The sequence below is a fragment of the Litoreibacter sp. genome (assembly GCF_058136045.1).
Map to the genome: position 1 here is coordinate 1 of NZ_JBYVDD010000006.1, position 111,421 is coordinate 111,421.

General features: G+C 56.2%; 114 protein-coding genes, 2 tRNA genes, 1 pseudogene and 1 riboswitch (1 of these 118 cut by a window edge). Of the genes and pseudogenes, 46 read left to right on the forward strand and 71 right to left on the reverse strand.

The window, feature by feature from the left end:
- A pseudogene (locus tag AC3Y7R_RS08380) lies at nt 1-477 on the forward strand (recombinase family protein); the annotation flags it as partial.
- A gap of 360 nt (nt 478-837) precedes the next feature.
- Here the strand turns inward: AC3Y7R_RS08380 and AC3Y7R_RS08385 are convergent.
- The 4 genes from AC3Y7R_RS08385 to ychF all read right to left on the reverse strand — a co-directional run bounded on the left by AC3Y7R_RS08385 (nt 838) and on the right by ychF (nt 3,256).
- A tRNA-Ser gene (locus tag AC3Y7R_RS08385) sits at nt 838-927 on the reverse strand.
- 65 nt (nt 928-992) lie between these two features.
- Nucleotides 993-1,643, reverse strand: a complete 651-nt coding sequence (locus AC3Y7R_RS08390; RefSeq protein WP_490041584.1) for a hypothetical protein — start codon at nt 1,641-1,643, stop codon at nt 993-995.
- 102 nt (nt 1,644-1,745) lie between these two features.
- Entirely contained in the window at nt 1,746-2,045 is a 300-nt protein-coding gene (locus tag AC3Y7R_RS08395; protein ID WP_490041585.1) for a hypothetical protein, read from the reverse strand.
- Between the two features lie 113 nt (nt 2,046-2,158).
- Complete coding sequence (gene ychF, locus AC3Y7R_RS08400; protein WP_490041586.1) at nt 2,159-3,256, reverse strand: redox-regulated ATPase YchF; 1,098 nt, start codon at nt 3,254-3,256, stop codon at nt 2,159-2,161.
- A 129-nt stretch (nt 3,257-3,385) separates the two neighbouring features.
- Here ychF and trpA point away from each other — a divergent pair, with 129 nt between their 5' ends.
- Nucleotides 3,386-4,177, forward strand: coding sequence for a tryptophan synthase subunit alpha (gene trpA, locus AC3Y7R_RS08405; protein WP_490041587.1), 792 nt, complete (start codon nt 3,386-3,388; stop codon nt 4,175-4,177).
- A gap of 3 nt (nt 4,178-4,180) precedes the next feature.
- Here the strand turns inward: trpA and AC3Y7R_RS08410 are convergent, their stop codons facing one another.
- Nucleotides 4,181-4,630 (reverse strand): MarR family winged helix-turn-helix transcriptional regulator, encoded by a 450-nt coding sequence (locus AC3Y7R_RS08410; protein WP_490041588.1) that lies wholly within the window; start codon nt 4,628-4,630, stop codon nt 4,181-4,183.
- Nucleotides 4,623-5,714 (reverse strand): Acg family FMN-binding oxidoreductase, encoded by a 1,092-nt coding sequence (locus AC3Y7R_RS08415; protein WP_490041589.1) that lies wholly within the window; start codon nt 5,712-5,714, stop codon nt 4,623-4,625. The genes AC3Y7R_RS08410 and AC3Y7R_RS08415 overlap by 8 nt, the downstream gene beginning before the upstream one ends.
- Before the next feature lie 185 nt (nt 5,715-5,899).
- Here AC3Y7R_RS08415 and AC3Y7R_RS08420 point away from each other — a divergent pair, with 185 nt between their 5' ends.
- Nucleotides 5,900-7,063, forward strand: a complete 1,164-nt coding sequence (locus AC3Y7R_RS08420; RefSeq protein ID WP_490041590.1) for an alpha-hydroxy acid oxidase — start codon at nt 5,900-5,902, stop codon at nt 7,061-7,063.
- A 98-nt stretch (nt 7,064-7,161) separates the two neighbouring features.
- Here AC3Y7R_RS08420 and AC3Y7R_RS08425 read toward each other — a convergent pair whose 3' ends face one another.
- The gene (locus AC3Y7R_RS08425) at nt 7,162-8,295 is read right to left on the reverse strand and encodes an MFS transporter (RefSeq protein ID WP_490041591.1); all 1,134 of its coding nucleotides are present in this window, start codon (nt 8,293-8,295) and stop codon (nt 7,162-7,164) included.
- A 148-nt stretch (nt 8,296-8,443) separates the two neighbouring features.
- On the opposite strand from AC3Y7R_RS08425, the gene AC3Y7R_RS08430 reads away from it, so the two are divergent.
- The 4 genes from AC3Y7R_RS08430 to AC3Y7R_RS08445 all read left to right on the forward strand — a co-directional run bounded on the left by AC3Y7R_RS08430 (nt 8,444) and on the right by AC3Y7R_RS08445 (nt 11,729).
- Nucleotides 8,444-9,103: a 50S ribosomal protein L25/general stress protein Ctc gene (locus AC3Y7R_RS08430; RefSeq protein ID WP_490041592.1), complete on the forward strand. Its 660-nt coding sequence runs from the start codon at nt 8,444-8,446 to the stop codon at nt 9,101-9,103.
- A gap of 162 nt (nt 9,104-9,265) precedes the next feature.
- Nucleotides 9,266-9,682 carry a VOC family protein gene (locus AC3Y7R_RS08435; protein WP_490041593.1) on the forward strand — a complete coding sequence of 139 codons (417 nt, stop codon included), beginning with the start codon at nt 9,266-9,268 and terminating at the stop codon, nt 9,680-9,682.
- 189 nt (nt 9,683-9,871) lie between these two features.
- A complete protein-coding gene (gene pth / locus AC3Y7R_RS08440; RefSeq protein ID WP_490041594.1) occupies nt 9,872-10,552 on the forward strand; it encodes an aminoacyl-tRNA hydrolase in 681 nt (226 codons plus the stop codon).
- Between the two features lie 13 nt (nt 10,553-10,565).
- The gene (locus AC3Y7R_RS08445) at nt 10,566-11,729 is read left to right on the forward strand and encodes a serine hydrolase domain-containing protein (RefSeq protein WP_490041595.1); all 1,164 of its coding nucleotides are present in this window, start codon (nt 10,566-10,568) and stop codon (nt 11,727-11,729) included.
- A 65-nt stretch (nt 11,730-11,794) separates the two neighbouring features.
- Here the strand turns inward: AC3Y7R_RS08445 and AC3Y7R_RS08450 are convergent, their stop codons facing one another.
- The gene (locus AC3Y7R_RS08450) at nt 11,795-12,355 is read right to left on the reverse strand and encodes a carboxymuconolactone decarboxylase family protein (RefSeq protein WP_490041597.1); all 561 of its coding nucleotides are present in this window, start codon (nt 12,353-12,355) and stop codon (nt 11,795-11,797) included.
- Nucleotides 12,356-12,515: 160 nt separating this feature from the next.
- Here AC3Y7R_RS08450 and AC3Y7R_RS08455 point away from each other — a divergent pair, with 160 nt between their 5' ends.
- Nucleotides 12,516-13,100: a TetR/AcrR family transcriptional regulator gene (locus tag AC3Y7R_RS08455; RefSeq protein ID WP_490041598.1), complete on the forward strand. Its 585-nt coding sequence runs from the start codon at nt 12,516-12,518 to the stop codon at nt 13,098-13,100.
- Here AC3Y7R_RS08455 and trpB read toward each other — a convergent pair.
- The 6 genes from trpB to rpsA all read right to left on the reverse strand — a co-directional run bounded on the left by trpB (nt 13,093) and on the right by rpsA (nt 18,034).
- Nucleotides 13,093-14,328 (reverse strand): tryptophan synthase subunit beta, encoded by a 1,236-nt coding sequence (gene trpB / locus AC3Y7R_RS08460; protein WP_490041599.1) that lies wholly within the window; start codon nt 14,326-14,328, stop codon nt 13,093-13,095. The two genes, AC3Y7R_RS08455 and trpB, sit on opposite strands and share 8 nt — an antisense overlap.
- Nucleotides 14,329-14,414: 86 nt before the next feature.
- Entirely contained in the window at nt 14,415-14,699 is a 285-nt protein-coding gene (locus AC3Y7R_RS08465) for an N-(5'-phosphoribosyl)anthranilate isomerase (protein ID WP_490041600.1), read from the reverse strand.
- A 31-nt stretch (nt 14,700-14,730) separates the two neighbouring features.
- Nucleotides 14,731-15,378, reverse strand: a complete 648-nt coding sequence (locus AC3Y7R_RS08470) for a phosphoribosylanthranilate isomerase (protein ID WP_490041601.1) — start codon at nt 15,376-15,378, stop codon at nt 14,731-14,733.
- 9 nt (nt 15,379-15,387) lie between these two features.
- Nucleotides 15,388-15,747, reverse strand: coding sequence for a lipopolysaccharide assembly protein LapA domain-containing protein (locus tag AC3Y7R_RS08475; RefSeq protein WP_490041602.1), 360 nt, complete (start codon nt 15,745-15,747; stop codon nt 15,388-15,390).
- A 6-nt stretch (nt 15,748-15,753) separates the two neighbouring features.
- Nucleotides 15,754-16,041: an integration host factor subunit beta gene (ihfB, locus tag AC3Y7R_RS08480; protein ID WP_089947461.1), complete on the reverse strand. Its 288-nt coding sequence runs from the start codon at nt 16,039-16,041 to the stop codon at nt 15,754-15,756.
- Between the two features lie 313 nt (nt 16,042-16,354).
- Nucleotides 16,355-18,034 (reverse strand): 30S ribosomal protein S1, encoded by a 1,680-nt coding sequence (rpsA, locus tag AC3Y7R_RS08485; protein ID WP_490041603.1) that lies wholly within the window; start codon nt 18,032-18,034, stop codon nt 16,355-16,357.
- Nucleotides 18,035-18,378: 344 nt separating this feature from the next.
- Between rpsA and AC3Y7R_RS08490 the strand changes: the two genes are divergently transcribed.
- The gene (locus AC3Y7R_RS08490) at nt 18,379-18,969 is read left to right on the forward strand and encodes a hypothetical protein (RefSeq protein WP_490041604.1); all 591 of its coding nucleotides are present in this window, start codon (nt 18,379-18,381) and stop codon (nt 18,967-18,969) included.
- 248 nt (nt 18,970-19,217) lie between these two features.
- Complete coding sequence (locus AC3Y7R_RS08495; RefSeq protein ID WP_490041605.1) at nt 19,218-20,165, forward strand: potassium channel family protein; 948 nt, start codon at nt 19,218-19,220, stop codon at nt 20,163-20,165.
- A 283-nt stretch (nt 20,166-20,448) separates the two neighbouring features.
- On the opposite strand, the gene AC3Y7R_RS08500 is transcribed toward AC3Y7R_RS08495, so the two are convergent.
- The 9 genes from AC3Y7R_RS08500 to AC3Y7R_RS08540 all read right to left on the reverse strand — a co-directional run bounded on the left by AC3Y7R_RS08500 (nt 20,449) and on the right by AC3Y7R_RS08540 (nt 26,800).
- Complete coding sequence (locus AC3Y7R_RS08500; protein ID WP_490041606.1) at nt 20,449-21,069, reverse strand: (d)CMP kinase; 621 nt, start codon at nt 21,067-21,069, stop codon at nt 20,449-20,451.
- Nucleotides 21,066-21,467 (reverse strand): GFA family protein, encoded by a 402-nt coding sequence (locus tag AC3Y7R_RS08505; protein ID WP_490041607.1) that lies wholly within the window; start codon nt 21,465-21,467, stop codon nt 21,066-21,068. Before AC3Y7R_RS08505 ends, AC3Y7R_RS08500 begins: the two co-directional genes overlap by 4 nt.
- Nucleotides 21,454-21,819, reverse strand: a complete 366-nt coding sequence (locus AC3Y7R_RS08510; protein ID WP_490041608.1) for a hypothetical protein — start codon at nt 21,817-21,819, stop codon at nt 21,454-21,456. The genes AC3Y7R_RS08505 and AC3Y7R_RS08510 overlap by 14 nt, the downstream gene beginning before the upstream one ends.
- A gap of 124 nt (nt 21,820-21,943) precedes the next feature.
- Complete coding sequence (locus AC3Y7R_RS08515) at nt 21,944-22,525, reverse strand: hypothetical protein (protein ID WP_490041609.1); 582 nt, start codon at nt 22,523-22,525, stop codon at nt 21,944-21,946.
- A 4-nt stretch (nt 22,526-22,529) separates the two neighbouring features.
- Complete coding sequence (gene aroA / locus AC3Y7R_RS08520; protein WP_490041610.1) at nt 22,530-23,876, reverse strand: 3-phosphoshikimate 1-carboxyvinyltransferase; 1,347 nt, start codon at nt 23,874-23,876, stop codon at nt 22,530-22,532.
- Between the two features lie 121 nt (nt 23,877-23,997).
- On the reverse strand, nt 23,998-24,540 hold the full coding sequence (locus tag AC3Y7R_RS08525) for a hypothetical protein (RefSeq protein WP_490041611.1): 543 nt from the start codon (nt 24,538-24,540) through the stop codon (nt 23,998-24,000).
- 162 nt (nt 24,541-24,702) lie between these two features.
- Nucleotides 24,703-25,152 (reverse strand): ribose 5-phosphate isomerase B, encoded by a 450-nt coding sequence (gene rpiB / locus AC3Y7R_RS08530; protein ID WP_490041612.1) that lies wholly within the window; start codon nt 25,150-25,152, stop codon nt 24,703-24,705.
- 22 nt (nt 25,153-25,174) lie between these two features.
- Complete coding sequence (gene trmB / locus AC3Y7R_RS08535) at nt 25,175-25,885, reverse strand: tRNA (guanosine(46)-N7)-methyltransferase TrmB (RefSeq protein WP_490041613.1); 711 nt, start codon at nt 25,883-25,885, stop codon at nt 25,175-25,177.
- A gap of 42 nt (nt 25,886-25,927) precedes the next feature.
- Nucleotides 25,928-26,800 carry a LysR family transcriptional regulator gene (locus AC3Y7R_RS08540; protein WP_490041614.1) on the reverse strand — a complete coding sequence of 291 codons (873 nt, stop codon included), beginning with the start codon at nt 26,798-26,800 and terminating at the stop codon, nt 25,928-25,930.
- 94 nt (nt 26,801-26,894) lie between these two features.
- Between AC3Y7R_RS08540 and AC3Y7R_RS08545 the strand changes: the two genes are divergently transcribed.
- Nucleotides 26,895-27,176, forward strand: coding sequence for a DUF1330 domain-containing protein (locus AC3Y7R_RS08545; RefSeq protein WP_490041615.1), 282 nt, complete (start codon nt 26,895-26,897; stop codon nt 27,174-27,176).
- Between the two features lie 67 nt (nt 27,177-27,243).
- Here the strand turns inward: AC3Y7R_RS08545 and metK are convergent, their stop codons facing one another.
- From metK to miaB, 8 genes are all read right to left on the reverse strand, one after another.
- Nucleotides 27,244-28,425: a methionine adenosyltransferase gene (metK, locus tag AC3Y7R_RS08550; RefSeq protein ID WP_490041616.1), complete on the reverse strand. Its 1,182-nt coding sequence runs from the start codon at nt 28,423-28,425 to the stop codon at nt 27,244-27,246.
- Nucleotides 28,426-28,431: 6 nt separating this feature from the next.
- A riboswitch (SAM-SAH riboswitch) is annotated at nt 28,432-28,479 on the reverse strand.
- 14 nt (nt 28,480-28,493) lie between these two features.
- A complete protein-coding gene (lnt, locus tag AC3Y7R_RS08555) occupies nt 28,494-30,005 on the reverse strand; it encodes an apolipoprotein N-acyltransferase (protein ID WP_490041617.1) in 1,512 nt (503 codons plus the stop codon).
- Nucleotides 30,006-30,009: 4 nt separating this feature from the next.
- A complete protein-coding gene (locus AC3Y7R_RS08560; RefSeq protein ID WP_490041618.1) occupies nt 30,010-30,903 on the reverse strand; it encodes a CBS domain-containing protein in 894 nt (297 codons plus the stop codon).
- A 48-nt stretch (nt 30,904-30,951) separates the two neighbouring features.
- Complete coding sequence (ybeY, locus tag AC3Y7R_RS08565; RefSeq protein WP_490041619.1) at nt 30,952-31,449, reverse strand: rRNA maturation RNase YbeY; 498 nt, start codon at nt 31,447-31,449, stop codon at nt 30,952-30,954.
- 122 nt (nt 31,450-31,571) lie between these two features.
- A complete protein-coding gene (locus AC3Y7R_RS08570; RefSeq protein ID WP_490041620.1) occupies nt 31,572-32,582 on the reverse strand; it encodes a PhoH family protein in 1,011 nt (336 codons plus the stop codon).
- A 148-nt stretch (nt 32,583-32,730) separates the two neighbouring features.
- A complete protein-coding gene (locus AC3Y7R_RS08575; protein WP_490041621.1) occupies nt 32,731-33,057 on the reverse strand; it encodes a hypothetical protein in 327 nt (108 codons plus the stop codon).
- A 13-nt stretch (nt 33,058-33,070) separates the two neighbouring features.
- On the reverse strand, nt 33,071-33,640 hold the full coding sequence (locus tag AC3Y7R_RS08580; RefSeq protein WP_490042011.1) for an OmpA family protein: 570 nt from the start codon (nt 33,638-33,640) through the stop codon (nt 33,071-33,073).
- Nucleotides 33,641-33,973: 333 nt separating this feature from the next.
- Complete coding sequence (miaB, locus tag AC3Y7R_RS08585) at nt 33,974-35,290, reverse strand: tRNA (N6-isopentenyl adenosine(37)-C2)-methylthiotransferase MiaB (protein ID WP_490041622.1); 1,317 nt, start codon at nt 35,288-35,290, stop codon at nt 33,974-33,976.
- A gap of 112 nt (nt 35,291-35,402) precedes the next feature.
- On the opposite strand from miaB, the gene AC3Y7R_RS08590 reads away from it, so the two are divergent.
- Nucleotides 35,403-36,263, forward strand: coding sequence for a hypothetical protein (locus tag AC3Y7R_RS08590; protein WP_490041623.1), 861 nt, complete (start codon nt 35,403-35,405; stop codon nt 36,261-36,263).
- 111 nt (nt 36,264-36,374) lie between these two features.
- On the opposite strand, the gene AC3Y7R_RS08595 is transcribed toward AC3Y7R_RS08590, so the two are convergent.
- Both AC3Y7R_RS08595 and AC3Y7R_RS08600 read right to left on the reverse strand, forming a co-directional pair.
- Nucleotides 36,375-36,734 (reverse strand): hypothetical protein, encoded by a 360-nt coding sequence (locus AC3Y7R_RS08595; protein ID WP_490041624.1) that lies wholly within the window; start codon nt 36,732-36,734, stop codon nt 36,375-36,377.
- A gap of 1 nt (nt 36,735) precedes the next feature.
- Nucleotides 36,736-37,467 carry a DUF599 domain-containing protein gene (locus AC3Y7R_RS08600; RefSeq protein WP_490041625.1) on the reverse strand — a complete coding sequence of 244 codons (732 nt, stop codon included), beginning with the start codon at nt 37,465-37,467 and terminating at the stop codon, nt 36,736-36,738.
- Nucleotides 37,468-37,557: 90 nt separating this feature from the next.
- Here AC3Y7R_RS08600 and AC3Y7R_RS08605 point away from each other — a divergent pair, with 90 nt between their 5' ends.
- The 4 genes from AC3Y7R_RS08605 (at nt 37,558) to AC3Y7R_RS08620 (ending at nt 42,378) form a co-directional block, all read left to right on the forward strand.
- Nucleotides 37,558-38,991, forward strand: a complete 1,434-nt coding sequence (locus AC3Y7R_RS08605; protein ID WP_490041626.1) for an FAD-linked oxidase C-terminal domain-containing protein — start codon at nt 37,558-37,560, stop codon at nt 38,989-38,991.
- A gap of 83 nt (nt 38,992-39,074) precedes the next feature.
- A complete protein-coding gene (locus tag AC3Y7R_RS08610) occupies nt 39,075-40,172 on the forward strand; it encodes an FAD-binding protein (protein WP_490042012.1) in 1,098 nt (365 codons plus the stop codon).
- A 4-nt stretch (nt 40,173-40,176) separates the two neighbouring features.
- Nucleotides 40,177-41,505 (forward strand): glycolate oxidase subunit GlcF, encoded by a 1,329-nt coding sequence (gene glcF, locus AC3Y7R_RS08615; RefSeq protein WP_490041627.1) that lies wholly within the window; start codon nt 40,177-40,179, stop codon nt 41,503-41,505.
- A 66-nt stretch (nt 41,506-41,571) separates the two neighbouring features.
- Complete coding sequence (locus AC3Y7R_RS08620; protein ID WP_490041628.1) at nt 41,572-42,378, forward strand: trypsin-like serine peptidase; 807 nt, start codon at nt 41,572-41,574, stop codon at nt 42,376-42,378.
- Nucleotides 42,379-42,426: 48 nt separating this feature from the next.
- On the opposite strand, the gene AC3Y7R_RS08625 is transcribed toward AC3Y7R_RS08620, so the two are convergent.
- The 4 genes from AC3Y7R_RS08625 to AC3Y7R_RS08640 are packed head-to-tail and all read right to left on the reverse strand — an operon-like array spanning nt 42,427 to nt 49,148.
- The gene (locus AC3Y7R_RS08625; RefSeq protein ID WP_490041629.1) at nt 42,427-44,490 is read right to left on the reverse strand and encodes a hypothetical protein; all 2,064 of its coding nucleotides are present in this window, start codon (nt 44,488-44,490) and stop codon (nt 42,427-42,429) included.
- 1 nt (nt 44,491) lies between these two features.
- A complete protein-coding gene (locus AC3Y7R_RS08630) occupies nt 44,492-47,287 on the reverse strand; it encodes a DUF4159 domain-containing protein (RefSeq protein WP_490041630.1) in 2,796 nt (931 codons plus the stop codon).
- The gene (locus AC3Y7R_RS08635; protein WP_490041631.1) at nt 47,254-48,144 is read right to left on the reverse strand and encodes a DUF58 domain-containing protein; all 891 of its coding nucleotides are present in this window, start codon (nt 48,142-48,144) and stop codon (nt 47,254-47,256) included. The genes AC3Y7R_RS08630 and AC3Y7R_RS08635 overlap by 34 nt, the downstream gene beginning before the upstream one ends.
- Nucleotides 48,141-49,148 (reverse strand): AAA family ATPase, encoded by a 1,008-nt coding sequence (locus AC3Y7R_RS08640; RefSeq protein WP_490041632.1) that lies wholly within the window; start codon nt 49,146-49,148, stop codon nt 48,141-48,143. Before AC3Y7R_RS08640 ends, AC3Y7R_RS08635 begins: the two co-directional genes overlap by 4 nt.
- A 66-nt stretch (nt 49,149-49,214) precedes the next feature.
- Between AC3Y7R_RS08640 and AC3Y7R_RS08645 the strand changes: the two genes are divergently transcribed.
- A complete protein-coding gene (locus AC3Y7R_RS08645) occupies nt 49,215-49,802 on the forward strand; it encodes a DUF1285 domain-containing protein (protein WP_490041633.1) in 588 nt (195 codons plus the stop codon).
- 79 nt (nt 49,803-49,881) lie between these two features.
- Nucleotides 49,882-50,508 (forward strand): LysE family translocator, encoded by a 627-nt coding sequence (locus AC3Y7R_RS08650; RefSeq protein WP_490041634.1) that lies wholly within the window; start codon nt 49,882-49,884, stop codon nt 50,506-50,508.
- A gap of 77 nt (nt 50,509-50,585) precedes the next feature.
- On the opposite strand, the gene polA is transcribed toward AC3Y7R_RS08650, so the two are convergent.
- From polA to AC3Y7R_RS08670, 4 genes are all read right to left on the reverse strand, one after another.
- Nucleotides 50,586-53,372 carry a DNA polymerase I gene (polA, locus tag AC3Y7R_RS08655; RefSeq protein ID WP_490041635.1) on the reverse strand — a complete coding sequence of 929 codons (2,787 nt, stop codon included), beginning with the start codon at nt 53,370-53,372 and terminating at the stop codon, nt 50,586-50,588.
- Nucleotides 53,372-53,551, reverse strand: a complete 180-nt coding sequence (locus AC3Y7R_RS08660) for a zinc-finger domain-containing protein (RefSeq protein WP_490041636.1) — start codon at nt 53,549-53,551, stop codon at nt 53,372-53,374. Before AC3Y7R_RS08660 ends, polA begins: the two co-directional genes overlap by 1 nt.
- Before the next feature lie 119 nt (nt 53,552-53,670).
- The gene (locus AC3Y7R_RS08665; protein WP_490041637.1) at nt 53,671-54,039 is read right to left on the reverse strand and encodes an HIT domain-containing protein; all 369 of its coding nucleotides are present in this window, start codon (nt 54,037-54,039) and stop codon (nt 53,671-53,673) included.
- A 4-nt stretch (nt 54,040-54,043) separates the two neighbouring features.
- On the reverse strand, nt 54,044-55,621 hold the full coding sequence (locus AC3Y7R_RS08670; protein ID WP_490041638.1) for a DUF5928 domain-containing protein: 1,578 nt from the start codon (nt 55,619-55,621) through the stop codon (nt 54,044-54,046).
- 157 nt (nt 55,622-55,778) lie between these two features.
- Between AC3Y7R_RS08670 and AC3Y7R_RS08675 the strand changes: the two genes are divergently transcribed.
- Nucleotides 55,779-56,597 carry a sulfotransferase family protein gene (locus AC3Y7R_RS08675; RefSeq protein ID WP_490041639.1) on the forward strand — a complete coding sequence of 273 codons (819 nt, stop codon included), beginning with the start codon at nt 55,779-55,781 and terminating at the stop codon, nt 56,595-56,597.
- A gap of 166 nt (nt 56,598-56,763) precedes the next feature.
- On the opposite strand, the gene AC3Y7R_RS08680 is transcribed toward AC3Y7R_RS08675, so the two are convergent.
- On the reverse strand, nt 56,764-57,078 hold the full coding sequence (locus AC3Y7R_RS08680; RefSeq protein WP_490041640.1) for an ArsR/SmtB family transcription factor: 315 nt from the start codon (nt 57,076-57,078) through the stop codon (nt 56,764-56,766).
- Between the two features lie 79 nt (nt 57,079-57,157).
- Here AC3Y7R_RS08680 and AC3Y7R_RS08685 point away from each other — a divergent pair, with 79 nt between their 5' ends.
- The gene (locus tag AC3Y7R_RS08685; protein WP_490041641.1) at nt 57,158-57,676 is read left to right on the forward strand and encodes a DUF6428 family protein; all 519 of its coding nucleotides are present in this window, start codon (nt 57,158-57,160) and stop codon (nt 57,674-57,676) included.
- Between the two features lie 85 nt (nt 57,677-57,761).
- Here AC3Y7R_RS08685 and AC3Y7R_RS08690 read toward each other — a convergent pair whose 3' ends face one another.
- Both AC3Y7R_RS08690 and nth read right to left on the reverse strand, forming a co-directional pair.
- Entirely contained in the window at nt 57,762-58,757 is a 996-nt protein-coding gene (locus AC3Y7R_RS08690) for an adenosine kinase (protein WP_490041642.1), read from the reverse strand.
- Nucleotides 58,750-59,406, reverse strand: a complete 657-nt coding sequence (gene nth, locus AC3Y7R_RS08695; protein WP_490041643.1) for an endonuclease III — start codon at nt 59,404-59,406, stop codon at nt 58,750-58,752. The genes AC3Y7R_RS08690 and nth overlap by 8 nt, the downstream gene beginning before the upstream one ends.
- A gap of 191 nt (nt 59,407-59,597) precedes the next feature.
- Between nth and AC3Y7R_RS08700 the strand changes: the two genes are divergently transcribed.
- From AC3Y7R_RS08700 to AC3Y7R_RS08720, 5 genes are all read left to right on the forward strand, one after another.
- The gene (locus tag AC3Y7R_RS08700; protein WP_490041644.1) at nt 59,598-60,218 is read left to right on the forward strand and encodes a Hint domain-containing protein; all 621 of its coding nucleotides are present in this window, start codon (nt 59,598-59,600) and stop codon (nt 60,216-60,218) included.
- Between the two features lie 84 nt (nt 60,219-60,302).
- On the forward strand, nt 60,303-61,190 hold the full coding sequence (locus tag AC3Y7R_RS08705; protein WP_490041645.1) for a methylated-DNA--[protein]-cysteine S-methyltransferase: 888 nt from the start codon (nt 60,303-60,305) through the stop codon (nt 61,188-61,190).
- A gap of 156 nt (nt 61,191-61,346) precedes the next feature.
- Nucleotides 61,347-61,982, forward strand: a complete 636-nt coding sequence (locus tag AC3Y7R_RS08710; RefSeq protein ID WP_490041646.1) for a YiaD family glycine zipper/OmpA-like lipoprotein — start codon at nt 61,347-61,349, stop codon at nt 61,980-61,982.
- Nucleotides 61,983-62,120: 138 nt separating this feature from the next.
- Entirely contained in the window at nt 62,121-62,765 is a 645-nt protein-coding gene (locus tag AC3Y7R_RS08715; RefSeq protein ID WP_490041647.1) for a YiaD family glycine zipper/OmpA-like lipoprotein, read from the forward strand.
- A gap of 97 nt (nt 62,766-62,862) precedes the next feature.
- Nucleotides 62,863-63,633 (forward strand): FadR/GntR family transcriptional regulator, encoded by a 771-nt coding sequence (locus AC3Y7R_RS08720; protein WP_490041648.1) that lies wholly within the window; start codon nt 62,863-62,865, stop codon nt 63,631-63,633.
- Here the strand turns inward: AC3Y7R_RS08720 and AC3Y7R_RS08725 are convergent.
- Both AC3Y7R_RS08725 and AC3Y7R_RS08730 read right to left on the reverse strand, forming a co-directional pair.
- Nucleotides 63,623-64,852 carry a mandelate racemase/muconate lactonizing enzyme family protein gene (locus AC3Y7R_RS08725; RefSeq protein ID WP_490041649.1) on the reverse strand — a complete coding sequence of 410 codons (1,230 nt, stop codon included), beginning with the start codon at nt 64,850-64,852 and terminating at the stop codon, nt 63,623-63,625. The two genes, AC3Y7R_RS08720 and AC3Y7R_RS08725, sit on opposite strands and share 11 nt — an antisense overlap.
- A 16-nt stretch (nt 64,853-64,868) precedes the next feature.
- On the reverse strand, nt 64,869-65,960 hold the full coding sequence (locus AC3Y7R_RS08730; protein WP_490041650.1) for an alcohol dehydrogenase catalytic domain-containing protein: 1,092 nt from the start codon (nt 65,958-65,960) through the stop codon (nt 64,869-64,871).
- A 151-nt stretch (nt 65,961-66,111) separates the two neighbouring features.
- Between AC3Y7R_RS08730 and pcaD the strand changes: the two genes are divergently transcribed.
- On the forward strand, nt 66,112-66,897 hold the full coding sequence (gene pcaD, locus AC3Y7R_RS08735; RefSeq protein ID WP_490041651.1) for a 3-oxoadipate enol-lactonase: 786 nt from the start codon (nt 66,112-66,114) through the stop codon (nt 66,895-66,897).
- An 8-nt stretch (nt 66,898-66,905) separates the two neighbouring features.
- Here pcaD and AC3Y7R_RS08740 read toward each other — a convergent pair whose 3' ends face one another.
- The gene (locus tag AC3Y7R_RS08740; protein ID WP_490041652.1) at nt 66,906-67,310 is read right to left on the reverse strand and encodes a GFA family protein; all 405 of its coding nucleotides are present in this window, start codon (nt 67,308-67,310) and stop codon (nt 66,906-66,908) included.
- A gap of 165 nt (nt 67,311-67,475) precedes the next feature.
- On the opposite strand from AC3Y7R_RS08740, the gene AC3Y7R_RS08745 reads away from it, so the two are divergent.
- Nucleotides 67,476-68,696 carry a TCR/Tet family MFS transporter gene (locus AC3Y7R_RS08745; protein WP_490041653.1) on the forward strand — a complete coding sequence of 407 codons (1,221 nt, stop codon included), beginning with the start codon at nt 67,476-67,478 and terminating at the stop codon, nt 68,694-68,696.
- Here the strand turns inward: AC3Y7R_RS08745 and AC3Y7R_RS08750 are convergent.
- The 7 genes from AC3Y7R_RS08750 to fabA all read right to left on the reverse strand — a co-directional run bounded on the left by AC3Y7R_RS08750 (nt 68,665) and on the right by fabA (nt 75,032).
- The gene (locus AC3Y7R_RS08750; protein WP_490041654.1) at nt 68,665-69,861 is read right to left on the reverse strand and encodes an endonuclease/exonuclease/phosphatase family protein; all 1,197 of its coding nucleotides are present in this window, start codon (nt 69,859-69,861) and stop codon (nt 68,665-68,667) included. The two genes, AC3Y7R_RS08745 and AC3Y7R_RS08750, sit on opposite strands and share 32 nt — an antisense overlap.
- Entirely contained in the window at nt 69,858-70,838 is a 981-nt protein-coding gene (locus AC3Y7R_RS08755; protein ID WP_490041655.1) for a threonine ammonia-lyase, read from the reverse strand. The genes AC3Y7R_RS08750 and AC3Y7R_RS08755 overlap by 4 nt, the downstream gene beginning before the upstream one ends.
- Nucleotides 70,835-71,656 (reverse strand): alpha/beta fold hydrolase, encoded by an 822-nt coding sequence (locus AC3Y7R_RS08760; protein WP_490041656.1) that lies wholly within the window; start codon nt 71,654-71,656, stop codon nt 70,835-70,837. The genes AC3Y7R_RS08755 and AC3Y7R_RS08760 overlap by 4 nt, the downstream gene beginning before the upstream one ends.
- On the reverse strand, nt 71,653-72,339 hold the full coding sequence (locus tag AC3Y7R_RS08765) for a haloacid dehalogenase type II (protein ID WP_490041657.1): 687 nt from the start codon (nt 72,337-72,339) through the stop codon (nt 71,653-71,655). The genes AC3Y7R_RS08760 and AC3Y7R_RS08765 overlap by 4 nt, the downstream gene beginning before the upstream one ends.
- A gap of 125 nt (nt 72,340-72,464) precedes the next feature.
- Nucleotides 72,465-73,253, reverse strand: a complete 789-nt coding sequence (locus tag AC3Y7R_RS08770; RefSeq protein WP_490041658.1) for an enoyl-ACP reductase FabI — start codon at nt 73,251-73,253, stop codon at nt 72,465-72,467.
- Nucleotides 73,254-73,256: 3 nt separating this feature from the next.
- On the reverse strand, nt 73,257-74,486 hold the full coding sequence (fabB, locus tag AC3Y7R_RS08775; protein WP_490041659.1) for a beta-ketoacyl-ACP synthase I: 1,230 nt from the start codon (nt 74,484-74,486) through the stop codon (nt 73,257-73,259).
- Nucleotides 74,487-74,522: 36 nt separating this feature from the next.
- The gene (gene fabA, locus AC3Y7R_RS08780) at nt 74,523-75,032 is read right to left on the reverse strand and encodes a bifunctional 3-hydroxydecanoyl-ACP dehydratase/trans-2-decenoyl-ACP isomerase (RefSeq protein ID WP_490042013.1); all 510 of its coding nucleotides are present in this window, start codon (nt 75,030-75,032) and stop codon (nt 74,523-74,525) included.
- 159 nt (nt 75,033-75,191) lie between these two features.
- Here fabA and irrA point away from each other — a divergent pair, with 159 nt between their 5' ends.
- Genes irrA through AC3Y7R_RS08795 form a run of 3 tightly spaced genes read left to right on the forward strand, consistent with a single transcriptional unit; the run spans nt 75,192 to nt 77,209 of the window.
- On the forward strand, nt 75,192-75,608 hold the full coding sequence (gene irrA, locus AC3Y7R_RS08785) for an iron response transcriptional regulator IrrA (RefSeq protein WP_490041660.1): 417 nt from the start codon (nt 75,192-75,194) through the stop codon (nt 75,606-75,608).
- A 24-nt stretch (nt 75,609-75,632) separates the two neighbouring features.
- On the forward strand, nt 75,633-76,304 hold the full coding sequence (locus AC3Y7R_RS08790; protein WP_490041661.1) for a DUF1007 family protein: 672 nt from the start codon (nt 75,633-75,635) through the stop codon (nt 76,302-76,304).
- Entirely contained in the window at nt 76,289-77,209 is a 921-nt protein-coding gene (locus AC3Y7R_RS08795) for a nickel/cobalt transporter (protein ID WP_490041662.1), read from the forward strand. The genes AC3Y7R_RS08790 and AC3Y7R_RS08795 overlap by 16 nt, the downstream gene beginning before the upstream one ends.
- 6 nt (nt 77,210-77,215) lie before the next feature.
- On the opposite strand, the gene AC3Y7R_RS08800 is transcribed toward AC3Y7R_RS08795, so the two are convergent.
- The 5 genes from AC3Y7R_RS08800 to AC3Y7R_RS08820 all read right to left on the reverse strand — a co-directional run bounded on the left by AC3Y7R_RS08800 (nt 77,216) and on the right by AC3Y7R_RS08820 (nt 81,501).
- Entirely contained in the window at nt 77,216-77,404 is a 189-nt protein-coding gene (locus tag AC3Y7R_RS08800) for a hypothetical protein (RefSeq protein WP_490041663.1), read from the reverse strand.
- 118 nt (nt 77,405-77,522) lie between these two features.
- Nucleotides 77,523-78,047 (reverse strand): NADPH-dependent FMN reductase, encoded by a 525-nt coding sequence (locus AC3Y7R_RS08805; RefSeq protein ID WP_490041664.1) that lies wholly within the window; start codon nt 78,045-78,047, stop codon nt 77,523-77,525.
- Nucleotides 78,048-78,114: 67 nt separating this feature from the next.
- Nucleotides 78,115-79,560, reverse strand: a complete 1,446-nt coding sequence (locus AC3Y7R_RS08810; RefSeq protein ID WP_490041665.1) for a TRAP transporter large permease — start codon at nt 79,558-79,560, stop codon at nt 78,115-78,117.
- Nucleotides 79,561-79,564: 4 nt separating this feature from the next.
- Nucleotides 79,565-80,359 (reverse strand): TRAP transporter small permease subunit, encoded by a 795-nt coding sequence (locus AC3Y7R_RS08815; RefSeq protein WP_490041666.1) that lies wholly within the window; start codon nt 80,357-80,359, stop codon nt 79,565-79,567.
- A 95-nt stretch (nt 80,360-80,454) separates the two neighbouring features.
- A complete protein-coding gene (locus tag AC3Y7R_RS08820; protein ID WP_490041667.1) occupies nt 80,455-81,501 on the reverse strand; it encodes a TRAP transporter substrate-binding protein in 1,047 nt (348 codons plus the stop codon).
- 590 nt (nt 81,502-82,091) lie between these two features.
- Here AC3Y7R_RS08820 and AC3Y7R_RS08825 point away from each other — a divergent pair.
- Together AC3Y7R_RS08825 and AC3Y7R_RS08830 are read left to right on the forward strand one after the other, a co-directional pair.
- Nucleotides 82,092-82,379 carry a hypothetical protein gene (locus AC3Y7R_RS08825; RefSeq protein ID WP_490041668.1) on the forward strand — a complete coding sequence of 96 codons (288 nt, stop codon included), beginning with the start codon at nt 82,092-82,094 and terminating at the stop codon, nt 82,377-82,379.
- Nucleotides 82,380-82,500: 121 nt separating this feature from the next.
- Nucleotides 82,501-83,259: a Hint domain-containing protein gene (locus AC3Y7R_RS08830; RefSeq protein ID WP_490041669.1), complete on the forward strand. Its 759-nt coding sequence runs from the start codon at nt 82,501-82,503 to the stop codon at nt 83,257-83,259.
- An 80-nt stretch (nt 83,260-83,339) separates the two neighbouring features.
- On the opposite strand, the gene uvrB is transcribed toward AC3Y7R_RS08830, so the two are convergent.
- A complete protein-coding gene (gene uvrB / locus AC3Y7R_RS08835; protein ID WP_490041670.1) occupies nt 83,340-85,547 on the reverse strand; it encodes an excinuclease ABC subunit UvrB in 2,208 nt (735 codons plus the stop codon).
- A 130-nt stretch (nt 85,548-85,677) separates the two neighbouring features.
- Here uvrB and AC3Y7R_RS08840 point away from each other — a divergent pair, with 130 nt between their 5' ends.
- Nucleotides 85,678-85,989, forward strand: coding sequence for an ETC complex I subunit (locus AC3Y7R_RS08840; protein ID WP_490041671.1), 312 nt, complete (start codon nt 85,678-85,680; stop codon nt 85,987-85,989).
- Between the two features lie 18 nt (nt 85,990-86,007).
- On the opposite strand, the gene AC3Y7R_RS08845 is transcribed toward AC3Y7R_RS08840, so the two are convergent.
- The 5 genes from AC3Y7R_RS08845 to AC3Y7R_RS08865 form a co-directional block, all read right to left on the reverse strand.
- A complete protein-coding gene (locus AC3Y7R_RS08845; protein WP_490041672.1) occupies nt 86,008-86,964 on the reverse strand; it encodes a phosphatidate cytidylyltransferase in 957 nt (318 codons plus the stop codon).
- Complete coding sequence (locus tag AC3Y7R_RS08850) at nt 86,964-87,602, reverse strand: lysophospholipid acyltransferase family protein (protein WP_490041673.1); 639 nt, start codon at nt 87,600-87,602, stop codon at nt 86,964-86,966. The genes AC3Y7R_RS08845 and AC3Y7R_RS08850 overlap by 1 nt, the downstream gene beginning before the upstream one ends.
- A gap of 109 nt (nt 87,603-87,711) precedes the next feature.
- Nucleotides 87,712-87,999 (reverse strand): hypothetical protein, encoded by a 288-nt coding sequence (locus AC3Y7R_RS08855; protein WP_490041674.1) that lies wholly within the window; start codon nt 87,997-87,999, stop codon nt 87,712-87,714.
- A 38-nt stretch (nt 88,000-88,037) separates the two neighbouring features.
- Complete coding sequence (locus tag AC3Y7R_RS08860) at nt 88,038-88,715, reverse strand: PspA/IM30 family protein (RefSeq protein ID WP_490041675.1); 678 nt, start codon at nt 88,713-88,715, stop codon at nt 88,038-88,040.
- A 94-nt stretch (nt 88,716-88,809) separates the two neighbouring features.
- Nucleotides 88,810-89,418, reverse strand: a complete 609-nt coding sequence (locus tag AC3Y7R_RS08865) for a TetR/AcrR family transcriptional regulator (protein WP_490041676.1) — start codon at nt 89,416-89,418, stop codon at nt 88,810-88,812.
- Between the two features lie 95 nt (nt 89,419-89,513).
- On the opposite strand from AC3Y7R_RS08865, the gene AC3Y7R_RS08870 reads away from it, so the two are divergent.
- From AC3Y7R_RS08870 to AC3Y7R_RS08915, 10 genes are all read left to right on the forward strand, one after another.
- Nucleotides 89,514-89,590: transfer RNA gene (locus AC3Y7R_RS08870), tRNA-Arg, on the forward strand.
- A 147-nt stretch (nt 89,591-89,737) separates the two neighbouring features.
- Nucleotides 89,738-90,442, forward strand: a complete 705-nt coding sequence (locus AC3Y7R_RS08875; protein WP_490041677.1) for an ANTAR domain-containing response regulator — start codon at nt 89,738-89,740, stop codon at nt 90,440-90,442.
- 316 nt (nt 90,443-90,758) lie between these two features.
- Nucleotides 90,759-92,126: a CmpA/NrtA family ABC transporter substrate-binding protein gene (locus AC3Y7R_RS08880; RefSeq protein ID WP_490041678.1), complete on the forward strand. Its 1,368-nt coding sequence runs from the start codon at nt 90,759-90,761 to the stop codon at nt 92,124-92,126.
- Between the two features lie 42 nt (nt 92,127-92,168).
- A complete protein-coding gene (locus AC3Y7R_RS08885) occupies nt 92,169-93,242 on the forward strand; it encodes an ABC transporter permease (RefSeq protein WP_490041679.1) in 1,074 nt (357 codons plus the stop codon).
- A gap of 6 nt (nt 93,243-93,248) precedes the next feature.
- Nucleotides 93,249-94,925, forward strand: coding sequence for an ABC transporter ATP-binding protein (locus tag AC3Y7R_RS08890; RefSeq protein ID WP_490041680.1), 1,677 nt, complete (start codon nt 93,249-93,251; stop codon nt 94,923-94,925).
- Between the two features lie 4 nt (nt 94,926-94,929).
- Nucleotides 94,930-97,362, forward strand: a complete 2,433-nt coding sequence (gene nirB / locus AC3Y7R_RS08895) for a nitrite reductase large subunit NirB (RefSeq protein WP_490041681.1) — start codon at nt 94,930-94,932, stop codon at nt 97,360-97,362.
- Complete coding sequence (gene nirD / locus AC3Y7R_RS08900; RefSeq protein WP_490041682.1) at nt 97,359-97,694, forward strand: nitrite reductase small subunit NirD; 336 nt, start codon at nt 97,359-97,361, stop codon at nt 97,692-97,694. The genes nirB and nirD overlap by 4 nt, the downstream gene beginning before the upstream one ends.
- A complete protein-coding gene (locus AC3Y7R_RS08905; protein WP_490041683.1) occupies nt 97,691-100,270 on the forward strand; it encodes a molybdopterin-dependent oxidoreductase in 2,580 nt (859 codons plus the stop codon). Before nirD ends, AC3Y7R_RS08905 begins: the two co-directional genes overlap by 4 nt.
- Nucleotides 100,267-101,211, forward strand: coding sequence for a glycosyl transferase family protein (locus AC3Y7R_RS08910; RefSeq protein ID WP_490041684.1), 945 nt, complete (start codon nt 100,267-100,269; stop codon nt 101,209-101,211). Before AC3Y7R_RS08905 ends, AC3Y7R_RS08910 begins: the two co-directional genes overlap by 4 nt.
- On the forward strand, nt 101,208-102,272 hold the full coding sequence (locus tag AC3Y7R_RS08915) for a siroheme synthase family protein (protein ID WP_490041685.1): 1,065 nt from the start codon (nt 101,208-101,210) through the stop codon (nt 102,270-102,272). The genes AC3Y7R_RS08910 and AC3Y7R_RS08915 overlap by 4 nt, the downstream gene beginning before the upstream one ends.
- 7 nt (nt 102,273-102,279) lie before the next feature.
- On the opposite strand, the gene AC3Y7R_RS08920 is transcribed toward AC3Y7R_RS08915, so the two are convergent.
- Both AC3Y7R_RS08920 and AC3Y7R_RS08925 read right to left on the reverse strand, forming a co-directional pair.
- On the reverse strand, nt 102,280-102,828 hold the full coding sequence (locus AC3Y7R_RS08920) for a hemerythrin domain-containing protein (RefSeq protein ID WP_490041686.1): 549 nt from the start codon (nt 102,826-102,828) through the stop codon (nt 102,280-102,282).
- Between the two features lie 167 nt (nt 102,829-102,995).
- Nucleotides 102,996-103,403, reverse strand: a complete 408-nt coding sequence (locus AC3Y7R_RS08925; RefSeq protein ID WP_490041687.1) for a universal stress protein — start codon at nt 103,401-103,403, stop codon at nt 102,996-102,998.
- Nucleotides 103,404-103,545: 142 nt separating this feature from the next.
- Here AC3Y7R_RS08925 and AC3Y7R_RS08930 point away from each other — a divergent pair, with 142 nt between their 5' ends.
- Entirely contained in the window at nt 103,546-104,253 is a 708-nt protein-coding gene (locus AC3Y7R_RS08930; RefSeq protein ID WP_490041688.1) for a hypothetical protein, read from the forward strand.
- Nucleotides 104,254-104,269: 16 nt separating this feature from the next.
- On the opposite strand, the gene AC3Y7R_RS08935 is transcribed toward AC3Y7R_RS08930, so the two are convergent.
- Nucleotides 104,270-106,561, reverse strand: coding sequence for a glycosyl hydrolase family 28-related protein (locus tag AC3Y7R_RS08935; protein WP_490041689.1), 2,292 nt, complete (start codon nt 106,559-106,561; stop codon nt 104,270-104,272).
- Between the two features lie 190 nt (nt 106,562-106,751).
- Complete coding sequence (locus AC3Y7R_RS08940) at nt 106,752-108,329, reverse strand: lysine--tRNA ligase (protein WP_490041690.1); 1,578 nt, start codon at nt 108,327-108,329, stop codon at nt 106,752-106,754.
- A gap of 122 nt (nt 108,330-108,451) precedes the next feature.
- Between AC3Y7R_RS08940 and AC3Y7R_RS08945 the strand changes: the two genes are divergently transcribed.
- Complete coding sequence (locus AC3Y7R_RS08945; protein WP_490041691.1) at nt 108,452-108,874, forward strand: tellurite resistance TerB family protein; 423 nt, start codon at nt 108,452-108,454, stop codon at nt 108,872-108,874.
- A gap of 2 nt (nt 108,875-108,876) precedes the next feature.
- Here the strand turns inward: AC3Y7R_RS08945 and dacB are convergent, their stop codons facing one another.
- Nucleotides 108,877-110,358 carry a D-alanyl-D-alanine carboxypeptidase/D-alanyl-D-alanine endopeptidase gene (gene dacB / locus AC3Y7R_RS08950; protein WP_490041692.1) on the reverse strand — a complete coding sequence of 494 codons (1,482 nt, stop codon included), beginning with the start codon at nt 110,356-110,358 and terminating at the stop codon, nt 108,877-108,879.
- Nucleotides 110,359-110,423: 65 nt separating this feature from the next.
- Here dacB and AC3Y7R_RS08955 point away from each other — a divergent pair, with 65 nt between their 5' ends.
- Nucleotides 110,424-111,287: a DMT family transporter gene (locus AC3Y7R_RS08955; RefSeq protein WP_490041693.1), complete on the forward strand. Its 864-nt coding sequence runs from the start codon at nt 110,424-110,426 to the stop codon at nt 111,285-111,287.
- Here AC3Y7R_RS08955 and AC3Y7R_RS08960 read toward each other — a convergent pair.
- On the reverse strand, nt 111,253-111,421 hold the end of the coding sequence (locus AC3Y7R_RS08960) for a nicotinate-nucleotide adenylyltransferase (protein WP_490041694.1). 437 nt of this gene lie beyond the right edge of the window; 169 of the gene's 606 nt are visible here — the last part of the coding sequence; its start codon lies off the right edge, out of view — the gene reads right to left on this strand; its stop codon occupies nt 111,253-111,255. The two genes, AC3Y7R_RS08955 and AC3Y7R_RS08960, sit on opposite strands and share 35 nt — an antisense overlap.

Below are 111,421 nucleotides of genomic sequence, written 5' to 3' on the forward strand. Positions count from 1 at the left end.
TACAAATCTAGGGCCACCTCAATATTAATCTCCGGTCGGGTCGCACAGGGTTGTATCCGGATAAAATTGAATGGTGACTTACTGTCAGACCAGCTTGGGCATCCGGTGGCAGATCTAAATTCCGAACTTGTAGACTTGGATGTGCCGTTTAGCTGCCGCCAACGCGGCGCGGAACTAAAAATTATTGCTGGTGATCCAGTTCCAATGCCGGACAAGGTCCTAATTCAGGCCATGCGCAACGCACACAAATGGGCGAACGATCTACGCAGCGGCGCCCCACTCAAAACGATTGCATCCACTAAGGGGTTTTCAGACAGTTACGTAGCGCGGATTATTCCCCTCGCCGAATTGTCACCACGGATTCAGACTGCACTTATAGATGGTGATCAACCCATCAATCTGACGTTGGAAACTCTGGTGCGTGCGAAGCTACCTCTGGATTGGAATGTTCAAGAACGCCTGTTTGGATTCACATGAAACTCGGCACCCTAAAAATACTTGGCTCCCCAATCACTCCAAATACATTCCCTGTTCGCTTAATTAAATTCCCAGTTAATGTGCTTAGGGAATTCTCGTGCAAGCTTCTGTAATTGCATAGTATTTTCCGCACCAATTCCCGCATTTTCAGTCAATTCAACCGACTTCCCCTGTTAATTCTCTGTTATCAGGGAATTACTCAAAAACCGCACCGAGGTTTTCGGCATTTGAGACTGGAAAGTATATGGGAGGGCATTCACCCATCACGGTGCGTCTCTGTCACACTCACCGTCTCGCAAGCCCCGAAATCACGCACAAATTGCGTGCCAAAACCACATGGAAAATTGAGACAGGGGTAGGTGGCGGAGACGAAGGGATTCGAACCCTCGAAACGGTTCCCCGTTTACTCACTTAGCAGGCGAGCGCCTTCGACCACTCGGCCACGTCTCCGCCGACCCGTTTAGCGATAGGTTTGCAGGGCGGCAACCGAAAATATCACCTCGAGGCCAATTCCCTTAAGCGCGGGGGAGGCGGGCGTCTTTGCGGATCACTTGTTGGGTGTTCACCAAGTTGAAACAGCTGCTCAGCAAAGCTCTGTCACCGGGAACGAAGTATTGCTTCATTTCCAAGTGCGCAGGGGCCATCGTGACCGGAGCCTCATCCTTGTCGCGCTCGGAACTATCAGGGCTAATCGAGCCGGTGGCAGGTTTGCCCTTGCCAACCCATGCCTTCATCGTGACGTTTAGACGCGCCCGCCCCACATAGCCGCAATCGTGCCATTCCTTAGGGATCACCAGCAGCGCCTGTGCCGCGCGGGCCAACGATACATCGTGTTGCTCGGCCCAGTCGCAGACCTTCAGGAAGTTGTCAAAGTCCAGCCACCAGCCGCCCGCCATGGACGAGCCAGCGCCGTAGCGGTTCTTGGTCACCGTGCCGAAAAATCGGAAGTATGTGCCCGGCAACATCTTCACCTCTTGCGGGGCAAACATACCGCCATTTTGCACGATGGAGCCGTCCACATCCACCTTGTAGTCCAGCTGATAGCCGTCAGGTGAAGCGGTCATACCAGTGGGTCGCATCCCCTGCGCAAGCGCCTTCCAGAAGCCGTAACCGGCCCCCTCAAAGCAGTGATGATTGTTGGTGGGTCGTGTTTTGGGTCCAGCCATGGAAATAACCTTCTCGAATCAAATAATACAATACCGCGATAGTGCCACAAACAGCCCGGAACGGAACCGTTTTTATACAGCCCTATTTTGGATGGCAGCGACTTAGGCCACCAACATCTCGGCAGGAAGGCCACGCCCAGAAATCATGCCAAGCTCGGACGCGCGGGTAAGGATGCGCTGGAAAAGCTCGCCCTCATCTTTGCCCTGCAAGGCAAGCACCTCGTCAGCCTCAACCTGAGTGTTGGGCGGGCCAACCATCAGTGAGCCGCGAAGATATACCAAAGAGGGTAGCAATTGCAGCCGCTCCACCACGGGGGCTAAGTCGTCCAATATGCCCGTTGCTAGTAAAATTGGCCCGGGGCGAGCCCCCGTCAACTGCCATAGCAGATTTGGTTCATTCATAATGTCACTCGTTAAATTACACATTGGATGCCCCTTTGCGTTCAAAATAGAATCGCGAGGGGGCTTATTTCATGGGAAACCTACAATGATTTTCCCACTCCTTAAACCGAATCTTAATTATTGAACAAAAAGTGCAAAACATCGCCGTCTTTGACCGTATAGGCCTTGCCCTCGGCGCGCATTTTACCCGCTTCTTTGGCGCCTTGCTCGCCCTTGAAGCTCACAAAATCATCAAAGGCTATCGTCTCGGCACGGATAAAACCCTTCTCGAAGTCGCCGTGAATTACCCCTGCGGCCTGCGGCGCACTGGTGCCCTGCTTGATCGTCCAAGCGCGGGCCTCTTTGGGGCCGACGGTAAAGTATGTCTCCAAATGCAACAATTCATAGCCAGCACGGATCAGCCGATCTAGGCCGGCCTCTTCCAGACCCATCTCGGTCAGAAACATCTCGGCCTCATCTGGCTCCAGTTGCGAAATTTCTTCCTCGATCTGCGCCGAGATCACCACTGACGCCGCCCCTTGCTCGGCAGCCATCACAGCTACTTTTTGCGAGAAGTCATTGCCCTCAGCCGAGGACGCCTCGTCGACATTGCACACATATAAAATCGGCTTGGAGGTCAGCAATTGCAGCATTTTCCATGCCTTGATGTCATCCTCGTCAATCTCAACGGTGCGCGCTGGCTTGCCTGCTTCCAGCACCTCCATCGCGGCGCGCAGCAGGCGCTCTTGCTGAACCGCCTCCTTGTCGCCACCACGTACTTTGCGCACGATATTGACCAAACGCTTTTCGATTGATTCCAGATCCGACAGCATCAATTCAGTCTCGATCACCTCGGCGTCGGCCACAGGGTCAACGCGCCCCTCCACATGGGTCACGTCACCGTCTTCAAAGCAGCGCAGCACGTGGGCAATCGCATCGGTCTCGCGAATATTTGCCAAGAACTGATTGCCTAAGCCTTCACCCTGCGAGGCCCCTTTAACCAAACCCGCGATATCCACGAACGTCATGCGGGTCGGGATAATTTGCTTCGAGCCTGCAATTTCAGCCAAAGCGTCCAGCCGCGCATCCGGCACGCCAACCTCACCCACGTTCGGCTCGATTGTGCAAAACGGAAAGTTGGCCGCTTGCGCCGCAGCAGTGCGCGTCAGCGCGTTGAACAACGTGGATTTGCCAACATTTGGCAGTCCAACAATACCCATTTTAAAACCCATCTGACGCGTCCTTTTTTAGCTAAAGTCGCGGGCATGTAGGGGCCGAGAGGGCTTGGCGTCAAGCAGGGCATTGATTTCCCCCCGTCACATGGTGCAAACCGATCTAAGCTTTTAGGCAGGGGACAACACATGACACGCATCGACGACACATTCGCGCGGCTGAAGGCCGAGGGTAAAAAAGCCTTTGTAACTTATGTGATGGCCGGTGACCCAGACACGGCAAAAGCCTTGGAAATTGTCAAAGGCCTGCCCTCTGCCGGTGTCGATATTATCGAGTTGGGCATTCCCTTCACTGATCCGATGGCCGACGGGGCCACGATCCAACTTGCAGGCCAGCGTGCGCTGGCGGCGGGCATGACGCTAGAGAAGTTCCTGCAATTCGTGCGCGACTTCCGCGCCACCGATAACACCACCCCCATCGTGGCAATGGGCTATTACAACCCGATCTATTCGCGCGGCGTTGACCGCTTCCTCGCTGACGCCAAGGAGGCCGGCATCGACGGGTTGATCATCGTGGATCTGCCCCCCGAGGAAGACGACGAGCTGTGCATCCCCGCCCAAAAGGCAGGCCTCAACTTCATTCGCCTCGCAACCCCGACCACCGATGCCAAACGCCTCCCTAAAGTGCTGCAAAACACCTCCGGCTTTGTCTATTACGTCTCGATCAACGGCATCACTGGCGCCGCCGAGGCGCAAGCCGCCGACGTCGCCCCGGCTGTTGCGCGGATCAAGCAAAGCACTGATCTGCCAGTCATCGTAGGCTTCGGGGTCAAAACGCCACAAACCGCCGAGGCCATTGCAGGCGTGGCCGACGGTACCGTTGTAGGCTCTGCCATCGTGCAGAAAATAGCCGACGGTGAAAGCACCGCAGACGTTCTGGCGTTCGTGAAAACTTTAGCTGACGGCGCGCATCGGGCCTGAGGTTTAAGACTTACGGTTGCTGTCCAAATAGGTTCGCAGTTTTTCAAGGGTTGGCAAAACCTGCGCCACCTCGTCCAGGGACACCACCTCCATGATATCGGAGAACTCTGGGCCAAGGGCCGCGATGCCCGCACCGCGCACCCGCCGTCCCTCCTCCAGCAACCAAACTTGCTTTGACCTCGCATCGGCCGGATTTGGGCGCATCGCCACTAGCTTTCGCTTTTCCAGCCCCATTAACGTGTGTGTCATGGATGTTTTGGGCACTTGGAACGTGCGGGCCAACTCTAACGGAGTTGCCCCATCACCGACCTGACACAAGTGGCTCAGGACTGTAAAGTGAGGCGCAATCAGCCCCTCGGGCAGCTTAGCTTCCAAAAGAGAGCGGCTAAGTTGGTCCAAAATGTTAATTTCTCTAAACAGCCTGAAATAAGCGCCGTTGTTTTGCTCATCCATTCAGAAGTTTTTCCTCAATTGGCCATCTAGGGCTGGGTCGCACGCTCTCACAGTATCCTAATCGGGCAAACATTTGCACGGTCCCGCCCTCTGGGGCCAGAATTTTGTGGATATCCGCAAATTTACCAACCATCTCCGGGTATTCTTGCAGGGCTTGGCTCAACGGCTGCAACGCAATCCCCTGCGCGGTTGCTGCCAAATGTAGCCGCATCCAGTCTCGTCCAGCATTGATCTGGTCCACCCGTGTGTTAGCTTCGCTCGTTAACCAAACATGCCCCATAGCCGTATCGGCATTCTTCAAAATCATTGCGGCCCCCTGACGGAAGGTACTTGAATTAGTATCCAGCGCCGCTTCGCGCGTGAAAAGCCCTGCCGCGGCCAACCCTTCGAATAGGGGCCCGGTGAAATCAATCCCATCAGGGTTCGCGTCTACTTCACGGGACCCAATCCGAAACAAATCTACACTTTCCTTATAGGTTCTGGCCGTCTCACCCTCGATGACAAGCGCGTCATGTGACAGCTTTCGCAGCACCTCAACCATCGGGGCATCATTCGTTGAACCGGTTTGGCTGCCATATATACAAGCCCGCTCCAAGATCGGAAGAACAGCATCCGGTACCGGGCGCGACAAATCGTAAGGCTCTTTTTGGGTGCGCCGATCCAGAACATGAACAAACAAGGGATCAGGGCTTCCGCCATTTGTAAAGCGCGCGATGGCGACCGGCCTGCCATCCAATGCATCCGGCTTTTCACCATCCGGAAACAACTCCAGCTCAACTGTTTGACCCGCATCCCGCGCCGCAAGGCTTAGCGTTTCCAGAAAACACCCAAGTCCAATTGTAATCTGACGATTGAATGGATCGGTATGTTCCAGCATTCGGGCAGTATCAACATATAGCGTTAGCTCATCTGGCGTACTTATATCGACCATCCATGGTTGGCGATTATGCGGGTTCGGAGACAAGATCGCATAAGACAAGGCCCGCATCCGCGGCTCGTCATAAAGTCCCGCGTTGCTCCATGGTGCCAAGGCCTTATTGGGAAACCGCGTAACACGGTACGAGCCGCCTGCGGCAGCAAGCACCAAACCTCCTCCAAGAATCGCGAGTGTGTTTCTTCTAGTAAATTTCATGGGTAAGCCTTTAAGTTGGTACGATATCGAACCACATATAGTTCAATATCGAACTAAACAAGGTAAATCGCCGCATTGACTCCAAACCCTCCAAATTGGTAACAAGACCTAACCAATTTAGAGGGTAAGGGCGGAAAATGGCTAAAATCACGGAAATCGAAGACCTCAAGCGTATCTACAAGCGTCGCACGCCCAAGATGTTCTACGATTACTGCGAAAGTGGCAGTTGGACTGAACAAACTTTCCGCGAAAATTGCTCTGACTTCGATCTGATCAAGCTGCGCCAGCGCGTAGCCGTCAACATGGAGGGCCGCTCCACCAAATCAAAAATGATTGGTCGCGATGTGGCAATGCCCGTGGCGCTGGCCCCTGTTGGCTCAACGGGTATGCAACACGCTGATGGTGAAATTCTGGCGGCCAAAGCGGCTGAAAAATTCGGCGTGCCATTCACCCTGTCCACCATGTCCGTGTGCTCGATCGAGGATGTGGCCGAGAACACAACCGCCCCGTTTTGGTTCCAGCTTTACGTGATGCGCGACGAGAAATTCGTCGACAACCTGCTGGACCGCGCCAGAGCCGCCGAATGTGACGCGCTGGTGCTAACGCTGGACCTGCAAATTTTGGGGCAACGCCACAAAGACATCAAAAACGGCCTGTCCATCCCGATCAAACTGGCCCCCCATACCATTCTAGACCTCGCAACCAAATGGCGTTGGGGGCTACAAATGCTGCAAACCCACCGCCGCACCTTCCGCAACATTGTCGGCCATGCAACCGATGTGGAAGACCTCTCCAGCCTGCACAGCTGGACCGAGCAGGCGTTTGATCCACGCCTGAACTGGGACACGGTGAAAGAGTACCGCCGCAAATGGGACGGCAAAATGATCCTCAAAGGCATCCTCGATGCTGATGACGCCAAAATGGCGCTGGATATCGGTGCAGACGCGATAATCGTGTCCAACCACGGCGGCCGCCAACTTGATGGCGCGATCTCGTCAATCAAAGCACTGCCTGCGATCATGGATGCGGTCGGTGACAAAATCGAGGTGCATCTCGACAGTGGCGTGCGCTCTGGCCAAGACGTGCTGAAAGCTTTGGCAATGGGCGCCACTGGCACCTACATCGGGCGTGCATTCGTCTACGGTCTGGGTGCAATGGGCCAGTTCGGCGTGGAGGAAGCCTTGCGCGTCATCCATACGGAGCTTGACCTTACCATGGCGCTCTGCGGTGAACGTGATGTGCACGACCTGAACAAAGACAACCTGCTGGTGCCACGCGACTTCTACGGCGACTGGGCTTAAATCTGGACCTAAAACAACCTCCTAAGGGCGAAATACTCTGGGGGCTTGGGGGCAAAGCCCCCATCAAATAATCACGCGCGCGCAAGCGCTCCTTGAGGTCACGCCCCCTTGGTTTTCAAGGCCCAAATCAGCGGCGATACGCCCAGCACCAACAGCGCGATCGCCCCAAAGGCGGCGCGCAACCCGTAGCCCTCGGACACAAAGCCCATGATGGTCGGGGCCGCAAAGAAGCCCAAAAACCCTAGTGCCGCCGTGCGCGAAATTGCCACGACCCGCAAAGCTGGCGGCACCATGCGCCCAACCACCCCCAACCCCAGGGGCGCGATCACCGACAGGCCCAACCCCATCACGCCGAACCCCGCATAGGCAATCACCGGAGCCGGGGCCGCCGCCGCCAAAACTGCGCCCGCCACGGCCAAAACCGTGGCCCCCACAATGACGCTTAAGTCACTCAATCGCGCGCTCACGGCTTGCCCACCAAAACGCCCCATGGCCATGGTCAGACCAAGCATTGTCGGGCCCAACGCGCCCTCTGCGGCACGGCCAGCTAACGTGCGCTCCACATGCAGGGCCGACCATGTTTCCACCGCAGCCTCGGCCATGAACGCAATCAACACGATCGCGCCGCATAGGCCCACAACACCCCAAGGCAAGCGCACCCGCGCCCCATCGTCTGGTACCGCAACCGGCTCCATCTTCAACCGCGCAAAGGACATCACCGCCACCACCCCGAGCGCGCCAAACATGGCCAGCGGCTCAATGCTTCCTTCGCGCGCCACGCCCGCACCAAAGGCCCCCAACGCATAGGCCAGCGAGAACACGCCATGGTTTGCGTTCATCAACGCGCGGGCGTGGCGCGCTTCCAACTCCGAGACCCGCGCGTTCATGATCACATCCAACAGCCCCGACGCCATTCCGCACCCGACCATTGCCCAAAAGAACCCCTGCGCAGCAGTCACGCCTCCCAGCCCTAAAAACGCCGCCGCAAGTCCAAGGGTACAAACCGCCATCGCCCAACGGCCCAACATCCGGTCCACCACCGGGGCTATCCACATGGTTGTGATCAACCCGAAAGCCGAGCCCATAAGCAAGGTCCCAAACAGTGCATCCCCTGCTCCAAGACGCTCCTTGAGCAGTGGCACATAGGTGGCGAAACACCCCCAATAGAGGCCCAAAATGGCAAAGGCCAAGGCGGGGACACGCGACAGGTTTAGGGCGGAAATTACTGACATTACCCAAGCGCTATCGCCCCCCCGCAGCCTCGGCAATCTAAATCAACAAAAACCCCTTCCCCTTCGCGCGATTCCCTCCTATACGGCACTCTTCACGCGGCCCGACACCCTTGGAGGCAGCCGCACCCATTTGAAAAGGAATATAGTCATGGCTGGTAAGATCCCTGATCTTGAAGTTGAGACACGCGCGGGGACGGGCAAGGGGGCCGCTCGCACAGCACGCCGTAACGGCATGGTGCCAGGTATTGTATATGGTGGTGGTGAAGATCCACAGCCTATCCAAATCTCGTTCAACAAACTGCTGAAGCAACTGCGCGCCGGTCGCTTCATGTCCACGCTACAAAACATGAAAATCGAAGGCCAAGACGACGTTCGCGTTATCTGCCGTAACGTGCAACGCGATCTGGTCAAAGATCTGCCCACGCACATCGACTTCATGCGCTTGCGCCGTACCACAAAAATCGCACTGTTCATTCACGTCGATGTTGTGGGCGAAGAAGAATCTCCTGGCCTGAAAAAAGGCGGCGTGCTGACACTTGTACGTCCAGAGGTGGAACTCGTTGTAACCGCTGGCGATATCCCCGACAGCATCACCATCGACGTCTCCAAGACCGAAGTTGGCGAAAACGTGACGATCTCGTCCGTTAAGCTACCTGACGGCGCGAAAGTGACCATCGACCGTGATTTCGTCATCGCAACCTTGTCTGCTCCATCCAGCCTGAAATCTGCTGGTGAGGACGAGGACGAAGACGGCGAAGCCGTTGAAGGCGAAGAAGCCGCAGCAACTGAAGAGGGCGGCGAAGAGTAATCTTCCCCCGTCTCGACCGCTACACTATTTTAACGCGCGCTCCTCAAAGGGCGCGCGTTTTCTTTTGCCCGAATGCCAGCATTGAGCCAAATAATATGTTGGTTTACCATAACGCAGTCACCTCGTTGCCATACCCAAACTTCCGGAAAGGAAACACACAGCATGATTGCCTACGTCACCGTCGGTGCTGATGACATCGCTCGCGCGAAACGGTTTTATTCTGCGTTCCTGCCTGCCCTCGATTATGAGCTTAAGGAGGGTCCTGAAGGCCTAAGTTACGCGCTGCCTGTGCAACCGGGCCAGTCTCCCGTTTCGCCAGATTTCTACGTCAAGCCAACCTTCGACGGGCGTCCGGCCTCGGCTGGGAACGGTGTTATGATCGCATTTGAGGCGCGCAGTCAAAGCCAAGTTCGTGACCTTCACGCCGCTGCGTTTGCCGCAGGTGGATTTGACGAGGGCCAGCCGGGCTTCCGTGACTCATATGGGCCTCTTTTTTATGTTGGCTACCTCCGCGACCCCCAAGGCAACAAGGTCGCACTGTTCTCTAGCGATCCCGATGAGCCGGGACGGGACGGATAACACGGGCTTCACGGGCGATGAAAGCACATGTTTCGCCCGCCCTTTTCACTGACGGGTTTCCATCAAGATCAAGTCATAGTCTCGTGCAAAAGAGCCCAAACATATCTGACGCCTCTACACAGGCATTACCTGCGTATTCGCATCGTTAGCCCTCTGGCCCCGCGCTGCCAGACGCGGTAAACTCCCTCCATGAAACTCTTTGTAGGCCTCGGAAACCCCGGCGCGAAATACGCGGCCAATCGGCACAATATCGGCTTTATGGCCGTTGAGCGCATTGCCGAAGATCATGGATTCCTGCCATGGAAAGCCAAATTTCAGGGCCAGATCAGCGAAGGTCGTCTTGGCCACGAAAAAGTGCTGCTGCTCAAGCCCGCCACCTTCATGAACCTGTCCGGCCAGTCCGTGGGCGAGGCCATGCGGTTCTACAAACTCGACAGCACCGACATCACCGTCTTTCACGATGAGATCGACCTCGCGCCCGCCAAAACACGCGTTAAATCCGGCGGTGGTCATGCGGGCCACAACGGGCTGCGCTCGATCCACCAACATATCAGCCCACATTATGACCGCGTTCGTTTGGGTGTGGGCCACCCCGGCCATAAAGACAAAGTGGCCTCTTATGTGCTCAATGACTTTGCCAAATCCGAGCAAGACTGGCTTGACGATGTGCTGCGAGGCGTGTCCGACGGCGCGCCCTATCTGGCCGACGGAGATAGCGCCAAGTTCCTGAACGCCGTAGGCCTGCGCGTAGCCCCTGCACGATCCTCGACCACCAAACCAAAGCCAAAACCCAAAGCGCCCCAAAAGCCCCAGCCAATAGGCGAAGACACCCTAAATCCGCTGCAAAAGCTCATGGACCGCTTCAACTAACGGAGACACGCCAATGCGTACAATCTTGAAATGGGCCTTGCGCCTGGTAGCCCTTTTGGCGGTTGTGGCCGTTATCATTGGCATCTGGAAGCGCGAGGAAATCACTCGGCTTCTAGCCGTCAACTCGCTGTTTTCAGAGGAAAAAATCGTTGCCAACTTCTCTGGCATGAACAAGGCATTTCTGAATGTTCCGATGGTCATTCCTGACGCACCTGCAAGCCCGCTACCCCAAGGCCCCGAGGCCAAAATGCCCGCACAAACGCAAGATTGGGTCACCGCGCGCACGGTCACGTCAATGGTGGTGCTCAAAGACGGGCAATTGGTTCACCAAAGCTATTATCAAGACACAAAAGACACTGATTTACGTATCTCGTGGTCCGTCGCCAAAAGCTATCTTTCCGCACTGATGGGCGTTATTTTAGCGGATGGGTCAATCAGCTCAATTGATGATCCAGTCGTTAAATACGCTCCGGAATTGGTCGGCTCCGCCTATGAGGGCGCGAGCGTACGCAATGTTTTGAACATGGCCTCTGGCGTTACCTTTGACGAAGATTACCTCGACAAAAGCTCCGACATCAACCGTATGGGCCGGATCCTCGCCCTTGGTGGCGCGATGGATGAATTTGCCGCAGGTATAACCGAAAGCTTCGCTGAACCTGGTGAAACTTGGCAATATGTCTCCATCGACACACATGTCTTGTCGATGGTTATTCGGGGCGCGACCGGTCGCTCGATCCCTGATCTGATGGTCGAGAAAATCATCGGCCCGATGGGCTTGGAAAGCGCGCCTTACTACATCTCTGACGGCGAAGGTGTGGCCTTTGTGCTGGGCGGGTTAAATCTGACCACGCGCGACTATGCACGTATGGGGCTGATGGCTTTGCAAAACGGTCAGCTAAACGGGCAACAGATTGTTCCCGCGGATTGGATCGCCGCCTCGACCGTGCCATCAGCCCCGACACAGACCGGCGAAATTAACTATGGCTACCAATGGTGGATACCCGCAGACGCGCCAGAGGGCGAGTTCATGGCACGCGGTGTGTATGGGCAATATATCTACGTCAATCGCCCTGCAGGCGTGGTTATTGCCTCGACAGCGGCAGATCGAAAGTTCCGCGAGCCCGGCGTGGCGGATGAATATATCGCCATGTTTCGCGCTATTGCACAGGCCTTGTAAACGCCCTCCGCCCGGCCACAAACAAGAGAGGGTCACCCGCAACACAGGTGACCCCGCCTCCCCTTTTAGCCTGCGTCTGTTGGGGTCCACGCGAACTTCTCGAACACGCTATCAACCGGCGTTTCAGCAAGGTGGTTTGTGTAATTCGACATCAATTTCTGAGCTGCCCCCAAAAGCACTTCCAGAATATGCGCCTCGGAAAACCCCGCTGCACGGAAATCCGAAAGCTGGCTATCACTGACATGGCCTCGTTCACGAACCACCTGAAGGGTGAAGGTTCGCAGCGCTTCCAGCTTTGGGCTGGTTAGCGGAGTATTGTCGCGAAGTGCATTCACAATATCCTCACTAACCCCCATAGAATAGGCGATCCCGGTATGGGCAGGCACACAATAATGGCAGCGGTGCTCGACGTTGATCGCCATCCAAACAACTGTCTTCTCCTCATCGTCGAAACTCGAATTCATGAACAATTCGTGCAGCTTGTTATATGCTTCATATGCCACGGGCGACGCGGCCAAGACCGCGTGTAGACCCGGTATAAATCCGAAATTCTCTTGCCCCGCACGCATCATGGCGCGGCTTTCCTCCGGGGCGGTTTTAATCGTGTGGCTCGTGAGTTTGGTCATATCCTATCCTTTCAGGATCAAAGCAGCATACGTGAGCCGCTTACCTGACAGTTGTTGAGTGATCACTCAAGTAATAGTTTAGTGATCACTCAACAATTGACCAAACAGGCCCGGACACCTATATTAGCGGACCGAAAGGAACCACGGCATGCCCCGCCCCATGAAGCAAACCAGAGAAGCCAGCATTGAAGCTGCCACGAAATTGTTTTGGCAAAACGGGTATCATACGACCTCCCTCAAAGATCTTGAGGGGGCGTTACAGATGCTCCCCGGCAGTATTTACGCCGCGTTCAAATCAAAGGAAGGGTTGTTTTGCGAGGTGCTTGAGGCCTATGCGCAGGGAAACAAGAACATCTTGAAGGAATATCTGGCGAGCAGCGCGGACCCTTTGAAAGGTCTTGCAGAGTTCGTCACGGATTCGATCCAACACCAGGAAGGCCTCAAAGTCTGCCTGCTCCCAAAAACCCTTTTGGAGACCGGTGACGCCGACAAAGATGCCCGCGCCATGGCGCTTCAAATGATGATGGGGATGCAAGACGCGATCACCCGAGCCTTTGAGGCTGCACAAGAGAGTGGGCACATCGAGAAGCAGAAAAAGCCCAGACATTTAGCGCAAAAACTTCAGGCCGATCTTGTGGGGGCGCAACTCATAGGCTCACAGGTTTCTCCGGGGCAGTCGACGGCCCTTTTGACAGAGCTGGTCGACTGGCTCGAAAGCCTGCGAACGAAGGGGCAATCTAGCTAAGCTCGGTCCCCATATCAAAGCCCAAAGCCTTGGCAACAGTGAATATGTCCTTGTCCCCACGACCACACATATTCATGCAAATGATGTGATCTTTCGGCAGGGTCGGTGCAATTTTCATCACATGTGCCAACGCGTGCGATGGCTCTAGCGCGGGAATAATCCCCTCTAATTCACAGCACAGTTGAAACGCTTCCAACGCTTCGACATCGGTGATTGCGACATATTGCGCGCGACCAATCTCATGCAGCCATGAATGCTCTGGACCAATGCCCGGATAGTCCAAACCAGCCGAGATCGAGAACCCCTCAAGGATTTGCCCGTCATCATCTTGCAGCAGATAAGTGCGATTTCCGTGCAGCACGCCGGGACGACCGCCCGTGAGGGATGCACAATGTTCCATCTTGGAATTCACACCCTTACCACCAGCCTCTACGCCGATGATCTCAACGCTTTTGTCGTCAAGGAACGGAAAGAACAGTCCCATCGCATTGGACCCACCGCCGATTGCTGCGATCAAAGTGTCGGGTAAGCGGCCTTCGGCCTCCATCATCTGCTCTTTGGCCTCGGTGCCGATGATCGCTTGAAAGTCACGCACCATGGCTGGATATGGATGTGGGCCTGCAACCGTACCAATACAGTAAAAAGTATCCGCAACGTTGGTCACCCAGTCGCGCATCGCATCATTCATGGCATCTTTAAGCGTCCCGCGTCCCGACGTCACCGCGACCACTTCCGCGCCTAGCAACCGCATGCGGAACACGTTGGGAGCCTGCCGCTCAACATCATGTGCGCCCATATAAACCACACACTTCAGACCAAATTTGGCGCAAACAGTTGCTGTAGCAACACCATGCTGCCCCGCACCGGTTTCCGCAATAATGCGGGTCTTGCCCATGCGCCGAGCAAGGATGATTTGCCCCAACACATTATTAATCTTATGCGCGCCAGTGTGGTTTAACTCGTCGCGCTTCATGTAGACTTTAGCGCCGCCCAAATGCTCGGTTAGACGTTCAGCATGATACAATGGGCTAGGTCGTCCGACATAATGCTTCCACAGAAAATCCATCTCGTCCCAGAAGGATTTATCAGTTTTAGCATATTCATACTGCTCCTCTAACTCAAGGATCAGCGGCATCAATGTCTCAGAGACAAAGCGCCCGCCAAAATCACCGAATCGGCCCTGTTCGTCGGGACCGGACTTGAACGAATTTAAAAGGTTATCAGGCATTTCACAGGCTCCCGTTATACGACTGCCCAGATGTATCTCGACATTTCACCGAGGTAAAGTATCAGAGTTTCTATGAAACTCTGCCTTCAAATCCTTGATGAGGATTTGAAGGCAAAACTCTCTTTGAGAGTTTCTACTGATCCGGCCGTTGCGACCACCGTATCTGCATTGCAAAAGACCACAACCTGACCCGCATTTTCAACCGCAGTAAATCCACGGCGACCTATTCCCAAGTAAAAGAAACGGCGCCCGACTATACGCTCCATATCTCTAACTTTACGCCGAACCACCCCACCATCCAAAGCAGCCTTAGATTTAAATAGATGGCGAAACCACGCCTCAGGCGTCATTGAGAAAACTGTCTGTGTCATAACCACGAACATAGGGCACAAAAGGTAAATACTAAGTTCGAGTAGATGCGACCTCATCAATAAACTTCGCAATCAAGCCCGCACTTTTGACCCCTTTAACCCTCTCAACGCCAGAGGACACATCCACTTGGCACGCCCCTGTCATGCGGATTGCTTCAACAACATTCTCATGTGTCAGGCCTCCCGCCAGCATCCACGGCACAGTCCACCGGCGTCCGGCAATCAGACGCCAATCAAAGGCAAGCCCGTTACCACCCGGCAAAGCAGCCCCCTTCGGAGGTTTCGCGTCCACAAGTATCTGATCCGCAACCCGAGCGAAGTCCGCTACCGCAGCAAGGTCCCCCTCATCCGCCACACCAACAGCCTTCATCACCGGAAGGCCAAACCGCTCTCGCACCTGCGCCACACGCTCTGGGCTCTCGTGACCATGCAACTGCAACATATCCAGCGGAACTTGATCAACCAGCGCGTCCAACATCGCATCATCTGCATCCACCGTCAGCGCCACCTTGGCTATACCAACCGGAACCTCCAAGGCCAAGCGACGCGCATCTTCTACACTCAGGTGGCGGGGGGATTTTTCATACAGCACAAACCCCACATAAGCGGCACCCGCCGCAACACATGCTGCCACATCTTCTACTCGGCCAAGGCCGCAAATTTTAACTCTAGCTGTCATCTATTTAACTTAGCGCGCAAGCACACTGTCGTCGAGCAAGGCCAGAACTTCATCCTTGCCTTCATTCGACTTACGCTTAAGGCCTTTGACCTCGCGCTCCAGTCGCTCTTTCTCACGCTTTTGCAACCGCCCATCGACACGAAGCTTATGCTCGCGGAACCATTCCCAAACGAACCCGATCAGCAGTCCAACAATAATCCCGCCAAAAATCACAATAAAGAGCGGCAATTCATAGGACAACGGCTGCCCCAGATAGGCTGCTATCTCCTCGGGCAAAAGCTTTACAGTCACCATGCCCCGATTGGCCAGTGCCACCAATATCAAGAACAAGCCGATAACGGCCAAAAACAAGTAGCGAATGTAGCGCATTTCAGATCAGCTTTCGTTTCCGTTAAGCCGATCACGTAGCAGCTTGCCGGTCTTAAAGAAAGGCACATGCTTTTCTTCCACATGAACACTTTCACCGGTGCGTGGATTGCGGCCCGTGCGCGCATCGCGCTTCTTGACCGAAAACGCGCCAAAGCCGCGAAGCTCCACACGGTTTCCCGATGCCACCGCGTCAACAACTTCTTCAAAGATGGTGTTCACAATGCGCTCAACGTCGCGCTGATACAGGTGCGGATTTTCGTCGGCGATCTTCTGGATCAACTCGGAGCGTATCATCAAATATCCTCCCCAGGACTTTGTTCCATCGCGGATAGCGGCCGCGTCTAATCGAGTATAGGACGAATAATTCAACTGCGGAAGGCATTTAGAGTGCGGCATTCCCCTGACAGACGGGGAAAAGGGTGTGAAAAAAACCCGATTGGCAGGCTCTTGACCCGATCAGGCCGTAAAATCCAAATATCGCAGGCTTTCGTCACAAGTCCCAATAATGCGATTCGCCCCCGAATCGCAGCGTCCAGACATCAGCCACAAACGAAAACGGCCCCGCCATTTCTGGCGAGGCCGCATTCAAATTTTTACCTCGAAGCGATTACTCGTCGTCAGACTTCAGCGCCGCGCCCAAGATGTCACCCAAAGATGCACCCGAGTCCGAGGAGCCATACTGCTCCACGGCTTCTTTCTCTTCCGCGATCTCACGTGCTTTGATGGACAGACCCAAACGGCGGGTCTTGGCGTCCACATTGGTCACGCGCACATCAAGGCTGTCACCAACGCCGAAGCGCTCTGGGCGCTGCTCGGCACGGTCACGTGACAGATCGGAGCGGCGGATGAAGGATTTAGCACCCTCATATTCCACTTCGATGCCGCCCTCTTCGATTGAGGTGACTTTGACAGTGATGATCGAGCCGCGCTTGATGCCGTCAACTGCAGTGTCGAACGAGCCGTCCATTGCTTTGATCGACAACGAGATACGCTCTTTCTCAACGTCAACTTCGGTGACAACGGCTTTAACCACATCGCCTTTGCGGAAGTCGCCAAGTGCGTCTTCGCCACGGCCTTCCCATGTGATGTCGGACAGGTGAACCATGCCGTCGATATCGTTCTCGAGGCCAACAAACAGACCGAATTCGGTGATGTTTTTGACTTCGCCTTCGATCTCTTTGCCGACAGGGTTGTTCTCTGCGAACACTTCCCATGGGTTGCGCTGTGTCTGCTTGAGACCCAGGGAAACCCGACGCTTGGAGCTGTCGATTTCCAGAACCATAACTTCGACTTCTTGAGACGTCGACACGATTTTACCCGGGTGTACGTTCTTCTTAGTCCAAGACATCTCGGAGACGTGAACAAGACCTTCAACGCCCGGTTCCAGCTCAACGAATGCGCCGTAATCGGTGATGTTGGTAACGCGGCCCGTGTGGGTCGTGTTAAGGTCGTATTTCGCAGCAACTTCGCCCCATGGATCGTCCTGCAGCTGTTTCATGCCGAGGGAGATACGGTGGGTCTCTTTGTTGATTTTGATAACCTGTACTTTGACAGTCTCGCCAATGTTCAAGATTTCGCGTGGGTCGTTGACGCGGCGCCATGCCATGTCGGTGACGTGCAGCAGGCCGTCTACGCCGCCAAGATCGACAAATGCGCCGTACTCGGTGATGTTTTTGACAACGCCGTCAACCGCTTGGCCTTCAGTAAGGTTGCCGATGACTTCTGCACGCTGTTCCGCACGAGATTCTTCCAAGATTGCGCGACGCGATACAACGATGTTGCCACGACGACGGTCCATTTTCAGGATTTGGAATGGCTGCTTGAGACCCATCAATGGGCCAGCGTCACGCACTGGGCGCACGTCAACTTGGCTGCCCGGAAGGAACGCAACTGCGCCGCCCAGATCAACCGTGAAGCCACCTTTAACGCGACCAAAGATTGCGCCTTCGACGCGCTCTTCATCAGCGTAGGCTTTCTCCAGACGGTCCCAAGCTTCCTCGCGGCGCGCTTTATCGCGGCTGATGGATGCTTCGCCGCGGGCGTTTTCTACGCGGTCGAGGTAAACCTCAACTTCGTCGCCAACTTCGATTTTTGGGGCTTCGCCAGGTTCAGCAAATTCTTTAAGTTCAACGCGGCCTTCCATTTTGTAGCCGATATCGATGATGGCTTGACCAGCTTCGATTGCGATGACTTTACCTTTGACAACCGAACCCTCGTCCGGTGTGTCCATTTCGAAGCTTTCGTTCAAGAGGGCTTCGAATTCCTCCATAGTTGCAGTTGTAGCCATGTGGCGTGGGTGTCCTAATCTAAATGTTTATGCGGGCCGAGCGGTTGTCTCCGCCGGTCTTTGGGTTTCATGTTGGTCGTCAGGGCTTTTCAAAACAAAGAGGGCCGGAAAACCGACCCTGCTTGCCTTGAGACTGTTCTCGCCCCTTAGACAGTCGCGCGTATAGCGTGGGTTGGGGGCAAGAGCAAGCAACTAAGGCATCGTGCGTTGCCTGTCCATTTTCTACCACATCTATTTGAGCGTATTGGCGGCCATGTGGGGTGAACAAAATTCATTCACGGACTGAACATACTGAAGCCATAGTATTTTTATCTTATACCACCGTACAATTTGAGGTGCCTAAGATGCGATTAAGAATACTATTTGCTACCATAACGGCCCTTGCTTACGGGCCGCAGGCATCGGCTTCACCCAATGATGAGGTCAAGTATATTATAAACCACTTCCTGACTGACGAGACGCTTGAACGCGCACGAAGTTCAATCGCCCTCGCCTATGTGAGCCTCTATGCAGACTTATTGAATGAAAAATCCATCAAAGTGGTGGACCGCGAACGATTTTCCGAAATGCTGCCCACTTCACTTACTGATAGTCAGCTCCAGTTGCTTCGATCGCGGGCTGAGGAGCGCTGTCTAGAGAAATTTTCAGCGGACGAGCTTAGTGAAGTGGTACAAAGCATACGTCAAAACCCAGACGGGTTGCACCCTCCGATTGAAGACCTGGGCAACATCCGAGTAACAGCCGAAATGGCTGTGATAGTTTGCTATATGTTCAAATTGAGTAACCTGAGAGTTAGTTTAATAAGGAGTGACGAGCGCCCTCCCACGGCGTACCTCATCGATGTATTGGAAGCTGATGGCATCGTCTTTTTCCCAAACCGTATCGTGCGGCAAACTGTTATTTCAGAGTTTAGAAAACCAAATAAGAATAAGTAGTATGTAACTTAATTACCCCCAATATGTTCACCCTTGAGGCTCTGCTGTGTCGTTCAAATTCGGTGTCACACATATCTCACAATCCCGCTCAGCACCGACCAAAGATTAACGCCCTCGCCTTATATATTTTCTTTAACCAAACTCGGCGGCCTCTACGCGACGCATTCGATCTGTAACCAACGCCCCTCCCAATTCGCCCTTGCAGCGCGACCAATGTCGGCTGAATATACGTCAAACAGGGGCACGCCGTGAGCCAAGTTCGTCAGACCGTATATAAAATGCTCGACCCGGATGAAAAATCCGACTGGATGAGCCGCTATCTGGATTTGTTCCTGATCGCGCTGATTGCAATCAACGTCGCCGCCGTCATTTTGGAAACTGTCGAAAGCATCGAGGCCCGCTTCGCCGCAAGTTTTTGGGTGATCGAGGTCATCTCGGTTGCCGCGTTTAGTGTCGAGTATTTCGTTCGGGTCTGGGTCAGCGTCGAGGATCCCAAATTCAAAGACCGTCCCAACCCGCGCCTCAGCTATATGCTCTCGCCACTCGCCTTGATCGACCTGTTGGCAATCCTGCCGTTCTACCTTGGCTTCTTCCTCAAGATTGACCTGCGCTTCCTGCGCGTCCTTCGATTGCTGCGCATCCTCAAACTCACCCGCTACTCCTCCGCCATGTCGATGCTGCTAGAGGTCTTACGCGAAGAGGCGAACTCCTTTTTCGCGGGTTTTTTCATTCTGATCGTCTTGCTGGTGCTCGCCTCTAGCGGCGCCTATCTGGCCGAGCATGAAATGCAGCCCGACAAATTCGGCTCCATCCCTGCGGCGATGTGGTGGGCGATGGCGACTTTGACCACCGTGGGCTATGGCGATGTGGTCCCCATAACCCCGATCGGGCAGCTTTTTGGCGCACTTGTCGCCGTTGTCGGTATCGGCATGGCCGCGCTGCCTGCGGGTATTTTGGCCAGCGGCATGGCGGATCGTTTGCGCCGCACCCGAGAGGAGTTGGCGGAAAAGCTACGTGCAGCACTCGCCGATGGTGTGATCGACGCCGATGAAGAGCACGAGATCGAAGAGCTGCGCCGCGAGTTGGGGTTGGGCAAGCGCATTGCCGACGAAATCAGGATCGAGGCCCAAAAGGCCCGCACCTCTGACGCCCTGAATTATTGCCCGAATTGTGGCGAAGACCTACACAAGCACTAGCGCGAAACCCGAGAGCCACAGCTTCACGCGATTACCCCCAAGCACCGTACGGGCGCACTACCAAACCTTAACGCGCGCGCCTTATACCCCGTCCTTGGTTAACCACCGTTGGGCAATGCGCGTGATATGCAACGCCTAACACATTCGATCTGTGGTCACAGGTCCCGCGCAAGGGACTTCCCGCGACTGCCGGCATATTAGGGGGCGATAAACCCCGAAGGGATACGGGCTAACATCCCGTAAAAACGACCGCAGCCCGACACGGGTGGCCGCCTACCTACTCTCAGTCCGAGACATCTTTTAGCCGCACCCGGATCTCTCGGGTCGCGGCCGCAACGGCATCGTCGATACTCATCTCGGATGTATCAATCACCACCGCATCCGCCGCCGCCGCCAAGGGCGCTGCTTCGCGATCTCGGTCGCGTGCATCACGCTCAGTAAGGTCGCGCAAAACTCCGTCACGGGTCACATCTTGGCCCTTGCCCGACAGTTCCAGATAGCGCCGCTCGGAGCGCACGGCATCTGACGCGGTGACAAACAGTTTTACCTGCGCATCGGGGCAAATGACCGTGCCGATATCGCGCCCGTCCAAAACAGCACCGCCATCACGGCGCGCAAAATCACGCTGGAACTGAACCAGCGCCGCGCGCACCTCCACGATTGCGGCGACTTTGCTGGCGGCTTGCGCGACGCGCGTGGTACGCAAATCATCACGTGCCATATCTTCCGGGGTCAATGATTTGGCCGCTTGAACCGGCTCTTCGCCATCCAACACCCGCGCGCCTGTAGCGCGGTACAAAAGCCCAGTATCAAGATACGCAAAGCCAAACTCCGCCGCCACTTGTTTTGAAAGCGTGCCCTTGCCCGCCGCAGCAGGGCCATCAATTGCAACTGTAAATTTCATGGCACCTGTGTCGTCAATTTCGGGTCACTGGCATCTGCGCAAAGCAGCCCGTCAGCAATCTCATAGTAATCACCCTTGTCGGCACAAAAGATGTGGCCCGCAAGCTTTAACCCAGTGTCGCCGTCAAACGTGCCTGCGAAAATTGACAGGTTTGCCCCCGGCCCATCCCAAAACATTTGCGAGCCACATATGCCGCAAAATCCACGCCTTGCAGTGTCGGAGGACTTATACCACGCCACATCCCCATTCACGGTAATGTCACCGCGCGCACAAGACGTTGCCGCCACAAAATGCCCGCTGGTTTTGCGGCATTGTTGGCAGTGACACGCAACAACAGGGCGCAACGGGCCATTAACGCTATAGCTAATTTGGCCGCATAAGCAGCTACCGTTTTGCATTTGAGCTCCTCCATTGGAAAAACAAACTAACCGCCGCGATGATCAATGCGCCAAACTTTATCCGCGTCATTAAGGCAATCATTTCAAACGGTGCAAAACCATCCATATGAAAGGCTGGCTTCATGACAATTCCCACCGCTCTGTTTTCGGAAAAGTCAGCAATGGCGTAAAGGATGACAGCCCCGATAGTAAGCCAAAACAACCTCCCGCCCAGCGTTGAGGCAAGGCGATATAGAACGACACAAAACGCGATAATAAAGGTCGTATCTACGGGCCTTAGCACATTGAAATAAAAGTCTCTGGCGGGTGTGGTTAAATCAGAAATATAGGCGGCGGCGATGTCGTTGGACATGCCCAGTGGCCGCATGTCAAAACCTAAAACACCCCCCGTGAGGGAGGGCATTTTTATATAAGACATATAGGCCAAAAGAGCATAGATCGCAGCCACCAAAATGGCCGCAACCCAGAGGCGTATTTTAGGAACCGTAGGCAATTGGATCGCTCATTGCGACGCTTTCGCCTGCTTTGATCCGCTCCGCCAGCGCGCTTGGCTTGGCGTTGAAATCATAGGCATCATCGGCGTGCAACGTGGCATCCATCAGCCCCTCAACCGAGTTAATTGTAGCGCCCCCGGTTTCTGCATCACTCAGGATAATACGCAAACCTTGGATCGCATTGTCAGCTTTCACGGCCACCAATGCCACTTCCCCGCCGCCGCTTTTGACGGCCAAATCAACCATCGCCATTGTGCACCCTGTTGCAGGCAATGCGGCGGGCAATTCACCGGGGTAAGGATCACCCGCGATCAAGCGTCCGGGCTGCATATCCATGGCTTTGACAGGGCCAAGATTGATCGGAGCATCGAAATCTTCTTCCTCGAAATCATCAAGCAACGCCGCGCGCCGCATCAACAAAAGCTTGGTGCCATCTTGATCGAACGCCATCATTAGCGTGGCCAAAAATTGAGCTATATTTTCTGAATGACCCACGAAAATCCGCGAGTTGGCTTCCAGATCAGCCTCACCACCAACAACAACACTGGCAAAATATTTTTGCATCCAATCAATCCCTTGTAATAGTCGCGCCCAAATCGCGCATCAAATTCTCAAAAATTGGGAAGGACGTCGCGATTGCCCCCCCATCGTCAATATGCACTGGCTCTTGCGTTGCCATCCCCAAAACCATGAAGGACATTGCAATGCGGTGATCTAGATAAGTGGCACACGTGCCGCCGCCCTTTACGCCGCGCGGGCCAAGCCCGTGCACGATCAGCGTATCCTCGTCTTCCTCGACTGTCACCCCGCAAGCTTCCAGGCCGCGCGCCATGGCATCAATGCGGTCGCTTTCTTTCACGCGCAGCTCTTTCACTCCGCGCATAATCGTCTTGCCATTGGCAAAGGCCGCGACCACGGACAGCACCGGGAATTCGTCAATCATCGAGGCGGCGCGCTCGGGCGGCACTTCGATACCTTGCATGTTGTCAGAGAACTTTGCGCGCAGATCGGCCACAGGCTCGCCGCCTTCCTCGCGCAGGTTCTCGTATGCCAGCTCCGCGCCCATTTCTTTAAGCGTGGTAAACAGCCCGGCACGCGTTGGGTTCAACCCAATGCCCGGCACCAACACATCAGATCCGGGCACAATCAGCCCCGCACAGACCGGAAACGCCGCCGAGGACGGATCGCGCGGCACCGTGATATCTAGTGGTTTCAATTCGGGCTGGCCAACCAGCGTGATAACACGGCCCTCACCAGTCTCGACAGTGCTGATCTGCGCGCCAAAGCCCGCCAACATCCGCTCGGTGTGGTCGCGGGTTGCTTCTTTCTCGATCACCACAGTCTCGCCCGGTGTATTTAGGCCTGCCAACAGCACAGCAGACTTCACCTGCGCCGAGGGCATCGGCACCCAATAGCGCACAGGAACCGGCGCATCCGCGCCAACAACCGTCATCGGTAAACGCCCACCTTTGCGGCCATAACTTTGCGTCCCAAACAGTGCCAAAGGATCGGTTATCCGCCCCATGGGACGCCCGTTCAAGGACGCGTCGCCAGTAAAGGTCGCGCAGATTGGCGTGGTCGCCATCGCGCCCATAATCAACCGAACACCGGTGCCAGAATTGCCGCAATCAATCACATGATCTGGCTCGGCAAAGCCGCCAACGCCAACACCATGCACCGACCAGTTTCCGCCGCCATGATTGGTAACGGTCGCGCCAAACGCTTGCATCGCGCGGCCCGTATCCAGCACGTCTTGGCCTTCCAGCAGCCCAGTAATCCGGGTTTCACCAACGGCCATCGCCCCCAAAATCAACGAGCGGTGAGAGATAGATTTATCCCCCGGCACATTGGCCTCACCAGAAAGAGCACCATTGGCGCGCGAAGTCATTGGAATAGGGTCACCGTGGCCGGACATGGGGCAATTCTTTCTGGTCAATCAAAAGCCCTAACGTGATAGCCCAGTGGTGCGCGAGGGTCCATCGGCGTTTGTGTTGGGCGATTTGGGGTACGTGTTGATCAATTCAGCAGGATACCTCTTAAATTTGGCCATCCAAAAAGCCCGCTATGTTGCCATCCGCTCCAAAGCAAACAGGGAGAAATCGTCTACTTCCGAATTTGCCCGTTTGTAGCTCATCTGGGAGAGCCGTGTTTTCAATGTATTCCCAAGGGTACTTTTTGTATGGTCCTGTCTTTGGCTGTTTAGCGATACCAGAACCGAATAAATCAACATGATTTAGGCAGACCGACTTTTGACCTATGTGCAATGAAATCTCGGCCGGAAAACTCACATCGTAAATTGGATAGGCAGTCTGAAAGTTCGTTTGATACTTTACTCTACAAGGTGATCCTTGCTGGCGGGGCAATTGCCAAACCTCGATAGCAATGTCGGCTAGAACTTTTACAACGAGGTCTCTCTTCAGTCCCGGCCCAAGCTCTGCAATGCGTTCTTCTACTATTCGGTCGTAGCCGCTTAATTTACAGCTTGTGTTTTCTGGTGATAGATTGACATGTTCTGTCGTGTGAAAAGCGCACCCGACCAATACAGACATGGCCACAGTAAAGGCGTACATCTGCTTCATCTCTTAGCCCCACAAATTTGAAAATACTACTAGCCGAAACAAGGGAGCCTTCTAAGCGCCGACCCCATCAACTGCATTCACATTGGACTCAACTCTGTCATTCGATGCGTCGAAAATCAATCGAGGCGTTAGCAGAGGCCACCAACATGGATCACCGCAACCCTACCCCTCCAGCGCCTCTATCATTGCCACGCGCGTGGCGTGTCTGCCGCCCTCAAAAGTGGCATTCACGAAGGCCTCCACGATATCAAGCGCTAATCCTTCACCGATTACCCGCGCACCGATAGACAACATATTGGCGTTATTGTGCTGCCGGATCATCCGCGCGGAAAACGCGTCCGAGCAGACACCGCAACGGATGCCTTTCACCTTGTTGGCGGCCATCATGATGCCCTGCCCTGTGCCGCAAACGATGATCCCCAACGCGCAATCGCCCGAGGCTACACGCTGTGCCGCGGCTTGCCCGTGCTTGGGGTAATGTGTGCTCTCGGACGTCATCGGGCCAATGTCTTCGACCTCCCAACCAAGGGTGGCGACATGCGCGGCGAGGGTCTGGCGCAGGCCAATATCAGCGTGGTCACTAGAGAAAACGATGCGTTTATTTGATGTCATGGTGAACTGATCCCGTTGATAATTAATCGCGAATGTAAGTCAGGTAATGCGGCGTGCGGCCTTCGCGCAGCGCCTTTTGCTCGTAGCGTGTTGAGAACCAGTCATCCCATGCTTTGCTCAAATCCGCAGGGTTCTCAGACAGGGTAAAGCCTGCGCGCGGCACCTCGGCCAGCGTCTGGCGCACGTAGTCCACAATATCCGTCGCAACACGAAATTCATGGCCCGATTTCAGCTTGGCGGCCAGCGGGTCTAGGTGTTCGGGTGTCACAAAACGGCGACGGTGGTGGCGCAACTTTGGCCACGGGTCGGGATAGAGCAGGAACATCTTATCTAGGCTATCATCGGGCAGCACATCCAGCAGATCGCGCGCATCGCCCGGATGGATCAAAATATTGCTCACACCTTCGCGGCGAATTTTCCCCAGCAGTGATACAACACCGTTGATGTAGATTTCGCAGCCGATAATCAGCACATCGGGGTTGGCCTGCGCTTGGTGGAGGATATGCTCGCCCGAGCCAAAGCCCACTTCCAGCCACACTGGCTTATCACCACGGATAGCGTCGATATCCAACATGGCGCGCGTGGGGTTGTCTTCGCGACTGATGTTTTCCAAGCTGCACTTGGGCAGCACCTCTTTGAGGTCCTGCTCTTGGCGGGCATTCAGGCCTTGGCCTTTGAGGCGGCCATAAAAGTTGCGCCACGGCGTTGTGGGCTCTGTGTCTGATGTGTTCATGGGCGGCGGTGTAGCGGGGGACGCGCGCAGGCGCAACATTTCCTATGCCACGAACAGCGCCTTATGCGCCTTGCAATGCGCCACCAGCACGTCGCGGAAAGCCACTAACTTGGCCGAGGGCCAGACATCGCGGTGCCCCACCACCCAAATCTCGGGGTAGGGTTGGGGGCGCAGGACCGGCACCTGTTCCAGCCCCGCCGTTGTCCGCCCCAAGAACATCGGTAAGCGGATCACACCCAGCCCTGCTTGCGCGGCACCAAGCATCGCGACCATATCATCAAAACGAAACCGCACGCGGTTGTTGGGATAGCTGGGGTGCACGGCTTTGGGCACATTTCGGTACTGTTCATAAACGATCCAGTCGATCGTCGCCTGCGGGTCATTGGCAATGCTGGCCGCCCATTCTGCGCTGGCAAAACTTGCGCTATCCTGGCGCAGAAGGCGAAGCCCGGTCAACGTGTCACCCGGATCACGGCTGATGCGAATAGCAAGATCGGCCTCGCGGCGCGACAGGTCCAGCACCTCATTTGTGGCCAACACGCGCAGTTCCACGTCCGGATGGGCCTTGGTGAATGCATCCAGAACCGGCGTCAGGAAGGAGGCGATGAGCAGTTGCGATGCGGTGATTGTCAGCGTACCGGATAGCCCCGCCTCGGCCCCTTTGAGCTGGCGGAGCAATGCGTGCTCGGAATGCTCCATCTGCTGCGCATGTTTGGCGATCAGGCGGGCGGCATCGGTGGGGTGATAGCCGTCGGGCAGACGCTCAAACAGGGGATATCCCAGCAGTTTTTCTACGCGCGAAATGCGCCGTGCCACAGTGGTATAATTCACCCCCAAAGCATCGCCCGTCGCGGCCAGCGAGCTGTGACGCACCAGCGCCATCACCGTGCGGAGGTCATCCCAACCAATATCCATCCATGCGTTTTTGCATGCAATAGGTGCATTTGCACGCGTTTTCGCCAGAGATGCCGAGGGCTAGCTGTGACCCATCGCAAATCAGGAGAACAAAATGATCTACGCATTCGCAAGCCTTCACGTCACCAACCCCGACAACATGGCCAAGTACCGCGAGGTCGCAGGGGCCGCGTTGGCGCGCCATGGTGGCAAGGTCGAGGCCGCATCGGGAGATGTGTCCGCACTTGACGGCGCGCCGCAATTGCCCGGCGTCGCGGCCCTGCTCAGCTTCCCCGACAAAACCGCCGCAGTGGCATGGATCAATGATCCGGACTTGGTTGAGGTACATGCATTGCGCCGTAATGCGGGCACCTCGGACATCATACTTTTGGGCTAGTGCTTGGCGCTCAAAACAGCAAAGGGCGCGCCAGTGGCACGCCCTTTGCTCGAAACATTACACCGGTTTAGATTGAGCGTTTCAGCTTCTCGATCAAATCGGTTTTCTCCCAAGAGAAGCCACCATCGGCCTCGGGGGCGCGACCAAAGTGGCCGTAGGCGGCGGTGCGTGCATAGATCGGGCGGTTCATGCCCAGATGCTCGCGGATGCCGCGCGGCGTCAGGTCCACTAGGTTCGCGACGGCGGCCTCGATCTTGGCGTCCGGTGCCTCGCCGGTGCCGTGGGTATCGCAATAGATCGACAGCGGTTTTGCCACGCCGATTGCATAGCTAAGCTGGATCGTGCAACGTCGTGCCAAGCCGGACGCCACCACGTTTTTCGCCAAATAGCGCGAAGCATAAGCCGCCGAGCGGTCCACTTTGGTTGGGTCTTTGCCCGAGAATGCGCCGCCACCATGCGGGGCCGCACCACCGTAAGTATCAACGATAATTTTGCGCCCGGTCAGGCCCGCATCGCCATCGGGGCCGCCGATGACAAACTTGCCCGTGGGGTTCACCCACCATTGCGTATCGCCCGTTACCCAGCCTTCGGGCAGGACTTCTAGGATGTAGGGCTCGACCACCGCGCGCACGTCAGCGGAGGTCATGTTCTCGTCGAGATGCTGTGTCGAGAGCACGATGGAGGACACGCCGACAGGCTTGCCATCGGCATAGCGCACGGTCAGTTGCGACTTGGCATCAGGGCCAAGCGTCGGCTCGGTGCCATTTTTGCGCACCTCGGCCAAACGACGCAGGACAGCGTGGGCATAGTGGATCGGAGCGGGCATCAATTCAGGCGTTTCGTCTACCGCATAGCCGAACATGATGCCTTGGTCGCCCGCGCCCTCGTCTTTGCCATTGGCCGCGTCGACGCCCTGCGCGATATGCGCGGACTGCTCGTGCAGCAGATTGGTGACTTCGACGGTCTTCCAGTGGAATTTATCTTGCTCATAACCGATGTCGCGAATGCAATTGCGGGTGATGCCATCGATACGGTCCATATACTCATGCAACTTGTCTTGGTCAGACAGGCCGACCTCGCCGCCAATCACCACGCGGTTCGTGGTGGCAAAGGTTTCAGCCGCAACGCGCGCCTCGGGCTCTTCAGCCAAGAAAGCGTCCAAAACTGCGTCAGAGATACGATCGCAAACCTTGTCGGGGTGCCCCTCTGAGACAGATTCAGAGGTGAACATGTAATTATTTCGTGCCATGAGAAGTGCTCCAATTTATTGCCCCGCCACGTCAGGAAGCCGTTGTGGCGATCAATGCTTAACTTGCCCTATCTTCGTGGGGCGTCGGGGTCAATGGGCACGCGGCGCCGCGCGATGATCCGCCATGTAAGCAACGCGATCAAAAGCGCGCGCATCGGCCAATCCCCAAGCTTGCTATACAGCGTGGTTTGGGTTGGTGCAGGCAAGTTCACGTCAAGAAATATGGCCTCGTTCATTTTGGTTTTTGCAGTAATCCGCCCCCAAGGATCAATCGCCGCCGACACGCCGGTGTTGGCCGCGCGTATCATCGGCAAGCCCTGCTCCACCGCGCGAATTCGGGCCTGCGCCAAATGTTGATAGGGGCCGGATATGGCCCCAAACCACGCATCATTGGTGATCTGTAATAACAACTTAGGGCGTGGCAATCCGCGCAGGTTTCGCGGGAAAATCAGCTCGTAACAGATCAGCGGCAAGGCCGGACCAATGCCCGGCAACTCTATGATTTGCGGCCCCGCCCCCGGTGCGAAACCGCCGCCATCTCGTGATGCCAAGCCGTGGATGCCCAATTTGGCCAGCGCCTCACCGAAGGGAATGTATTCGCCAAAAGGCACGAGGTGATGTTTGTAGTATGTGCTCAGTCGGCTGCCATCGGGTGCCAGCAACAACATGGTATTGCGCCAGCCATCCAGCACGCGGTCGTTGCCCCCCACGATCACGGGCACACCCCCTGCCGCATGTGCAATCGCGGCCAAGGTATTTGGCGCGGAATCAAGCGGATAAGCCACCGAGGTTTCCGGCCAAACGACCAAATCCAGATTGGCCTGCGATGGCTCTGATGTCAGATCAATTGCGCGCTGCAAAAAGCCTTCAACATAGGCGGGGTCCCACTTCAAATGCTGCGCAGCATTTGGTTGTACCAGCCGTATCATTTTACCGGTGTATTGCGTGTCATGGGTGGCCAAAACCTGCACCCCATAGCCCCAACTTACTGCAAGTATTATGACCGACATAGCCATTCCAGCAAGGGGTTTCCGGAAATTAGGGCCCGCAGAAATCAACAGCGTTAGCACGGTCAACATCGGCACCCCGCCCAACGAGGCCAGCTGCATAACGGGGTGGTTTGCCCAGATGTGGCCAACCGTTGCCCATGGAAAACCAGTGAATAAAACGCTGCGCAGCATTTCCATAACAGTCCACAAGATAACCAGTGCAAAAACGCCGCCGACCCGGTGCGCGACGCCAAAAGCAGTGGCCCACAACAAGGCCAATCCACCCGCCATAAAAGAAAGCGCAAAGGGCGCCATCCACCCGTGGCGCGCGACGTCAACTAGGAACGGCTCCACCAGCCAAGATAACGCCAGTGCAAAATATCCAGCCCCACCTGCCCAGCCGATCCACGCGGCCTTTGGTGCGCTAGACGCTTGCCCATAAAGCCAGATCAGCCCGCCAAATCCCAGTAGCGCAACAGGCCAAAGCGACCATGGTGCCTGCCCCAGCGCGCCAAGCACACCCAGCCCCGCAGCCAGCGCCATATGCGGCCAGCTTGGCCGTGCAACGGGCCGAAATGCGCGCCGAAGCACCGGGTTAATTCACTTTGGAAACAGGCACAAACACCCGCAAGCGTTTGATCCGGCGCGGGTCGGCATCGACGACCTCGAATTCGGCCCCAGACGGGTGTTTTATCACCTCACCGCGCGCAGGCACTTGCCCTGACAGCATGGACACCAAGCCGCCCAAAGTATCGATTTCCTCGTCCATCTCGTCGTCCGACAGACGTTGACCAATCTCGGCCTCGAACTCCTCTAACGGCGCGCGAGCCTGCACCAAATAGCAGCCGGGCTTTTCCATCATCCAGAGGTCCGCCTCCTCGATGTCATGTTCATCCTCGATCTCGCCCAAAACCTGCTCGATCAGGTCTTCGATGGTCACCAACCCGTCCACGCCACCATATTCATCAATCACCAGCGCCATGTGTTTGCGCTCGGTTTGCATCTTGGCCAGCAACACCCCGATTGGCATTGAGGGCGGCACGAACAGCACCGGGCGCACCATGCTCGGCAGGTCAAATTTTGCGGTGTTGTCATTGAAGCCATGGCGCAGAGCCAAATCCTTCAGGTGGATCATGCCAACCGGCGTATCGAGGGTGTCTTCGAACACGGGCAGTCGCGACAGCCCGCTTTCACGAAACACCCCTGCCAGGTCGGCCAAACTGATGGTTTGAGGGACCGACACGATTTCCGCGCGTGGAATAACAACGTCATCCACCCGCTTTTCGCGCAGGTTTCCAAGCCCCAGCTGAGAGGAGCGGGCTCCATTTGTCAGGGAAGCCACGTGATCGGCTTCCGGCGCGCGGAAGGCGTTGATCACTCGAGAAATGAGTCCAGCCCGAGCACCGCCGCTTGCGGTGGAGGTCTGGAGGGGGTCTACATCCTGCGCGCTGAGCGCCGCAGTAGACGAGCCGTCGTTGTCTTCGCCCATCGGTCCTTTTCCAATTGATTTCAACTAATCCCCCGCATATCGCGGGACTTACCCCCTATATGGGTCCTCAATACCTAATTTTGCAAGAATTCTGGTCTCTAAACCTTCCATCAAAGCCGCATCTGGGTCGTTTGTGTGATCAAAGCCCAACAGATGAAGGGTCCCATGCACCAAAAGATGGCTCACATGATCCTCGAAATCCTTGCCAGCCTCTTGAGCCTCACGGGTGCAGGTCTCAAATGCAACGGCAATATCGCCCAATTCCAACTCATGCGGTGCACCCTCAGGCAGGTGTGGGATCATACCCGGCAGCTGCGCGCCGCGCTCCTCGGAGGGCCAGGACAACACGTTGGTTGGCGTCGGCTTTCCGCGAAACTCGGTATTCAGCTCGGCCACCCGCGCATCGCTGCAAGCCAGTAAACTGATCTGATAATCCGCATCCAGCGACAATTCCGCCAAGGCTGCATTACAGGCCCGCACCGCCAAATCCGGCAAGCCACAGTCGCCCCAACGCTCTTCTTCAGTCAATATTTCAATCTGTGCCATGTGTTTGCCATGTGACAGCCGCACCCGCCAAGGTCAACCGAGGTTCAGTTTCTTTTTGCCGAAAATACTCCGGGGTGCGGGGCAGAGCCCCGCCGGTCGGCGCGCCTTGGCGCGGCGAACCCTTAACGCTTTGCGTCCGCGGCCTCATAGGCTTCAATAATGCGCGCAACCAGCGGGTGACGCACCACATCTTTGGCCGTAAAGTAGCTAAACGAGACCCCTTTGACATTCTTGATCAACGCTTCGGCCTCATGCAGCCCCGATTGCACCCCACGCGCCAAATCCACCTGCGAGCGGTCCCCGGTAATCACCATCCGCGACCCCTGCCCCAGACGGGTCAAAAACATCTTCATCTGCATCGTTGTCGCGTTCTGCGCCTCGTCCAGAACCACAAACGCATTCGACAGCGTACGCCCGCGCATGAAAGCAAGCGGCGCAATCTCGATACGTTTTTCTTCGATCAATTTGGCCGTTTGCTTGCCCGGCAAAAAATCCTCCAGCGCGTCATAAAGCGGCTGCATATAGGGATCAACTTTCTCCTTCATATCACCAGGCAGAAAGCCCAGCCGCTCACCCGCCTCCACAGCAGGACGCGACAGGATAATCTTATCGACCTTACCAGTGATGAACAGCGAGACCCCCACCGCCACCGCCAGATAGGTCTTGCCCGTACCCGCTGGCCCGATACCAAAGGCCAATTCGTTCTTAAACAGCGCATTCACGTAGTCTTTTTGCGCCTGCGTGCGTGGCTCCACCGTTTTCTTGCGGGTTTTAATCTCGACCGAGCCGCCTTTAAACATCTCGATCTGGTCGCCTTCACGGTCGCCCGTGTCTTCTGCCGCGCGGCCCATGCGTATCTCGGCCTCGATATCGACCATTCCAACCGAGCGCCCTCCCTCAAGGCGCACATAAAGCGCCTCCAGCACGGTGACTGCCTTCTCGGCTGCCTCGCCCATAACATCAAGCTGGTTCCCGCGCCGCACGATTTGCACGCCGAGCACTTGCTCGATCTGGGCCAAATTCCGGTCAAACTCGCCACATAGATCAATCAGCAACCGGTTGTCGGGAAACTCCAACCGGATTTCAGTCGAGGGCGCATCCGTGGAGGCCACGGTCAGGTCACTGATGGTCAACGATATCTCCCTGCATTAAATAATTTGCGGCGAAGGTGCATGAGGGCGCGAGAGCGTGCAAGGCCCGCGCCCCAGATTTCACATATTTGACATGAAAAAGGCCACCCCGAGGGGTGGCCTTCTCGAAACTTGTATAAGTGCGGTGCACCTAGATCGGGTCACGAACATCGCGCGAGCCACGGTAGTTGCCCGTCGCATAGCCGGGAGGGGCTGCACCGGAACAAACGGGCTTGCCGTTGCGGTCAAGGCGTTGGGACAGGTAGCCCTCGATGCCGTCATCAATGATCCAGTGATCACACCCGCGCGGGTCAACCCAGATACCGGCTTGAAGCTGGCTCAGGTCTTTCGTGCCACGGCCAAAGAAGCCATTGCCGTAGTCGCGGGTTTTATCACCCTTGTTGCTTTCGCCAGTCACGTCGCAGGCGGCAACTGCGCTTAACGCTGCGAGGATCGTGATTGCTTTTACTATTTTCATTTCAACTCTCCACTCAGCGAATGCATTGGATTTCGACACGACGGTTGGCAGCTTTGCCAGACGCGGAGCGGTTGGATGCTTTTGGCACCCGTTCGCCGTAGCCGCGTGTCGCGGAAACCCGCGCACCGACGGAGCGTGCGACCTGAGCCACCGCATTCGCGCGGCGCTTGGACAGACGCATGTTATATTCGTCGCTGGCACGGCTGTCAGTGTGGCCATCAATGATGTAGGCCGTGGCCCCTGCCGACTGGAAGAACTGTTGCAAACGCTTCTTGTTGGACCCGTTGATGACCGCTTGGTTGGTCGCAAACAACTGATCCGAATTCATCACCGCGCATGTATTGCCACGACGGCAAACCGGGATGCCTTGGCGAGTGACGTGTGGCGTCATAAAGCCCTCGAACCCGTCATCCATTACCCAGTGTTCACACCCATCGGGATCAACCCAAATGGTTGGAATGTAGCGCTCGGCACGCACCGTAGTGCGGCGAATGATCTTACCGTTGGTGACTGTGCCTTGGCTGAAGCCATCCTCGGTATAGATATATGTCTGTTGCGCGGATGCGTCCGTTGCGGAAATCATCAGGCCGGATACGGCAACCGCACACCCCCCCAACACAGTCCGCAAAATATTTGATAGATTGAGTTTCACTGCCCTCGTCCCCTGCCTGTTAATCGGTTCACGCCGCGCCGCTCCCTAGCCTCAAGGTCAACGCAGTCATCTATATTTTCGGTAGACTACCAAACCTGAGTGTAAATTAAAGAGGTATTTACCACATATAGTTGCTGAAAGAGCAACAAAGTCAGATTTTTTAGGGCTTTTGGGGGATAACTCACGGGATAAGCTGTGGAGAACCTGTTCAAAACTACGATATCTTGTGGAGCACCCTATTCGATTTCACCCAGTTTCGAGCGACTATACCAATACACCGGACAAAGAATTCGTCACGCTGGCTTGGATGCGGACGCTCTGGACCGTGCCGATCATCGCCTCTGGCGCATCGCAATGGACCGCATGTAAGTAGTCGGACTTGCCGACAAGCTGGCCCGCGTCGCGCCCCTTTTTCTCGAATAGCACTTTGACCACACGCCCGACCATGGCGACCTGAGCCGCCTTTTGCTGCTCGGTCAGCAAGGCTTGCAAACGCTGCAAGCGCTCGGAGGCCACCTCGTTGGACACGGGCTCTTTCTCGGCGGCGGGCGTGCCGGGGCGTGCGGAGTATTTGAACGAATAGGCTTGCCCGTAATTCACAGTGCGGACCAGCGCCAAGGTGTCTTCAAAGTCTTGATCCGTCTCACCGGGGAAGCCGACAATAAAGTCGCCCGATAACAGCAAATCCGGGCGCGCCGCACGAATGCGCCCGATCAGCTCAATATAGCTGGCGGCGGTATGTTTACGGTTCATTGCCTTGAGGATTTTATCCGAACCACTTTGCACCGGTAAGTGCAGATAGGGCATCAGCTTGTCGCAAGTGCCATGCGCCTCGATCAGCGCCTCTTCCATATCGTTGGGATGCGAGGTGGTGAAGCGAATGCGCGCCAAGCCCTCGATATCATTCAACGCCCAGATCAGGCGGGCCAGCCCCCATGTGCCATCCTCGCCCTCGCCGTGGTAGGCATTGACGTTTTGACCCAGCAGGGTGATTTCGCGCACACCGCGGCTCACGAGATTTCGCGCCTCGGCAAGCAGGCGTTCCGGCGGGCGGGAAACCTCCGCGCCGCGCGTATATGGCACCACACAGAAGGCGCAAAACTTGTCGCAACCTTCTTGCACCGTCAGAAAGGCCGAGGGGCGCGCCTTGGCTTCGCGCTTGGGCAGGTGGTCAAATTTATCCTCTTCGGGAAAATCCGTATCAAGCGCTTGCTCGCCCTTATCAACCTTCTTCATCAGGTCCGGCAGGCGGTGATAGGTTTGCGGGCCGACGACCAGATCAACCATCGGTTGGCGGCGCATGATCTCCGCGCCTTCGGCTTGGGCAACGCAGCCCGCGACGCCGATTTTCAGGTCTGGGTTGGCCTCGCGCAGAGGTTTCATCCGGCCCAGATCAGAATAGAGCTTCTCGGCGGCCTTTTCACGGATGTGGCAAGTGTTGAGCAAGATCATATCGGCATCTTCAATCGCATCAGTTGGCTCATAGCCTTCCGCGCCCAAAGCCTCGGCCATGCGCTCGCTGTCATAGACGTTCATCTGGCAGCCGTAGGTCTTGATAAAGAGCTTCTTAGCGTTAGACATGATACACCTGCGAATAATGGTTGTGGCGGGGCATAGCGCAGCGCGCCCGATCTTGCAATTCGCCGCGAGATAGCGGAGTTTACCCGCGAGCAGAAAAGAAAGAAAAACAGGTATGCGGCATAGCTCTCTTAGCGCGTTTTTGGGTGTGGCTCAGGCTCAACTGTCCCCAAAAGGGCCATTCGCGCTGATCTTTGTTGAAGACGCCGCCGAAGTTGAAAGCACGGTGACCCACGCCGAGAAGTTGGGGTTCCGCGAGGTTTTGATCTTTGGGGCGGATGATTTATTGCCCCAAGACCGCGACGGGTTGCATCTTGTCGCAACCAACATCCACGAAGTTGACGCCTTTGCAGCCATCATCAACAAGGTCATCAAGCTTTTCCCGGGTGTCTGGATGCATTATTGCTTCAACGCCGAGTATTTATTCTTCCCGTTCTGCGAAACCCGTAACATACGGGAATTGGTTGCCTTTTCACTGGAAGAACGCCGCCATACGATCCTAAGTTTCGTCGTGGACCTATACTCAACCGATTTGAAAAGCGCGCCAAATGCAGTGTGCCATGAGAGTGCGCATTTGGACAAATCCGGATATTACGCGTTGGCGCGTTTCACTGAGGATGGGATCCCACTGGAGCGGCAGTTAGACTTTTTTGGCGGCTTGCGCTGGCGCTTTGAGGAGCATGTGCCATGGACGCGGCGCAAGATCGACCGTGTTGGGGTGTTTTTGGCCACTCCCGGGTTACTGATAAATGGCGATCACACTTTCAACGACCCCGAGTACAATACCTATTCATGCCCTTGGCATCACAACATTACCGCCGCAATTTGCTCGTTCCGCACGGCGAAGGCTTTGGTGTCCAACCCCGGGTCAATGTATGAAATTCCACATTTCTGGTGGCGAGGGTCTGAAAAATTTCAGTGGAATTCAAGCCAATTGCTAGAGCTTGGACTGATGGAACCCGGCCAATGGTTCTAAGGCTTTTGACTGAGCGCGCTATCTGGCTTTGAACTGACGCGAACGGGGAATTTCCGGGGCTGTTTTGCCGTATCACCCATTAAGGGCGCGCCTTGAGCGGCCCCGCTACGCCTACTGTAACTTGAGCAAATACGTGGTGTCGGACCAGCCATCCACACTGTCATGCGCGCGGATGACAACCTCGGTTAGCCCGTTCGGGATCTGCACACCAGACAGAGAACGGGTGAAGGGTTGCTCGTTCACATGCGGGTGCGCAAGCGTGCGGTGGCCCAGCTCTTTGCCGTCAGGCGTGTTAACGGACCAGCCATCGGCGTAGTGATCCCACCCGCTGTCAGGGTGCAAAATAGTGACGTCGAAACGCCAGCCATTGCTCAGATGCTGGGCAGTCACATGCCTGATGTCAGGGGCATCAGCCAGAGAGGGGGCACAAGCCACGAAAAGCGCTAGAATTGCGACCATAACGGAATTCATCTCAGGTCTCCTTTTGGGTCGGGTTGGCTTCGGGAAGTGCGGGGCCATTTGCAAGGATAGCGCGCGGCAGGGATGTAAATTCGCGCTGCCAGATAAGGAAAGTTACGGCCGCTGTCGCGACGATCAATGCGACCGGCCCCATGAGCCATGCTAAGGCCCCCAACGCGTAGTATATAGCCCGCAGCCCGCGGTTAAAGTTCCATGCAGCGCGAATGTTGATTTCAGCGGCCTGAGCAGCGCGCGGGTAACAGGTCGAATCCGACGTATCATTTGGCACTGCGGCCATGACAACGGCGCAGTAACCGAATAGACGATTTGCCCAGACAAATTTTAGAAACCCATAGGTGAGGAGCAATGTCGCCACCAGTAGTTTCATCTGCCAAACGGCAGTTGGAATGGTCTCGGACGTTAGATCGGCCGCGACATGTTGCAGCCGCTCAGTATTGCCGACCATGGCCAGGATGCCTCCAATGGCAATCATACAGCCAGAGGCAAAGAACGCGGTGCCTTGCCGTAGGTTGGTCAGGATTGCAGCATCAAAGATACGTGGCTCCCGGGTGACGAGTTGGCGCATCCATTCGCGACGGTATTCGATCATTATGACTGTCACGGAAGGGCGGCGCGCACCCGGGTGCTCGATGAGCCAACTGACCCCGAGCCAACAGATTGCCAGCAGCCCAAGGGCGGTGGCGTCAAGATAGGTTAACAAGGTTAGGCGCTCTAGAAACATCATTAGGCAATGCTACCCGCGTTTGAATCTGCTTGCTATACGGATAAATTGGTAATATAAATTTACCAATTATCGCCACTTCGGAGAGATTCCATGGAAATGCCACCCCCTGACGCCGTGGTTATGGTTAAAAAATCCCTTCTGGTCAGCCGGTTTTTATCCGTGTTGCCTTCGGACGCAGTAATCCACGATGAGTTTGAGACGCGCGCCTACGAATGCGACGCACTGACCGCCTATAAATGCCCGCCTCTTTGTGCTGTGCTCCCTTCCTCGACCGAGGAGGTCGCGGCGGTGCTAAAAATTTGCCACGAAGAAGGCGTGCCTGTGGTGCCGCGTGGCTCTGGCACCTCGTTGGCTGGTGGGGCGCTGCCTACGGCGGATTGCGTGATCCTTGGGGTGGCCAAGTTGAACGATGTTTTGGAAACCAACTACGGCGACCGCTATATCCGCGTTCAAACCGGGCGCACAAATCTATCCGTGACTGGCGCGGTGGAGGAAAACGATTTCTTCTATGCGCCCGACCCGTCGTCACAACTGGCCTGCGCTATCGCGGGCAATATCGCGATGAATTCCGGCGGGGCGCATTGCTTAAAGTATGGCGTGACAACGAACAATCTGTTGGGCGTTACCATGGTGCAAATGGACGGCACAGTGTTGGAGGTCGGCGGCGCGCATTTGGATGCGGGCGGCTACGATTTACTGGGGCTTATTTGTGGCTCCGAGGGCCAAATGGGCGTGGTCACAGAGGCCACGTTGCGCATCCTGCGCAAGCCTGAAGGCGCGCGGCCCGTGTTGATGGGCTTTGATGATAATGAGGTCGCGGGGGCTTGCGTGGCCGACATCATTAAAGCGGGTGTGCTGCCTGTCGCGATTGAGTTCATGGACCGCCCTGTTATTCGTGCGACTGAGGCATTTGCAGGTGCGGGTTATCCCGATTGCGAGGCGCTTTTGATCGTTGAGGTTGAGGGTTCACCTGCGGAAATTGACGACCAACTGAAAGTGATCATGGGGATTGCGCGGCGGCATAATCCGGTCGAGCTGCGCGAAAGTACGTCGCCTGAGGAGAGTGCCAAGATTTGGCTGGGTCGAAAGTCTGCCTTCGGGGCGATGGGGCAGATCAACGATTACATGTGCTTGGACGGAACTATTCCGGTGTCAGAGCTGCCTTATGTGCTGAAACGCATTGGCGAAATATCCAAGGAATACGGGTTGGACGTGGGCAATGTGTTCCACGCAGGCGACGGCAACATGCATCCGCTCATCTTGTATGATGCCAACAAAGAAGGCGACTTGGAGCGTTGTGAAGCCATGGGGGCTGATATTTTGCGCCTTTGTGTTGAAGTTGGCGGTTGCCTGACTGGGGAACACGGCGTGGGTATCGAGAAACGCGACTTGATGTATGATCAATTTGCAGCAGAAGACCTTGAGGTGCAGATGAAGGTCAAAGATGTGTTCGATCCCAAGTGGTTGTTGAACCCGGCCAAAGTTTTCCCATTAGACGCAACCGAGAGCCGCCGCATGCGATGAGCCACCAAGAATTTTGAAATTCTTGGAGAAAACTCTCTTTGAGAGTTTTGCCGCGCGCAAGTATTGAGGACCTACAGAAAATGATGACACCAGAAAATGAAGCGGCGCTGGCCGACGCGGTGAAAACTGCAAAGGGAGCTTTGCGCATTCAGGGCGGCGGCACGCGTCCGATTGGGCGCTCAGACGGGGCTATTCTATCAACCTCGGGCTTGTCTGGTATTGAGCTTTATGAACCGGGTGCGTTGACGTTGGTGGCCAAGGCTGGCACGCCCGTGGCTGAGGTTGAAGCTGCACTGGCTGCTGAGAACCAACGGTTGCCGTTCGAGCCAATGGACCACCGTGTTTTGCTGGGCACAACAGGCACGCCGACATTGGGCGGCATGGTGGCGGCAAACGTATCCGGCCCACGTCGCATTCAAGCAGGTGCGTGTCGTGACAGTCTTATCGGGGTGCGTTTTGTTGACGGACAGGGGACCATCATTAAGAACGGTGGTCGGGTGATGAAGAATGTGACCGGGTACGACTTGGTCAAGTTGATGGCCGGATCATACGGCACGCTTGGCGTCTTATCTGAAGTGTCGTTCAAAGTGTTACCGGGCATCGAGACGGTATCAACCTTGGTATTGCATGGCCTAGAGGTGGCGCGCGCTGTAGAAGCCATGTCGAAAGCGTTGGGCTCTCCGTTTGAGGTTTCTGGTGCCGCCTATCTTCCTCAAACAGGTCAGACAATGCTGCGATTGGAGGGGTTCGAGAGCTCTGTAAAATACCGCATAAGCCAGCTTCGTGCGCTGTTGGATGGCTTCGCGGATATGGGTGGGTTAGATCACTCCGCCTCGAAAAAGGCATGGGATGATGTCCGTGACGTCACCCATTTTGCGAAATCCGAAGGTGCAGTTTGGCGCATTTCAGTCAAGCCCAGCGACGCGCCAGCTGTGGTTTCCAAACTTCCAAACACTGCAAGATACGCGCTGGATTGGGGCGGCGGTTTGATCTGGGTTTCTTGCGCGGAAGGCTTCGGCATGAGGGCGGCATTGTCCCCCTTTTCTGGTCACGCAACGCTTATGCGCGGCTCCGACGCGCAGGTGTTTCAACCTGAAGCAGCACCTTTGGCTGCAATTTCCCAAGGCCTGCGCGCACAGTTTGACCCGCGTGGCATCCTGAACCCCGGTTTGATGGGATAGTCCAATGCAAACAAATTTCTCGCCTGAACAGTTAACAGACTCCGCCACCGCGCACTCTGAAAAGGTGCTGCGTAGCTGCGTGCATTGCGGCTTTTGCACCGCAACTTGCCCGACCTATCAAATCCTCGGAGACGAGTTGGACAGCCCGCGTGGTCGCATTTATTTGATCAAGGATATGTTGGAGAGCGGCCGCAAGCCCGACGCCAAGACCGTTATGCATATCGACCGCTGCCTGTCGTGCCTTGCCTGCATGTCGACCTGCCCGTCGGGTGTGCATTATATGCATCTGGTTGACCACGCCCGCGAATATATCGAGCAAAACTACAAACGTCCCCTGATGGATCGTGCCCTACGCTGGGTGCTGGCGTTGATTTTGCCATATCCGACCCGGTTCAGGTTGGCCCTGCTTGGGGCCAAACTTGGCCGACCGTTCGCGCGCTTTATGCCGGACCCCCGCCTGCGCGCAATGTTGGAGATGGCCCCCAAAACCATCCCCCCCGTGTCGCGCAATGATGACCCGCAAACCTTCGCCCCAGAGATAGCAAAAAAGATGCGGGTCGCGTTGATGACCGGCTGCGCGCAAAAGGCGCTCAACACGGATATCAACGACGCCACCATTCGCTTGTTAACCAGACTGGGTTGCGAGGTCGTGGTGGCCGAAGGTGCGGGGTGTTGCGGCGCGCTGACCCACCACATGGGAAAGGTCTCACAAAGCCACGCAACAGCCGCTAAAAACATCCGCGCATGGGGGGCAGAGATGCAAGGCAAAGGCCTCGACGCTATTGTCATCAACACGTCGGGATGTGGCACGACGGTGAAAGACTATGGCCATATGTTCCGCAATGACCCGCTCGCAGAGCAAGCCGCCGCCGTATCGGATATTGCTATGGACGTGTCCGAGGTGCTGATGAAGTTGGACTTGCCAGCACTCGCTGATCAGGAGTTGAAAGTAGCCTACCACGCGGCGTGCTCCCTACAGCACGGCCAGCAAATCAAAACCTACCCGAAGGACTTGCTGAAACAAGCAGGGTTCACCGTACTAGAGCCAAAAGACCCGCATTTATGTTGCGGCTCGGCGGGAACGTACAACCTGATGCAGCCGGAAATATCATCACAGTTGAAGGACCGCAAAGTCGCCACACTGGAGGCCAAATCCCCGGACGTCATCGCGGCGGGTAATATCGGTTGCATGATACAAATCGGGTCATCGTCACGGGTGCCTGTCGTGCATACCGTCGAGCTTCTGGACTGGGCGACAGGCGGCCCCAAGCCACCCGCATTATCTGAGGGGGCACAGCCGGCTGGCGCCGAAAACATCCCCAATTTACGCTAATATTAGCCCTATTTTCGCCTTAACTGTTCCCTACTCAGGGTTAAAACGGGCATATCGGGGCTATTGATGCGATTTTTGGCAACACTTATAACGGCGCTTTTGCTGGCAACCACCGTGCAGGCGGATGGCTTCCTTAAGGCGTTAACCTCGCTCGATTCCACTAAGGCGTGGCAGGGCGTTGGGCGCATTAACTTAGGGACCTCCGGGTTTTGCACAGGGACGCTGATCGCGCCGGATTTGGTGCTGACTGCGGCACATTGCTTCTTTGACAAATCGGGCGCGCGGACGAATGACGCCGACATAGAATTCCTTGCAGGCTGGCAGAATGGGCGCGCCTCGGCTTACCGCAGGATTAAACGCTCGGTGATCCATCCAGAGTATGTATTCCAAGGGCGCAGCAATGTGGAAAATGTACCCTTGGATCTGGCCTTGATCCAACTGGATCAGCCAATTAAAAACCCATCAATACGGCCATTTGATACCGCTATTGAGGTGGCGCGCGGGCAAAAAGTACAAGTCGTATCCTATGCTCTTAACCGCGAAAATTCCCCATCAATCCAAGAAACTTGCCATGTTTTGGCACGCGACCCCGGCGTCTATGTCACCTCATGCGATGTGGATTTCGGAGCCTCTGGCGCCCCGATCTTTGCGCTTCAAAACGGTGTGCCAGTGGTGCTGTCGGTGGTGTCAGCTAAGGCGGAATGGCGTGGCCAAAAAGTGGCGCTGGCGGTGGGGTTGGACCAACGTCTCTCGGCACTTCTAAACGAGATTGAGTTGAATGATGGCGTTTTCCGTCGGGCCGATACCGGGGCGTCTCGTGTGGCCTTGCAGTCGGGCGTACAGCCGTCAGGCGCGTTGTTCATCAAACCATAAATCCTTTCAGGCACCGATCACAGGAGGCCGCCCTCGAGGGTTCCGCGCCTAGCGCCGCCCTTCGCGCAGCCACGCCCCAATCGTCAAAAGTGCCGCCAGCAGCAAGAACAGCCATGGCAACACAAGGGGCGTCACGGTCACATTGGTTGTCAGGTAAGCGTTGCGCGGGGTCAGGCCGATCCAGCCACGACCAGCGGCGTTGCGTCCCTCGCCAACCATGCGCAGGTCTGGAATGCCATCCTCTAGGCGCAGGATGCCACCACGGGTCGCATCAACCAAGCGGGCAAGCTTAGCGCCTGACGCAATGGTCTCGATAAATTCACGCGGCGCGGCGGGACCAAGCGCTATAACGCTTTCCTGATCACCTTCTTTGAGGCGATAAAGCCCCGGCTCCGGCCCCTCGAATATCGCCGTAAAGCGACCCGGATCGGCCTCGGCCAACGGCACCATCGTCACCGTGCCATCAGGGGCCGTGATTTCCAGCTCACCAACCTCAAGCGCAAGTGTGCGACGGGTCAGCGCCATGGTTTGCCCCTCGGCTGTGGCCGTTAATGCCTCTTCCTCCAGATCAGGTTCCTTCATCATCCAATGGGCCAAGCGGCGCAGCAATTCCAGTTGCGGACCTCCACCTTCAAAGCCACGGTTCCAAAGCCACGCATGATCAGACGCCATCAGCGCGATCCGCCCCTCACCGACGCGATCCAGCGTCAGCAGCGGGCGGGTCTCAACGCCCTCCATCACGGTTTGACCCGACAGCGGCGTCACTTCAATTTGGCGCATCCAGCGACCCCAACCGGGCGTGCCATCTTGGCTAGGTCGCGGCGCAAATTTCTCTAGGCCCTGTGTCACCGGATGACGCCCGCCCAACTCCGAGATCAGCGGCGTGAAGCCTTGCTCTAGCACCCGCGCGGTCGGCTCTACGGGGATAATGTCGCCCAGTGGTGAGCGGAAAATACTATCGGCAGAGGCAAAATCCGGACCCGCCGCGATAAGTACTGCCCCGCCATTTTTCACATAGTCGCGAATGCTTTCAAAATATGCCATCGGCAGAATGCCACGTCGTTTATACCGGTCAAAGATAATCAAATCGAACTCATTAACCTTTTCCAAGAACAGCTCGCGCGTGGGGAAGGCAATCAGCGACAACTCCGAGACCGGAACCCCGTCTTGTTTCTCTGGCGGACGCAAAATGGTGAAGTGCACAAGGTCCACGGCAGTGTCTGATTTCAAGAGGTTGCGCCATGTGCGCTCGCCCGCGTGGGGCTCACCTGATACCAGCAAAACCCGCAAGCGGTCGCGCACGCCGTTGATTTGGACCACGGCAGCATTGTTGCGGTCGGTCAGCTCGCTGTCGGTTGCTGCCACCTCGAATTGCAGCACATTCATACCACCATGGGGCAGCGTCAGCGGCAATTCCAAATCCTCGCCAATAGGCACCTGAAACGACTGCGCCACGGCACCATCAATGGCGATGGACAGGCTGGCGCGGGCGGGTAAATCACGCGGCACCGCGCCTTGGTCCTCGATGCGCAGGGTCAGGGTAATTTCCTCATCAAGTATCGCGAATGCAGGCGCATTTTTGACGATTAGGCGCCGATCCCAATCCGGGGCTCGCCCGGTCAGAAGCGTATGCAACGGGGCCTGCACTGCAGGCGCGCGGGCCACGTCATGCACCTGCCCGTCGGTGATCAAAATGCTGCCCGCAATACGCGATTTCGGCTCCTCCGATATGGTATCATTGAGGGCGGTCATCAGCTCAGTGCCTGCGTCGCCCTCACCGTCCGCAACGACCACTGTGCGCAGCTCTATACCCCGCGCGGTGATGTCTTTGGTCAAGGCAGCCACGGCTCGCGCAGTTTGGCTTTGGCGGTCTGAGAGATGTTGCGATGCGCTCTCATCGACGACCATCACCACGATGTCTGACAGAGCCTCGCGGTCCTCGTCTTGCAGCGACGGATTGGCCAGCGCGATGAGCAAAACGGCCAAGGCAGGCGCACGCAGCCACCACCCGTTCAAGCCACGCCAGATGGCGAAGGCGATGAGTGCGACGGCAAGCGCTGACGCCGCGATGAGCATGGGCCAAGGCACTAATGGGGCAAAGATCACGTCCATCTCAATTCCCCAACCGTTCCAGTAATGCAGGTATGTGGACCTGATCAGATTTGTAATTTCCGGTCAGCACATGCATCACCACATTCACCCCAAAGCGGATCGCCAACTCGCGCTGGCGTTCGCCGCCAAAGCCGCGCCCGACCGGGTAGCGCGGGTTGCCACGTTCGTCGCGCGCCCACGCGGCGGCCCAGTCATTGCCACCAACCAGCACTGGCGTGACGCCATCGTTGAGATCACGAAACGGCAGGCCCTCGGCCAGCTCGGCGTCAGTGGGGGCAGCTTCGACCCAGATATCACGCGAGGTAAAGCGCCCGGGGAAATCTTGCAGCAAGTAGAAGGTGCGCGTTAGCACATGGTCTTGCGGAATTTGCTCCAGCGCGGGGATGTCCAGCGGGGCGGCCAATGCCTTTAGTTTGCGACCCTGCGGTGTCGTCGAGCCAAAACCGCCAATGTTGCCGTCGCGCGTGTCGAACAAGATCATTCCGCCAGTGCGCAGGTAGCGGTTCAGCTTGGCGTAGGCCTGCGGTGAGGGGGTTTTCTGGCGCTCGGATATGGGCCAATAAAGGATCGGAAAGAACGACAACTCGTCGGCTTCCAAGTCCACCGCCACAGGGGTTGCAGGCTCCACCGAGGTGCGGCGAAACAGGCTTAGGGATAGGCCTTTGAGGCCCTCGTCCGAGACGCGATCCAGCTTGGCATCGCCGGTTTTCACATAGGCCAGCACGACCTCGGAGGTGGCCGCGAGGGCAAGGGCACCTGCGCCGGTCTTGGCATCATTTTGGGCATGGCTGGGGTGTGGAAAACCGCTCAGGGCGAGGAACACTACAGCAGTCGCGCCCGCGCCGCGTAGTTTACCTGATAGGGCCAGTGTCGCGATAATATCAAGCAGCAACAGGGCGAGTGCGAAGGACAGCAATGCGCCCATCAGCGCCGTTTGTTGTGCCACGGATATGCCTTCGAGCACAGTGCCAGCCGGCCAAACTGACGGGGCTAAAATCACGCCGCTTGGCAGCACGTTCATGGCGATGCGGCGGTCCGTACCGGCGTAGAGGCCGGGGGGCAAGTCGGCCCCGATTTGGCGCGCGCCCAGCACCTCGCCGGGGATGCCAGAAAGGTTGCCCGCGTCGCGGACCACACCGAAGGCATCAAGCGTTTCCTCGGGCACCCATGTGGTGCCGATAAGGTCCTCAGCGGCAATCTCCGCCGGGCGGGTCGAAATCGCGAGGCGTTCCAGCATTTGCACGAACAAGCCTGACAGCGGCAGGGTCGACCACTCCGCGTTGGCAGTGACGTGGAACAGGATAATTTGACCGTCACCCAGTGGCTTACGGGTCACCAAAGGCGTGCCGTCAACCAGCGAGGCAATAGTGCGCGCGGCCAAATCGGGGTCCGGCTGCGCGACAACTTGCGAGGTAACTTCGACATCTTCGGGGATGTTCAGGCCAAAGAACGGGCTATCGCGAGTAAAGTCACGCAAGGCCTTTGGCGCACCCCATGACATGGCCCCGCCAACACTGCGCCCGCCTGCCCGCAAGCGCACAGGCATCAACGGATCAGAGCTGGAAATGTCAGCAGCGGCAGTGCGCGGTCCGGCAAAACGGACCAACATGCCGCCCTCGTCGATCCAATCAAGTAGCGCGTCACGCTCCGCCCCAGAGACCGTGGCGACATCGGCCAGAATTAGGGCATCTGGGCTGGCCAGAAGTATATCTTGAAGCGCGCCGTCGATCAGGTCAGCCGTCGGGATCAGGGCTTTGTTCAGGTAGTAGAGCGACGACAAAAGATCTTGGGCCTCTTGGTCGTTGCTGCCCGATAACAGCCCCACTTTACGCCGTTTCAAGGCATCATCCGTTAGGGTCACGGCCCCGGCCGAGCGGACGCCTTGCAACTCAAAACGGCGGATGCGATTGCGTAACTCGGACGGCAGGTCGAGCAAGATTTCGGTCTCGGTCGCGCCGATAGCGAAGGACGCGGTTGCGGTGGCCAAGGTCTGTTCGGTGCCGTTCGGGTCTGGACCGACCGCGTTGAGCGTCAACTCGTGCGGGCCAGCGGCGGGGCTGCGCAAAGCCGTCACCGAGATATGGCCGTCTTTGAAAATAGCGGAGGTCAGGGCGAGCACCGGGCGCGCGGTCTCGATAATGGTGACGTCCCCTTTGGATTTAAACGCCGTGAGCATGTCATTGCGGCTGGCGCGGTCCAGGCCATCAGATAGCCAGATGGTTTCGAAGTTTGTGTCGCCGAGGCGCGTGGACCAGTCGGCCAGCGCTGCGGCGTCCGGCTCCCAAGCGCGCGGGGTCACGCCTGCCAGACTGGCCGCGACCGTATCGGCAGTTTGGAATATCAACTCGCCCGCGGGGGGGGCGGTTAGCAGGGCAATAGCGGCGGGGCGGGCATCACGCGCGGCCTCGGCCAACAAATCCTCGACGCGGGCCGTGCGTGTTGGCCAATCGCGCGCGCTGGCCCATGTGCCGTCCATAACGATCAGCAGCGGGCCGGAGCCGCCACGGTCATGTTTGGGGTTCAAAACGGGGCCGGCAAAGCCGATGATAAACGCGGCAACGGCCAACATACGCAACAGCAAAAGCCACCAAGGCGTGGTGTCGGTTTGGGCCTCGTCATCTTTGAGGCCCAACAGCAGCGCGATACCGGGAAAGCGGCGTTTTATCGGCGCGGGTGGCACAGCGCGCAGCAGCCACCACAGCATTGGCAGCACGGCAAGCGCGGTCAGTAACAGCGGGGAGGTGAAGGCAAGGTTGGCCAGCATTATGCGCCCCGCTCTAGGGATTGAAACAGCCATAGCAACGCATGGCTAGCCGGATCGCCAGTGTGATGGCACAGATAGCGCCAGCCAGTTTGGCGCGCTAAATCTTGCAAGCTGGCTTTGCGTGCGGCAAGGCGATCCAGATAGGCCTCGCGCAGGGAATTGGCTTTTTGGGTCTCGAATTTTATCGCGCCGGACATGCTCTCGAACACGGTGCGCCCGTCATAGGGGAAGGTTTCTTCAACGGGATCAAGCACATGGACCAATGCGCCGCGCACGCCGCGATCCGTAGCCGAGGTCAGGGCCAACTTGATGGCGTCCATATCGCCCATGAAATCCGAGAGGAACACAGCGCGCGAGCCTGTCGGCAAAATTCGTGCATTGGGCGTGCCGTAATCTGCGGTGCTTTGGGCATCGATCAAGTGGCGCGCCACACGGTCCAGCTGTGCTTCGCCGCGGCGCGGTGGGGTGCCGCGATCTGCCAGCCCGAACCGCTCGCCGCCTTTGTTGAGAAGCACGCAAAGCGCCAGCGCCAAAACCCGCGCACGGTGGCCTTTGCTGGGGCGGTTTTTATCTCCGGTGAAGGTCATTGAGAGCGCATCATCGACCCAAAGCATCACCGATTGCGCCGCCTGCCATTCCTTTTGGCGCACGAATGTCGCGTCAGAGCGCCCCGAGCGGCGCCAATCAATATCGCGCAGCCCGTCGCCATATTGTGTGGGGCGGTATTGCCAGAACTCGTCGCCCATGCCGGCGCGTTTGCGGCCATGATCGCCCAACTGAACCGTCGCGGCCAAATGCTCGGCCTGCGCCAAAAGCGCTGGAAAAGCAGCCGCGTGGGACTCGGCACGGTAGCGCAGATTGGCAGATGCGTTTGGGCTGGCTTGGCTCACGCGGCGGCTTTGCGAATGCTGGTTTGCGCCGCAACATCTGCGATCACATCACTTAGAATGCGCCCCTCTGCGCGCGCGGCAAAACTCAACGCCATGCGGTGTGACAAGATCGGATCAGCCAGCGCCAACACATCATCGGATGATGGCGCAAGGCGGCCCTGCATCAGCGCACGCGCGCGAACCGTCAGCATCAAAGCTTGGGCGGCGCGCGGACCCGGACCCCACGAGACGGTCTCGCGCACCAGATCGGTGGCCTCATCCGCATCAGGGCGGCACGCACGCACCAGATCAAGGATGTGCTCAACCACCGCGTCGCCCACAGGCATGCGGCGAATGAGCGTTTGCGCGGCGATCAATTCAGCCCCAGTAAAGACCTCGCTGGATTTCGCATCCGCTGTGCCCGTGGTGGCCAGCAAGATATCGCGCTCGGTATCGCGGTCAGGGTAGTCGACGTTGATTTGCAGCAAAAAGCGGTCGAGCTGGGCCTCGGGCAGTGGGTATGTGCCCTCTTGCTCCAACGGGTTTTGTGTGGCCAGCACATGAAATGGTCCGGGCAATTTGTGATCGGTTCCAGCCACCGTGACGGATTGTTCCTGCATCGCTTGCAACAAGGCGGATTGCGTGCGCGGCGAGGCGCGGTTGATCTCATCGGCCATCAGCAATTGCGCAAAAATCGGGCCTTCAATGTAGCGAAACGCGCGGGTGCCATCATCGGCCGTTTCCAACACCTCAGAGCCGATGATATCGGCGGGCATCAGATCAGGAGTGAATTGCACGCGGTTAGCACTGAGCCCCATGACAGTAGAAAGCGTATCAACCAACAGCGTTTTGCCAAGGCCGGGCAGCCCCATCAGCAAAGCATGCCCACCTGAGAGCATCGCAATCAACGCTAAATCCACGACATCTTGCTGCCCGATAATTTGTTGGCCAATGCTAGTGCGCGCGCCATCAAGCTTGCTCGCGAGAGTTTCAATGTCTTTTACCAAGTCTTGCGCGTCATCCATGTGACAATTCCCTCAGAACGGCTATAATCAATTCCTGTATAAAGGCAGAAAACGCAGGATAATAGAATGGCAAAAGAAACCGATGCACAAAAGCTTGAGTTGCCATCAGCGCAAAGCATTGAAGCCGCCGCAAAAGAGGCTGGAAAAGGCGGTATGCCGCCAGTGGACAAGTGGAACCCGCCGTTTTGTGGTGACTTGGATATGCGCATCGCACGCGACGGGACGTGGTTCTATCTAGGCACGCCGATTGGGCGCGCTGGTTTGGTCAAGCTGTTCTCGAGCGTTATTCGCAAAGATGGGGACGATTATTTCCTTGTCACCCCGGTTGAAAAAGTCGGGATCTTCGTTGATGACGCGCCTTTCGTGGCGCAAGATTTTGACGTGGACGGCACGGGTGCGGATCAAAAACTGCACTTCGAGACACATGTCGGTGACCGCTTTGCTGCGGGGCCAAATCACCCAATCCGCGTGAGTTATGACAGCGACGGCGAGCCGAGCCCCTATGTGTTGGTGCGCCGCAACCTAGAGGCGCTGATTGATCGCAAAAGCTTCTACCGTTTGGTGGATATCGGCACGCATCATAATGATTGGTTTGGCGTCTGGTCGGATGGCGAATTTTTTCCCATTATCGCGTCAGATGCGCTGGATAAATAAATGCGCCCTGAGGCGGCAATAGACAGCAACTAGGTTTAGTGTTTTTAGTTGGCACGAACTCACCTTCGGAGCAGGAATAATGGATTTTTCAACTTGGGCCACTTTCGCTGCGGCCTCTATCGCGCTGCTTTTGATCCCCGGACCCACCATTTTATTGGTGCTTAGCTATGCACTTAGCCAAGGGCGCAAGGTTGCATTGGCCACGGCAGGCGGTGTTGCTTTGGGCGATTTAATCGCGATGAGCGCCTCGCTTGCGGGACTTGGAGCTTTGGTTTTGACCTCGGCTAAACTGTTTATCGTGTTGAAATGGGTTGGCGCGGCGTATTTGATTTATATGGGCGTGCAATTGCTGCGCAGCGCGGGCGGTGCTGGTGTCGGCTTAGAGACAATGCAAGACATATCCGCGCGGCAATGCTTTGTGAATGCCACAACGGTCACGGCGCTGAACCCAAAATCCATCGTATTTTTCATCGCGTTCGTGCCGCAATTCGTCGATGCCAACGCAGCGTTATTGCCGCAATTCGCCATTTTGATTTCCACTTTTGTGGGCTTGGCCACGATCAACGCCTTGGCCTACGCATTACTGGCCGACAAGCTGCGCACACGCATGTTGCGCCCCAGCGTGATTGGATGGTTAACGCGCGCAGGTGGTGCGGCGCTGATCGCCATGGGCGTCGCAACAGCCACAATTAAGCGCGCGGCCTGATACACGACTGAGGCGTCAATGCACCGCATAATATACGACTGAGGCGCTAATGCGCCGCACAATATATGACTGAGGCGCTAATGCGCCTCGGCCCAATTCGCGCCCTGCCCCGCGTCAACCACCAGCGGCACATCGAATTTCACCACAGGTTCCGAGGCGTTTTCCATGATATCACGCACCACTGCGATGGTTTCATCCACCGCCTCTTTTGGCACCTCGAAGATCAGCTCGTCATGCACCTGTAGCAACATTTTGCATGGCAGGTCTTTGATCGCCTCGGGCATGCGGATCATCGCGCGCCGAATAATATCGGCGGCAGTACCTTGGATCGGCGCGTTGATCGCGGCGCGTTTAGAAAATCCTGCACCGGGGCCTTTGGCGTTGATCTCGGGTGTGTTGATTTTACGCCCGAACAGCGTTTGCACATAGCCGTGATCTTTGGCGAATTGCACGGTCTCGTCCATATAGGTTCGGATGCCGGGGAAGCGCTCAAAATAGCGGTCGATGAAGCCCTGCGCCTCGGCGCGCGGGATACGCAAATTGCGCGCCAACCCAAAGCCAGAGATGCCGTAAATCACCCCAAAGTTGATCGCCTTGGCTTGGCGGCGCACGTCTGGCGTCATCTCGTCCAATGGCACGCCGAACATCTCGGAGGCGGTCATGGCGTGGATATCATGGCCATCTTTGAAGGCCTGTTTCAGCGCGTCAATTTTGGCGACATGAGCAAGGATTCGCAGCTCGATCTGGCTATAGTCCAGCGACACCAGAACGTTGCCCTGATCGGCAATAAACGCCTCGCGGATACGGCGGCCTTCCTCGGAACGCACAGGGATATTTTGCAGGTTCGGGTCCGACGACGACAAGCGGCCCGTGTTCGCGCCAACGATAGAATAACTGGTGTGAACGCGGCCCGTGTCAGAGTTAATGTGGGTTTGCAACGCGTCGGTGTAGGTCGATTTCAGCTTAGAAAGCTGCCGCCAATCAAGCACCAGACCGGGCAGTTTATGCTCTGTCGCGAGGTCTTCGAGAATATCGACACCAGTGCTATAGGCACCAGTTTTGCCCTTTTTACCACCGGGCAACTCAAGTTTATCAAACAAGATTTCACCCAATTGTTTGGGCGATCCGACGTTGAAATCTTGGCCCGCAAGCTCATGAATTTCCGCCTCTAGCCCTGCCATTTTCTGGGCAAAGGTATTGGACATCCGGCTCAGCGCGTCGCGGTCCACTTTGATGCCGTGACGCTCCATCTGGGCCAGCACGGGAACCAGTGGACGCTCCATCGTCTCATAGACAGTAGCCACGTTTTTCAAATGCAATTGCGGCTTGAGAAGTTGCCACAAGCGCAGCGTGATATCGGCATCCTCGGCCGCATAGGGCGAGGCATCATCTATCGGTACGCGGTCAAAAGTGATTTGACTTTTACCCGCACCAATCAAGGACTTAATCGCGATTGGTTTGTGGTTTAGATACCGCTCCGAGAGCGCATCCATGCCGTGATTATGCAGCCCAGCATTTTGCGCATAGCTGATCAGCATCGTGTCATCAATCGGGGCCACAACCGCGCCATAGCGCACAAATATCTTGGCATCATATTTCATGTTTTGCCCAATTTTGAGGATGCTTTCATCCTCCAGCATCGGGCGCAACATATCCATTGCCACCTGCAAGGACATCTGACCCTCGGCGCGCTCATTCGTGCCAAACAGGTCGTCACCGCCCTGCATATGCCCCAGCGGGATATAGCACGCGTGGCCGGCGTTCACGCAAAGCGACACGCCGACCAAATCGACGGTCATATCATCAAGCCCCGTGGTCTCTGTATCAACCGCCACGAAGCCGTGCTCGTAAATCAGATCGAGCCATTTTTGCAGCGCCTCAGCGTCGCGCACGGTCTCGTAATTGGCATCCGTGATGTCTGGCATCTCGGGCGTATGTGCGGCGGATGGGGCCGTATCCTCAATGACGGGCGCGTCGGCACCTAACTTGTCGGCGATACGCTTGGTCAGCGTGCGAAATTCCATGCGTGCAAGGAACTCCAGCAGCTTTTCAGGCTCAGGGTCGCGCACTTCCAAATCATCAATCGAGAACTTCAGCGGCGTTTTATCATCCAAAGTCACCAACCGCTTGGACAGCTCGATCTGGGCGCGATGGTCAATCAAAGTTTGACGCCGCTTTGGCTGTTTGATCTCTTCGGCACGGTCCAGAAGTTCTTCCAAGCTGCCGTATTCATTGATCAACAGCGCCGCCGTTTTAATGCCAATGCCGGGCGCGCCGGGCACGTTGTCGGCGGTGTCTCCGGCCAAGGCCTGCACATCAATCACCCGTTCCGGTCCCACGCCGAACTTCTCCTCGACGCCATCGACATCAATCACGCGATTTTTCATCGCGTCATACATCTCGACGCCGCCACCGACCAGTTGCATCATGTCTTTGTCGCTTGAGATGATCGTGCAGCGCCCGCCCAGCTCGCGCGATTGCACGGCTAAGGTCGCGATGATGTCATCGGCCTCATAACCCTCCATCTCTTCGCAAGCGATGTTAAAGGCAATCGTCGCCTCGCGCGTTAGCGGCATTTGCGGGCGTAAATCTTCCGGCATCGCCTCGCGGTTGGCCTTGTACAGATCATACATATCGTTGCGAAATGTGTGCGATCCCTTGTCGAAAATCACCGCCACATGGGTCGGCGCATCAGCGCCCGTATTGCCCTCGATATAGCGCTGCAACATGTTGCAAAAACCCGCGACCGCGCCAATTGGCAAACCATCAGATTTGCGCGTCAGCGGTGGTAGGGCATGGTAGGCGCGAAAGATAAAGGCAGAGCCGTCAATCAGGTGCAGATGGCAACCCTTGCCAAACGCCACTAAACCTTGCCCTCAAAATCGCGGTGAACGATCTTTTTGTCGCAATAAGGGCATGTCACGAAGCCTGTTGCCTCAGTGATTTGCAGCCAAACGCGCGGATGCCCTGAACTTGCGCCGCCGCCATCACAGGCCACACGCATTGCGTCTACAATTTCGATCTCAGAGGCAGCAGTCGCCATAATTCATCATCCCATATCAAGAAAAGTCAGGCCGCAATCATAGCGTGCCCAGCCGCCCCTACAAGAGCCGAGTAGCGGGTTTCATCTTGGCAAAAATATTCCCCTCGGAGAGGCAGCTATCAGGCCTTCGCCAACATCCGACCCAAAGGGCGGCCCGCCAAAATATGCACATGCATATGTGGCACTTCCTGCACGCCCGCCTCGCCCGCATTGGAGATCAGACGAAAGCCGCCATCCTCCAAACCCATCTGCGCACAGATCGTGCCGATAGCCCGGTTGAACGCCACTATTTCCGCATCTGAGGCGTCTTGAGTGAAATGATCGTAAGACACATACGGCCCCTTGGGGATCACCAGAATATGAACCGGCGCTTGGGCATATAAGTCATTGAACGCCAACACTTGGTCGTTTTCCAACACCGTGTCATTGGGGATTTCACCCCGCAGAATTTTGGCGAATATGTTTTGATCATCGTAGGTATAGCCCATGGCGTTAGTCCTCAAACAGGTAGTCAATGTTCAGTATTTCGAGCGCCTCAGCTTCCTTGATATCAAGAAACGCCACAAGGGGCGCCACGTTCTGATCGCGGGTTTGGTTCTCGGAAATTTTGAAATAATGCGGGAAGTCCGCGTCCTTGATCTGATCGCTTTCAAACAAGAAGTTCTGGCGCACTGTGGGCAGTAGGCGATCAATCGTATCTTGCGGGGTCATCTCACCAGCAAGCCCCACGCGTTTGGCATGGCCCAAGAGGTACTCATCCTCGAAACGACACTCGATTTCCAACAATCGCGTGGTGGAGTTATCCGAGAATAAATCCGTTAGCAGGTCCAGATTTGACGGGTCCAGACAAATCACCATCCGGTTTTGCCCGTAGTGATCATACAGCAAGCGCATCAGCGCGCGGCGGTGGCGGGTTCGTTTCCCCAAAGTCGTTTGAATACCGCCAAGGTCCGGCAGGATCGTATCGGCTTCATCGAACAGATATTCAGCGCCTTTCAGCTCTGTGTTTTCCAGAATGCGGCTCAAAAGCCGCTTGGCCACATGCCATTTCTTACAGGCGACAACCATCAACTCCCGCTCGCGGCCGAGCGAGCTTTCACGCTCCCAGAACCGGGTCGCGAACCTGCGGCCAACCCGCCCTTTACCAGAGAGGAATTTAAACAGCGTCAGCCCCTCGTTGGACGTTTTGAAATCCATGCGTTCAGACGCATAAAGATCGCCCAGACGCTCTTTTAGCTCCAGCGCATCCGGCGAAACCTTACGGGCGAATAAGAAGTCCTGACTGAGCAGCAAGTCATAGTGGTCATTATAAAACGTCACAGGCATGCCGTAGTCGGTAAACATGAGAAACGTCAGAGTGCGGGTTTTAATCTCGGTGGCGGGAACGAGGTGGCGGACCAACGTTTGAAAGAAGGTTTCGTCGGGAATCCATGTTGTTTTGAAGAACCGCATTACATCGGGCCGGTCCTTGGTGAAGTCGAGCACCCACTCCACGGTACGGCGCCGCAGACACCACCATTGCGAGCCGATCATCATTTGTAAATCTGCCGGAATTTCCCGCTTCAGCCCTAATTTCTTTTGCAACTCGTATGATTTATAGAACAGCCACTTGCGTTGCCGCTCGTTGAACCAGTGGCGATAGTACAGCCGGTCCCCTTTCATACCGGTTTTGATCCAATCCGAAGCGAAATAGTCAAAACTCTCGATGTAATCGACATCATCGGCATCAAGCGCCTCATGCGCATAGGTCGCCGATTTAATCGCCATGCAATCCCCTGACAGCATGTAGAAGTGGGTGGCACGGGGGAATTCCTCCACGGCCGCCCTCATCGCGTGCAGGGTTGCCTGAACCAGCGACCACTCGCCCCAGCCACACTTGATGCGCTTTTTGGCGAAGGCCACGTTGGGGTTATCGTCCAGCGCATCGCGAATCTCTTTATAGGCGGCGGGGTCGGCACTTGCGTCAAAGTGGATCGACATACAGTCACCAACAGCCGTAAGCCGTTCTGCCTGGTCGATAATTGCACCGGGGTCTTTATGACACAAAAGAATAAAGGCGATTTTTGCCATCTGGAATTTAACCCCGGTCCCGTTTTAAAACTCTTTTAGGTTTGCCTACATAACCTTAGGAACTGTTGATTAAACAGTCTGTGTTTGTATTTGTAGGGGCAATTGTGGCTAAAACGTAAACAATCGGCCGCTGAAGTAGAAGAACGAGGATCAAAGTATGGGCTTTCCCGGAACCTGGATGACAGAAAGTGAGAGCATGGTGTACCGCGTGGTGCCCAAATGTGCCTGCTCGTCTATTGGACAGATAATGTATTACTCCGACCACGGGGAATTCTTTGACGGGGACATTCATGATGCCACCGGCAAGATGCACAAGTGGGCGATCGAGGAAAGCCAGCCGAAGATTGAGCGAAATGTCACCAGCCACAAAAGCTATGCGTTCACATGCGTGCGCAACCCATATGGGCGCATCTTGTCGTCGTTCTTTGACAAAATCTGTGGCATTCAGCGCAACGGAAAGCGGTATCGCGGGAACTTGGTGCCCTTATTGGTACAAAAATACGGCATCGAGGTCGGGGATCCTGAGACTGGCTTTGAGTTTGATCAAATCCAGTCGTTCCGCCGCTTTTTACTGTTTGCACGCGACACCATCCGCTGGCGCCGCCCGATGGACCCCGACATTCACTGGTCGGCAATGTCGGGCCATGTGGCGACGTTCATCAAGAACGGCGGGCACTACGACAGCATCGTTTACACCGAGACATTCAACGACGGGATGCAATCGGTAATGGATAGCTTGGACACCAAATATAAGGTGGATGTGGCCAAAATTCCGCGCTTTAACGAAAGCGAAGGTCACGGCCCAAAACGCGCGCACCCGATCGAGGATTACTTCGACGACCTGTCGATGCATCTGGTCTACGAGATTTATAAGCGCGACTTTAACCTGTTCAAATATGACGTCCAAAACCCCGGCAACAAAATGCCCATCGGGGAGATTGATCTAGACGAGGTACACGCCAAGCTTGGGGATTGAAGCACGAGGAAGCCACCATAGGGATCGCGCTATCGTTCGCGGACCCTGTGCGATGCCTGCTTAACCAATATGAAGTCAGCCAACATCAACTTCGCGCCATGCAAGTCTTGTCCGGAGCAAAAATCATCAACTTACTGCATCAGTTAACACGCCAGGAATTTTATCCTCAAGTTGCGCAACAGCTTTTCAGCTGAGGGCTATCGTTGCAGCAATCATCCATTAAGAATGATATAAGCGCACCGATACGTGCGAAATCAACGGTGTAGCATAAACTTCGCGATTGCCGTTCACTTTGGACAAAGCCAGCTTCTGATAAGGCCGCCAAATGAAATGATGCGCGCGAAGGGCTTGCGCCAACTTTTTCCGCGATTGCCCCCGCACCCAGACCTTCGGGGCCTGCAATAACCAAGAGTCGGATTATTCTCAGCCGGTCCGCATTCGATAAGGCATGGAACAGGGATGCAGCTTCTGTCTCAATCATATTTCAACACCTCTTGAAATGAATTACGCACTGTGCAATCTATACTTCAAGATTCGTTGAAATGAAAGAGGAACACCCAATGACCTTCACCGCACTGCTTGCCGCCCTTGAGCCACTTGATAGCACCGCATCTCTTGTCTTTTTGATTGACGATGATGAAATCGGGGCTGGCTATCACGTCACCGAACTACGGCACTCAATTTCCACAGGCATCGATTGCGGTGGTAATGTTGAAGCTTGGGACGAGGCCCATTTACAGCTTCTTGATGGCGCAGGAAAAACTCATATGAGCGTAAGCAAATTCACGACTATCTTACGCCAAAGTCTTAATAAACTCCCGCAGCTTTCGGAGGCGCCATTGCTCGCCGAGTTTTCTCTCGACAACGACGGCCTCAAACTAATGTCTATGGGCGCACCAATTCAAAATGCTGACCGTGTAACTGTACGGCTTCGCAACACGAACGCTGTGTGCAAGCCTGCGCGCCGACATAAATCCCTCGATGCGAAAAGCAGTGCGTGTTGCACTGGATCCAACTCAAAAGGCGGTTGCTGTGGTTCAGCCCCGGCGACCGATGCTTCTGAAAGGTGCTGCGCATAGCGCTGACAACTTACAATGAGAGTTCAATGCCCATCGTTAAACCTTAATCGGTGCACACGCACAGGTGCTCACTTTCGGTTCCCGCTCAAAGAATTCCCTGTGCCTTAAACAGCTCGTTCAAATCCGCCTCGGGGCGTGCACCGATGTGGGTGATGACCTCGGAGGCGGCGACACAGCCCATGCGCCCGCAGGTGTCTAAGTCGTGGCCATTGGTCAGCGCCCAGAGGAATGCACCGGCGAACAAGTCGCCCGCACCTGTTGCGTCCACGATTTGAACTGGCATTGCTGGTGCGTGCCAGCGTTGGCCGTGGGATAGGACGTGCGCGCCGTCTTCGCCATCGGTACAGGCGACGATCTCGACCTCTTTGGCGGCTTGCTCCAAAGCTGCGTCAAAGTCCTCGGTCTCGTACATCGACAGCATTTCGGCACGGTTGCAAAAGAGCAAATCCACATGGTTTTTGATCAACTCACGGAACGCGTCGCGGTGGCGGTCAACGCAAAACGGGTCCGACAGGGTGAGCGACACGCGCCCGCCCGCCCCCGTGCACGCCGCGATTGCCTTATCGAATGCGGCCACGGATTGCGGACCGTCAAAGCGGTAGCCTTCGAGATAAATCCACTCGGCCTGCGCCATTTGGGTCTCGTCGATATCATCGGGGCCTAGGAATTCAGTCACGCCGAGGTAGGTGTTCATCGAGCGCTCACCGTCCGGCGTAACCAGCACGATGCAACGCCCAGTTTCGGCCTCGTGGTCCGCAGGGGCCAGCGGCGTTTCATACACCGCGCCTTGCGCCCGCAGATCATGGGCGAAAATCTTGCCAAGCTGGTCGTCCTTTACCTTGCCGACGTAAGCTGTAGCGCCGCCCAAGTGGGCCACGCCCGCAATCGTATTGGCGGCCGATCCGCCAGAGATTTCCTTGGCGGGGCCGATCAGCCCGTAAAGTTCCACACCGCGCGCGCGATCCGTGAGCTGCATGATCCCTTTGTCGATGCCGTTCTGGGTCAAGAAGTCATCCGTGGTAGAGGCCAGCACATCGACCATCGCATTGCCAATACCGACGACTTGAAATTGTTTATTCATGGTTCTTTTCCTCAGAGGTGCACAGATCGCGGATGATGCAATTATTGCAAACGGGCTTACGCGCTTTACAGACATAGCGCCCGTGCAAAATCAACCAGTGATGTGCGTGTTGTTGAAATTCAACGGGGATGTGGTCCTCAATCGCGCGTTCAACCACATCGACATTTTTGCCGGGGCAAATTCCGGTGCGATTGCCAACGCGGAAAATGTGGGTATCGACCGCCTGCGCAGGATAATTCCACCACATGTTCAGGACCACATTAGCGGTTTTACGCCCGACACCCGGCAGCGAAATCAGGGCCGCACGCGACGAGGGCACCTGCCCGCCATAGTCATCCACCAGAATTTGGCTCATCTTGATGACGTTTTTGGCTTTGTTGCGAAACAGCCCGATGGTTTTGATATGCTCGGTCACGCCATCAAGGCCGAGGGCCAGCATTTTTTCAGGGGTATCGGCAATTTTAAACAATTTGTCGGTGGCTTTGTTAACGCCCACATCCGTGGCCTGCGCCGACAAAGCAACCGCGACGACCAGCGTGTAGGCGTTGACGTGATTTAACTCGCCCTTAGGTTCGGGATCTGACGTCGCAAAACGCGAAAATATCTCGTGGATCGTGTGATAATCGAGCTGTTTTGCGGCCATGGTCATGCAGGCGGTATGCCCCGTAGCCATCTATTGGGCAAGAGGGCGCGTTGTCTCAAACTTTAGGTAAACTCGGCGGGGGAATTCATCTGTGGTTTACCCTGTGCATATTATCCATGGAGTGAATTGTGAACATCGTGGCAGGCATGGCTGAACTCCAAAGAAAAAATATAGCGGATTTAACGCGCGCACCTCGCGTGGCACCGGCACGATCCCTGCCAATCGCGGGCTTTGGTGGCGGTACAATGATTTTGACGGATGACGGCAGCATTCCAGTGGATTGGCTGCGCCCGGGTGATCTGGTTTTGACATTGAATGACGGGTTTCAACCGATCCAGTGGATTGGTCGTGATTGCCTGACCCGTGCACCGGAAACTGTCCCTGCCGTCCACATCCCGATCTGCTCCCTAGGTAATGGGGTGAGTACCACTCCACCCTTGCTTGCGGCACGCCATAGGGTTGTCCTAACTGGCTGGCAGATCGAGTTGAATTTTGGGGTGGATACTATTTTGGCGGAGGCGCATGATATTGAGCCTGATCTTGTAACATTCCCACAGGTCAACGGCGGCACAACCGCCTGCACTCATATCTTGATGCAACACCACCAAATTATCCAAGCCGATGGGTGTTGGGTGGAAACGATGCAAATGACCCACGGGACATTAGCGAGCCTGAGCATCATGGCCATTGAGGACATTGCCCGCCTTGATTTGGACCCGGAGAAGCATCACCAGAGCGCCCTTGCCTGCATGAAGCCTTTTGAGGCCCATCAACTCGGCTTGAATTTGTCTGAACTCGTCGCAAGAGGGCCGTATTAAATTGCCGTTTTGCGCCAGACACTTCCTGACAGAATGCGCAATATTCGGGTCGATATGTGAAAGCACAGACGCTAGACAAATGGCATGGAGCACAAAACAGACCACATCACCGCACATAGTCACGCCAGCACCGTCGAGAGCAGCTATCACTACGGGTTAATCAAACGTGCCATTGTAGCCGTTGATAACCACCAAGATGGCCCGCTTTCACTGGAGCAACTGGCCAGTGAAATGCAGATGAGCCCAGCACATTTTCAGCGGGTTTTCAGCAAATGGGCCGGGGTTTCACCGGGGAGATTGCAGCAATATCTTCGGCTAGGTCATGCAAAATCCTTGCTGGAAAACCGCTTTACTGTGCTTGAAACCTCTAACGCTGTTGGCTTGTCAGGCAGCGGACGGCTACATGATTTATTCATCAAATGGGAGGCCATGAGCCCCGGTGATTTCGCCCGCAAAGGGCATGGGCTGACAATCTTTTGGGGCTGGTTTGAAAGCCCTTTTGGCCCAGCGTTGGTCATGGGTACTGAAAAAGGAATTTGCGGCATCGGCTTCAGCGCGGAGACCAGCGAAGAAGCTGTGATGCAAGACTTGCTCGGGCGCTGGCCAAATGCCGCCTATGTTGAGGACCCGACTATGTTGCGCCCTTGGGCGCTGGCGGCCTTTGGGACACCTGAGGGCGAGGCCATGAACGCGCCGCTTTATCTTATTGGCGCCCCATTCCAGATCAAAGTCTGGGAAGCCTTGCTAACCGTGCCCACGGGTCATGTCACCACCTACTCCGAAATTGCCAACACCGTTGGACACAGCAAGGCCGTTCGTGCCGTGGGAACTGCTGTCGGGCGCAACCCCATCAGTTGGCTGATCCCGTGCCACCGGGCCTTGCGCAAGTCGGGGGGCTTGGGCGGCTACCATTGGGGCTTGCCGGTTAAACGTGCGATGCTGGCCTATGAGGCGGCGAAAACCAGCTTATAGGTGGCCATATTTCGCCGAAAGACACGCATTTCAAAGAAGTGACCGCTCCGGCAGAAACCCGCCGGAGCCCGTCGCCCGGTAGGTTGTAAACGCGTGATAAACCCTAACATTGGACAGGTCACGCCGCACAAGCGGCCAATTGAGGACCTGTTAGTTATGAACCCTATTTTGTTTGCGCTGCCCGCCGCAGCCCTGATTTTAGCCGGGTGCGATGCCACCACTACCGACCATCGCACGAAGAATGGCGCCCTCATCGGTGCGGCAATCGGGGGCGTATTGGGGGCAAACACAACCTCCGACAACAAGTTGGAGCGCGGCATTATCGGGGCCGTCATTGGCGGCGCGGTGGGTGGCGTTATCGGGAACGAGTTAGACCAGCAGGCCAGTGATCTGCGCCGCGATATCGGCAATGAAAACGTAGGTGTGGTCAATACCGGATCAGAGCTGCGGATCACCTTGCCACAAGACCTGCTGTTTGCCACCGACAGCACCCGATTGCGGCCTGATCTTCGGGCGGATTTGCGCGCTGTTGCGGGAAATTTAACCGACTATCCCAACTCTCAAGTTATCGTGACCGGCCACACCGACAGCACTGGCAATGCCAGCTACAACCAAAACCTGTCAGAGCGCCGCGCCAATTCCGTGGCCGCTATTTTGCGAAACGAAGGTGTCGCTGGATCGCGCCTGCGCACTGTAGGGCAAGGCGAAACTCAACCCGTTGCCTCGAACGAGAGCCATGCTGGGCGCGCACAAAACCGACGCGTTGAAATCATCGTTCGCCCCTACTCTTAAGTATTCGGGCACGGTGCCGGTCGGCGGCAGGTTTTCGCCGGCCCGCCCTTTCCCCTTAACAGGTGGGTGATTTTCGCCTATCGTCTGCCGCATAATCCACGCCGCAAAGGCGGGACACATCATACCGAGGCAGGTACCATGACTATGAAACCCATCGCGGCCCTTGTGGCTGCTGCACTTGCTGTCAGCGCATGTACGACTGACAGTATTTCCCAAGCCAACAAATCACAGACCGGGGCCATCATTGGTGGCGCTATTGGCGGGCTGATTGGCGCGTCCAGTGACGACAACAAAGTTATCAAAGGCGTTGTCGGCGCGGGGATTGGGGCCGCTTTAGGGGGCGTGATCGGCAATCAATTGGACAAACAAGCCGCCGACTTGCGCCGCGACATTCCCAATGAAAACATCAAGATCGAGAACACCGGCGAAGAGTTGCGCATAACCATGCCCCAAGATTTGTTATTTGCGGTGGACAGCTCGAACCTGCGCTCAGACCTGCAATCAGATCTCTATGCACTTGCAAGCAACCTGACCGAATACCCGGACACCACAGTAAATATTGTGGGCCACACGGACGACACTGGCTCTGATGGTCACAATTTTGATCTGTCCGAGCGCCGCGCCCAATCGGTCGCCTTCACCTTGGAAAATGGTGGCGTTACGTCCCATCGCATACGGTCATATGGGCAAGGCGAAACCCGCCCCATCGCATCAAACGAGACCGATGAAGGCCGCGCGCAAAACCGCCGTGTAGACATCGTTATCCGGCCAAACGCTGTTTAATTCACGCGTAATTTTATAAAAGCGGTCCCAGTTGGGGCCGCTTTTTGTTGTCCGCAGCATCTTTTGGTCATATATTTTCACCAATTGAGGAGCAGCCATGCCATTTCAAAAAATCGAAGCAGAGAAGCTTTCCGGCGCGGTGGTCCGGCAGATCGAATTGTTGATCTTGCGCGGCATCCTCAAACCTGGCGTGCGATTACCGTCTGAGCGCGAGTTAGCAGAGCGACTAGGCGTCTCGCGCCCGTCACTGCGCGAAGCCGTGGCTCATCTGCAAGAGCGCGGATTACTAACGACCAAAGCCGGCGCGGGCATCTATGTGGCCGAAGTCGTGGGGGCCGCATTCTCGGACGCATTGGTGCAGCTTTTCTCGGACCATGAAGAGGCGGTATTCGACTACATTTCTTTCCGGCGCGATCTGGAAGGTATGGCAGCGGCGCGCGCGGCCAAATTCGGCTCGGACACTGATTTAAAGGTCGTGGACACAATTTACCGCAAAATGGAAGCCGCCCATAGCAAACGCAACCCCGCAGAAGAAGCCCAGCTTGACGCCGAATTCCACCTCGCCATCATTGAAGCCAGCCACAATGTTGTAATGCTGCATATGATGCGCGCGATGTTCCAAATGCTGCGCGAAGGTGTGTTCTACAACCGCCAGATGATGTTCAAGCAACGCACCACCCGCGACACTTTACTAGAGCAACACCGCGTCATCAACGCCGCCCTTTTGGCCCGTGACGAGGACGGCGCACGCGCGGCCGTCGAGGCGCATCTAGATTACGTCGAAGCGAGCCTTATCCAAACCAAGAAAGCCGATAAAAATGAAGTTATCGCCAAGCAACGGCTTGAGTATGAGACCTCTAAGTCTTGAGTGGTGCGCCTCCGGCGAAGAAATTTCCACGCTGATAATCACATGGGGTTTCTTGCATTTGCAAATGAAGCCCGGTGCCGATAAACGGGTTCGCCAAGGCCAGTTTTTCATTCAACTCAACCCCTAAACCCGGGGTTTCCGGCGGTATGATAAAGCCGTTCTCAACCTTGATTGCCCCGCCGATCAAGTCGTTATGGAACTGAGTTTCGATCGTTTCACACATCAACAAATTCGGCAAAGACGCGGCCAAATGGATATTCGCAGCCCACTCGATTGGCCCTGCATAAAGATGCGGCGCAATTTCTGCATTGAACACTTCGGCCAGCCCCGCCAGCTTTTTCATCTCCCAAATACCGCCCGCGCGCCCCAAGGCCGGTTGCAATATCTTGACCCCGCCTGTGCGCAAAAGCGTGGCAAACTCGGCCTTGGTTGTTAGGCGCTCTCCCGCAGCTATCGGGATGCGGACGGCGCGGGCCACCTCAGCAAATTCCAAGGCGTTATCAGGCGGCACAGGCTCCTCAAACCAAAGCGGCGCGTAGGGTTCCAGCGCCTGTCCCAGCCGAATTGCCCCCGATGTGTTGAACTGCCCATGGGTGCCAAATAGCAAATCCGCGCGGTCACCAACGGCCCCGCGGATGGCTTTGCAAAACGCTACGGACTGCGAGATATCAAACATCGACGGCTGATGCCCCGCGTGAATAGTATAGGGGCCGGCAGGGTCGAACTTGACCGCGGTATAGCCGCGATCTACCGCATCCAATGCGGCCTCGGCGGCCATCTCGGGCGAGGACCAAAACTCGGTCAAATCATGATGCGGCAAGGGATAAAGATAGGTATAGGCACGAATTTTAGGGTTCATTTTGCCGCCCAAAAGCGCCCAGACGGGACGATCACGGGCCTTGCCCAAAATATCCCAGCACGCCATTTCCAAACCCGAAAACGCCCCCATGACGGTTGGGTCAGGGCGCTGTGTGAACCCCGAAGAGTAGACACGGCGAAACATTAACTCGACGTTCTCAGGGTTTTCGCCTGCCATATGACGGGCGAAAACATCCTCGATGACCGCGTGCATCGCATCAGGGCCGACTGTAGAGGCATAAACCTCACCGACGCCTTCAATGCCGCAGGCGGTTACCAATTTGACGAAGATCCAATACTGCCCGCCCCAACCAGGTGCAGGCGGTGAAGTGACAATGATGGACAGGTCTTGCAGCTTCATCTTACAGCTCCTTGGTCTATTGGTTGAACACAATTACATTGCGCCGTGCAGCCCCAGAACGGGTGTTGGCAATCGCCTCGTTGATCTGCTCAAGGCGCCAATGCCCCGACACCAGCTCGTCCAGTTTTAGCCGTCCTTGGCTGTACAAATCCACCATCCAAGGAATGTCACGCTTTAGCACAACATCGCCCATTTTGGTGCCTTTCATGCCCTGCGCCATCGCCCCGAAAATCACTGGCTCATAAGTGGCCATATCGCCGGAATGCGGCATCCCCACCAGATACATATTGCCCCCAGCCCCCAAGAAGCGCGGGGCTGAATTGAACGCGGGTATTGCCCCGACCGTGACCATCACCGCATCCGCCATGCGGCCATTGGTGATGTCTGACACTTGCGTCCATGGCTTTGGATCAGTGGCCAAGATGCCGTCAGTGGCGCCAAACTCTTTGGCTGCCTCCAGCTTCTCCGACGTCATATCGACCGCGATAATACGCGCAGCACCCGCAATCGCAGCGCCTTGAATTGCATTCAAGCCAACGCCGCCTGCACCCACAACAACCACAGTTTGGCCCGGGCGCACCTTGGCCGTGTTCACCACCGCGCCCACGCCCGTTACCACACCGCAGGATAGCAAAGACGCCGCATCCATCGGAATGTTATCGGGAATGCGCACAATCTGGCTTTGGTCCACCACTGCCCGCTCGGCAAACGCCCCACAGGCTAAGCCGTGCTCCAACGCGCCCCCATCAGTCAGCGACAGTGGCCCCGCCATGCGGTCATAGGGCGTGGTGCATTGGGTCGGCACACCAGAGGCGCAGGGCGTGCAAGTTGCGCACGACCGGATCAAAGTGACCAGAACCGCGTCGCCGACCGACAGCCCCTCGACGCCACTCCCCAACGCCGACACACGGCCCGCAGCCTCGTGGCCATAGACCGCAGGCAAAGCCCCACCCCAGCCGCCATCCATGTAGGAAATGTCGGAAAAGCAAACCGCACAGGCCTCCAGCTTCACCTCGACCTCCCCGGCGATTGGTGCGCGAAGCTCCACCTCTTGAATGGTTAACGGCGCTCCGAATTCGTGGCACACGGCCGCTTTAATCTTGGTCATCTCATTGCCTTTGCTAAAATCTTTGGCCAAGCTTTTAGGCGAAACCCCGATGACGCAAGCTTCATTTGTCACTTTCTTGTCGCGAATGATTGTTTTCGCAAATTTTGGCGGGCATTAACTGATTTAGCAAAGCCATGAAAAGGGCACTCCTATGAAACTAAATCTCGGACATATAAACCTGAATGTGATCGAGAATGGCAATCCTGCGGGCGCGCCCGTGGTGTTTTCCAACTCCCTTGGCACCTCACTGGAGCTTTGGGACCAAGTGATCGCGTTGCTGCCTCAAAACCTGCGCCTAATCCGATATGACATGCGCGGGCATGGGGGATCGGACGTGCCCGATGCACCCTATTCAATGGGTGCATTGATCCGCGACGCCGAGACCTTGTTGGACCACCTAGAGGTGCGCGATTGCGTTTTTGTCGGTCTCTCTATCGGTGGGATGATTGCCCAAGGCTTGGCCACCAAACGGCTGGATCAAGTGCGCGCGTTGGTGCTGTCGAATACCGCCGCCAAGATGGGCAACGCTACGATGTGGCACGACCGGATCGCAGCAATTGAGGCCAGCGGGATAGACGCAATGGCGGACGGCGTGATGGAGCGCTGGTTCTCGCGTGGTTTTCGCGAAACGCCCGACGTGACCCCATGGCGCAAAATGCTGACCGATACGCCGTTGCAAGGCTACCTAGGGGCCTGCGCCGCGATTGCAGGCACAGATTTTTACACCCAAACCGCCGCACTGACCTTGCCGACACTGGCTATCGCGGGCAGTGAGGATGGCGCATCCCCGCCCGATTTGGTGCGCGAAACCGCCGAGTTGATCAAAGGCAGCCGTTTCGAGTTGATCCGTCGCGCAGGCCACTTGCCCTGTGTCGAGCAACCCGAGGCCTTTGCGTCACTAGTGGCTGAGTTCTTAAGTGACATTGGCCACAGGTAGCGTCGCTCTCACTTATCGGGGACATAATCGCCTTCGAATTTTTTCAGGTCATCCACGATCTCATACCAATCTGGCTTTGACCTGGTGTGAATATGAAGTGTGGGGCGCATTTTTGGATCATCATCCAGCGCAGAGGCCGCAATTACATATGCATCGCCAGAAGCCATGTCCCCCAGAGAGGTGCCACAATTTTTGCAAAAACAGCGCTCAAATTTCGCATCGGTTTCAGGCCTGAATTTCGCTATTTCATCGTGTCCTTGTGTAATCAATAGATCATCAGCTTTCCCGATCAGAACTGCGGAAAACACGCCCGCAGCTTTACGACATCTTGAGCAATGACAGTAGCTTAATGAAAACGGATCACCTGAAATTTGAAACTTCACTTTTCCGCACAGGCAGCTTCCTTTGATCATTTGGTATCCTATTCTTGATTGCGCCTCAGAAAGAAGAACATATCATGAACATGCAGGCATTTCAAGAAGGGTAACTCTAGGAAACACCGTGCTTTAGGGGCGCAAAAAGTATCTGACAAAATTTCGTACTTGTCTTGTGTGAAACGCGACACCAAATTGCACGTAATGAAACCAAACCTACCCATCACCTTTATCCTGCTCACCGTCGTCATCGACGCTATGGGGATTGGGCTAATTATGCCCGTCATGCCGGACCTGATCCAAGATGTCGGGCGCACGGATATTTCTGGCGCGGCTATTTGGGGCGGTATTCTGTCGGCCATTTTCGCCTGTATGCAGTTTCTATTTTCCCCCAGCATTGGCTCCTTGTCAGACCGGTTTGGGCGGCGCCCTGTGTTGTTAACCTCGAACGCGGTGATGGCGCTGGACTATGTGTTGATGGCCTTGGCAGGCACCATTTGGTTGCTGCTGATCGGGCGCATCATTGGCGGCATTACCGCCGCGACACATGCCACCGCCAGCGCATTCATGGCCGACATCTCTCCGCGCGAAAAGAAATCACAGAACTTCGGCCTGATCGGCGCAGCCTTTGGGGCGGGCTTCGTGCTTGGGCCGGTTATTGGCGGGGTGCTGGCCGAACTTGGCCCCCGCGCGCCGTTCTGGGCCGCGGCTTTCCTTGCAGCGAGCAACTTCGCACTGGGCTACTTTGTGCTGCCCGAGACCGTGACCGAGAAAACCCGCCGTCCCTTCATCTGGGCGCGTGCAAATCCCGTTGGCGGATTGAAAGCCGTGACCGCCTTACCGGGCCTTGGCGCCATGCTCATCGTCTACTTTTTCTACCAAATCGCCAACATGGTTTATCCGGCCATCTGGTCGTATTACACCGCTGCCAGTTTTGGCTGGTCGCCCGGTTTAATCGGAGCCTCTCTGGCCGTTTACGGCATCTCGATGGTCGTGACCCAAGCCGTGCTGATCCGCTGGGTGATTGCCAAGCTGGGCGAGGTGCGCACGGTCTATTGGGGCCTGATCTGGAACGCCGGAACACTGTCGATGATGGCGTTCATCACCAACGGTTGGGTGTTGTTAGCGTTGACGCCATTGGCCGCGTTTGGCGGGGTTGTCGGCCCCGCGTTGCAGGCCGTCATGTCAGGGCGCGCGGCGGACAATCAGCAAGGCGAATTGCAAGGCGTCATGTCGTCGATCAACGCGCTTGGCATGATCTTCGCGCCGCTGGTGTTTACGCGCGTGTTTTCCTACTTCACGGCAGAGGGCACGACGGTGTTTTTACCCGGAGCCTCGTTCTTGTTGGCCACAGGCATGATGGTGGTCGCGTGGGTGATGGTGCGGCGCGCTTTTAGTCGTCCCACAGCGTCATATGCGCCATAATTTGCCCGTGGTCTGAGGCCAGTTTATTATACGGGGCCTCGGGGTGGGAGCCGTCGGTCAGGTGGTCGTTGAACACCGAAAAATACGACATTTCGCCGATTTGGTTCGTGCCGCTGGTAAAGTGGCGCGACAACAAGATTTGGTCGATACTCTCAAACACCCCGCCAAAGGCCGACGTATAGACCATATCGCGCAAGGATCTGCGCACGAACAGTTTTTCGCAGCTTTCCAAACGCACGGAGGTGATCGCCTCTTGGATGGTCTCGTTTTCCGCATCTGAGTAGCGGTCGTTGGACTTTTTCGCGTCATGTCTGCGCATCCACGCGTAGTTTTTGAACGGGCGTTCACCGGCGATGATTTCGGAGCTGACGGCATTCTCATTGTCGTTGAAATCACCCAGCACCATGACGGGGCGACCTTGGTTAATTTCCTCGACGATTAACTTGCGCAACACCCATGCCTCGGCCATGCGGCGCGTTGCGGCGCGCAATGCCCCCAAAGCGCGCCCCACGGGATCATAATTCACCAAATCAACCTCGGGGGCCTGGCCGCCCTCGGGATGCACAAACTCGCCGAGCTTGGATTTCAGGTGACAGTTAAACACCGTCACAACTTGTTTGCCGACCGGGATGCGCACCTTCAGAATAGGCCGCGACAGGCGGTTCAGGCGGAACACGCCGCCGTCATTATTGTCACCATCGCCCATCAAACCAAAGGGTATTTCCAGCACCGGCGAGACCTCTTGGATCACTTCCGGCTCCCCCACGAAACCATAGCGCGACAAGATAGCGAGGCCCGGACGCCGCTCGCCCGGTGCGCCGTCATTGGAGTTTGGCGCGAAGGCCAGCCCGGCTTTGGAGTAGTCATTATAGGCCAGTTTACGGAAAATCGCTTTGCGGGCGTAGCGTTTGGAACGGTCCGGCAGCGCGTCCTCGTTGGAGGCCTTCCCGCGCGCGTCGGCTTCCGCGATCACTGCTTCCAAAGGCGATTTGTCAAATATTTCTTGAAACCCCACGATGTCCGCATTCAGGGTAAACACCTGATCTGCCAGCCAATCTTCTTTCCACGCATGTTCTTCAGGCGTGTATTTCTCATAGCGATAATACTCTTGATCCGCCCCGATCAGGTTTTTGACATTGAAGCTGGCAATGGTGAATTCGGTCATACGTCTTTTCCATATTTGGTCAGGGCCATCTGGAACGCATCCGCGTCCACATTCCCGCCCGAGGCGATGGCGATCACGTCGTCGCCCTCAATTTTGTCGCCATGATACAGCGCCGCAGCCAAGGCAATCGCGCCGCCCGGCTCCAGCACAATTTTCAACCGCGCGAAGGCCGCAGCCATGGCGCGCAGGCAATCCTCTTCCGGCACCACAAGGCCCGGACCGCACAGGCGGCTCATAACAGGGAAGGTGATAGCGCCCGGCTGAGGCGTGATGATCGCGTCACAGATCGAGCCGCTTAGCGCGGCGTTGCGTTTGATCTCATTGGCCGCAAGTGAGCGGGCCACATCGTCAAAACCAACCGGCTCAACAGGGCGCACGCGCAAGTCGGGCGCTTTCGCTTCCAAGGCCAACGCAACGCCAGAGGTCAGCCCGCCGCCGCCGCAGCACACCAAGACATCGCGCGCATTTATGCTTAACGCAGTGGCCTGCTCAGAGATTTCCAAGCCAATCGTACCTTGTCCGGCGATCACCAACGGCTCGTCAAACGGCTTGATCAGGGTCAGCCCGCGCTCTGCCGCCAGACGCGCGCCGATCTCGTCGCGGTCCTCGCTGGCACGGTCATATAACACGACCTCAGCCCCAAGCGCGCGCGTGTTTGCAATCTTCATGGCGGGCGCATCGGAGGGCATCACGATAACCGCCGATGTGCCGTGTTCACGCGCCGCAAGCGCCACGCCTTGCGCGTGATTGCCGCTGGAAAATGCAATGACGCCCGCTGATAGAGCATCTGGCGCAAGGCTTGAGACCGCCGACCACGCCCCGCGAAACTTGAACGACCCCGTATGCTGCAACGCCTCTGGCTTCACGAAAACCCGCCGTCCGGCAATCTTGTCGATGAAGGGTGAGTTTAGCAGCGGAGTGTGCAACGCGTGGCCTTTCAGGCGCGCCGCGGCGGCCTCGATCATCTCGATGTTCATTGCATTTCCCCCAGCCAAGTCTTGATCACCAACAGGGAAGCAGGCTCGTCGAGGAATGGCACATGCCCACGATCAGGAGATTCTGCGAACAACATATCAGGGCGGCGCTCGCACATTTTCTCGGCCGTCTCTGCCGACAGTAAATCCGAGTTTGTCCCCCGGATAAGCGCCAATGGCAAGCCGTCTAGCGCGTCGAAGAAGGGCCATAAATCAGGGTTCAGATTTTGCGGGCCTGACAGTACAGCGTCGCGCAGTTTCGGGTCGTAGTTGATGTCCAACCCGTCCGGCTTCACGAGGTAGTGTTTCTCGGCCTCGGCGCGCCAACGCTCCTCAGGCACATTGTCAAAGCCCACCATTAACTTGGCGCGCTGCGTTGCGGCCTCGCTCATGGTTTTGAATGACGGGCGACGGCCCAAATAGTTCTTTATCGCCTCCAGACCTGACGCCGCAATATCGGGTCCGATATCATTCAGGCACACGCCCAACAGGCGATTTTTGACCGTGGCGGCCAGCCCCATGGCGATAATTCCGCCGCGCGAGGTGCCTAAAATCGCTGCTTTCTCGATGCCTAAGTGGTCCAGCAAGGCCAGCGCGTCTTGGCCTTCTTGCGGCAAGGTATAGGTTGTGTGATCCGCCCAATCTGACTGCCCGCGTCCGCGATAATCCATACGGATCAGGCGCACGTTATTCAAATGCGGGGCGACATAATCAAAGTCCGAGCCATTGCGCGTCAGACCGGCAAGGCACAAAACCGGCAGGCCTTCACCCTCATCCGTGTAGTGCAGCGAAGTGCCGTCGATGGTGGTGAATTTACTCATAGCAAGGCCGCCAATTCTGGAATTGTTGTTAGGTCGGGTAGGGTATGTGTCGGGGTCCAAGGCAGGCGGTCCACTGGCTCGCCCGCGCGGTTTACCCATGCTGTGGTGAAGCCGTATCCCGTCGCACATCCGGCGTCCCAGCCATTTGAGGACACAAATAAAACCTCGTCCTTGGCGCAGCCAAAGCGTTTCCCCACAAGGTCGTAGACCGACGCATGTGGCTTGAAAACGCCCACATCCTGCACCGACAAAACATCGTCTAAGGTCGAGCTAATGCCCGCCGAGGACACCGCCCCGTCCAGCATATCGGGAGAGCCATTGGACAAAATCGCGGTATTCATCCCCGCGGCTTTCAGATGCGCCAACATGAACGGCACCTCCTTATAGGCGCGCAACTCCCAATAAAGCGCCAACATCCGCTCGCGCAATTCAAGATCATCAAGCCCGTTGGCCTCCATCGCCCAATCCAACCCGTCTTTGGTCACATCCCAAAAGTCGGCGTGATCCCCGGTGACCGCGCGCAGCCAAGTATACTGCAACTGCTTGAGGCGCCAATCGTTCGCCAGCTTTTGCCAACACGCGGCAAGGTGCACGCGCCCCGGCTCCTCGGACGCGAGACGCGCGGCGGCGGACACGTCAAACAACGTGCCATAGGCATCAAAAATACAGGTGGTGATGGGCATGAGCTTCCTCCGGATTTGCAAACAGAGTGGCACAGCACGCGCCTAAGGAAAACAGCGCGCGCTTCATCTTGGCTCTAATATTCACTGCGCCACATCAGAAGATCGTGAAAGGCTGCTTTTAGGCCCTACAGATTTTCAGATTGCGGCATACCCAACACATGATACCCACCATCAACACGGATGATTTCACCCGTGGTACAGGCACCCGCATCAGAGGCCAGATAGACGGCAGTCCCCCCCACGGCTTCCAGCGTTGCATTGGCCCGCATCGGCGCGTTGGCCTCAGTCTGGCGGAAAGTTTTGCGCGCGCCGCCAATCGCAGCCCCCGCCAACGTCTTCATCGGACCGGGTGATATTGCGTTGACCCGAATGCCGTCAGGCCCAAGGTCGTTGGCCAAATAGCGCACAGTCGATTCCAACGCCGCCTTGGCCACGCCCATCACATTATAGAACGGTGTCACACGGTTCGACCCTTGGTAAGTCAGCGTCAGCAATGTGCCGCCATCCTTCATCAAAGGGGCCGCGCGCCGCGCCACATCAATCAACGAATAGCAACTAATCACCATCGAGTTCTTAAAGTTATCGCGGCTGGTATTGATAAAGCGCCCCGTCAGCTCGTTCTTGTCGGAAAACGCAATCGCGTGAACCACAAAATCCAAGCTGCCCCATTTATCCTCGATCGTCTTAAAACACGCATCCAATGACGCATCATCAGTGACATCTACATCCACCAACAGCTCTGATCCAACAGATGCGGCCAAAGGCTCTACCCGCTTGCCGAACGCATCACCTTGATATGAGAACGCCAATTCTGCGCCCTCGGCAGCCATCGCTTGCGCGATACCCCAAGCAATCGACCGCTGGTTCGCGACGCCCATAATCAAGCCGCGTTTGCCTTGCATTGAACCTGCCATGATTTACCCCTTAAATTTCGACAACAGCATGGAGCCGTTGGTGCCACCGAACCCAAACGAGTTCGTCATAACAGTGTCCAAGCCAGCATTCTCGACCAGCGAGGTGGCGATTTCACCCGGTTTTAACGCCGGATCCAACGTCTCGACATTGATCGACGGCGTGATGAAATCATCTTTCAACATCAGCAAGCAATAGACCGCCTCCTGCGCGCCCGTCGCCCCTTGGGAGTGACCCGTCATCGACTTGGTAGAACTAATCGGCGGTGTAGAGCCTTCGCCAAAGACGCGACGCACGGCCTCGACCTCGCCGATATCGCCCACTGGCGTCGAGGTGCCATGCGCGTTGATATAGCTGACTTTGCGCCCTTCAGGGATCGTGCCCAGCGCCAAGCGCATTGCGCGCTCGCCGCCTTCACCGGACGGTGCCACCATATCGGCACCATCAGATGTGGCCCCGAAACCTGTGACCTCGGCGTAGATTTTCGCGCCGCGCGCTTGGGCATGCGACAACTCTTCCAGCACCAAGATGCCACCGCCACCCGCGATCACGAACCCGTCGCGGTTCGCATCGAACGCACGCGAGGCGCGTGTAGGCGTGTCGTTATATTTAGACGACATCGCGCCCATCGCATCAAACAGACACGACAGCGTCCAGTCCAACTCTTCGCCACCGCCCGCAAACATGATGTCTTGCTTGCCCATCATGATTTGCTCGGATGCAGCCCCGATGCAGTGCAGCGAAGTCGAGCAGGCCGAGGTGATCGAGTAGTTGATGCCCTTGATCTGATAAGCCGTCGCCAAGTTGGCCGAAATCGTCGACCCCATGCATTTAGGAACAGCAAATGGCCCGATACGCTTGGTAGCACCCGTTTTCAGCACAGTTTGGTGCGCCGCAAACATCGCAGATGTGGACGGCCCACCAGAGCCAGCAATCAGACCTGTGCGCGGGTTAACCACGTCACTTTCCTCTAAACCGGCATCAGCAATGGCCTGCTCCATCGCGATATACGCGTAAGCAGCCCCCGCCCCCATGAAGCGCAACTTACGCTTATCAATGTGCTCTTTTACGTCAAGTTTCAGAGTGCCAGCAATTTGGCTGCGAAAGCCATGCTCGGCCATTTCCTCGGAGGCGACGATACCGGAGGTGCCGGATTTCAGCGCGGAGGTGACCTCCTCCACATTATTGCCGATAGGGGAGACGATCCCCAGACCTGTTACGACGACGCGACGCATGGGCGTGCTCCTCTTTAAGATAACTCTATCGGCCCTCTAAGTTTCAGAGAGAGCCACTTTCATGTCTTTAACTTCGTAGATGACATCACCGTCGGCCTCTACAATGCCGTCCGCCACGCCCATCGTCAGGCGGCGGGTTTGGATCGCCTTAGTGAAGTCGATTTTATAGGTCAGCATTTTGCGATCCGGGCGCACCATGCCTTTGAGCTTCACTTCACCCACGCCCAACGCATAGCCGCGCCCCTGCCAGCCACGCCAGCCAAGGTTAAAACCCGTCAACTGCCACAGACCATCAAGGCCAAGGCAGCCGGGCATAATCGGGTTGCCGGGAAAGTGGCAATCAAAAAACCACAAATCAGGGGTAATATCGAACTCGGCCACGATATGGCCCTTGCCATGCGCGCCGCCATCGCCCGACACTTCGGTGATGCGGTCCATCATCAACATGGGCGGCGCAGGAAGTTGTGCATTACCTGCACCAAACAGATCACCGCGCGCGCATTTCAAGAGAGCTTCTTTGTCAAAGCTTGTCGGATATTGCGTCATGTCGCTTTGCCCCATATCTCGTGTTGTTACCTTAGGTTCCATCTAGCACTTGCGCTTTGGGGCGTGCAAGGCCCGCCCGTTTGCACCTGCGACTGATTTTCATTTGAAACATGGGGGGCAAAGGCCCTATATGTAAGGCAAGCAAGAGGATTTCGTCCCATGATGTCAGAGTCTACACAACGCGGAACAGATTGGTTGGCTGGTGCCGGGCTTCGCCCGACCCGCCAGCGTGTAACCTTGGCCGAGCTGTTGGTTGGCGATGGGCAAGACCGCCACATCACCGCAGAAAGCCTGCACGCGGCGGCCACTGCGCGCACCGATGGTGTATCTTTGGCAACTGTTTACAACACGTTGAAGGCCTTTTGCGAAGCTGGCCTGATCCGCGAGATCATGGTCGACGGCACCAAGTCCTATTTCGACACCCGCGTTGACGACCACCCGCATTTCTTTTGGGAAGACACCGGCCACCTGACCGACGCCCCGAAAGAGCAGCTGGAAATTACCGCTTTGCCGGAAGCCCCCGAGGGCACCGAGATCGCCAAAGTTGACGTAGTTATTCGCCTGCGCCGCACTTAAAAGCGCGCTCTGAAAGGGCAAACAATGCAACTCATCCGACTGGGGAGCACTGCAATCGCCGCCGTTTGGCTGGCTCTGAGCGCCGGTCCCGCCACGGCCCACCCCCACATTTTTGTCGATACAGGTCTGGAGATCATCTTCGACAAACAGGGCCATCTAACCCATGTGCGGGTGACGTGGAAATATGACGATCTTTATTCGCTGTTTTTGTCCGAGGACTACAAGCTTGATCCTGACCATGACGGCAATCTAACCGATGCCGAGCGTGCGGACCTGACAGGGTTCGATGCCGATTGGGTTGAGGGTTATCCGGGCGACCTTGAGGCCACCATTGATGGACAACTGTTGACCCTTTCGCGCCCGCTGGAACCAACAGCTGATATGATCGACGGGCGCATCATCTCTACCCATCTGCGCGCGGTCACGGGCGCGCCACTGCTGGCGGGCGACCCAATGTCCCTCAAGGCGTTCGACCCCAGTTATTATACCGCCTATGATATGACCCTTCCCATCACCATAACTGGCCGCGAAGATTGCCAAGTGTTGCGGGTGGAACCTGATATTGAAGGGCAGTTGGCGCTGATGCAGGCGCAGCTTTTGCGCCTCGATGCCAACGCCGACCTTGAGGAAAACGATATCCCCATGCTGGGTGGTGATTTTGCCACCGACATCCTCGTCACATGCCCCGCGTTGTAGTCGCCCCCGTTGCCATTGCGGTCACTCTGGCGGGCGCATTGTTGGTTTGGCTTTGGGCCAGTGGCGGCTTTGACGCCATCGCCATTTGGGCCACGGGCGAGCAGCGCGATTTTCAAAACCAGATTGCGCGCAGCCTGCGGGCCTTGCGCGCCGGAGAGCCCGGCGCTTTGGCATTGCTGATGACGCTGTGCTTTGCCTACGGGTTCTTTCACGCCATCGGTCCGGGTCACGGCAAGGTCTTGATCGGCGGCTACGGGTTGGGGCGACGCGTGCCGTGGTTCCGCCTGTCGGTCATCTCGTTGCTGTCGAGCCTTGGCCAAGCCGTAACGGCAGTGGCATTGGTCTATGCAGGTGTTTTGGTTTTCAACCTCAGCCGAAGTCAGATGGTGGGAACGGCCGAGGACTATATGGCCCCGTTCAGCTATGGCGCTATTGTGCTGGTCGGGCTTTGGCTGGTTACGCGCGCTTTGCGTAAATTTTGGCGCCTCCCCGTGGCGCAGCATTCCGAGCATGACCACCATCACCATACCGACGGAGCCTGCGCGGACTGCGGCCATAAGCACGGACCAGACATGGCAGAAATCGAGAGCGCCACCTCACTACGCGACGCATTGATCTTGATCGGCGGTATCGCCATGCGCCCCTGCACTGGCGCTATTTTTGTGCTGATCATCACATGGCAAATGGGGATCGCCATGGCGGGCATTGCGGGCGCGTTTGCAATGGCGCTTGGCACGGCTTTGGTCACCATCGGCGTAGGGATTGCCGCCGTCACCATGCGCGCCGGGCTGCTTGGCTCTTTTGCCGCGTCTAGGCTGTCCACCTACCTGTTGCCCGCAATCGAGCTTGGCGCGGGATTGTTGATCGTCGCCATTGCGTCGGGGCTTTTACTCCGCGCTTTGTAGGACGACTTATAGGCTGTCGAGCTTGCCGTTCTTTGCGGCTTTCTCTTCTTTGGTCAGCTTGGCATTCCATACGTTTTTGCTGATCCCAAGATCATGCGGCATAGGCTTAGTCTTGCCCACATTCACCGTCCCGCCATTATTCAGAAACTGCTGAATAAGAGCGTCGTCGGTGGTCTCTTTAGGTACTTGTTTCATCGCCAAAATCTTCCCATTTTGAGCGCTGTCGCCAGCGGAGATAAGTCTTGTTACCTCCTTACCAACGTCTGGTCGGAAATACCAATGCTTGCCCAGCGCAGGAGGTGGCACGGCACCATTAACCGCAGTATTTCGCAAAGCCTTGCAAGAACTCGGTCACCGCAGCCCGGCGCGATGGCGCCGTCATGTGATGTGAAATCTCGTCTGGTGACAACTTCATCAACTCGAACTTCACGAACAGGTCTTGCGCAAAGCATTGACTGACGGTGGAAAGGACCAATCGAAGCTGCGCCAGCATATCGTCCCCACGATGCGAGGCGTGCATCAGCGCAATCGGTTTACTGATGATCTCGTCGCGCGACACGAGCCAGTCAATTGCATTTTTCAGCCCCCCGGGGATCGCCCGGACATATTCAGGGCTGGATATAATCACACCGTCACTTTCCCTGATTGCATCCACGAAGTTTTGAACGCTCGCAGGAAGAGGTCCGCTTTCTAGATCGGGAGAGAAAACCGGCAAATTCGCAACCCCGGAAAATACGGTGACTTGATGATCCGGCTGCGCAATCTCAGACACCGATCGCAGCAGCGCCGTGTTTGTGGAGTTCGCACGCGCGCTGCCAGAGATTGCCAGAATTTTCACAGGTACGGCCTCTATTCCACGCTATAGGTTTCACCAAAAAGGCCGCCCCGAGGGACGGCCTTTTGATCTAATTTGCGTAAGCGACCGCAGGTAGCCACGTCACGATGCTCGGGAAGGCGAACACGATCCCTAACCCAAAGATCTGCAACAGCACGAAGGGGATAACACCGCGATAGATGTGGCCCAGCGTGATCTCGGGTGGGCAAACGCCTTTGAGGTAGAACAGTGCAAAGCCTACCGGCGGGGTCAAGAATGACGTCTGTAGGGTCACCGCCACCAAAATGGCAAACCACACGATAGATGGATTATCCACCACGCCGTAGCCATTCACCGGAATATCCAGTGACAGCACAACAGGCAGCATCAGCGGCATGATGATCAGCGTGATCTCGATCCAGTCCAACAAGAAGCCCAGCAAGAAGATGATGAACAAGATAAACATCACCACCAGATACTTGTCATCAAACGATGAAAGCACCAGATGCTCGATGATCTCGTCCCCACCAAAGCGGCGCAAAATGAAGGCAAAGAAGTTGGCCGAGATGAAAATACCCACAATGTAGCCAGATGTATTCAACGTCTGGCGCATCACGTCCTTGAACACCCGAAGGTCTAGCTTACGGTTCATGAAGGCCAGCGCTGTCGCGCCCATCGCACCCAGACCAGAGGCCTCTGTCGGGGTCGCAAAGCCAAAGAAGATCGAGCCCAGCACCAGCAAGATCAGCCCCATTGGCGGAACCACCGATTTGGCAGTATCCATCACCACAGTCATGGTAACTTCTGGACGGTTTTCCGGCACTGGCATCGCTTTGGGGTTCACCAAACCGTAGACCACCAAGAAGATGATATAGAGACAACCCAGCAATAAGCCCGGGAACAGCGCGCCCATAAACAAGTCGCCCAGCGAGATGGCCAACTGGTCCGACATAATCACCAACATGATTGATGGCGGGATCAAAATACCCAGCGTTCCCGACGCGGCAATAGTGCCCGTCGCGATCGGCTTGGAGTAATTTTGCTCCATCATCGTGGGGATACCCATAACGCCCAAAAGCACCACGGATGCACCGATAACGCCGGTAGACGCCGCCAAAATGATACCGATCAACATGACTGACAGTGCCAGCCCGCCTTTCAACGCGCCAAACAGCACTTGCATGGCTTTCATCATACGTTGCGCAACACCGGATTGATCCAGCATCAGCCCCATAAAGATGAACATCGGCAAGGCCACTAGAACCGGGTTCTTGATGATCCCCCCAAAGAAGCGCCCGCCATTGGCGAACAGTTTGATATAGGTGATGCCGGTACGGTCAAACTCGATGAACTCGTTGATGTATTTACGGTTCGGGTCCAGCACGAATTCGCCCAGCACGATGAACAGCAACGCCACACCAACCAAGGCATAGGCAACTGGAACACCGCGAAACAGCATGACAATAAAGACCGCGAACATGGCCAACACGGACCATTGGTTCAGCGAAAGGAAGTCAATTAAGGATAGAAGTTGCATGATCTCAAACTTCCTTAGATTTGCTACGTGACAGCAAGTAGCCCGCCACAACAAGCACCACGACCAACCCAATGGCATAGAGGCTTATATTATCGAATGCCGCTTCTTTAGAGATACGGCGCGGCTTAATATCAGTCGTCAGCGCGTAGAACCAATAAAGGGCGTAGTGAAACAGCCGCGAAAAGAGGAAGATAGCCGCAGGCAGGGTCCATAAAACGACCTTATGCAGGCTCAAATCCGAGAACACAGCCAAATTGCGCCGGAACACGCCCCAAGCTGCGGTAAGCGCGATTACAAACATGATCGGCAACGAAGACTTCAAAAGGTAGAGGCGGTGTAAGCCGTTGGGGCTGTCGGAGCCTTCCCATGCCAAAATCGACGACCACGCGTAGTGCATCAAAATGTCGGTCATTATCAACAGGAACGGCATAAGCAGCCAACCAATTGCGAAAACCTCGATCTTGGCTTTCTTCGCGGCACTGAAATTCTGGTGGAAGATGTCTACGCGCACATGGCTTTCAGTGGTGATCGCATAGGCAAAGCCGGTTAGCATCGCAAAGCCGTAAACCCACCATTGCGCATCATCGAGCCAAGCTTGGTTCATCCCGTTTTGACGCATGATAACCTGGGCCACGATGCCCACCATCAGCAATGGAAACAGCCACGCGACGACGTTACCCACGTTGATCATCAAACGATCAGGCCAGCGATGATGCTCGCGGCCAATTTCCCCCGGATCGGTAATAGCGATTGCGACCTCTGCGGGTCCCCCGCTCAGATCTATAGTTTCACCCGACATATCCACCCCCGCGTTCCGCTAAGAACATTTGTATTTTTAGGAAAAAGGGCGGCCAAACTGGCCACCCTCCTGAGTTTAGCCTTATGCGGCGCGCTTTAGTTGCGCGGGCGTGGCAGGTAGATGTTGTCGTTCCAGACTTTATAGCCAGCACGGTACTCGGACAGATCAGCCCAGACTTCTGCGAAATACGCATCTTCTGCTGCCAATTCTGCGGCAACTTCATCCCACTTCTCTTCGAACATGCCCAAAAGCTCTGGCGACCACTGACGGATCTTAACGCCATTTTTCTCGGTGTTCTCGATCATCGCCGCGTAGTTGGTGGCTTCACCCTCTGCGAGGTTGGTGGTGATGTTGGCCAAGCAAGCAACTTCGATTTGTGCTTGTGCTTTCTCGCCCAGACCTTCCCACGCGTCTTTGTTAACCAAAAGTTCGAACAAAGTGGAGGGCTGGTGCCAGCCAGGGAAATAGTTGAACTTGGCGATCTTGTGGAAGCCAAGGCGGCTGTCGATGCGAGGCATGGAGAACTCGGTCGCATCGATTGCGCCGCGTTCCAGTGCCGGGAAGATGTCCGATGCGCCAAGCAGCGAAGTCGATACGCCGATTTTTTCCATGACTTCAGCACCAAGACCGAAGAAGCGCATATTCAAACCTTGCAGGTCTTCGATACCGTTGATCTCGTTCTTGAACCAGCCGGAAGTCTCAGGCGCGATCACGCCACACGGTGTGACGTGCACGTCATAGCCGGCTTCGTCATACATGCGCTGCCAAAGGGCTTTGCCGTCATCATACAAAATCCAGCCAAGGAATTCCCCAGCTTCCGGGCCAAATGGCACAGCCGCGAACAGGGATGCAGATTTGATTTTACCCTGCCAGTAGCCCGATGTTGTGAACGCTGCGTCAACCGAGCCGCTGGAAACCGCGTCGAGCGCTTCCAAGGTCGGGACCAGTTTGCCGGGATCGAAGTGTTCAAATTCAACTTCGGACGAAATCGAGTTCACTTTGGCAACGAAGTCCGTTGCAGCAGTCCCCAAAATCGGAAGGTTTTTGCCAAAGGCAGATGTCATTTCAAGCACGTCTTGCGCCTGCGCCCCGCCAGTCACGACGGACAGACCGAGTGCGGCTGCGATAAGATTGGTTTTCATGTTGTCTCCTCCCAGAGAGCGTAAATTGGTAATATTTTTTCACCACGTAGGGCGTTTACGACAGTCAAGCGTTTCCAGCAATACCCACATCTGGGCAGTTCTTGCTAAACCATTGAGATGATACCGCTAAATACAATAAATTTCCAAGCCCCCTTATGCTTTAGTTAACTTTGGGGCCTGACCCGGAGTGGATGCTCCGCAGAATATCCACCACGAGGTGCGGTTTGTGAGGGCATCGAATCGGCCACTCAATCGAGCGTTCCTTATCATTTCAAAGCGACCCGGCAGAGTATCCAAAAATTGGTACGACCATCCATTTGCGCGGGTAAAATGATTTCAAAGAAGATAAAACCTTCTATTTTTCAAAGCCTTAAAAGTAGCTCCAATTTGTAGAACCCACCCCCCCCGGCAACCTAATGTAACTCTTGGCTGCCAATACGTTACCTAAAGTAAGGTCCTGTTATTCGGCACAAAAATGCCTTTTTTGACCAACATATGCTTACGTTAATATATCAAGACTACTATGGCCCCCGGCGCTTCAATCCGGTCAGCCTTTGACAGTGTTTTAACGAGTGTGAGAGTGTGAAATTATGGGCAATGCCTATTTATTCCAAATTGGTGGCAATTCAGGCACCAGCATAATTGACGCCGATTTCTCGTCCGGCGAATATGTTGAGTACTGGCAGGAAGCCTCTCAACACATCTACCAAAACAGCACCGGCCAAGGCGCTATAAATGAAGACGGCCACGGCACAAGCGCCATCAATATTAACGAGACGTTCATGGTTGACCGGACACCGGACACCGGACACCGCTGGCGGCGAAGAGGTCTTTCAGAATTCATACTATACTGGGAATACCACGTCCGGGCACAGTGAGCTTTTTGGCATCGGAAATATTAGATACACAGATCCAGATACTGGGACTTACGTATATCTGACCCCACCGGGGGGCATCGTTTACTCAATCGTCACGGATACGGCGACCGGCGATAAATACATGCTAACGCGCTTCTACACTGATGAAGCGGCGCAATGGTTTGCAGGTCTTGCCAACACCATACCAGAAGGGGCGCCCACCCTAATAACTTCTGGTGGCAACGCAGCGTTCATTTCAACCAGTGGAACCACGTCCATCATCTGTTTTTGTCGCGGGACATTAATCTTGACAGACCAAGGAAAAAAAGCGGTCGAAGACATTACCTCTGAGGACCGTGTGCACACTCTGGACCATGGCTTTCAGCAAGTGCGTTGGATACACAAATCCAAGGTGCAATTCATCGAACACTCTGACAAAAACCGTCCAATTCGAATTACAGCAGGTGCATTAGGCCTTGGGATGCCGGAACGTGATTTGCTGGTCTCTCCGCAGCACAGAATGATGGTGTCCTCGGTGATCGCGAAACGCGTCACTGGTGCTGGCGAGGTTCTCATCGCCGCAAAAAACCTGACCGCCCTGCCCGGCGTCTCGGTTGAACAAGACATAGCCGAGGTCGAGTACTGGCACTTTTTTTGCGACCAGCACGAAATTGTTCTGGCAGAAGGAGCCCCATCCGAGACACTGCACCTTGGGAAAGAAGCGATCAAATCCTTATCCAAAGAGGAAACGGATGAACTGGCAGACTTGTTCCCAGCGGTTCTGACTAAACATTTTGACCCTCAGCTGGCGCGCTCAATTGCCAACAAGAAAGACGCAACCTCAATCACGGCCCGCCACATCAAAAACAACAAGCCACTGATCTCGCAGATGACAGTTTAACTGCGGCACTTGGATAGGTCTGCCTTGGCAAGCCTATAGGACCCCGTTTCTTTGGTGCCTTCCGGCAAGCGAGCCCATGGTCACTTCCGGCCTCGCCCCCTTACGCCACCGCGTTGTCCCGGCCTGCCAGCCGTGGATCGGCCTGACATTTTCTTGCCATCAGCCACCGCTTTATCCACGGCATATTGACGCGCGAGCGGATCATCGGAGACGACCAACTCAACCGTCTCAAGCCGCTTCACCTCGTCGCGCAGGCGGGCCGCTTCTTCGAACTCAAGGTTCTCGGCAGCCTTGCGCATATCGGTACGCAGACCTTCCAGCACGGCCTGTAAATTAGCGCCTGCCAATGGTGCATCAATCGTGGCGGTGACGCGGTTCATGTCCACATCGCCTTTGTAGAGGCCAGCTAGAATATCCTCGACGTTCTTTTTGACGGTTTGCGGCGTGATGCCGTGTTTCTCGTTATAGGCCATCTGTTTGACGCGGCGCCGCTCTGTCTCGCCCATGGCGCGCTGCATCGAGCCGGTGATTTTATCGGCATACATAATGACGCGGCCATTCACGTTACGCGCGGCGCGCCCGATGGTTTGAACCAGCGAAGTCTCGGAGCGCAAAAAGCCCTCTTTGTCGGCGTCCAGAATGGCAACTAGGCTACATTCGGGGATGTCCAACCCCTCGCGAAGTAAGTTGATGCCGATCAGCACGTCAAAGGCCCCGAGGCGCAAATCGCGCAGGATTTCGATGCGCTCGATCGTGTCGATATCAGAGTGCATATAGCGAACTTTGATGCCGTTCTCGTGTAGGTATTCGGTTAAATCTTCAGCCATGCGTTTGGTCAAAGTGGTGACTAAAATGCGGAAGCCATCAGCCGTTACTTTGCGAATTTCATCCATAACATCATCGACTTGCGTCTCGACTGGGCGAATTTCAATTATGGGATCCAGAAGGCCTGTGGGGCGGATCACTTGCTCAACAAAGACACCGCCTGATTGCTCGATTTCCCACGCGGCGGGCGTAGCGGAGACGAACACGGATTGGGGTCGCATGGCGTCCCATTCCTCGAACTTCAGCGGGCGGTTATCCATGCATGATGGCAGGCGAAAGCCGTGTTCCGCCAACGTGGATTTGCGCTTAAAGTCACCTCGGTACATGCCGCCGATTTGCGGCACCGAGACATGGGATTCATCGGCGAAAACGATGGCATTATCAGGGATGAACTCGAATAATGTGGGGGGGGGCTCGCCCGGAGCGCGGCCCGTTAGATAGCGCGAATAGTTCTCGATCCCGTTGCAAACACCGGTGGCTTCCAGCATCTCTAGGTCGAAACTGACCCGCTGCTCTAGGCGCTGTGCCTCTAGCAATTTACCGTCACCAGTGAGTTGTGGTAGGCGCAAAGCTAGCTCTGCTTTGATGCCTTTGATGGCCTGTTGCATGGTCGGGCGCGGGGTGACGTAGTGGGAGTTAGCGTAGATGCGAACGCGCTCAAAATTGTCGGTTTTAGTGCCAGTGAGCGGGTCAAATTCGGCAATGGTTTCAAGTTCCTCACCAAAAAATGACAGCCGCCATGCGCGGTCATCTAGGTGGGCTGGCCAGATTTCAAGTGAGTCGCCGCGCACCCGAAATGTGCCGCGCTGAAAGCCTTGATCGTTGCGTTTATAGGCCTGCGCGATGAGGTCGGCCATGACTTTGCGCTGGTCGTATTCTTGGCCGACATGCAAATCTTGCGTCATTGCGCCGTAGGTTTCCACGCTGCCGATGCCGTAAATGCACGAGACTGAGGCGACGATGATGACATCATCACGCTCGAGCAAAGAGCGGGTGGCGGAGTGGCGCATTCTATCAATTTGCTCGTTTATCTGGCTCTCTTTTTCGATGAATGTATCGGAGCGCGCGACATAGGCTTCGGGCTGGTAGTAGTCGTAGTAGGAGACGAAATACTCAACAGCATTGTCAGGAAAGAAGCCTTTGAATTCGCCGTAAAGTTGCGCCGCGAGGGTCTTATTGGGGGCAAGAATGATTGCAGGACGGTTGGTTTCTTCAATAAGTTTAGCCATCGTAAAGGTTTTGCCCGTACCAGTGGCCCCAAGCAGGACTTGGTCACGATCGCCATTGAGGATGCCGGACTTCAACTCGCGAATGGCAGTGGGCTGATCACCTGCGGGCTCGAACTCGGTCTCGAGGCGGAACTGGATGCCGCCTTCTAGCTTGCCACGGGTTTTAACATCGGGGGCAGGGTTGGACAGGTATGGCTGTTGCTCGGGCATCTGTTCGGGAGAGTTATTGTGCATGAAAGCGAATCCTTGGGGTTGCTCCTAAGATGAGCTTTTTGAGAGCAGCTTCAAGGCGTGCGGTATTGTACTCTTGCCATAGGGTGTCAGGATCGCGATATATAGGCTGAATTTTCGGGAGAAACGACCCATGCGAGCACGTATTTACCAGCCAGCCAAATCCGCCATGCAATCAGGCACGGCGAAGACGAAATCTTGGGTATTGGAATTTGTAAACGATACAGGCCGCGGCGTGGACCCGTTGATGGGTTGGACTTCGTCCGATGACACGCAGGCACAAGTGAAGCTGACCTTTGAGAACAAAGAGGCCGCGCTAGACTACGCCAAGGGCAAGGGCATTGAGGCCGTTGTGACCGAGCCCAAGACACGCAAACCGGTGATCCGCAAAGGTGGCTATGGCGAGAACTTTGCGACGGGCCGTCGTGGGGCTTGGACGCATTAAACGAGGGTTAATTTCGGTTTAACCGTAGTAGTATCGCGTTACATGAAAAAACACAGGTGCGGCAAAAACCACCGAATCCAACTGATCCACAAAGCCGCCTTGGCCGGGGATCAAATGGCCCCAGTTTTTGATGCCTCGATCTGATTTGATTGCCGCCAGAACCAGTGATCCACCGACACCGACCATGTAGGCCATTAGCGCCATCGCGATGGAGGCCAATGGTGAAAACGGCGTCATCCAAGTGAGTAGTAATCCAAGGCTTGCTGCAAGTGCTGCGCCGCAAATGATGCCTTCGCGGGTTTTGGGGGAAACGGCAGGGGCTACTTTGTGTTTGCCAATGCGGCGGCCGGCAAAATATTCCATCAAATCGCCCATTTGGATGACGAAGACCAGATAGGCAATTAGCAACGGTGCGCGGTCGCCGTAATTGGGGATGTCTAGCGTCACCAATGCGGGGATATAGCTAGCGCAAAAGACGCAGATCATCAGGCCCCATTGGGTTTCCGAGATGCGCGCAAGGAAGTTTTGATCCGCTCCTTTGCCGCCGCGCAGCACGGATAAAACTGGCAACAGCAAGAAGGCGTAAACGGGAATGAGGGTCGAGAACATCGCCACCTCCCCCCACCAGATCAGCACATATTGGAATGGCAGGATCAGATAGAAACTGGTGACCAGTGACCAGTGGTCGGCATTGGTTTTGGTCGTGAGGGTCAGAAATTCGCGCAGCGCCGCAAGTGAGCAGAAGGCGAAAAGTAAGATGATGCCTATCGGGCCGATCATCAGAGCAGTCGAGAACAAAAACACCATACCCCACCAGCTGTGCAAACGAGTCAAATAGGTCTCGACCACCAATTCGGCGTGGGTTTTTGGCAGGCGGATGCGTAGCACCTCGCCGATAAGTGTGGCGAGGATCAGCAAGCCGCAGCAGGCAGCAAACAGAAAAAGAAGGTCGGAATTTGTTTGAGTGATTTCCATCAGGCACCCCCCCGCGTTGGGATCAGTTCAAGCAATGTATCCGAGGCGCGGCTCAGAAATGCGTCCTTGCCTTCACTGTCTTGCACATGGATCGGCGCGCCAAAAATAACGGTGCAGGCCAGCGGCACGGGGATGACCTCGCCGGTCGGCATGATGTGGGAAATATTGTCAATCCAGCAGGGAACCAAGTCCACCTCGGGGCGCTTTCTGGCGATATTATAAAGCCCCGCCTTGAAAGGGGTTAACGGATCATCGGTGCGGTTTCGCCCGCCCTCTGGGAAAATGATGATTGAGGAGCCTTCATCCATGGCGGCAATAATCTTGGCAATCGGGTCATCAATCCGGTGCTCGGCACGGCGATCAATGAGGATGCCGCGAAAGACATCACGCCCCGTAAAAGCACGCAGCTTGTTTTTCAGCCAGTAATCGGCCGCGGCCACAGGGCGGGTTTCACGGCGTAGGGCGGCAGGCAGCACGGTCCAGATAATTGGCAAATCCGCATTGGACGTGTGGTTGGCGTAATAAATGCGCTGGCGGCGCACCGGCTCAATGCCGCGCCAGTCAGCGCGTGCGGCGGTGATAAATTGCGCGAAGAAGGCAATCAGTTGTCCAACGATCGAGGCGGCAAAGCGGCGCATTGAGGCTCTCTTTTTGTAAGGTTCGCCCAAGGGACAGGATTTGGCCCGATGACGCAAGGAAAACCGCGCCCTCAGGAAAAGAGGGCGCGGTGGTGAGCAGGATAGAAAGTTAAGCGGCTTTTTCGACAGTCACAAAATCTTCCAGAAGCTTCTCGTTCTGGGCGCGCTCAATTTGTTGAATACGATCCTCGTTGATGCGCGCATCAAAGCGGTATTTGACGAAATTCACGAGGCTCAGAGATAGCATCAAGATGCCGATCCCCCAGAAACCTTTGGTGGCGAGCGGCACATCAGGCGACATATATAGCGACAGGGCAAGCATGCCGTAAGCAATAAAAACGCCCGCGAGGTTAACCATCATGATCAAGGTGTTGTCGGATTTAAATACATTATTCATTGGTATTTTCCTTTGTTTGAAACTTCAAATCAGTGGATTTATTTCTTGGTTTTAAGGCGCTTAAGGACGTCAGCCCCGGTGGCCCGTGTGGCTGCGCCATAGCCCGCGTCGGACATTCGATCTGCCAGCGTCTCGTGATTTAAGTCACGATCAATGTCGGCAAGGATTTCCGCCTGCTCGAAGGGATCATCCTTTTTCAAAACGTTAGCAATAAGCTCCTCGGCCTCGGCGGCGCTAGATTTGCCGTGCAGGGTCGTGTTCAATTTGGTTTGAACCGATTGCTCATACCGGACAGCCTTTGCGGTGATCGCACCTTGTTTCAGGTCGATAATGCGGCGATTTCCGGTCTCGATGGAATGGCGCAATTGCAATATGCGTTGGTCCAAGCGCCCCAAGGTTTGTCGGCGGACTTCCAGCTCGTTTTCCAACTGGGCAATAGCGTTAGCGGCCTCGGTCGCCATGACCTCATTGTCATCATCCAGCGCTTTTGTGGCGCGCTCGGTAAGGTCCGACACGCGGGCCTCAATTGACCTAATTTGGCGATCTTCAGCGCGGTGGCGCTGAATCAGGCTAGCCAAAGTTGCTTTGGCCGCGCTTAGGCTGTTGCTTGCTTCGCGGATTTTTTGCTCGATCAACTCGATGGCGTAGACATCGCGGACCGTCTCGTTGGCCCGTGCATTTGCGCCGGTGATCAGTGTCTTCAAAGTCGAAAGCATCTTGGTATCTCCTACATGGTGGCGCAGTGAACGCCGTTCATGAATTCAGCATACCTAAAGATGAACGCCGTTCAAGTATTTTATTGAACCGTGTTCACAATTTTGACGGAGAAGATGTTAAGTGCTTGAAAACAAGCGTAATCATTTTCTCCAATTGGTCGACCGGGACCGCGGATATACGCCGCTCTAGCCCTAAAAGGACGATACCGTGCACTGATGAGAACAACCCGCGGGTCATTAGAATCACATCTTCACGAGGCATATCTGGAAATATCCGCACCAGAGGGGCCGCGATCAGGGCAAAGACCCTTTCCAACTCCTCCTGATACCAATCCGGGACACCTTTCTCTGTAGAAACCTCCAGATCAAACAGCGTTCGCCATGCGGGGGTATTGTCGCGCGCGAAGTGTAAATACGCGTGTGACATGGTGATCAGCGTATCAACCGGGCGCCCAGTAGGGGCCGCCGTCACCGCAGCCGAGACATGTTCGCCCACACGCCGGAATGTTCTCGCGTTCACCGCCATGATCAAGTCATTCAGGTCGCCAAACACATTATAGATTGCACCGACAGCGCATCCCGCTTCTTTCGCCAGCACACGCGCCCTGATTTCAGCAATGCCACCGTCAGTGATACGGGCTTCGGCAATATCAATCAGTTTCGCGCGCAAATCATTGCGCTTCTTTTGAACTTTGCCCGCCATGCGACCCCCTTGAACTACGTTCACAAATAACCATCCACACAGAAGAAGCAAACCCCTTGCCTTTATGCGCCTGTTTTCGCAATAAGCGGGGGAGTGGTCCCGTAGCTCAACTGGATAGAGCACCTGCCTTCTAAGCAGGGGGTTGGGGGTTCGAGTCCTCCCGGGATCGCCACTTACCTTTCGAACCTAGGCCCAGCTTGCCAAGCAACCATGGTTGGAAAATTTTGCGCCCGCATCGTTACCACCCTAGAGGCTTTGGCGTCATCGCACACGGCCTCTGATCCGGCGGCACGGGCCGCAGCAAGCCCCCTTTCCTTTCATGCCCGCAGATTGTGCAGATCACAGTCTAACCGACAAAAAACTGACCTTTTGGGTTCAACATTTGCCTTGGGCGCAGCTTCTGGTGGCTCACTCGGCCCTGTTAAGGTTAGGCAAAACCGTGAAAAACAACCCTGAAATTTTGCTCGTTGAGCCAGACCTTCTGAAAGCGCGCGCCATTATTGACGCGTTGAAGGCCGGTGGCTGGGCCAAAACGACCTCTATCCCCACACCTGCGGAGCTGCCGCTCGCTCTGAAACAGCGCGCCCCAGACGTCATTTTGATCGACCTTGCCCAGCCTGATCTGGAAACCCTCAAGCATCTAAGCATCGCAACGAATGCCAACGCACGGCCAGTCGCACTTTTTGTCGCCCACACGGATGAGGCCATGACACAGGCCGCCATTTCGGCCGGATTTAGCGCCTATGTCGTCGATGGGTTGCACAAGGACCGGATCAAAGCAGTGTTGGAAACCGCTATAGTTCGGTTCCAAATGATTGACAAAATGCACTCAGAACTGGCGAGCGCAAGGCGGGCACTGTCCGACCGCAAGACAATTGACCGCGCCAAAGGGGTCTTGATGAAGGCCCGCCAAATGTCGGAAGAAGACGCCTATGCCTTATTGCGCAAGACCGCGATGAACCAAGGCCGCAAGGTGATAGATGTGGCCTCGGCTTTGGTCACGACCGCGGATTTACTCCAGTAAAACCCTCTTGCGTTATTTCGCCTCCCGATTCTTCTCCTCGCTTTTCACCGCGACACAAATTTTGACTCCGGACCGAAAGCAGTGACTAAAAATTAAGCATTCGCTGCAACGCAGCATAAAACCCCACTCATGCCTTGCCCATGGCATTGCACTTCCCCCGCCAGCGATGAAATTTAGGCTCAGGGCAACGAAGTCCTCATTGGCCAGCGATGAAGTTAGCCTTCCCAATTCAAGAGCAACGCCGCTCGATTGCGCACGCGCCTCCCTCTGCGTGCACCAGTCGAGCGGCTTTTTCGCGTGCCTACAGGACCCAGTAATGAACCATATCAAATGCCTCCTCGCCGCCACCGCTTTATGCGCTAGCCCCGCAATGTCCCAAGTGTTGGACCTTGAAAAAGACGAGTTAACCCTTGGGTTTATCAAGCTAACCGACATGGCCCCCTTGGCCGTCGCCTATGAGAACGGCTACTTTGAGGACGAAGGCCTGTTCGTGCGTCTCGAATCCCAAGCGAACTGGAAAGTTCTGCTCGATGGGGTGATCGACGGGCAATTGGACGGGGCGCATATGTTGGCTGGCCAACCTCTGGCCGCGACCATTGGCTACGGCACCAAGGCGCATATCATCACCCCCTTCTCTATGGGGTTGAACGGCAACGGGATCACCGTTTCCAACGATATTTGGGAGCAGATGAAGTCCCATGTTCCGCTTATGGAAGATGGCCGCCCGCAACACCCGATCAGCGCCAGCGCCCTTGCTCCTGTGGTCGAGGATTACAAAGATCAAGGTATCGCATTCAACATGGGCATGGTTTTCCCGGTCTCGACCCACAATTACGAAATCCGCTACTGGCTGGCCGCGGGTGGCTTGCAGCCCGGCTATTATTCACCCCAAGATATCAGCGGCCAGATTGGCGCAGATGTGTTTTTATCCGTGACCCCTCCGCCGCAAATGCCCACCACCATGGAGGCCGGCACGATCTTCGGCTACAGCGTTGGCGAGCCGTGGAACCAACAAGCCGTGATCAAAGGCCTCGGCGTGCCGGTTATCACTGACTACGAGTTGTGGAAGAACAACCCCGAAAAGGTTTTCGGCATCACCGCAGAGTTCGCCGAAGAGAACCCCAACACGACGATAGCACTTACCAAGGCGTTGATCCGCGCCGCGCAATGGTTGGATGAAAACGACAACGCCAACCGCGAGGACGCCGTCGAAATCCTGTCGTACTCGGAATATGTGGGGGCCGATAAGGACGTCATCGCCAACTCCATGACAGGCACGTTTGAGTATGAGAAAGGCGATGTCCGCGATGTGCCTGATTTCAACGTATTCTTCCGCTACAATGCGACCTACCCGTTCTACTCGGATGCAATCTGGTATCTCAGCCAGATGCGCCGCTGGGGGCAAATTGCCGAACAAAAAACTGATGAATGGTTCATCGACACCGCCAAAAGCATCTACCGACCCGACATCTATCTACGCGCGGCCCGGATGCTGGTGGATGAAGACATGGCCAATGAGGCCGACTTCCCATGGGACAGCGACGGGTTCAAAGCCCCCACCCCGGCGGCTGATATTATTGACGCCATTCCTTACGACGGGCGCACGCCAAATGCCTACCTTGAAAGCCTGCCCATCGGCCTGAAAGGCACGCAAACCGTCACCGATTCCCAAGTGCAAGGCTAAGCCGCACCCTCACCACCTCTTTAGAAAAATGCAGGTTCCAACATGACCGCCATCGACCAAAACAGCCTAGACACTGAAGCGCGGCGCGCCCGCCTTTTCACCCGCATCAACAAAGCCGACGCATGGCTGACAGTGTTGGGGCTGGCGTGGGTGACCCCAATCATGAAGGCCGTAGCGGGTGACAATCCGCGCGCACAAGCGTCCGAGGTTTGGCGTCTATTGGGGGTGCCGCTGCTGGCCATCGCATTGTTCTTGGCAGCATGGGGATTTCTGGCCCCAAAGGTCCAAACGTCTCTGGGCGAAATCCCCGGCCCGGCGCAAGTTTGGCAACAAGCGCTTAGCCTGAACGCCGACGCGGCGCGTGGTCGCGTGAAGGAAGCCGCCTTCTATGAGCGCCAAGATGCGCGCAACGCCAAACTGGTCGCCAATGGCCAAGCCGATAAGGTCAAGCAGCGCGCCTACACAGGCAAGCCAAGCTATTACCAACAAATCTGGACCTCGGTAACAACCGTGTTCTTTGGGTTCCTGATTGCCTCCGCCATCGCCATTCCACTGGGGATCATGGCGGGACTGTCGCCCACCGCCAATGCCGCAATCAACCCGCTGATCCAGATATTTAAGCCCGTCAGCCCCCTTGCTTGGCTGCCCATTGTTACCATGATCGTCTCGGCGCTTTATGCCAGTAACGACGGCATGTTTTCCAAGTCGTTCCTTGTGTCGGCCGTCACTGTCACCCTGTGCTCGCTTTGGCCGACCCTGATCAACACCTCGCTTGGCGTCGCCTCCATCGACAAGGATTTGATCAGCGTCTCCAAGGTCTTGAAAATGTCCACCATGACCAAAATCACCAAGCTGGTTTTGCCCTCTGCCCTGCCGTTGATCTTTACTGGCCTGCGTCTGTCACTTGGGGTTGGCTGGATGGTGCTGATCGCCGCCGAGATGCTGGCGCAGAACCCCGGTCTGGGAAAATTCGTCTGGGACGAGTTTCAAAACGGGTCGTCGCAATCGCTCGCCAACATCATGGTCGCGGTTTTCACTATCGGGATTATCGGGTTCTTACTGGACCGGGTCATGTTCGCCCTGCAATCCTTGTTCACTTTCTCGGAGGCACACTGATCCGCCATGAGTATTTTGAATTTTCAAAACGTATCCAAAGGGTTCGGCACTGGCACCCACCGCGCCGAGGTGCTGAAAAACATTAACCTTGAGATTGTCGAGGGCGAGTTTCTGGCCATCCTCGGCTTCTCTGGCACGGGCAAATCCACGTTGATGAACCTGATGGCAGGGCTGGAAACACCAGACGCGGGCACCCTCACATTTAAGGACGCGCCCATCGCAGGTCCGGGGCCAGAGCGCGGCTTGGTCTTTCAAAGCTACTCTTTGATGCCATGGTTAACCGTGGGCGGAAACATTGGGCTAGCCGTCGATGCAGTTTTCCCAAAACTGTCCAAAGCCGAGCGCGAGGCGAAGATCGATCACTACGTCGCCATGGTCGGCCTCAGCCATGCCAAATCGCGCCGCCCTGCCTTGCTATCGGGCGGGATGCGCCAGCGGGTATCGGTGGCACGCGCCTTGGCGATGAACCCCGAAGTGCTGTTGCTGGACGAGCCACTATCCGCACTTGATGCGCTGACGCGCGCCAATCTGGCCGACGAGATTCTCGACATATGGGAGCAGGGCAAGAAAACCTGCGTGCTGATCACCAATGATGTGGACGAGGCTATTTTGCTTGCTGACCGGATCATCACGCTCAACCCGGACGGCACGCTGGCTGATCCCGTCACCGTGAATATCCCACGCCCCCGCGACCGCATGGCGATGAACAATGACGCCGGATTTAAGGCGCTGCGCAAGCAGGTCACGGGCTACCTGATGGACGTCGGTATCACTGCCAAAGCCGGGGTCGCGCGCACGCTCCCCGGCATTACACCCATTCACAGCGTGCCCGCCGTCGTCGCCAAGGCGCAGGAGGGTGGGCTTGAGGAGCGCTATCTGAACTTCTCGCAATTGCACAAAATTTACCCGACACCCAAGGGGCCACTTACCGTGGTCGAAAACTTTGATCTAAAGGTTAACAAAGGCGAGTTTATCAGCCTGATCGGGCACTCGGGGTGCGGCAAATCCACGGTATTAACCATGGCTGCGGGCTTGAATGAAATCTCCAAAGGAGCGATCCGCCTTGATGGCTGGAACGTCGAAGGGGCCGATCCGGAGCGCGCCGTAGTGTTCCAATCACCCAACCTTTTCCCATGGTTGACGGCCAAGGAAAACGTCGCCATCGGGGTCGATAAAGTCTACCCGCGCGCCTCGCAGCCGGAACGCCAAGATGTCATCGAATACTACCTCGAGCGCGTCGGGCTGGCCGACAGCATGGACAAGCTGGCCTCGTCCCTGTCCAACGGGATGAAGCAACGCGTCGGCATCGCTCGCGCCTTTGCCCTGTCACCCAAATTGCTATTGCTGGACGAGCCGTTCGGCATGCTCGACAGCCTCACCCGCTGGGAGTTGCAAGAGGTCTTGATGGAGGTCTGGTCGCGCACAAAAGTGACCGCCGTCTGTGTCACCCACGACGTGGACGAGGCGATTTTGCTGGCCGACCGCGTCGTGATGATGACCAACGGACCACAAGCCACCATCGGCAAAATTTTGGATGTAAAACTGCCGCGCCCGCGCACTCGAAAGGCGCTTTTGGAGCATCCAGATTACTATTCCTACCGGCAGAGCGTGTTGGATTTTCTTGAAGAATACGAGCATGGCGCGACGCCAAAACCAAAGCCAAAAGCCATAGCAGCGGAGTAATAAAATGACACAAAAACTCGTCGTAATCGGGGCTGGCATGGCCTCAGGCAGGGTGCTGGAGCACCTCACTGACATAGACCCCGCCGCCTATGATATCACCCTGTTCAATTCGGAGCCGCGGGGCAATTACAACCGCATTATGCTCAGCCCCGTTTTGTCCGGCGACAAGGCCTATGAGGACATCGTTACCCATGACGATGATTGGTACGCCGAGCGCAATATCACCTGTCGTTTTGGCGAGCATGTGGTGCGCATTGATCGGGCCACCAAGCGGGTTATCGGCCAAAACGGGCCGGTTTCTTATGACAAACTTTTGATCGCTACCGGCTCCGCCCCGTTCATAATTCCGGTGCAAGGCAAGGACCTACCCGGCGTCATCACCTACCGCGATCTTGATGACACCAATGCTATGATCGAAGCCGCCGAGAAAGGTGGCAAGGCCGTTGTCATTGGCGGTGGCTTGCTTGGGCTGGAGGCTGCGGCCGGCTTGGCCGAGCGCGGCATGGACGTCACGGTCCTGCATCTGATGGGCCACCTGATGGAGCGTCAACTTGATGAAAGTGCAGGGTTTCTTCTGCGGCGCGACCTTGAAGACAAAGGTGTCAAAGTCATCTGCCGCGCGTCTACTGCCGCCATTCTGGGCGAGACTAAGGTGGAGGGCGTTTTGCTTGAGGACAACACTGGTCTTGAGGCAAATTTGGTGGTTATGGCCGTGGGTATCCGGCCCGAAACACGCCTTGCCACGGACGCAGGTCTGGAGGTCGCACGCGGCGTTGAGGTTAACGCACAAATGCAAACCACGGACCCTGATGTCTTCGCCGTTGGTGAATGCATCGAGTTTGACGCGCAGTTGTTCGGCCTTGTAGCGCCGCTTTACGACCAAGCAAAAGTCGTGGCGCAGGGATTGTTGGGCCAGCCTGATGCCTTCGTTCCACGCGAGCTTTCGACCAAGTTGAAAGTGACTGGCTGTGACTTGTTTTCTGCCGGGGATTTTGCGGAAGGGGAAGGCCGCGAGGACATCGTATTTCGCGATCCCGCCCGCAGCGTTTACCGCCGCTTGGTGCTTGAAAATAACACGCTCGTTGGCGCGGTGATGTACGGCGACACAGCTGACGGGAACTGGTTCTTCGGCCTGATCCGCGACCAGACCGACATCGAGGACATGCGCGACACGCTAATCTTTGGTCCCGCCTATCAGGGAGGGGCCGCCGCGGACCCGCTCTCAGCCGTTGCAGCCTTACCGCGTGATGCGGAAATTTGTGGCTGCAACGGCATTTGCAAAGGTCAAATCGTAGATGCAATCAATGATGGCGCGACTGATCTGGGCGCCATCCGTACGGTGACCAAGGCGTCCGCGTCATGTGGGACTTGCACGGGGTTGGTAGAACAGGTTTTGGCTGTCACCTTGGGCGACGACTTCGTGATCCCCGCCGCACAATCGGTTTGTGGCTGCACCGACATGACCCATGAGGATGTGCGCCGGATGATCAAAAGTCAGGGCCTGAAATCCATGCCCGCCGTTTGGCAGGAATGTGGCTGGAAGACCTCTTGCGGCTGCCATATCTGCCGCCCGGCCCTGAATTTCTACCTGCTGGCCGATTGGCCGCTGGACTACAAGGACGACCCGCAAAGCCGGTTCATCAACGAGCGCAAACATGCCAACATCCAAAAGGACGGCACGTTTAGCGTTGTGCCGCGCATGTGGGGCGGGATCACCACCCCGAGCGAGCTGCGTGCCATTGCCGATGCGGCCGAAAAATTCGATGTGCCGACCGTTAAGGTTACTGGCGGGCAACGCATTGATCTGCTGGGGGTCAAGAGCGAGGATTTACCTGCCATTTGGGAGGACTTGAACAAGGCTGGCATGGTCTCGGGGCACGCCTATTCCAAGGGGTTGCGCACGGTGAAAACCTGCGTTGGCACGGATCACTGCCGTTTTGGAACACAAGACAGCACCGGGCTTGGGATCAAGTTGGAAAAGACCCTTTGGGGGTCGTGGACGCCGCATAAACTCAAGCTGGCCGTGTCGGGGTGTCCACGCAATTGCGCCGAGGCTACGTGCAAGGATATCGGCATTGTTTGCGTCGACAGTGGCTATCAAATCAGCATTGGCGGCGCGGCGGGGATGGATGTCCGCGAGACCGAATTGCTGTGCCAAGTTGCCTCCGAAGAGGAGGTCATGGACGTGGTTAAGGCGGTCACGCAATCCTACCGCGAGAATGCCAAGTACCTTGATCGCATCTACAAATGGATGGGCAAAGTCGGGCTGGACTGGATCAAGGGGGAAGTCGTCGATGACCTTGAAAGCCGCAAGGCGCTGGTCGAGCGATTTGACCTATCCCAGTCTATCTACCGCAATGATCCTTGGGCGGAACATGTCAAGGAATCCGAGGCGTACCGCCCCCTAAGCAATCTAACACTGGAGGCCGCAGAATGAGCGACTGGATTGATATTGCCGCCCTGGATGCTATCCCGCAGCGCGGCGCTAGGCTGGTGAAAACGGCCCATGGTTGCGTGGCGATTTTCCGCACCGCAAAGGATGAAGTTTATGCGCTCGATAATGCCTGCCCGCATAAGAACGGCCCTTTGGCGGACGGCATTGTGCATGGAGCATCGGTTACTTGCCCGCTACACAATTGGGTGATTTCTTTGGAAACGGGGAAGGCGCAAGGCACTGATGAAGGCCAAGTTGCCACCTACCCGGCAAAGGTCACTGACGGGCGCGTCTATCTGGACACAGAGTTTTTGCGTCACAGGGCGGTGGCATGACATCAACCAAAACGACCTGCCCGTATTGCGGGGTTGGCTGTGGCGTATTGGCGGAAGCTGACGGGACAATCAAAGGCGACCCGGATCATCCGGCTAACTTTGGGCGCCTGTGTTCCAAAGGGTCGGCCCTCGGCGAGACCCTCGATCTCGAGGGTCGTCTTCTCAGCCCGCAGATCGGCCAGCGGAGCGCGGGGTGGAACGAGGCATTAGATCTGGTTGCCAGCAAGTTTTCTGACGCTATCCGCAACCATGGGCCGGATAGCGTTGCATTCTATGTATCAGGCCAATTGCTGACCGAAGATTACTACGTCGCCAACAAGCTTATGAAAGGTTTCATTGGCTCCGCAAACATTGACACCAACTCGCGACTTTGCATGTCGTCCTCCGTTGCGGGGCACAAGCGCGCCTTTGGCAGCGATACCGTTCCGGGCACCTATACCGATCTGGAGCAGGCTGATCTGATCGTTCTTGTTGGCTCCAATCTGGCGTGGTGCCATCCGGTGTTGCACCAGCGTATTACGGCGGCAAAAGCCGCCCGGCCTGATCTTCGCGTCGTCAACATTGACCCCCGCCGCACGGCAACGACAGCGCTTGCAGATGTTCACCTCTCGGTTGCACCAGACGGGGATGTTGCCGTTTTCAACGGGCTGTTGGCGCATTTAGCGGACGCTGGCGCTTTAGACCGAGACTACATAAACGCCCATGTTGAGGGCTGTGACAGTGCCATTGAAAAAGCCCGTCAGTGCGACCCAATGGACAGCGGCCTTAGCTCTCAGGAACTTGCCGAATTTTATCAGTTATGGGCTGAGAGTAAGAAGGTTGTGACGGTCTACTCCCAAGGGGTCAATCAGTCCGCATGTGGCACTGACAAGGTGAATGCGATCCTCAATTGCCACCTTGCAACAGGGCGCATTGGCACGCCCGGATGCGGCCCGTTTTCTCTGACAGGTCAACCCAATGCGATGGGTGGTCGCGAGGTTGGTGGCTTGGCCCATATGCTGGCCAACCACCTAGATATCGAGAACCCCGAGCACCGCATGGCAGTCCAAAGCTTCTGGGATAGCCCAGCAATTTGCACCCAACCCGGCCTGAAGGCGGTTGAGTTATTTCAGGCCTGTGCCGAGGGTAAAATCAAGGCATTATGGATCATGTCAACCAATCCCGCCGTCAGCATGCCCGATGCCGATGGCGTCGCAGCCGCGATTGCAAATGTCCCGTTTGTCGCGGTCTCGGATATCATGGCACAGACAGATACGGGTGATCTGGCAGATGTTTTTCTGCCCGCAACAGGCTGGGGTGAAAAAGACGGAAGCGTTACCAATTCAGAGCGCCGCATCTCGCGCCAACGCGCATTCCTTCCAGCCCCGGGGGACGCAAAACCCGACTGGAAAATTATCAGCGACGTGGCCTCTCGCATGGGCTGGGGGCAGGCATTTGACTACTCCTCTCCGGCAGAAATTTTTGCCGAGTATGTAGCCCTTTCCTCTGCGACAACGGGTTTCGCCCGCGACCTTGACCTGAGTGTTTTTTCCGACATCGACTATGCCGAAATGCTCCCGACGCAATGGCCAAAGAACGATCACCGCTTCTTTGCGAATGGGGGGTTTTTTCACGCAGGGGGCAAGGCAAAAATGGTGCCCACCGTGGCACCTACGGCGCGGGCCGCGCACCGGTACACACTCAATAGCGGGCGCAACCGTGATCAGTGGCACACGATGACACGTACCGGAAAATCGCCCCGTTTGGGGGCGCATCTGGCCGAGCCTTATGTCGAAATCAACCCCAATGATGCAGCCTCCTTAAGGCTTTCCACAGGTGATTTAGTGCATATTTCCAGCCCGCAAGGCGAAGTTGTTTTGCGGGCCTTGGTGACAACGAGAGTGGCTCCTGCGCAACTTTTCGCACCAATACACTGGACCCGAAAACGAAGCATGACGGGGACCATTAACGCGGTTGTCGCCCCGGTTACCGACCCGATATCCGGGCAGCCCGCCTTCAAGGGGGCCTCAGTTTCCATGCGCAAACACGCGGCCAAATGGTATGCTTTCGCAGCTTCCGCGACCGAGTTGCACCCGCGCGGGGATTACGCCGCTATCGCGCGGACCCTATCTGGCTGGCAAGGTGAATTTGCAGGGCAGGAAATACCCGAAGATTGGGAAGATCTGGCGCGCAAATTGCTCCGGTGTTCTGATGCGGATGCGGCGGTCATGTCTTGCTCGAACAGCCAGCAAACCCGCATTGCATTCCACACCGGTGGCCAACTCATTGGCCTGTTCTTTGCCAGCCCAACACCGGTAACTTTGGCGCGCACCCATGCCGTCTCCCTGATTGGCACGCAGACCTCCCCGTTCAACGCATTAGCCGGACGTAGCGGCATGGATCAACCGGACCCCGGCCCGACAATCTGCGCCTGCCTGAATGTCGGCGTGAACACTGTGCGAGACGCAATTCTAGCCGGGGCAAACAGCGTCAATGCCCTTGGCACTATCACCTGCGCTGGCACGAATTGCGGGTCTTGCAAACCGGAGTTGCAAGCCCTGCTTTCACAAACCCCATTCCCGGTTGCAGCCGAATGACGCTGGCACCCTACGTCCGCACGGTGGCCCAAGGCAAAGGGCGCGCCAGAGCTTTAACGCAGGGCGAGGCGGCGGAGGCTATGGAGATCATGCTCTCAGGGCGGGGCGCTCCGGCAGCCATTGGCGCGCTGTTGATGGTGTTACGGATGCGCGGCGAAGTTGACGCGGAAATCGCGGGCTTCACTCAAGCTTTGCGTGGCGCCACGCCGCGCCATATCCCAACCGCCGACCTCGATTGGCCCTGCTATGCGGCGGGGCGAACCCGCGGTGCGCCGATGTTTGCGCTGGCGGCTAAGTTGGTGGCGCAAGCCGGCTACCGCGTCGCCATGCACGGATGGAATTCGCATCAGGGCCACGCCGCCGACCTGCGCCATACCCTCCGCGCGCTACAGCTTGAGGGCGGCGGGCTAAGGTATTACCCGCTCGAGACCCTCTGCCCCGAGGTCTTCGCCCTGCTTGATTTGCGCGATACCTTTGGGTTGCGATCCTGCATCAACACGGTGTTGCGCATGTGGAACCCGACGCAGGCACGCGCATCGGTACAAGGCGTTTTCCACCCGTCTTATCGGGGCCTGCAATCGCGCGCCGCCTCGTTGCTGGGTGACCAAAACCTGACTGTTATCAAGGGCGGCGGCGGCGAGTTTGAACGCAACCCCGCCAAGGACATCGCCGTTTTCGGTCTGCGCAATGATGTCGATCTGGATGAGGTGGCCCCGTCAATTATAAATGATTCCCGTAGGTTGCATGACCCGAAGCATCCCGTTGATCTTGCAAAGCTTTGGTCGGGAGAGGCCAGAGACCCTTTCGCCCTTGCAACAATCACCGGCACCGCCGCGCTGGCGCTTTGGACTTTGGGCGCGACCTCGACCCAAGCTCAAGCCCACCACCGCGCGACCGAACTTTGGCAACAGCGCCACACCGACCAAAAGGACCCGGCATGAAAACTTTTCCAATGTTTTTGCAAATGCAAGGCCGCCGCGTGGTTATCGCGGGCGGCGGTGAACAGGCCGCACAAAAATGCCGGCTCATCCTAAAAACAGACGCGGCTATCACAGTTCTTGCCGCAACTATCGACCCTGAGCTTGCGGATTTATCGAAGCAAGGCCGCATTGACTGGCAACGCGTACCAATCACCGCTGAGGCTTTTCGTGATGCCGCTTTGGTCTTTATCGCAACAGGCTGCACCGCGACAGACACCCGCTTGCACATGTTGGCCAAATCCGTTGGAGCAACGGTGAATGTCGTCGACCAACCCGATTTGTGCGACGCCCTGACGCCCTCCATCGTTGACCGATCTCCAGTGGTTATCGCCATCGGGACGGAAGGCTGCGCACCGGTGTTGGCGCGCCAGATCAAGACCAGGATGGAGGAGCTTCTGGAGCCGCGGCTAGGCGATCTTGCGGCGCTTGTCGGGCGGCTACGCGGCCGTGCTGCGGCGCGCCTTGACCCGCGTGCAAGGCGCGATTTATGGCGTTGGGTTTTTGACGGCCCCGCGCGGCAGGCCCATGCTACGGGCGCAGAGCGCGAGGCCGCTCGCATGATTAAAACGGCCATCGACACGGCCACATTCGGGGTTGAGCACGGTGGCTCAGTAGCTTTTGTCGGGGCTGGCCCGGGGGACAAAGACCTCATCACATTACGCGGGGTTCAGCGGCTGCAAAACGCCGATGTCATTTTCTATGATGAGCATGTTGACCCGCAAATACTTGAGCTGGCGCGCCGCGACGCCGAGCGGATCTACATCAAAAGCCCCGCAGAATGTCTTCATTGGCCACCCCAGAAAACTGTCGGTCTTTTGGTTTCCATGGCACTCAGTGGCAAGCGTATCGTCCGGCTTGTTCGAGGTTGCTCACAAGGGGGCGTCGACGATCTAGAGGAGCAAGAGGCCCTCGCTGCCGCAGGCGTTTCATGCGAGACTGTGCCAGGCGTGGCCCTGCCTCCCGCCGCCCCCGAACAACAGGTGGAAGCATCGCCAAAGCGGGCCTTATTTAGTGTGTCGTGATGGCGGGCTACCCGTCAAATCCGGTTTTTAAAATCACCGGCACGATGATCTCTTCCTCGTCAAGCAGGTGACGGTTTAGCATCACTTTCATGCTCCCGAGCACGCCCTCAAAGGCCCCCACATCACGCCCCTCGGAGCGCAGCAAAGCATTCGCCCCATCCGCCACGCCGTTGATGATCCCGTCCATCGCGTGGTGGTCGTGGTCCAGCAACTCGAACCCGTGCTCCAGTCGCTTGTCCAGCGTCACCAGTTGCGGAAAATAATGATTGTCCTCGATTTGGTGGTGCCCGTGTAGCTCATTAAGCAACGTACCACCGTAATGCGACAGACGCCCGCCATAGGTCTCGAAGCCAATTTTTTGGTCCGCCAGTTTTTGCAGGTCAACTTCCAGCACATCCAACAAGCGACGAAACATCATGTGCCGTTGCAGCCAAAACTGCACCATACCGCCGAAATTCGGATGTGCTTCCCATGTCTCTCGCGGGATTTCCTCGACCAACACGCGCAGCGCGTCTGGCAGCCCTTCGCGGGAGGTCAAATCGAACGGGTCTGTCATAGGTGTGCTCGCACTCATTGTCAGGGCTGGCCGCCCTTAGGGACGCTAACCTACAACCCTGCGTAAAACCACGCACAGTTTATGTGCAAAATACGGGCCCTAAAAGTCAAACGCCGCCGCCAAAAGGGATTGGCAGCGGCGCAAATTCTATCACATTGACGTTTGTCTTATCGAACGACATGCACCGCGCATTGAGCGTAACGCACGACGCGCGCGGCAGTTCCGCCAAGGAAGTAATCCTGAACACCGGGCTTGTGCGACGACACGATTATGCAATCGCTACCATGGGTGTCAGCCCACTCCAAAATTGTGCGCGACGAATGCCCGGTAACCACGACGGCCTTACCGCCGGGCACCATAGCAGCGATTTCCGTCAGCCGCTTTTTGACGCCTTCGCGGCTCTTCTCAGCAAAATCGGCCCCCACATAGCTGGTGGCATAACTCGGCAATTCTTCAATGACATGAAGGATAGTCACCTGCGCCCCATCCGCAGAAATAGCCTTCGCCACGTCAAGCGCCATATCGGGGGTATGATCGGGATCAAAGACGACGGGAACAAGAATGTTTGAATACATGAGAGTTTCTCCTTAAGTTGCCCAAAGTATCCACCGAACACGACCCTGACGCATTGATCCACGTCAAGCTGCCCAGCCGCTAGCCGTGCCAATTTACCCAAAGCGTCCACATTTTGGCGCATTATTAAAGAACGTATTACCCATGCCCAGCAACCACCGTGACGAAATGGTCCTGTCTTATTCTCGTGTGCGCAACGCGCTCGGGTTTTTGGGGCTGTTGCTTCCGATTTTGCTGATCATCGGTGGCATCATGCAATTAGGTGGGGTCGAGCCGTCAATTTCCGACTTCTACCACACCACATTTCGCGATGTTTTCGTCGGTACGCTATGTGCCATCGGGGTGTTTTTGGTGTCCTATCGCGGCTATCCAAAAACCCGTAACGAATGGGTATCGGATGACAGGGTTGCGACAATCGCCGGACTATCAGCCTTTGGCGTTGCGTTCTTCCCAAATGAGGTTCCCGGCGGGCAGGACGTCACCTCCTTCGCGCAAGCTCTGTTCGGGATTTTTCCCACAGCAGTGATGCACTACGTCTCTGCGCTGACATTTCTGATCACTCTGGCGGTTTTCTGTCTCTATAAATTTCCCAAGACTGCCAAACCCTTCCGCAAACGCATCTACAGAATTTGCGGCCTGACTATTGTGGTCACGGTGGTCATGGTCTTCGCCTGCTCTTGGTTTAAAGTGCAGGGCCCAGATAACCTCAAACAGATCGTGATCCGCTATAATGTGGTCTTCTGGCTCGAGAGTATCGGCATCTGGGCTTTCGCCATCAGCTGGCTCGTTAAAGGCAAGGCAGACCTGCTGCTATACCGCGCCGGAAAGCCAAAAGGCCCCGCCCAAACCTGAGCGGAGCCAAAGCGTATCAATACGGGTTATCGACCCGTGCCGTTACGTTGATTTTACCCTTCACAGCACTGGGCCAAATAATATCGACAGAGCCACCTGTCGGTCCTTCATTGGGGTCGGTGTAATGGGTCACATACTGCTTCACATTGTTAGAATTGCGCAACGCGCCCACGGGTGTCACGTCGGTTACATTGCGCGCACGCCCGCCAAACGGCAGCCAATCCGAGAAGTCGCAAGACCAAGTCGCGACCGGGCTGGCCTCATCAAAGGACAGCATCACCGGGCTTTGGGTCCACTGGTTAATCGCATGGTAGCTGTTGCCCGACCAATTGATATTGCGGAACCGCGAGGTGTCCAAAGACGCCACTGAATCATCCACCTTGTCTACGCGATCAATGTTGCCGTTGGTCACCTTGAAAGTGTTACCCGACACGTTCAACCCGTTGACAAAATGCCCCGTTCCATAGGGCTTGATCACGATAAAGCGGAAATACGACGCCGCGCCAATGGCCGTGAAGATATTGCCCACAATAGACAGCGCGCCAAAGCTCAACTCGCTCGAGAAGTTCGGCAAAGCATCATGCTCGTTGTTCCACTCGATGAAGTTATTGTCGCAATAATTGCCATTAATCACGATTTTCGACGACGGCTTGGTCAGGATCAGCCCGGCCATACGCGGCGCTCCGGTTTGGTTGTCACCATGGAACCAGTGGTTCCCAAGGATCATATGGCCAGAACCATGGATGACGGCAAATGCGCCCATCTTGATGCACCGGTTGTCGCGAATTTTGGTGTCGTTGGCGTTCACGTTGAAGCCAATCGACGTGCGCTGCGTGGCATTCAGCGCCTGCTCGCTCGAGATAAACTGGCAACGATCAATCATCATGCCTTGGCACGCCAGCCCGATCGAGGTCACCGCGCGGTCCTTCGGCTTGTTGAAATAGCAGTCGCGCAGATGCCAAATCAACCCCGCTGGTGGCAACATGATACAACTCGCCACGCTATCGGCTTTGATATCCAGATCAGCAATGTTGAACTGCGTTACCTTGTCGAACCCGCTGAAATCCAGCATGTAGCGGAAGCGCTTGAAGCTATAGGTTTGCGTGCCCACCGCATCATATAATTGCTGGCTCAACGTCAAGGTTTGCGCGCCCACATTCTTCGACGTCACATAAACCTCGCGCCCCACGCCGTTGCCCGTCACCAAGCTGCCAACTTCGATGTTTGCCACATTGGTCACATTGCTCAGGCGGAACGGGCTGGAGGTCGCATAGGTACCGCTCGACGTTGCCGTGCCTGCGTCCCAAGCCGCATTACTGATCGCATCCAACTGCCCGTTGCGGATCACGCGTCGCGACGTGAACGTCGAGATATCAGGCACCGCCGCGTGCATATCAACCGGCCCGTTTAATCCAATAGAGCGCCCGCAGAGGTCTAGGCTGTCATGGCTCGATTGCTTCATAAGCGCTTGAAACGCCTTGCGAAATGCCAACTCCTCATCGCCAAAAGCCGACGCATAAGCGTCAAAGTCAAAGTTCTGCGACAATGCCAGATACTTCGTCGTTGGCATCGTAACCGTGCCTTGGAACCGCACGCGGCTCTCGAATGTCACGTTGTCAGCAAGGTGGAAAACACCGTCCGAGACCAGCACTTCACGCCCGTTCGCCGCCGCGTCAGCAGCCTCGAATGCAGCGGTATTGTCAGTGGTCCCATCGCCAATAGCACCGAAATCTTTCACATCTACCCAGTCCATCATCGTGCGCAAAAACGCGCCGGTGACGTCCTCAATCTGCACATCATCAATGCGCACCACCCCGCCGTTCGGGCCGGTCAAGTCAATGCCGAAATGCCCATAAAGCGCGGCACTACCCCACGTCATATCCACGCCGCCACGCTCGCCACCGCCGACAATTGCGGTGACCTCCGTGATGTCGCCATAGCTGGTCATCGCGACTGCTGGCCCCGTGGTTTGCACGCCACCAACGGCCACACCACCCGCGCCGCCTGCAAATGCCGCAACCCGCACAGTCGGCAGGTTGCCAGACAAGGCCTTGATGCGAATTTTGATTTGCAAGTAACACCCCGGCAACAAAGGCGTCTCGCCCATGTAGCGCAAAGTTTGCGTATTCTCGGTTTTCAAAATCTCAAGACAGCCGCCAAAATCTTGGTCCGCGGGCACATAAGCCGCGGTGGCATAGCCATCATAAGTTGCCGTTCCCGGCGTGCCGTCGCCACGCGACCACACGTCCAGACCGTTTGCAAATGGGGGCGGGGTCAACACCAGCCCGTCGGTAATCGCCTTGTTCATGGATAGCCCTTTTCAACTTGGTTGGAGCGGGCGTGACAGACGAACAAGCGGCGCAAGACACAGCTCAAGCGCACCCCAAAGGGGGTAATTAAATTCACTCGAAATGGAAAAAGCCGGACACGCCGTCCTGACGGGCGGTGGTCTAGCTTGTATAGGTTAACGCGCGCTTAAATAGCACCGTTCGCAGGTCTCAGTTGACCAGTTTTCCCGCCAATGCGTCATCAATCAACGCGATGGTTTCCTCGACGCCATATAGAGCAATGAACCCGCCAAAACGTGGCCCCTGCGACGCGCCCAACAGCACTTCGTACAGCGCTTTGAACCAGTCGCGCAGTGGATCAAACCGCTCGCGACCACATGCAAACACCACTGATTGCAACGCTTCCGCATCCAATCCGCCATCCCATATCGCCAATTGCGCACGCAGATCCAACAGCGCTTCGCGCTCCAAATCACTGGCCAAACGGAACACCTTTTTAGGCTTCACAAAATCATTATAGTAGCGCACCGCAAAGCCTGCCGCTTGGTCCAGATCGCTATGCGTTTGCGCCGACGCCTCCGGCGCATAACGCTGGATAAAGCCCCAAAGCTGCTCTTTTTTCTCAGCATTCGCGACCGAGGCCAAATTCAATAACATCGAGAACGGCACCACCATATTCGAGGTCGGAACGTTCTCTCCGTGAATGTGAAATACCGGATTATTCGCGCGCGCAGCCGCGTCTTGCCCCGGATAGGCACGCAATTGCTGGTGATATTCATCTACCGCCTTAGGGATCACATCAAAATGCATCCGCTTTGCCGTTTTTGGCTTCAAGTACATGAAGTAAAACAACGATTCTGACGATGCATAGGTCAGCCACTCGTCAATGGATATGCCATTACCGCTGGTTTTCGATATTTTATGGCCCTCGGAATCAAGGAACAACTCGTAGGTAAAATGCGCAGGCTTCTTGCCACCTAAAATTTCGCAGATACGATCATAGATCGGCGTGTTGGTCGAATGGTCTTTGCCATACATCTCAAAATCAACGTCCAGCGCGGCCCAACGCGCGCCGAAATCTGGCTTCCACTGCAACTTCACATTGCCACCCGTGACTGGCAGCGTCCACTCGCGCCCGTCCTCGTCGTCAAAGGTGATTTCACCTTTTTCCGCGTCCACATTTTTCATTGGCACATACATCACGCGACCCGTTTCAGGGTGGATCGGCAGGAAGATAGAATACGTCCCACGCCGCTCCTCGCGCAGGGATTTCAACATCACCGCCATCACATCGTCATAACGCTCGCACGCACGCAACAGCACTTCGTCAAACTGGCCAGACGCATAAAACTCTGATGCCGAAACAAACTCATACTCAAACCCGAACGTATCCAAGAACCGACGCAGCATCGCATTGTTGTGATGCCCGAAACTCTCATATTCACCAAACGGATCTGGAACCTTGGTTAACGGCCGCTGCAAATGCTCTTCCAACGCCTCAGGGTTTGGCACATTGCTAGGAACTTTGCGCATCCCGTCCACATCGTCCGAGAAACAAATCAGCCGTGTCGGAATGTCCGAGATCACCTCAAACGCGCGCCGCACCATCGTGGTGCGCGCCACCTCGCCAAATGTCCCGATATGGGGCAAGCCCGACGGGCCATAGCCAGTCTCAAACAGCACATGACCCTTCTCTGGTGCCCCCTTGGCGAACCGCTTCAACAACGCGCGCGCCTCCACAAAGGGCCAAGCTTTTGAGGTCATTCCAGCGTCACGCATATCGGTCATCGAAGCATATCCAAGGTTCACATACAGCACACCATATGCCGCACCAGTGCTGCTACCTATTGTGCGCCATGGCTTAGGTCAATATTCTGCACCGCAACAAACCTATTTTACCGGAGTATATTATGAGTACCGAAACCACCGCATTGTCCCCTCAAGACGCGCTTGTCGCGATCATGATCTCCGTTTCCATGTCTGATTCCAATGTGCACACCGCAGAGTTGGTCGCGATCCAGCAGGTGGTGAACTACCTACCGATTTTCGGCGAATACGACGTGGACCGCATCGCGGAAGTATCCAAACTCACCACCGATCTGTTCGAGGAAGAAGAGGGGTTGGATGCCCTTTTCGGCATCGTGCGCACAGCATTGCCAGAGCATTTATTCGAGACAGCCTACGCCTTTGCCTGTGACGTCGCGGCCTCTGATGGCGCACTTACTCAGCCCGAATTGCGCCTGTTGGAAGAGATCCGCTACGAGTTGCAAATCGACCGCCTGCACGCCGCGGCAATCGAGCGCGGGGCGCGTGCACGCCACTTAACCGTCTGATCCTAGCTTCCGTGCAACACGGCCCAGCGGTTAATCAACTGCGCTTGCAGCCTCTTAGCCCGCCCATTCCATGAGCGCGATCCACGCGGGGATTCCCGCTCGGATTTTTTCAACGCTTTGCGCCGTGGCACATCAGACATGAATATCGCAAAAGCCAAATCGCGCCCGTCGGGGGTGCGAATATAGCCTGCAAGCGCGCTCACAAAATTCAGAGTTCCCGTCTTGGCCACGACCTTGATCGGGCTGTTTTGCACCACTTTGTTGTCTTTATTACGCACTGCAATCGGCTTCATCAACGCGCGCAACTGCCCGTCAACCCCGGCCCCTACCAGTGCCTTCACCATCTCCTGCGCACTAATTCGCGACGCATCACTCAGGCCAGAGTGATCCGCAAACTTTGCTTTTCTCACACCGTGCTTTGCCGACAGCCACCGCGTCATGGCGCGCGCAGAGGCTTTCAAACTTCCTGCGCCGCTGGCTTGCAGCCCCAGGACCTCCGCCGTCAGGTTAGTCGAAAATTTCAGCATATCGCGCGCAACAAGTCGCAGCTCCGGACTGCGATGCTCGGCCAAAACCGTACCGCGCGGCGCACCTGATGCTTTGACCGGAAACGGCAGTTTGATCCCATGCGAGCGCGCTACCGTTTGCAACACATCGCCCGCATATATCTCAGGGCGGCGCACAGGCAGCCAACGCCCGCCTCCTTTGCCCAGCGCCCTGCTGGCGACGCTCCAATTGTCGCGCCCGCCTTTGCCCGAATACTTGAAAATCGGCAAATCACGCGCCGCAACGGTGGTTTTCGCGAACCCAACACCCGGCCTAATCCGATCCGAGCGCGCGTCCATCGTGGTCGAATACCCCTGCCCTGTGCGTTTCCACTCCAGATAAACCCGGTTGAAATTCAGGTTCAATCCCGCAACCGCCGGATTGTATCCGACATGATCAGGCTGCGCAGGATCAATGCGATCAATCACCGACATACCGCCATAAACCCGTAACTTGCCGCGCACAGACCTAACACCGGCGGCTTTCAGCTTGGCCGCCATGTTATATAAATCATCTGTACTTAACGCCGGATCACCGCCGCCCTTTAGCACCAAATCCCCCGCTAGAACGCCATTTTGAACAGGACCAGTCGCAATCAATTGCGTCTTAAAGCGTTTACTAGGCCCCAGTTGATCCAGTGCAAATAACGTGGTCAACGCTTTCGCCACACTCGCCGGAGGCTGCCCCGCAAGCGAGTTGCGCGCCTCAAGCACCCGCCCCGTGCGCGCATCTGCAACCACAAAACTGACCTTACCACCCAGATTTGCGCTTGCCACCGAGCTCTCGGCACCGCGCACCACACGCTTTGGCGCATCCCTGGGTTTGCGCAAAGGCCGCAACGAGGTCGCAGGCGATCCTGCCAACGCGGCCTCCGCCACCCCAAACATTAAAAACCCTAAAACCGTCCGGCGGCCAAATCGCATCACATCATTACTCATGGCCAAAGTAATCGCCCATGCGCTTGGCGGTGGCAAGCGCCCTTCTGCCCTGCTACGCATCAATGATGGAGCGTTCAATTCTCATCGCCACCGCGATCATGTCGCTGGGTATGTTGCTAATCCCATTTGGCGATACGGCTGGCAAACTCATGACATCGGCAGGCGTCGCGCCCTTCTTTGTCGCCTGGATCCGCTACCTTATCGGACTGGTCGTCCTTGCCCCCTTCGCATGGCACCCAGACGCGCTAAAATTGCTCAAAAACTGGCGCATCTGGTTGCGCAGCGCGATCCAAGTCGTGACCATCACCACCATCCTAACCGCCCTCCAGACTGAACCTATCGCCAATGTTTTTGGTGCCTTCTTCCTAGGCCCAATGGTCAGCTACATCCTCTCGGTCACCCTCCTTAAAGAGCAGGGCAGCACCCTGCGCTTCCTCCTGCTCGCCATCGGGTTAGGCGGTGTTTTTCTCGTCGTGAAGCCGGGCTTTGGCATGACCCCCGGCCTTGCGTGGGCCGCGTTTTCTGGCTGCTGCTATGGAATGTTTCTAACCGCATCGCGTTGGGTCGCGCCCTTGGGCCGCCCCGTGCATCTGCTCCTCACACAACTTATGATCGGCTCGTTGGTTCTCACGCCGCTGGGCCTTGCAAACCTGCCAGATATCACGCCAACCCTATCCGGCCTCGTGCTTTGGTCCGCAGTTGCTTCTATGTTTGGAAACCTGTTTTTGGTGTTCGCTTATGCGCGCGCGGGCGCATCGGTTCTGGCCCCGTTTGTTTATGTGCAATTGGTTGGCGCCACGGCTTACGGGTTGGTTTTCTTTGGCAATTGGCCCGATGTAATCTCCGCCATTGGCCTTGCCATCATCTTTGCATCCGGCATCGCCACTCTGTTCCTTAAGAAGCGCCCCATGCCCCAGACGCCCGAATAGCACTCGACGACGCATCACTTAACGGCAGGTTAATATAGCACCAGCGCGGAGCATCACCGCGCGCCAAAAGCATTGATGCCGCGCCCGGCAAACGCGCATGACTATACCGCTGCGCCGCAACCGAACATCGCGCA

Bases quoted from the DNA above. Each gene is read 5' to 3' on its own strand.
- AC3Y7R_RS08390 (WP_490041584.1), bottom strand. From the start codon at position 1,643: ATGGCTGGACCCAAAACACGACCCACCAACAATCATCACTGCTTTGAG.
- AC3Y7R_RS08395 (WP_490041585.1), bottom strand. From the start codon at position 2,045: ATGAATGAACCAAATCTGCTATGGCAGTTGACGGGGGCTCGCCCCGGG.
- ychF (WP_490041586.1), bottom strand. From the start codon at position 3,256: ATGGGTTTTAAAATGGGTATTGTTGGACTGCCAAATGTTGGCAAATCC.
- trpA (WP_490041587.1), top strand. From the start codon at position 3,386: ATGACACGCATCGACGACACATTCGCGCGGCTGAAGGCCGAGGGTAAA.
- AC3Y7R_RS08410 (WP_490041588.1), bottom strand. From the start codon at position 4,630: ATGGATGAGCAAAACAACGGCGCTTATTTCAGGCTGTTTAGAGAAATT.
- AC3Y7R_RS08420 (WP_490041590.1), top strand. From the start codon at position 5,900: ATGGCTAAAATCACGGAAATCGAAGACCTCAAGCGTATCTACAAGCGT.
- AC3Y7R_RS08425 (WP_490041591.1), bottom strand. From the start codon at position 8,295: ATGTCAGTAATTTCCGCCCTAAACCTGTCGCGTGTCCCCGCCTTGGCC.
- AC3Y7R_RS08430 (WP_490041592.1), top strand. From the start codon at position 8,444: ATGGCTGGTAAGATCCCTGATCTTGAAGTTGAGACACGCGCGGGGACG.
- AC3Y7R_RS08435 (WP_490041593.1), top strand. From the start codon at position 9,266: ATGATTGCCTACGTCACCGTCGGTGCTGATGACATCGCTCGCGCGAAA.
- pth (WP_490041594.1), top strand. From the start codon at position 9,872: ATGAAACTCTTTGTAGGCCTCGGAAACCCCGGCGCGAAATACGCGGCC.
- AC3Y7R_RS08445 (WP_490041595.1), top strand. From the start codon at position 10,566: ATGCGTACAATCTTGAAATGGGCCTTGCGCCTGGTAGCCCTTTTGGCG.
- AC3Y7R_RS08450 (WP_490041597.1), bottom strand. From the start codon at position 12,355: ATGACCAAACTCACGAGCCACACGATTAAAACCGCCCCGGAGGAAAGC.
- AC3Y7R_RS08455 (WP_490041598.1), top strand. From the start codon at position 12,516: ATGAAGCAAACCAGAGAAGCCAGCATTGAAGCTGCCACGAAATTGTTT.
- trpB (WP_490041599.1), bottom strand. From the start codon at position 14,328: ATGCCTGATAACCTTTTAAATTCGTTCAAGTCCGGTCCCGACGAACAG.
- AC3Y7R_RS08465 (WP_490041600.1), bottom strand. From the start codon at position 14,699: ATGACACAGACAGTTTTCTCAATGACGCCTGAGGCGTGGTTTCGCCAT.
- AC3Y7R_RS08470 (WP_490041601.1), bottom strand. From the start codon at position 15,378: ATGACAGCTAGAGTTAAAATTTGCGGCCTTGGCCGAGTAGAAGATGTG.
- AC3Y7R_RS08475 (WP_490041602.1), bottom strand. From the start codon at position 15,747: ATGCGCTACATTCGCTACTTGTTTTTGGCCGTTATCGGCTTGTTCTTG.
- ihfB (WP_089947461.1), bottom strand. From the start codon at position 16,041: ATGATACGCTCCGAGTTGATCCAGAAGATCGCCGACGAAAATCCGCAC.
- rpsA (WP_490041603.1), bottom strand. From the start codon at position 18,034: ATGGCTACAACTGCAACTATGGAGGAATTCGAAGCCCTCTTGAACGAA.
- AC3Y7R_RS08490 (WP_490041604.1), top strand. From the start codon at position 18,379: ATGCGATTAAGAATACTATTTGCTACCATAACGGCCCTTGCTTACGGG.
- AC3Y7R_RS08500 (WP_490041606.1), bottom strand. From the start codon at position 21,069: ATGAAATTTACAGTTGCAATTGATGGCCCTGCTGCGGCGGGCAAGGGC.
- AC3Y7R_RS08505 (WP_490041607.1), bottom strand. From the start codon at position 21,467: ATGCAAAACGGTAGCTGCTTATGCGGCCAAATTAGCTATAGCGTTAAT.
- AC3Y7R_RS08510 (WP_490041608.1), bottom strand. From the start codon at position 21,819: ATGTCCAACGACATCGCCGCCGCCTATATTTCTGATTTAACCACACCC.
- AC3Y7R_RS08515 (WP_490041609.1), bottom strand. From the start codon at position 22,525: ATGCAAAAATATTTTGCCAGTGTTGTTGTTGGTGGTGAGGCTGATCTG.
- aroA (WP_490041610.1), bottom strand. From the start codon at position 23,876: ATGTCCGGCCACGGTGACCCTATTCCAATGACTTCGCGCGCCAATGGT.
- AC3Y7R_RS08525 (WP_490041611.1), bottom strand. From the start codon at position 24,540: ATGAAGCAGATGTACGCCTTTACTGTGGCCATGTCTGTATTGGTCGGG.
- rpiB (WP_490041612.1), bottom strand. From the start codon at position 25,152: ATGACATCAAATAAACGCATCGTTTTCTCTAGTGACCACGCTGATATT.
- trmB (WP_490041613.1), bottom strand. From the start codon at position 25,885: ATGAACACATCAGACACAGAGCCCACAACGCCGTGGCGCAACTTTTAT.
- AC3Y7R_RS08540 (WP_490041614.1), bottom strand. From the start codon at position 26,800: ATGGATATTGGTTGGGATGACCTCCGCACGGTGATGGCGCTGGTGCGT.
- AC3Y7R_RS08545 (WP_490041615.1), top strand. From the start codon at position 26,895: ATGATCTACGCATTCGCAAGCCTTCACGTCACCAACCCCGACAACATG.
- metK (WP_490041616.1), bottom strand. From the start codon at position 28,425: ATGGCACGAAATAATTACATGTTCACCTCTGAATCTGTCTCAGAGGGG.
- AC3Y7R_RS08560 (WP_490041618.1), bottom strand. From the start codon at position 30,903: ATGGGCGAAGACAACGACGGCTCGTCTACTGCGGCGCTCAGCGCGCAG.
- ybeY (WP_490041619.1), bottom strand. From the start codon at position 31,449: ATGGCACAGATTGAAATATTGACTGAAGAAGAGCGTTGGGGCGACTGT.
- AC3Y7R_RS08575 (WP_490041621.1), bottom strand. From the start codon at position 33,057: ATGAAAATAGTAAAAGCAATCACGATCCTCGCAGCGTTAAGCGCAGTT.
- AC3Y7R_RS08580 (WP_490042011.1), bottom strand. From the start codon at position 33,640: ATGATTTCCGCAACGGACGCATCCGCGCAACAGACATATATCTATACC.
- miaB (WP_490041622.1), bottom strand. From the start codon at position 35,290: ATGTCTAACGCTAAGAAGCTCTTTATCAAGACCTACGGCTGCCAGATG.
- AC3Y7R_RS08590 (WP_490041623.1), top strand. From the start codon at position 35,403: ATGCGGCATAGCTCTCTTAGCGCGTTTTTGGGTGTGGCTCAGGCTCAA.
- AC3Y7R_RS08595 (WP_490041624.1), bottom strand. From the start codon at position 36,734: ATGAATTCCGTTATGGTCGCAATTCTAGCGCTTTTCGTGGCTTGTGCC.
- AC3Y7R_RS08600 (WP_490041625.1), bottom strand. From the start codon at position 37,467: ATGATGTTTCTAGAGCGCCTAACCTTGTTAACCTATCTTGACGCCACC.
- AC3Y7R_RS08605 (WP_490041626.1), top strand. From the start codon at position 37,558: ATGGAAATGCCACCCCCTGACGCCGTGGTTATGGTTAAAAAATCCCTT.
- AC3Y7R_RS08610 (WP_490042012.1), top strand. From the start codon at position 39,075: ATGACACCAGAAAATGAAGCGGCGCTGGCCGACGCGGTGAAAACTGCA.
- glcF (WP_490041627.1), top strand. From the start codon at position 40,177: ATGCAAACAAATTTCTCGCCTGAACAGTTAACAGACTCCGCCACCGCG.
- AC3Y7R_RS08620 (WP_490041628.1), top strand. From the start codon at position 41,572: ATGCGATTTTTGGCAACACTTATAACGGCGCTTTTGCTGGCAACCACC.
- AC3Y7R_RS08625 (WP_490041629.1), bottom strand. From the start codon at position 44,490: ATGGACGTGATCTTTGCCCCATTAGTGCCTTGGCCCATGCTCATCGCG.
- AC3Y7R_RS08630 (WP_490041630.1), bottom strand. From the start codon at position 47,287: ATGGCTGTTTCAATCCCTAGAGCGGGGCGCATAATGCTGGCCAACCTT.
- AC3Y7R_RS08640 (WP_490041632.1), bottom strand. From the start codon at position 49,148: ATGGATGACGCGCAAGACTTGGTAAAAGACATTGAAACTCTCGCGAGC.
- AC3Y7R_RS08645 (WP_490041633.1), top strand. From the start codon at position 49,215: ATGGCAAAAGAAACCGATGCACAAAAGCTTGAGTTGCCATCAGCGCAA.
- AC3Y7R_RS08650 (WP_490041634.1), top strand. From the start codon at position 49,882: ATGGATTTTTCAACTTGGGCCACTTTCGCTGCGGCCTCTATCGCGCTG.
- AC3Y7R_RS08660 (WP_490041636.1), bottom strand. From the start codon at position 53,551: ATGGCGACTGCTGCCTCTGAGATCGAAATTGTAGACGCAATGCGTGTG.
- AC3Y7R_RS08665 (WP_490041637.1), bottom strand. From the start codon at position 54,039: ATGGGCTATACCTACGATGATCAAAACATATTCGCCAAAATTCTGCGG.
- AC3Y7R_RS08670 (WP_490041638.1), bottom strand. From the start codon at position 55,621: ATGGCAAAAATCGCCTTTATTCTTTTGTGTCATAAAGACCCCGGTGCA.
- AC3Y7R_RS08675 (WP_490041639.1), top strand. From the start codon at position 55,779: ATGGGCTTTCCCGGAACCTGGATGACAGAAAGTGAGAGCATGGTGTAC.
- AC3Y7R_RS08680 (WP_490041640.1), bottom strand. From the start codon at position 57,078: ATGATTGAGACAGAAGCTGCATCCCTGTTCCATGCCTTATCGAATGCG.
- AC3Y7R_RS08685 (WP_490041641.1), top strand. From the start codon at position 57,158: ATGACCTTCACCGCACTGCTTGCCGCCCTTGAGCCACTTGATAGCACC.
- AC3Y7R_RS08690 (WP_490041642.1), bottom strand. From the start codon at position 58,757: ATGAATAAACAATTTCAAGTCGTCGGTATTGGCAATGCGATGGTCGAT.
- nth (WP_490041643.1), bottom strand. From the start codon at position 59,406: ATGACCATGGCCGCAAAACAGCTCGATTATCACACGATCCACGAGATA.
- AC3Y7R_RS08705 (WP_490041645.1), top strand. From the start codon at position 60,303: ATGGAGCACAAAACAGACCACATCACCGCACATAGTCACGCCAGCACC.
- AC3Y7R_RS08710 (WP_490041646.1), top strand. From the start codon at position 61,347: ATGAACCCTATTTTGTTTGCGCTGCCCGCCGCAGCCCTGATTTTAGCC.
- AC3Y7R_RS08715 (WP_490041647.1), top strand. From the start codon at position 62,121: ATGACTATGAAACCCATCGCGGCCCTTGTGGCTGCTGCACTTGCTGTC.
- AC3Y7R_RS08720 (WP_490041648.1), top strand. From the start codon at position 62,863: ATGCCATTTCAAAAAATCGAAGCAGAGAAGCTTTCCGGCGCGGTGGTC.
- AC3Y7R_RS08725 (WP_490041649.1), bottom strand. From the start codon at position 64,852: ATGAAGCTGCAAGACCTGTCCATCATTGTCACTTCACCGCCTGCACCT.
- AC3Y7R_RS08730 (WP_490041650.1), bottom strand. From the start codon at position 65,960: ATGACCAAGATTAAAGCGGCCGTGTGCCACGAATTCGGAGCGCCGTTA.
- pcaD (WP_490041651.1), top strand. From the start codon at position 66,112: ATGAAACTAAATCTCGGACATATAAACCTGAATGTGATCGAGAATGGC.
- AC3Y7R_RS08740 (WP_490041652.1), bottom strand. From the start codon at position 67,310: ATGATCAAAGGAAGCTGCCTGTGCGGAAAAGTGAAGTTTCAAATTTCA.
- AC3Y7R_RS08745 (WP_490041653.1), top strand. From the start codon at position 67,476: ATGAAACCAAACCTACCCATCACCTTTATCCTGCTCACCGTCGTCATC.
- AC3Y7R_RS08750 (WP_490041654.1), bottom strand. From the start codon at position 69,861: ATGACCGAATTCACCATTGCCAGCTTCAATGTCAAAAACCTGATCGGG.
- AC3Y7R_RS08755 (WP_490041655.1), bottom strand. From the start codon at position 70,838: ATGAACATCGAGATGATCGAGGCCGCCGCGGCGCGCCTGAAAGGCCAC.
- AC3Y7R_RS08760 (WP_490041656.1), bottom strand. From the start codon at position 71,656: ATGAGTAAATTCACCACCATCGACGGCACTTCGCTGCACTACACGGAT.
- AC3Y7R_RS08765 (WP_490041657.1), bottom strand. From the start codon at position 72,339: ATGCCCATCACCACCTGTATTTTTGATGCCTATGGCACGTTGTTTGAC.
- AC3Y7R_RS08770 (WP_490041658.1), bottom strand. From the start codon at position 73,253: ATGGCAGGTTCAATGCAAGGCAAACGCGGCTTGATTATGGGCGTCGCG.
- fabB (WP_490041659.1), bottom strand. From the start codon at position 74,486: ATGCGTCGCGTCGTCGTAACAGGTCTGGGGATCGTCTCCCCTATCGGC.
- fabA (WP_490042013.1), bottom strand. From the start codon at position 75,032: ATGACGCAATATCCGACAAGCTTTGACAAAGAAGCTCTCTTGAAATGC.
- irrA (WP_490041660.1), top strand. From the start codon at position 75,192: ATGATGTCAGAGTCTACACAACGCGGAACAGATTGGTTGGCTGGTGCC.
- AC3Y7R_RS08790 (WP_490041661.1), top strand. From the start codon at position 75,633: ATGCAACTCATCCGACTGGGGAGCACTGCAATCGCCGCCGTTTGGCTG.
- AC3Y7R_RS08795 (WP_490041662.1), top strand. From the start codon at position 76,289: ATGCCCCGCGTTGTAGTCGCCCCCGTTGCCATTGCGGTCACTCTGGCG.
- AC3Y7R_RS08800 (WP_490041663.1), bottom strand. From the start codon at position 77,404: ATGAAACAAGTACCTAAAGAGACCACCGACGACGCTCTTATTCAGCAG.
- AC3Y7R_RS08810 (WP_490041665.1), bottom strand. From the start codon at position 79,560: ATGCAACTTCTATCCTTAATTGACTTCCTTTCGCTGAACCAATGGTCC.
- AC3Y7R_RS08815 (WP_490041666.1), bottom strand. From the start codon at position 80,359: ATGTCGGGTGAAACTATAGATCTGAGCGGGGGACCCGCAGAGGTCGCA.
- AC3Y7R_RS08820 (WP_490041667.1), bottom strand. From the start codon at position 81,501: ATGAAAACCAATCTTATCGCAGCCGCACTCGGTCTGTCCGTCGTGACT.
- AC3Y7R_RS08825 (WP_490041668.1), top strand. From the start codon at position 82,092: ATGGGCAATGCCTATTTATTCCAAATTGGTGGCAATTCAGGCACCAGC.
- AC3Y7R_RS08830 (WP_490041669.1), top strand. From the start codon at position 82,501: ATGCTAACGCGCTTCTACACTGATGAAGCGGCGCAATGGTTTGCAGGT.
- uvrB (WP_490041670.1), bottom strand. From the start codon at position 85,547: ATGCACAATAACTCTCCCGAACAGATGCCCGAGCAACAGCCATACCTG.
- AC3Y7R_RS08840 (WP_490041671.1), top strand. From the start codon at position 85,678: ATGCGAGCACGTATTTACCAGCCAGCCAAATCCGCCATGCAATCAGGC.
- AC3Y7R_RS08845 (WP_490041672.1), bottom strand. From the start codon at position 86,964: ATGGAAATCACTCAAACAAATTCCGACCTTCTTTTTCTGTTTGCTGCC.
- AC3Y7R_RS08850 (WP_490041673.1), bottom strand. From the start codon at position 87,602: ATGCGCCGCTTTGCCGCCTCGATCGTTGGACAACTGATTGCCTTCTTC.
- AC3Y7R_RS08855 (WP_490041674.1), bottom strand. From the start codon at position 87,999: ATGAATAATGTATTTAAATCCGACAACACCTTGATCATGATGGTTAAC.
- AC3Y7R_RS08860 (WP_490041675.1), bottom strand. From the start codon at position 88,715: ATGCTTTCGACTTTGAAGACACTGATCACCGGCGCAAATGCACGGGCC.
- AC3Y7R_RS08865 (WP_490041676.1), bottom strand. From the start codon at position 89,418: ATGGCGGGCAAAGTTCAAAAGAAGCGCAATGATTTGCGCGCGAAACTG.
- AC3Y7R_RS08875 (WP_490041677.1), top strand. From the start codon at position 89,738: ATGCCCGCAGATTGTGCAGATCACAGTCTAACCGACAAAAAACTGACC.
- AC3Y7R_RS08880 (WP_490041678.1), top strand. From the start codon at position 90,759: ATGAACCATATCAAATGCCTCCTCGCCGCCACCGCTTTATGCGCTAGC.
- AC3Y7R_RS08885 (WP_490041679.1), top strand. From the start codon at position 92,169: ATGACCGCCATCGACCAAAACAGCCTAGACACTGAAGCGCGGCGCGCC.
- AC3Y7R_RS08890 (WP_490041680.1), top strand. From the start codon at position 93,249: ATGAGTATTTTGAATTTTCAAAACGTATCCAAAGGGTTCGGCACTGGC.
- nirB (WP_490041681.1), top strand. From the start codon at position 94,930: ATGACACAAAAACTCGTCGTAATCGGGGCTGGCATGGCCTCAGGCAGG.
- nirD (WP_490041682.1), top strand. From the start codon at position 97,359: ATGAGCGACTGGATTGATATTGCCGCCCTGGATGCTATCCCGCAGCGC.
- AC3Y7R_RS08905 (WP_490041683.1), top strand. From the start codon at position 97,691: ATGACATCAACCAAAACGACCTGCCCGTATTGCGGGGTTGGCTGTGGC.
- AC3Y7R_RS08910 (WP_490041684.1), top strand. From the start codon at position 100,267: ATGACGCTGGCACCCTACGTCCGCACGGTGGCCCAAGGCAAAGGGCGC.
- AC3Y7R_RS08915 (WP_490041685.1), top strand. From the start codon at position 101,208: ATGAAAACTTTTCCAATGTTTTTGCAAATGCAAGGCCGCCGCGTGGTT.
- AC3Y7R_RS08920 (WP_490041686.1), bottom strand. From the start codon at position 102,828: ATGACAGACCCGTTCGATTTGACCTCCCGCGAAGGGCTGCCAGACGCG.
- AC3Y7R_RS08925 (WP_490041687.1), bottom strand. From the start codon at position 103,403: ATGTATTCAAACATTCTTGTTCCCGTCGTCTTTGATCCCGATCATACC.
- AC3Y7R_RS08930 (WP_490041688.1), top strand. From the start codon at position 103,546: ATGCCCAGCAACCACCGTGACGAAATGGTCCTGTCTTATTCTCGTGTG.
- AC3Y7R_RS08935 (WP_490041689.1), bottom strand. From the start codon at position 106,561: ATGAACAAGGCGATTACCGACGGGCTGGTGTTGACCCCGCCCCCATTT.
- AC3Y7R_RS08940 (WP_490041690.1), bottom strand. From the start codon at position 108,329: ATGACCGATATGCGTGACGCTGGAATGACCTCAAAAGCTTGGCCCTTT.
- AC3Y7R_RS08945 (WP_490041691.1), top strand. From the start codon at position 108,452: ATGAGTACCGAAACCACCGCATTGTCCCCTCAAGACGCGCTTGTCGCG.
- dacB (WP_490041692.1), bottom strand. From the start codon at position 110,358: ATGAGTAATGATGTGATGCGATTTGGCCGCCGGACGGTTTTAGGGTTT.
- AC3Y7R_RS08955 (WP_490041693.1), top strand. From the start codon at position 110,424: ATGGAGCGTTCAATTCTCATCGCCACCGCGATCATGTCGCTGGGTATG.